The organism is Nakamurella sp. (assembly GCF_044224575.1).
Lineage (GTDB): Bacteria > Actinomycetota > Actinomycetes > Mycobacteriales > Nakamurellaceae > Nakamurella.
The window spans coordinates 171,622-266,382 of sequence record NZ_JBGAKE010000005.1; the positions used below are offsets into that span (position 1 = coordinate 171,622).

The following is a 94,761-nucleotide window of genomic DNA, read 5'->3' on the forward strand; positions in this document are numbered from 1 at the left end:
GCGACCGGACCACGGGACGCTTGGTCTGCTCGGTGATCTCGGCGCGGTCGTAGTGGTGCCGGTTGATGTCCCGGCCGACGCCGGTCCGCTGCAACAGGTCGACGTCGTTGCCGGTGGCCAGCGCACCGACGTAGTAGATCTGCGGCACCCCGGGGGTGAGCAGCTGGATCACCCGGGCGGCCAGGTAGCGGGTGTCGTGGGCGCCGAGCGCGTCGTAGAAGGTGCAGTTGACCTGGTACAGGTCCAGGTTGCTGGCGGCGGCGCCGGTGGCCAGCCGCGAGGTGCCGCCGGAGTGGGTGTGGATGCCTTCGACGAGCTCGTCGACCTGCTCGGGGGTGAGCAGCCCGGGTCGCGGTTCCTCCCCCGGTTCGACCGTCTGGTCCGGGCCGACGTCGATCACGCCGATGCCGTCGTGGGTGTCGAGCACGGTGATGGCGTTACGCGGCCGTTCCCGCAGCCAGCGGGTCAGCGCGACCCCGTCACCGGTGTACAGGGCGTGCAGCACGAGCGGTGGCAGGGCGAAGTCGTAGACCAGGTCGACGCGCTCCGCGATCTCCAGTTGCCGCCGGTAGTACGAGTGCACCTCGACCAACACCTCGATCCCCCGCTCCCGCGCGAGCGCGGCGAACGAGGAGATGAAATCGAACGTCTCGGGCGTCATGAAGCAGGTGGTGCCGGCGGTCTTGACCGCGTAACCGACCGCGTCGAGGCGGACCAGCCGAACCCCGGCCGCGGCGACCGCGTCCAGGATCGACAGCAGGTAACCGTGCCCGTGCTCGGAGCGGATGTCGATGTCGATCTGCTGCGGGGTGAAGGTCGTCCAGACGAACCGCAGTTCGCCGCCGAGCCGGTACGGGGTGAACGGCAGGCCGGGTCGGGGCCGGTAGATCCGGGCCAGCTCGGCCTCGCGAGCCCCGTCCGGGAAGACCGTCGACATCGTCATGAACAGCGGCCAGTGCGGGGACGCCGCGCCCCGCTCCCGCACGTCCTGGAACGCGGCCGACTCCGAGGAGACGTGGTTGACGATCAGGTCGACCATCACCTCATGGGTCCGGGCGATGTCCTGCACGTCGGCCCAGCCACCCAGCCGGGGGTCGACGGCGGTGTGATCGACGGGGTCGAACCCGGCGTCGGCACCGTCGTACGGGGTGAAGAACGGCAGGATGTGCACGCCGCCGAACGCGCCGGCCAGGTCGGTCCGCAGCACGTCGGCCAGGCCGGGCAGGTCGCCGCCGAACCGGTCGGCGTAGGCGATCAGTTGTACCTCGTTGCGCATGGTCACTCACCCTCGTCGGTGGGCAGGCAGCGCGGCATGGGTCACCGCTCGCCACGGATAGTAGCTGAACCGATTCAGCACTCTCAACCTTTTGCCCGATCCGACCGACATTGCCGCCTTCGGGCGTTGGCCGGATGATCCACTCATGGATCCCCGAATGCCCCGCCGGTGACCGCGGTTCTGCTCGTCGCCGCCGGCCTGGCCCTGCTGATCGTGGGCGCCGAGGTGCTGGTGCGCGGCGCATCGGCGTTGGCCGCGGCGCTCGGCGTGCCGCCTGTCGTGGTCGGGCTCACCGTGATCTCGGTCGGCACCAGCGCACCGGAACTGGCCATCGGCATCGACTCGGCCCTCAACGACGCCGGGCCGCTCGCCATCGGCAACGTGGCCGGGACCAACATCGTCAATCTGCTACTCGTGCTGGGCCTCTCGGCCGCGATCGCACCGCTGGCGATCACCGTGCCGACGATCCGCCGCGACCTGCCGATGATGGCCGTCATCGCCGTCCTGCTCCTCGCCCTGTGTTGGGACGGCACCCTGAGCCGGCTGGACGGCGCGGTCCTGCTGGCGATCGCGGTCGGCTACACGATCCTGATCGTCGTCCAGGCCCGGCGCGATCCGGTCGCCGTCGAGATCGCACAGGACGAAATCCGCCGCCCCCAGGGAAAGACCTGGGTGCACGCGCTGCTCACCGTCGTCGGCCTGGCGGTCATCGTCGTCGGCGCCGATCTGATGGTGAGTGGCGCCGTCGACCTGTCCCGGTCGTTCGGCGTCTCCGAGGCGGTCATCGGCCTGACCGTGGTCGCGATCGGCACCTCCGCCCCGGAACTGGTGACCACCCTGGTCTCCACCTTCCGCGGCGAGCGGGACATGGCCATCGGCAACCTCATCGGTTCCAGCACGTACAACATCGGTCTCGTGTTGGGCGGCTCCGCGCTGGTCGCCCCGCTGGGCGTCACCCCCGAATTGATCCACGTCGACCTGCCGGTGATGGTCGGCGTCATGCTGCTGTGCATCCCGGTGTTCCTGACCGGTCGGCGGATGAGCCGGATCGAGGGCATCGGCTTCGTGCTCGGCTATGCGGTGTATCTCGGACTGCTGATCGCCTTCCGGACGTGAGCACCTTCAGGACGCCCGGAAGGCTGGCGCACTAAAGGTGCAAATGGGATAGTAAGGCATGATTCGCGCACACCCGCGGTGGTGGGCAGCGGTGAGCGTCGCGGCGATGGTCCTCGGGGCGTGCACCTCGACCGCGGGCGGTTCGGCGGAGATGGGTGCGCCGGTCTCACGCGATGCCGACAAGGACGGGCTGCGCAGCGACACCTGGCTGTCCGACGCCACCCGCGGGCTCAAGGCCGGCTGTTCGGCCGCCGCCGCGGTCGATGGCACGGTGGTCTGGGCAGCCGCCGACGGCCTGGCCGACATCGACGCCGGCCGATCGTTGACCACCACGACACGGTTCGACATCGCCGACGCCGGACATCAGTTCATCGCGACCTCGATCCTGCTGCTCGCGGAGGATGGCCGGCTGCGGGTGACGGACCCGCTGTCCGGCCATCTCTCCGGACTGCCCGCCTGGGCCGAACAAGTCACCCTGAGCCAGCTCCTGCACCAGAACAGCGGCGTCCCGGCCGTCCAGATGGTGCTCTCGGACGCCGGCTTCACCGGCGTCAACCCCGCTACGGAGCAGGACGCTCTCCAGCTCGTCAACTATCTCCCGGCCAGATTCACCCCGGGTGCGTTCTTCGAGTCCAACGACACGAACTACCTGCTGCTCGCCGAGGTCGCTCAGGCCGTGTCCGGCCAATCCATGCCCACCCTCCTGCGGTCGCGGGTCTTTGCCCCGATGAGTGTCGACATCGCCGTCAGGCCACAGGATCCCGGGGAGGTGGCCACCGCATACGGAACCGTGCTCGGCCAGCTGCAGCCGTCCGCGCCGAACGGATTGTTCCTGGCCGGTCGCGGCCTGATGTTCGCCTCCCCGAGCGAACTCGTGAGATGGGCGGACAACTATCGCACCGGCACCGTCGGCGGTCCCGAGTTGCCGGCCGCCGCCACCCGCGACACGGTCCCGATCGGTCCCAAGCCCGGCGTCCCCAGCTTCGGCGCGGGCATCTACGTCCGGTCCGACGGTTCGCTCGAGGTCGATGGTCCGACGCCCGGTGGTGAGACCTACCTCTCCGTCTCGCCCGATCGGCACACGGCGGTCGCCTTCAGCTGCAACCAGCAGGACCGACCGGACCTGTGGGATCGCAGGATCTCCGACCTGCGCCAGATCTGGTTCGGAATCTCGTGACGGCCCGCAGTGCCGGATCTCCCCGTCGTCGCACCGTGGCGAGCGAGCAAAGCACGGTGGTGAGCAGAGCAAATAGTCGCAGTTGGGTAGGATCAATGCGACAGTAAATCATGATTCGGACACTGTGCGGCCCCGCCCGCGCGGTGGTATCGATCGCTGCCCTCCTCGCGATCGGCTGCGCCGCCTGCACGTCGGCGATCCCCGGCGCCGCAACGACCACCACCACCGCGGCGCCGTCCGGGATCGTCGCGGTCGACGATCGGATGCAGCGAAGCGAGGAGTGGCTTGCCGACTTCACCCAACCGAATCGGCCCGGCTGTTCGGCCGCCGCGGCGGTCGATGGTGAGGTGGCCTGGGCCGATGCTGCTGGTCTGGCCGATCTCGATGCCGCTGCCCCCCTGACCACCGCCACCCGGTTCGACCTCTTCGGCGTGAGCGACCAGTTCGTCGCGACGGCGATCCTGCTGCTGGCCGCCGACGGCAAGCTCGCCTTGAACGATCCGCTGTCCGCGCACGTGCCCGACCTGCCCCCCTGGGCCGACCGGGTCACCGTCGAGCACCTGCTGCACCACACGAGCGGCGTCCCCGAGATCTGGTCCCGGATCCAGGCGGCAGGCTTCTTGGCCGCCCACCCGGCCACCCAGGCCGATGCGATGGTTCTGATCCGCGGCGTGCACGAGCTGAATTTCGAGCCGGGCACGTTCTTCGAGGGCAACGGATCCAACTATCTTCTGCTCGCCGAGGTGGTTCAGTCGGCATCGGGGCAGTCGCTCCCGGACTTCTTTCGTGATCGGTTGTTCGCCCCGGTTCAGCTCGATATCGACTCTTCCGCCCAGGCCGCCGGCGACATCGCCGTGAACTACGCCGAGGTGCTCGGCGAACTGCAGCCGGACCGGTCCAACGGGCTGTTGGTCAACGGGCCGGGCCTGCAGTACGGCACCCCGACCGACCTCGTCCGGTGGGCGGAGAACTACCGCACCGGGTCCGTCGGCGGACCGGCGCTGCTGGCCGCTGTCGAACACGGTGCCGTGCCGATCGGACCCAACCCCGGCGGCCCCAGCTACGGGGCCGGCATCTTCGTTCGAGTGGATGGATCTCTCGAACACGGCGGGTGGGCGCCGGGTGAATTCAGCTACTTCTCGGTCTCGCCCGACCGGCACACCACCGTCGCCATCGTCTGCAACCATGCAGGTCAGGGCCAGGGGGAACGGATGATCCAGGGCCTGCGCCAGATCTGGTTCGGAATACCCTGACGGCCCGCAGTGCCGGATCTCCCCGTCGTCGCACCGTGGCGACCGAGCAAAGCACGGTGGTGAGCAGAGCAAATAGTCGCGTTTCGGCGGCGGCAATGCGACAGTAGAGCATGATTCGGACGTCACGCCGGTGGTGCTGGATAGCGTTCGGTGCCGTTCTCACGCTGGGTACGACCGTCGGTTGCACCACGACCACCGTCGACTCGGCCGCCACCCAGGAAGCCAGTTCAATGCCGCGGGCCGATCGCGGCGCGGCCAGTACCGCGCTCCTGGACCAAGCGCTGGCGGCGGATGCACCCGGCTGCTCCGCCGCGGCCGGCGTCGAGGGTGCCGTCGCGTGGACAGGTGCCCGCGGAGTGGCCGATACCGACGCCGGCCTACCGTTGACGACCGACACCCGATTCGACACCGCGTCCGTGGGCAAACAGTTCACCGCCACCGCGATCCTGCTGCTCGCCCAGGACGGCAAGCTCGCCCTGACCGATTCCCTCGCCCGGCACGTCCCCGGCCTGCCGGCGTGGGCGGAGCAGGTGACCCTGCAGGACCTGATGCATCACACCAGCGGTCTGCGGGACGTCCTGAGCCTCCTGTACGGCGCGGGATTCACCATGGATGATGCGGTGCGTCAGCCGGATGCCCTCGCCGAGATCGCCCAGATCGAGGAATTGAATTTCACCCCCGGCAGCGTGTTCGAGTACTCCAACACCAACTACGTGCTGCTCGGCGAGATCGTGCGCACCGCCTCCGGCATGGCCCTGCCCCAGTTCTTGCAGGAGCGGGTGTTCGGGCCACTCGGACTGGTCATGAGCTTCGGTAGGGACTCCGTCGCCGACCTGCCCAGCGGACACACCACCACCCTGGGTCAAGTGGAGCGTTCGGGGGCGGCCTGGCTGCTCGACGGGCCCGGGTTCATCGTCACCACACCGAGCGAACTGGTCAGGTGGGCCGACAATTACCGCACCGGCGAGGTCGGTGGTCCGGCCCTGCTCGATCAGGTGACGAGGGACGCCCATCCCGTGAGCTCGGCGCCGGACGCCGATCGGTACGGTGCCGGCGTCGACGTAGCCGCCGACGGCACCCTTGTCCACAGCGGAGAGTGGGCCGGGATGCTGAGCCTGTTCGCGGTGTCGCCCGACCGGCGCGCCGCGGTCGCCATCACCTGCAACCGGGACGACATCGGCCCGGCGCTGACCGATCTCGGCAAAGCGTTGACATCGATCTGGTTCGGCCCGTCCTGAGTCGGACCGGCGGCGATCAACCGGGGAACACCTCCGGCAGCCCGAAGCGCGGGAAATGGCGCTTCTCGAACACCACGATCTCGTCGATCCGGCCGTCGACCAGCCGGATCACGTCCAGGGCCACGGCCAGGAACTGGGTCTCCCCCGGTCGCTTGAGGTAGTTCGCGACGGCCGGATGCCCGTTCGACCGGCCGGCCGGCAGCAGCCGGAACTCGCCGACCGGGGTGGTCACGAAGAGCTCCTGGAAAAGGTCGGCGGCCGCGGCGCGGCCCAGGAAGAACTGCGGGTCCGGCGGCATCCAGATGCGGACCTCCTCCCGGAGCAGCTCGACGATGGCCCCGGGGTCGCCCGCCGCGTGCGCGTCGACGTACCGGCGGACCAGCTCCCGTTCCGCCGCCGACGCCGCCGGCACCCGCATGGTCTCCCGGTCCTGCCGGCGGGCGATCTCCCGCAGCGTCGCCTTGGCCCGCTGCTGCGCGCTGTTCACCGCGGCAACCGTCATGTCCAGCGCGGTCGCGGTATCGGCAGCCGACCAGTCGACCACCTCCCGGAGGATGAGCACCGCCCGCTGCCGGGGCGGCAACTGCTGGACGGCGATGAGGAACGCCAGCTCGATGGTCTCGGTGGCCACCGCGGCGACATCCGGCCGCTCCTGCAGGGGCGCGGCCGGATCCGGCGTACCGGCCGCCAGGGAGTCGGGGAACGGTTCCAGCCAGCCGATCTCGACAAACTCCGGCTGCCCGGCCCGGTCCACCACGGCACTGGGCTGCCGGGGCCGGCGCCGCAGCTGGTCCAGGCAGGCGTTCGTCGCGATGGTGTACAGCCAGGTCCGCAACGACGACCGGCCCGCGTACGACTCGCGGTGCCGCCACGCCCGCAGCATCGTCTCCTGCACCAGGTCCTCGGCCTCGTCGAACGAGCCCAGCATCCGGTAGCAGTGCGCCCGCAGCTCGCGCCGGTGCCGTTCGGTCTGCTCGGCGAACGTCGCCTCTCGCGCATTGCCTCCGGGACGCCTCGCAGGCTCGGCCGTCCGGTCATTCATCGGTCGACGGTGTTCATCGTCGCTCGGCAAGCCTCGCTCCCTGGTGATCTCCATGCTGGTGGTGACGATGCCAGTGCGTCGCGCTCATCGGAAGAGGCAGGATCGGTGATGTGCCCGCCCCCGCCGACCTGACCGCCGCGCTGCGCGCCGCGGTCCGCGGCACCGTCGACGACGGCGCCCGCCGCCGGGCCGAGTACTCCTCCGACGCCGGCAACTACCGGGTGCGGCCCAGGGTCGTCGTGCAACCCGTCGACGCCGACGAGGTCGCCGCCGTCGTCGAGGTCGCCCACCAGCAGCAGGTGCCGGTGACGGCCCGCGGCGCAGGCACGTCCATCGCCGGCAACGCCGTCGGCCCCGGGATCGTGCTGGACGTCGGGCGGCGGCTGACCCGCATCCTCGACGTCGACCCCGACGCCCGGACCGCCGTGGTCGAACCGGGGGTGGTGCTGTCCGACCTGCAACGGCGCGTCGCCCCGCTCGGGCTGCGGTTCGGGCCCGACCCGTCCAGCCAGGATCGCTGCACCATCGGCGGGATGATCGGCAACAACGCCTGCGGCGTGCACGCCGTCTCCTACGGCCGGACCAGCGACAACGTCATCGACCTCGACGTCGTCGACGGGCACGGCCGCCGGCTCACCCTCGGGGCGGGGCCCGGTCGGGTACCCGGCCTGGACGCCCTCGTCGACTCCTCGCTGGCCACCATCCGCACCGAGTTCGGCCGGTTCTCCCGGCAGGTCTCCGGCTACGGCCTGGAGCACCTGCTGCCCGAGCACGGCCGGCAGGTGGCGCGGGCGTTCGTCGGCAGCGAAGGCACCCTCGGCGTGGTCACCCGGGCGACGCTCCGGCTGGTGCCGATCAGCCCGGTGCGGCTGCTGATCGTCCTGGGCTACCCGGACATGGCGCATGCCGCCGACGCGGTCCCCGCGCTGCTGGCGCACCGGCCGCACGCGATCGAGGGCCTGGACGCGCGGATCGTCGACATCCTGCGCCGGGCCCGCGGCGCACACGCCGTGCCCGAGCTGCCCCGCGGCGCCGGCTGGCTGATGGTCGAGGTCGGCGGCGACTCCCCTACCGAGGCAGCCCATCTCGCGGATGCGCTGGTTCGGGACGGCGGCGCGGTGGGCAGCATGGTGCTGCCGGCCGGCCCGCACGCGACCGCCCTGTGGCGGATCCGCGCCGACGGGGCCGGGCTGGCCGGCCGCACCCCGGACGGCCGGCCGGCGTGGCCCGGCTGGGAGGACGCCGCCGTGCCCCCCGAGCGGCTCGGCGGCTACCTGCGGGAGTTCGAAACCCTGCTGGCGGACGCCGGTCTCACCGGCGTGCCGTACGGGCATTTCGGGGACGGCTGCGTGCACATCCGCATCGACTTCCCGCTGGCGACCGGCTCGAGCGAGTTCCGGGCGTTCATGCTGGCCGCGGCCCGGCTGGTGGTCGCGCACGGCGGGTCCTGCTCCGGCGAGCACGGCGACGGCCGGGCCCGCGGCGAACTCCTCCCGCTGATGTACTCCCCCGCCGCGATCGAGACGTTCGCCCGGTTCAAGACCCTGTTCGACCCGGACGACCTGCTGAACCCCGGCATCCTGGTCCGGCCGGCCCCGCTGGACGCCGACCTGCGCCGGCCGGCCGCCCGAACCCTGCCGTTGGCCGGCGGTTTCGCGTTCGCCCACGACGCCGGCGACCTGACCTCCGCACTGCACCGGTGCGTCGGCGTTGGCAAGTGCCGGGCCGACACCAGCGCCGCGGGCGGGTTCATGTGCCCGTCGTTCCGCGCGTCCGGCGACGAGAAGGACGTCACTCGGGGCCGGGCCCGGGTGCTGCAGGAGCTCGCGCAGGGCTCGGGCCCGGTCGACTGGCGCGATCCCGCCGTGCACGAATCGCTGGACCTGTGCCTGTCCTGCAAGGCCTGCGCCAGCGACTGCCCGGCCGGGGTCGACATGGCCCGGTACAAGTCGGAGGTGTTGTACCGGGCGTTGGCCGGCCGGCTGCGGCCCCGGTCGCATTACACGCTGGGCTGGCTGCCCCGGTGGCTGCGGCCGCTGGACGTGCTGCCCGGCGCGGCCGGCGTCGTCAACGGGCTGCTACGTCTGCCCGCGCTGCGGGTGGCGGCCGGGATCGACCGACGGCGCCCCGCCCCGGCCCTGGCCCACCGGACCTTCCGCCGGGGGTGGCGGGCCGGTCCGGTCCACCAGATCCTGCCCGGGGTGGCGGGCCGGCTGCGCCGGTCACCGGCCTCCCGGCCCCGCCGAGGAGCCGTCGAACTCGGCGATCCGGTCACCGATCCCGCGCCCACCGTGCTGTTGTGGGTGGACTCGTTCACCAACGCGATGGACCCGGACGCCGGCGATGCGGCCGTGGCGGTGCTCCGCGCGGCCGGGTACCGGGTGATCACGCCCGACGCGGCCGCCTGCTGCGGGCTGACCTGGATCACCACCGGCCAGCTCCCGGCGGCCCGCCGCCGGCTCACCCGGCTCATCGCACTGCTGGAACCCCATGCCCGGCGGGGAGATTCGATCGTCGGGCTGGAACCGTCGTGCACCGCGGTGCTGCGCGACGACCTGCTCGACCTGCTGCCCGACGACCCCCGCGCCGCCGTCGTGGCCGGCGCGACCCGCACGGTCGCCGAGGCGCTCACGGTGGCGGCGGAAAGGGGCTGGCAGCCGCCGGATCTCAGCGGCGTGCAGGTGATCGCCCAGCCGCACTGCCATCAGCACGCCGTCATGGGCTTCGCCACCGACCGCGCGCTACTGGAGGCGGCCGGCGCGACGGTCACCACGCTCGCCGGCTGCTGCGGCCTGGCCGGCAACTTCGGCATGGAGCGCGGCCACTACGAGATGTCCGTCGCCGTCGCCGAAACCGGCCTGCTGCCGACCCTGCGGGACGCGCCCGCCGGTGCCGTCGTCCTGGCCGACGGGATGTCCTGCCGCACCCAGATCCATCAGCTGGCCGGCCGGCCCAGCCTCACCCTGGCCCAGCTGCTGGCCGCGCGACTCTGACCCGGCCCGACGAGCCGGGTTCGCTGATCATTTCCGTGCTCCGGCGCGGGACCAGCCCGGTTCGCTGATCATTTCCGTGCTCCGGCGCGGAAATGCCCGATTCGACCCGGCTTTGATCAGCGAACCGCGCCGGGAGCCTCCCGAACCGCGCCGGGAGTCGCGCCCGGCCGCGCGGCACCCGCCGGGCGCCCGGCGGCTACTTGGTGCGGGCCGTCCGCTTCTCCCGCACCCGGACGTTCACCCGCACCGGGGACCCGGTGAACTCGAAGTCCTCCCGCAGCCGGCGCTCGATGAACCGGCGGTATCCGGCCTCCAGGAAGCCGGTGGTGAACAGCACGAACGTCGGCGGGCGGTTGGACGCCTGGGTGGCGAACAGCACCCGCGGTTGCTTGCCGCCGCGCACCGGCGGCGGGGTCGCCGCAATCAGTTCGCCCAGCCACGAGTTCAACCGGCCGGTCGGGATGCGCCGGTCCCACGAGTCCAGGGCGCGCTCCATCGCCGGCGCGATCCGGTGCACGCCGCGACCGCTCTGCGCGGAGATGTTGATCCGCTGCGCCCACGCCACCCGGGACAGGTCGCGCAACACCTCGTCGTCGACCTCGGACCGTCGGTCGGCGTCCACCAGGTCGGCCTTGTTCAGCGCGATCACGAGGGCGCGGCCGGAGTCGATGACCATGCTGATCACCCGCTGATCCTGCTCGGTGATCGGGGTCGACGAGTCGATCAGGGCGATCGCCACCTCCGCCGACTCCAGCGCGGTCTGCGTTCGCAGCGAGGCGTAGTACTCCATCCCCTTGGCCTGGTTGACCCGCCGCCGCAGCCCCGCGGTGTCGACGAACCGCCAGAGCTTGCCGTCGATCTCGACCAGTGAGTCGACCGGATCGACCGTCGTCCCGGCGACCTCGTGCACCACCGACCGCGACTCGCCGGAGAGCTTGTTCAGCAGGGAGGACTTGCCGACGTTGGGCCGGCCGATCAACGCCACCCGGCGGGGCCCGCCGACCGCGCCGATGATCTCCCCCGGCGCCGACGGCAGGGCCTCGAGCACCGCGTCCAGCAGGTCACCGGAGCCGCGGCCGTGCAGCGCCGACACCACGATCGGCTCGCCCAGGCCCAATGACCACATGGCCGCCGCGTCCGCCTCGGCCCGCTCGTCGTCGACCTTGTTCACCGCGAGGATGACCGGCACCTTGGACCGCCGCAGCACCCGGGCGATCGCCTCCTCGGTCTCGGTCGCGCCGACCGACCCGTCGACGACGACGAGCACCGCGTCGCTGATCTGCATCGCGCGTTCGGCCTGGGCGGTGACCGCGGCCTGCAGGCCGCTCGCCGTCGGGTCCCAGCCGCCGGTGTCCACCACGGTGAACCGCCGGCCCCGCCACAGCGCGTCGTGGGTCACCCGGTCCCGGGTCACGCCCGGCACGTCCTGGACGACCGCCTCCCGCCGTCCGATCAGCCGGTTGACCAGGGTGGACTTGCCGACGTTCGGCCGGCCCACCACGGCGAGCGTGGGCGCCGGACCTGCGTCGACGCCGTCGGCGCCGGAGGCGGCGCCGTCCTCCCACCCGGTGAATTCGCTCTCGTCGCTCCAGGTGCCGTCGGTCGGCTCGCCGCCGCCGTCAAGTTCTTCCGTCGTCATGCTGCCTTCGCTCCATCGCTACGTCGCGCCAACTGCGCGTCCAACTCGCCCACCAGCGCCGCCAGGTTGACCCGGATCGCCTCGGTCGCCTCGGCGACCGGCTTGCGTCCGCCGCCCGCCGGCACCGCGAACGGTTCGCCGACCAGCACGGTCACCGCCGGCCGGAACCGCCGGCGCCGCGATCCCGTCGGTCGCACCGTGCCGCGGATCGCGACCGGCACCACCGGCGCCCCGGCCCGGGCGGCCAACCAACCGGCCCCGGCGAAGACCGTGTCCACGTTGCCCGCCCCCCGGGTGCCCTCCGGGAAGATGCCGATCGCCCCACCGGCCTTGAGCTGGGCCAGGGCGTGCAGCAGCGGCTCCCGGTCCGGCACACCGCGGACGATCGCGTACTGGCCGACCGCGGTGAGCAGCCACCCCAGCGCACCCTTCACCGCCTCCGCCTTGACCAGGAACGAGACCCGCCGGGGCAGGCAGCCGAACAGCACCGCCCCGTCCAGCAGGTGCTGGTGGTTGGCCACGACCACCACCGGTCCGTGGTCCGGGATCCGATCGGCGTGCCGCACCCGCACCCGGTACAACGTCGTGTTGACCACGATGCCGATCCGCCGGCCCCGATCCATCGCCTTCGGTGACGAGTGCGGCGCCGACGGGTCGTCCGACCCGCCCAGGTGCCGCCACCTCACGCCGGCCCCCTGCTCACCGAATCCCGCGCTCGGCGGCCAACGCCAGCACCCGGGCCACCGTCTCCTCCACAGCCAACTCCGACGAATCGACGACCACCGCGTCCGCGGCGGCCTGCAGCGGAGCGTGCGTGCGGCTGGCGTCCTTGGTGTCCCGGCGGTGCAGGTCGGTGACGACGGCCGCCAGATCGGCGCCGGCGTCCCCGGCCGGGCCGCCGACCAGCGCCGCGTTCTGCCGGTGCCGGCGCCGGGCGCGTTCCTCGGCGTCGGCGGTCAGGTAGACCTTCAGATCGGCGTCCGGAACCACCACCGTGCCGATGTCCCGGCCCTCCACCACCATCCGCCCGGACCGGGCCAGCAGCCGCTGCCGGTCGAGCAGCCAGGCCCGCACCGCGGGATTGGCCGACACCGGGGTGACGGCGAGCGTCACGGCCGGCCCGCGGATGTCGGTGCCGACCTCCGTTCCGGCCAGCGAGTGACGTTGCGGGCCCGCGTTCGTCGGGCTGTCGAAATCAAGTTGGGGCAGCAGCGCGGCGACGGCGGCGTCGTCGGTGGGGTCGACGGCGGCCTTCAGGACGGCGAGGGTGACGATCCGGTACATCGCACCGGTGTCCAGGTAGCCGGCGTCCAGCGCCTGCGCCACCCGGCGCGCCACCGTCGACTTGCCGGTCCCTGCCGGCCCGTCGATGGCGATGACGAAACCACCGGTCACTGGCCCGCCCTCCCGGAATGCCTCGCAAGCTCGGCCATTCCGGCTCGGCCGACCCATCGACCATCACTCTGGTTCGCTCGGCTGTCCCGAGCCCACCCACCCGCCCTGTTCACAGCCCGACCGCCTTGTACAGCTGCCCGACCTCGACCGGGTTGAGCTTGCGCAGCGTGCCGGGCCGTTGATGGCCCAGCTGGATCGGCCCGATCTGGGTGCGGACGAGCCGCGACACCGGCCGGTCCACCGCCTCCAGCAGCCGCCGCACGATGTGCTTGCGGCCCTCGTGGATGACGACCTCGACCACGGCCCGGTTGGCGTGCAGGTCCATCACGTCGAACGAGTCGACCTTGGCCGGCCCGTCCTCCAGCTCGACGCCGGCGCGCAGCCGACGCCCCAGGTCCTTCGGGATCGGCCCGGGCACCTCGGCCACGTAGGTCTTGGCCACCCCGTACGACGGGTGGGTGAGCCGGTGCGCCAGGTCGCCGTCGTTGGTCAGCAGCAGCAGACCCTCGGATTCCATGTCCAGCCGGCCGACGTGGAACAACCGCTCCGAACGGTCCTCCAGCATCTGCCCGACGTGCGGTCGCCCCTGGTCGTCGGACATCGTCGACAGCACGCCGCGTTCCTTGTTCAACGCCAGGTACACCAGGTCCGCGCGGGTGGTGATCCGGGTGCCGTCGACGTGCACGACGGCCTTGTCCGGGTCGATCCGGGTACCCATCTCCCGCACCACGATGCCGTCGACCTTGACCCGGCCGTCCCGGATCAGCTCCTCGGCCTTGCGGCGGGAGGCGACGCCCGCCGAGGCGAGCACCTTCTGCAGACGAACGCCCTCGTCGGCGCCGGGCTCAGACATCGTCCAACTCCCCGATATCGGGCAGCATCGGCCCCAGCGACGGCAACTCGGCCAGATCGTCCAACCCCATCCGGTCCAGGAACAGGTCGGTCGAGCGGTAGAGCGTGCCGCCGGTGTCGGCGTCGATGCCGCAGTCCTGGATCAGCCCGCGGGACATCAGGGTGCGGATGACGCCGTCGACGTTGACACCGCGCACCGCGGCGATCCGGGCCCGGGTGACCGGCTGCCGGTAGGCAACGACCGCGAGGGTCTCCAGTGCGGCTTTGGACAGCCGGCTCTGCGCCCCGTCGAGGACGAACCGCTCCACCACCGGGGCGAACCGGTCGCGGGTGTAGAACCGCCAGCCGCCGCCGAACTCCCGTAGCTCGATGCCCGAGTTCGCCGCGGTGTAGTTGTCGGCCAGCTCGGCCAGCAGCGTCCGGACGTGGCCCGGGGTGTGCCCGACCGCGGCGGCGATCTGCGCCTCGGGGAGCGGGGTGTCGGCGACCAGCAGCACCGCCTCGATCGCGCCGGCCAGGTCGTGTTCGGGCACCTGGTCGACCGGCTCGGCCGGCCCCGGTCGCGCCTGGGCCCCCGGCGCCGGCGCCGGATCCCCCGCAGCGCCGGTCGGCTCGACCTCATCGGGCGTCTCGGCGACGGCCTCGCCGGTGACCGCCTGGGTCATGTCCGGCACGACCAGCTCAGTCTCGACCACCTCGGCGTCTAGTACCTCAGTCTCGACCACCTCAGCGTCGACCACCTCAGCGTCGACCACCACAGCCCCGATCACCACAGCGTCGACCGCCGCAGCGTCGACCGCCTCAGCGTCGACCACCGCAGGATCGGTCCCACCGGACTCGACCACCGGGGCGTCCACCGGCGGCCCGCCGTCGGCGACCGGGGTCTGCACTTCGCCGCTCACTCGTATTCCTCTTCCACCACGTCTGCATCCCTGCTTCCGCCGGTCGCGCCGGCGTCCCCGCCAGCCTCCGGTGCCATCCACCGTACGGTCAACTCGCCCAACGGCTGAGGTTGATCGAAGGCCACCGCCGACTCCCGGTACAACTGCAGCAAACCCAGGAACCGGGCCACCACCTGGAGGGTCGCCGTGCAGTCGGCGACCAGTTCGCCGAACGTCAGCGCGCCGCGCGCCGCCAGCATCTCCCGCAGCATCCCGGTGTGCTCGACCACCGACACCCGGGGCGCGTGGATGTGGTCGACGTTCACCGTCGGCTCCGGTTTGGGCGCGAATACGTTCGCGGCCAGATCGGCGAACGCCTCCGGGGTCAGCCCGATCGTCACCTCCGGCAACAGGCCGAGGTAGCGCTCCTCGAGGGCCACCGCCCGCGGGTAGCGGCGCAGCGCCCCGGCCTCGAGCTCCGCGAACAGCGCGGCCACCTGCTGGTACGCCCGGTACGCCAGCAGCCGGGCGAACAGCAGGTCCTTGGCCTGCAGCGGTTCGTCCGGGTTGAGCGAATCGTCGGCCGGCTGCGGCAGCAGCCGGGCGGCCTTCATGTCCAGCAGGGTGGCCGCGATCACCAGGAATTCGGTGACCTGATCCAGGTCCCAGTCGTCGCCCATGCCCCGGACATGGGCCAGGAAGTCGTCGGTGACCCGATGCAGGGCCACCTCGGTCACGTCCATCCGGTGCTGGTTGATCAACTGCAACAGCAGATCGAACGGGCCGTCGAAATTGTCCAGACGGACGTGAAAGGACCGCCGACCACCACCCTGATCGTCCCCCGGCTCGCCCACCGACGACCCCGGCAGTTGCCGGTCGCGGGGGGTCACGGTCACCGAGCGATCACTTCACGGGCCAACGCCCGGTATGCCTGGGCCGCCGGGTGGGTCGGCGCGTACGACGTGATCGGCTCGCCGGCGACCGTGGTCTCCGGGAACTTCACGGTGCGGGAGATGATCGTGTCGTAGACGGTGTCGCCGAACCGCTGGTCGAGCATGCCGACGACCTCACGGGAATGCACGGTCCGCCCGTCGTACATGGTGACCAGCACCCCGGCCACCGCCAGGTCCGGGTTGATCCGCGCCTGCACCTTCTCGATGGTGTCGACCAGCAGGTGTACACCGCGCAGCGAGAACCACTCGGCGGCCAGCGGGATGATGACGCCCTGGGCGCAGGTCAACGCGTTGATGGTGAGCAGGCCGAGCGAGGGCTGGCAGTCGATCAGGATGTAGTCGTAGGCGTGCAGCAACGGCTTGAGGGCGCGGGTCAGGGTGTGCTCGCGGCCGACCTCGTTGATCAGCTGCACCTCGCCGGCGGACAGGTCGATGTTCGCCGGAATCAGATCGACGCCCTCGATCCCGGTCGGCACCAGCACGTCGGTCAGCTGGGTCGACGGCTCGAGCATCAGGTTGTAGATCGTGTGGTCCAGCTCATGCGAGGCGATGCCCAGCCCGGCGGACAGCGCCCCCTGCGGGTCGAGATCGACCAGCAGCACCCGCCGGCCGTAGCCGGCCAGCGCGGCACCCAGGTTGATCGTCGAGGTGGTCTTGCCGACCCCACCCTTCTGATTGCACATCGCCAGCACGGTCGCCGGGCCGTGCGAGGCCAGCGGCGCCGGCTCCGGGTCCCGTCCGCGCGTCGCCCGCAACGACGGCGACAGCGATCCGGCGACGCTGTTGTCGATCGGTCGGGGCGCGACGTCGGCGGCGGGCGGTGCGGGGTCCGCCGCAGGCGACACCGGCCCGGGTGCGGTGGGCGGCGCCAGTGCGGCCGGGTTCTGGTCCGGTCCGGCCGGCGACTGGTCCGCCGGCGCGTCCGGCACCGCGTGGACCGCCGGCGTCACCTGCTCGGTGCCCGGCAACATCGGCGTCTCGTAGCGGGCGGCCGTGGCCAGGGACCCTTCGACCCTGGCACCTCCGGCTGCCATCCACACCGCGTCATCCGAGTCGGTCATGCCCTCACCCCGCTCGGGGCGCTCGCAGGCTGCACGCCCCTCCCGGCGCGCCGGCCGCAGCTTCGATAATTCGCTCGCTGTCGCTCGCTCATGCCAGGCCACTCCCCTTGCGTCATCCCGACGATCCGCGCTTCAGGCTAGGCGGGCGCGACGGCCGAACCTACGCGACCCGCCCGGCGAGCCGGCGGTTCAGGACGGCTTCTGGGGCGATTCTGAAACGGGTGTGACTGGTGTGACAGAAGTGTCGGTCGGTCGGTCCGCCACGTTGCCGGTCGACCCGCCCAGGGCGGCCCCCACCGGCAACGGCGTGGTCGGTTGACCGGCCCCGGCGGCACCGGACGAGCCGTCCGCCGGGCCGCCCTCCGCATCGACGTCGTCCTCGGGCCCACCGGCTCCGGGGCTGGCCGCGACCACCACGAACAGTCCGGCGATCAGCACCAGCAGCACCGCGGTCAGCAGCCGCGGATCGTCCATGGACAGCAGCCAGATCACCAGGCCGGCGGCCACCACGCCGGACCCCAGCCGCACCCACAGGTACCAGCGGGCGTCCCGCACCAGGCCGGCGGTCTCCCGGGTCTGCCGGCGCAGCGCCCGGGCACTGCGGGAGCGCCCGAACAGCCAGGCCGCGACCGCGACGATCGCCGCGACCAGCGCCAACGCCCGGATCTCGTCCCGCATGCCGACGAGCAGCTGCTGGGTGAACGCCTGGGTGACCTGCGGCTGCAGTGGCGCCTGCGAGACCAGCCAGGACTTGCCCACGGCGAGCCCGATGACCAGCACCAGGAGCGAGATGAGCACCCAGAACCCGGCTCGGGCCAGCCCGGACAGCCGGCTGGGCGCGATCAGGATCGAGACCAGCAACAGCAGGGCGACGATCCAGGGCAGCCAGCTGCCCAGGGTGTTGATCAGGTTGTAGTACTGGGCGATCTGCGCCAGGTCGGCCTGCCCGGTCAGGTTGAACACCACCGGGACGTCCGGGATCTGGTTGGCCCAGGACACCCCGGCCGAGGCCAGCTTGGTCTTGACGGCGGCCACGCCCTGGGTCAGGTCCAGGTTGATCGAGTGCAGCTTCTGCAGGTCCTGGTCGTAACCACCCTGCATGGCGGTGACGAAGGTCTCGTGCGCCTTGGCGTTCGCGGCGTTCCACAGCTCGGCGAACTTCGGGCTGGTCACCAGCTCGTCGACCATGTTGTGGATGGCGTTGGTGATGTCCGACCGGAAGGTCGCCAGGTAGCCGGTGGCCAGCGTGGCCAGCTTGGGCGGCAGGCCGAGCGACTGCAGCTCGTCGCCGATCTTGTCGGCCAGCTGCAGGTTGGTGATCTGCTCGTCGATCGCACTGGAGACCCGGTTCTCCAGGGCCGACACGATCGCCGGGTCGGTGGCCAACGGCTCCACCGCCGCCAGGTACGCGTCCTGGTCGCTGACCATCGTGCTGGCCCACTTCGCGGTGACCGCGACCGGCGTCAGCACGCACCCGATCACCAGCAGCGTGATCGACAGCGCGCGCCACACCCGCTTCTGCGGTCCGTGGTCGATCGTGTGCCACACGGACCCGGCCCCACGTTCGACCCGGACCGTCGACGTCGTTGCGCCGCTCATGTGTGCCCCTCCGCATCGGCGGGCCGCCGCGCTGCTCGCCCGAACCCTCGTATCGAAATCATTGAGATCCGATCACATTCAACGGTGCGCAGGCGGCACGCACTTCATCCGTCCGGGATGATGTCGGCGAAACCGGCCATCCGGCACGGTCAGTAGTGTCCCGGCAGCGCTCGCCGTGCCCCTTTGCATTCACCCTGGGTGCTCCGTGGGCACGACGCGCCGCCGTGCTCGAAGAGAACGGAATCGTGATGGCCACAGCGCCCGACAGCGACCCCGCCCCGGCACCCCAGCCGGCCGCGCCCGAGGTCGACCAACTCACCCCGCACACGGTGACGGCGTACGGGCTGCCGCGCGGCCTGATCATCACGCTGATCCTGGCCTCGGTCGTCGTCATCGCCGCCGGGATCCACTCCGTCCCGAACCTGATCGGTCCGATCTTCCTGGCCCTGGTGCTGACCATCACCGTCGACCCGCTGCGCGGCATGATGATCCGCCGCGGCGCGCCCCGCTGGCTGGCGACCCTGGTGGTGGTGATCGGGGTGTACGCGATCATCTTCGGCCTGGTCATCGCCGCCGCGGTCGGCGTCGCGCAGTTCATCGGGCTGATCCCGCAGTACGCCGATCAGCTGCAGAGCGAGCTGTCCGGCCTGAAGAGCTGGCTGGCCGGCATGGGGGTCACCCAGGAGCAGATCCAGAGCACGCTGTCCGGGCTCGACAAGAGCTCGATCCTGTCCTCCATCGCCTCGCTGCTGTCCAGTGTGATGGGCGTGTTCACCTCGCTGTTCTTCATCATCACGCTGCTGATCTTCCTGGCCGTCGACGGCTCGGTGTTCGGCGAACGGATGGTCAAGCACCGTCCGGGCCGGGAACCGGCGCTCAACGCCCTGGGCAGCTTCGCCCAGGGCACTCGCAAGTACTTCGGCGTGGCCACCATCTTCGGCGGCATCGTCGCCGTGCTGGACGGGGCCGCCCTGGTGATCATGGGCATCCCGGCCGCCGGCCTGTGGGCCCTGCTCGCCTTCGTCACCAACTACATTCCCAACATCGGGTTCATCATCGGCCTGATCCCGCCGGCCCTGCTGGGGCTGCTGACCGGCGGACCCAGCCTGATGATCTGGGTGATCGTCGTCTACTGCGTGCTCAACTTCGTCATCCAGTCGGTGCTGCAGCCCAAGTTCGTCGGTGACGCGGTCGGGCTGACCACCACGATGAGCTTCCTGTCGCTGATCCTGTGGGCATTCCTGCTCGGCCCGCTCGGCGCGATCCTGGCCATCCCGGCCAGCCTGCTGGTCAAGGCGATCATGATCGACGTCGACCCGAACGCCAAGTGGCTGCAACTGTTCCTCGGCGACGAACCGGTGCTGACCAAGAAGGAGAAGGCGCCGAAGAAAGGCAAGCATCCGGAGAAGCCGGCGGTCGAGCCGGCCTGACCGGCCTCGTCATCGCGAAAGGCCGCGAACCCGTTCGGGTTCGCGGCCTTTCGCGTTGCTCGCCGCAGGGGCTTCGGTGCTGCTCGGGTCAGCGGGCCTGGAAGGTGAGGCAGTCGGCGAGGTCGGCGCCCGGGCCGATCTTGACCGAGCCGGCCGTGCATTCCAGGGACTCGTTGTGCGTGCACTCGGCGCGCTGACAGGCACCGACATGTCCGGTGACCTTGGCCAGGCCGCCCTTCGCGGACAGCGGGATGAAGGTCGCGCACTCGGCGTCACCGTTCTTGCCGCCCACGGTGATCGCGATGGCGTGGCAGTTCGAGTGGTCGTTGTAGGAGCATCCGGCCACCGTGCATTCGACGATCGGCGGCATTTCCAGCGCTGCGGTCATGTTCCCTCCAGGACGACGGCCGAGCCGGCTCGAACGGGGGCGGTGCGTTCGGGCGTTGACGGCATCGCGGCCCCGGCCCCGGGGTCGGCGTTGCCCGGAGCAGGATTGACGGTAGCCCTCGACACGTCCGCGCGCCAGGAAGGTAGTACTGCCTTACCGCAGGTCAGCGAATAGATGAGCGATCATGAACAGCGGCGCCGGGATCAGGCCGCCGCGCGCAGCTCCCGCATCTCGCGCGCGTACTGCTCCTGGCCGACCATCTTGTAGAGCAGCCGCGCCGGCGCCGGCACCTTGCCCATCAGATTGCGGCGCTCGGCGTCGGTCGCGTCCTCCAGCATGGCCCCGAGCATCCAGGCCATCCGGTTCAGCGGGATCCAGCTGGCGGCGCGCAGCCCGAGCGTCAGCCACTCGCGCTGGGTGAAATAGCGGTCGACCTCGGGCAGCACCCGCGTCTCGATCATCTCCAGATGGGCGATGACGTGCCCGGCCAGCTCGGTCAGGATGTCGACCAGCAGATCACGCACGTCGGGATCGGCGACGGTCACCCACAGGTCCAGCATGCCGTCGAGTTCACCGAGCAGGTCGTCGTGCCGGCGGTGCCCCTGCCGCATCCGCTCCTCGAGGGCCGGTGCCAACTGCGTCCGTTCCGCCAGCCGACCCCACAGCAGGTCCCGTTCGGCGCGGTGATGGTGGCGCAGCGCGGTGGCCAGCTCGCGGTAGTGCTTGCCGAGGAGGGCGGCCCGCTCGACGTGCCCCGGTTCGACGGCCGCAACCAGCGGCGGCAGCATCCGCAGTTCACGGCGAAACACCTTGTGCACCAGGACCATGTCCGAGGCCAGGCAGGTCCCGCCGGCCCCGGCGGGGTCGGGGCGGGTCATGGTCATGGTCACGGCTGTCCCTCCACGGTCACCCATCGTTGCGATGACCCAAGGAGTGGTGAGCCGCCTGATTGATACGTCGGAGAACCGTGCGTACCGACCGTGACCGGCCGGTCTCAGCGCGCGCGTGGGTGTGACGTCGCGTAGACCTCCCGGAGCGCGTCGACCGTGACCAGGGTGTAGATCTGCGTGGTCGTCACCGACGCGTGTCCGAGCAACTCCTGGACGGAGCGGACGTCGGCACCGCCCTCCAGCAGGTGCGTCGCGAACGAGTGCCGCAGGGTGTGCGGCGACACTCCGGCGGCCGGCAGCCCGGCCCGACGCGCGGCGTCGGCCAGCACCTGCCAGGCACTCTGCCGGGACAACCGGCCGCCGCGGATGTTCAGGAACAGGGCGCCCCGGTTGCGGGCGGCGGCGGACCCGGCGGCCAGCGCCGGCCGGCCGCGGACCAGATACGCCGCCAGGGCCCGCAGTGCATAGGACCCGACCGGCACCAGTCGCTGCTTGGACCCCTTGCCGTGCAACCGGACCACCGACGTGATCGGGTGGGCCACCGGATCGACGTCGCCCGCCCCGGGCGCCCCGCCCAGGTCGATGTCGTCGACGTCCAGACCGACGGCCTCACTGATCCGGGCACCGGTGGCGTACAGCAACTCCAGCAGCGCCCGGTCCCGCAGCCCGCGCGGTCCGGCCGGGTCCGCGGAGCCGGCGGCGTCCAGCAGCCGGGTGACCGACTCGACCGGCAGCGCCTTGGGCAGCCGGCGGGCCGGCGTCGGCGGTCGCACGTCCCGGGACGGGTCCGCGTCAGCCGTGCCTTCGCGGAGCAGGAACCGGTGCCAGCCGCGGGCGGCGACGACGGCCCGGGCGGCCGATGAGGCGGCCAGCGGCGGACGGCCGTCGGCGCCGGTGCGCAGGCAGATCAGGAAGTCCGAGACGTCGGCGGCGGTGACGTCGGTGACCCGGGTGCGGTCCGCCGCGGCCAGGAAGAGCAGATACCGCTGCAGGTCCCGCCGGTAGGACAGCAACGTGTTGCGGGCGACGCCGCGCTCCACCGCGAGGTGGTCGAGGTAGCCCCGCAACGCGGCGGTCAATTCGGCGGACGGTTCCGGCGCGCTCGTGGTGTCCATCGCGGTCGGCGGCGGCGGCGCGTGGACCGGCTCCGGCGCGGCCACCGGCGGGTTCACCGGCGGCGCCCGAGGGCCGCGGAACATCCACCGGCCCCAGCCCGGCCGACCTTCCGCAGCCTCTCCGATCCGCCCCCCACACCCCCGGGTCGCGGAACACCCACCGGCCTCACAGCTCCCGCGCGCCGTCCAGTGGCGGCGCGCTCGGTGCCCCCGGGCCGCGGTGCACCGTCCAGGCCGCGTCGACCGCGGCCGGCGCATCCGGCCGGTCGACCTGCCGGACCGTCCCGCGCAGGACCGCGTCGGCGGCCAGCAGGCCGGCCACCGCCATCACGTTCACGATCGATCCGGCCAGCGCGGCCTGGACCGCCACCCGCAAGGGCACCCACACGACGCGGAGCTCGGCCTCCTCGTCGTCGTTCCCCGCCGGCCGGCCCTCGAAGGCCAGATCGGTGGCCAGGTAGATGCGAACGGTCTCCTCGGAGAACCCGGGCGAGGTCGCCACGTCCAGCAGCACCGACCAGGTGTCCGCCCGGTACCCGGTCTCCTCCAGCAGCTCGCGCGCGGCGGCCGGCTGCGCCGGCTCCCCGGGCACATCGAGCAGACCGGCCGGCATCTCCCACAGCCGCCGGCCCACCGCCGGCCGGTACTGCTCGATCAGCAGCACGTTCGCGGTGTCCGGATCGGACGAGTCCACCGCGGCCACGGAGACCGCACCGCCGTGCCCGACGATCTCCCGTTTCGCGGTGCCGCCGCCGGGCATCCGCACGTCGTCCACGCGCAGGGTGACGACCCGGCCCGCGAAGATCGGCGTGCTGCCCACGACCTCGAAGTCGTGCAACCCGGACGTCATCCGGCGACCAGCTCGGGCCGCTCCCGGACCGGCGGGGCGGCCGCGTCGTCGTCGTCGGTGCCGTCCAGCAGCGGCAGGCGTTCGGACTCCAGGTAGTCCAACGCGGCCCGGACGAACGCCGCGAACAACGGGTGCGGGCGGGTCGGCCGGGACTTGAACTCCGGATGCGCCTGGGTGGCCACCATGAACGGGTGCAGCTCGCGGTCCAGCTCGACGAACTCGACCAGCGAGGAGTCCGGCGAGGTGCCGGACAGGTGCAGGCCGGCCGCCTCCAGCTTGTCGCGGTAGGCGTTGTTGACCTCGTAGCGGTGCCGGTGCCGCTCGGACACCGAGGTGCTGCCGTAGATCTCGGCGACCAGCGACCCCGGAGCGAGCCGGGCCGGGTAGGCACCCAGGCGCATGGTGCCGCCCATGTCCTTGGCCCCGGCGACGACGTCGTGCTGGTCGGCCATCGTCGCGATGACCGGGTCGGCGGCGTTCGCGTCGAACTCGGCGGAGTTCGCCCCGCCCAGGCCGGCCAGGTTGCGGGCCGCCTCGATGACCATGCACTGCAGGCCCAGGCACAGACCCAGCATCGGGATCCGGTTGGTGCGGGCGTAGGTGATCGCGCCGATCTTGCCCTCGATGCCCCGCACGCCGAACCCGCCGGGGATGAGCACCCCCTGCACGTCGGCCAGCGCGGCCGCCGCCCCGGCCGGGGTGATGCAGTCGTCCGAGGCGACCCAGACGATCTCGGTCCGCGCGTTGTTGCCGAAGCCTCCGGCGCGCAGCGCCTCGGTCACCGACAGGTAGGCGTCCGGCAGGTCGATGTACTTGCCGACCACCGCGATCCGCACGGTCTCGGCCGGGTGGTGCACCCGCTCCAGCAGCCCGCCCCAGGTCGTCCAGTCCACATCGTGGAAGCTCAGGTTGAGCCGGCGGACCACGTACGCGTCCAGGCCCTCCCGGTGCAGCACCTTGGGAATGTCGTAGATGCTCGGGGCATCCGGGGTGGAGATGACCGCCTCGGCGTCGACGTCGCACATCAGCGAGATCTTGCGCTTGAGGTTCTCCGGGATGTCCCGGTCGGAGCGGCAGATGAGCGCGTCGGGCTGGATGCCGATGTTGCGCAGCGCGGCCACCGAGTGCTGGGTCGGCTTGGTCTTGAGCTCCCCGGACGGCGCCAGGTAGGGCACCAGCGACACGTGCAGGAAGAAGACGTGCTCGCGGCCCAGGTCGTGGCGCACCTGGCGGGCCGCCTCCAGGAACGGCAGCGACTCGATGTCGCCGACCGTGCCGCCGATCTCGGTGATGACGACGTCGGGAACGGATCGCCCGGACGGGTCGTCCGGATCCGGTTCGGCCATCGCCCGGATGCGTTCCTTCAGCTCGTTGGTGATGTGCGGGATCACCTGCACGGTGTCGCCCAGGTACTCCCCGCGGCGCTCCCGGGCGATCACCCGCGAGTAGACCTTGCCGGTGGTCACGTTGGCGTCGGCGGACAGGTTCCGGTCCAGGAACCGTTCGTAGTGCCCGATGTCCAGGTCGGTCTCGGCGCCGTCCTCGGTGACGAACACCTCGCCGTGCTGGAACGGGTTCATCGTGCCCGGGTCGACGTTGATGTACGGGTCCAGCTTCTGCATGGTGACCCGCAGGCCGCGTGAAGTGAGCAATCGTCCGAGGCTGGAGGCCGTCAGGCCCTTACCCAGGGAAGACGCGACACCACCGGTGACGAAGATGTGTTTGGTGATTCGCGGCGATGGCGCCAAGTCGGCTCCCGTGTCTGCTGCGGCCGGTTCGGTGGCATCACCGATCGGCTGGCCGGGTTCCTGACGGGACCCCTCCACGGAATTTCACCCTAACATCCACACCCCGGCGGAGCCGCCTCGCCGGCGCGCCCCGATCCGGTGGAACCCGCCACCCCACGCAGCGACGACCGGCGCCCACCCCACCCCTCGCCGCCCTGACGCGCGGATCAACGACGCCGGCGCGGATCAAATCGCACTCTCCAGCCCCACCCGTCACATTCGGGGCCGGTTGATCCGCGCGACTGTCCACCGGTCAGTGGGGATTCCCGCACGGATGAAGTCAACGACTCCCGTCCCACCCGTCACATTCGGGGTTGGTTCATCCGCGCCTGCGTCGTTGATCCGCGCGGGACGGGGAAGACGGGGATCCGGGGGCGCCCCGGTCGGTGCCCTTGCGGAACGACGAGATCCCCGCCGGTCGCGCCGGGCGGCGCGATCGACGGGGATCTCTTGCTTGTCAGGCTCAGTTGTCGGGCTCAGCCAACCGCGAGGGTCGGCACCTGCGCGGACGCGTTGGCGCCGAAGCCGTACTGGCCCTGCCCGCCGCCGTTCTGCTCAACCAGGGCGAGCACCGTGGCGACCCGCCCGGTGTCCGAGTCGACGTTGTCGACCGTGCTGACGGTGCCGGACAGCGCGGTATCGCCTCGGATGACGCCGACGGTGCCGGTCGGCCCCTCGGACCCGGAGCGGCCCGCGACCACCACGCCGGTTGCGGTCTGCGCCAGCTGGTTCGAGAAGTACGCGACCGCGCCGGCCTTGTCGGCCTCCGACCCACCGGTCGCCTCGGCGCCGGTCAGCACGACGACCGACTGCCCCGCGACCGGGGTTCCGGTGACGGTGACGAACCCGGCCGACTGCAGGGCCGCCAGCACCGCGGCGCCCTGTTCGGCGCTGGCCACCGGCGCTCCCCCGGCCGGGGCCAGCAGCACCGAGGAGAGCAGCCCACCGGCCACCGCGCCGGCCTGCGGGACCTCGGGCAGGGTGGCGCCGGTCGGCAGCGTGGTGGCGGCGACCTGCCGGAGCTGGTCGGCCCGCAACGGATCGCTGAAGTCGTTGGTCAACTGAATCTGCCCGGTCACCGTGGCGCCGGCCCGGCTGAGCAGCGACAGCACGGCGTCCCGGTCGTTGGGGTCCGCGGATGCGGTGGTCACCAGCACCACGTTGGTGTTGGGCAGGGTGCCGCGGACGGTGAGCGCGCCCACCGATCCGGCGAATTTCTCGTCCGCGCCGATCCGCTGGTTGAGCTGGTCGTTGCTCGTCGACAGCTCGCTCTGCTGGTTGTTGAGGTCGGCGTTGTCGCTGCGCAGATCGTTGAGCAGCGGCGACGACAGCTTGGTGGCGCCGAGCACGATGCCGAGGGCCAGCGCGAGGAAGATCGCCGCCAGCGAGACGATGTGGTACCGCATCGAGATCATGCGAACAGTCCCCTGACCCACTCGACCAGTTGGTTCCACCATTGCCGGATCAGATCCGCGTAGACCCCACCGACGTCGGCCACCATCAGCGCGGTGACGATGGCCGCCGCGGCCGCGAGGACCAGCAGCATCACCACCCACCAGGAGACGCGCGCCTTGTACAGCGACGCGACGACCGGCGATTCGACCACCTTGTTGGCCACCCGCATCCGCACCAGGAAGGTCGATGCGGCCGTCGATCCCCGGCCCTTGTCCAGCAGGTCGACCAGGGTGGTGTGCAGGCCGACGGTGACGATCATCGACGCCCCCCGGCCGTCGGCCAGCAGCAGCGCGAGATCCTCGGACGTGCCGGTGGCCGGGAAGGTGACCGCGCCGACGCCGAGGTCCTGCAACCGTTCGAGCCCGGGTGCGTGCCCGTCGGTGTGGGCCGGGATCACCACCTCGGCGCCACAGCGCAAGGTCTCGGAATCGATGTGTTCCGGGTTGCCGATGATCAGCTCCGGTTTGTGGCCCGCGGCCCGCAACGCGTCGGCGCCCCCGTCGACACCGACGAGCACGGGCCGGAAATCAGCGATGTACTTCTTGAGCGCCTTGAGCTGCTTGCGGGTGTCGGCGGAGGCGGCGACCAGCAACACCTGCCGACCGTCGAGTTCGGTGCTCGTTTCGGGGATGCCGACGCCGTCGAGCAGCAGGGTGCGTTCCCGCTTCATGTACTCGATGGCATTGGCGGCGAACGCCTCGAGCTGGGCGGACATGCCCGTCTTGGCTTCGATCATCAGGTCGGCGATGGACTCGGTCGTCTGCTCGGTGCCCTGCCCGATCGATTCCTCGCCCAGGAAGACCGAGCCGCCGTCGATCCGGATCTTCGATCCGTCCTTCACCTTGCCGAAGATCGTGTCGCCGACGCCGTCGACCAGCAGGACACCCGAGGCGACGAGGATCTCCGGGCCCAGGTTGGGGAAGCGGCCGGAGATGGACTCCGATGCGTTGACCACGCCCGTGACCCCGGCCTTGACCAACGCGTCGGCGGTGGCCCGGTCGAGGTCGACCTGGTCGATCACCACGATGTCCTTGTGGCCTACGCGGTCGAGCAACGCGTCGCTGCGCCGGGAGACCCGCGCCACACCGGTGACGCCCGGCAACGCGCGTGACTGACGTGACAGGAGTTTCATAGTCCGATCGTGTCAGCCGAGCGGGTGATCGGGCGGTAGCAAACCGGTCGTGTCGCGTCCGGACTTTGCCGAAACCCGGCCGGCCGAGCCGGCCCGGGCAGCGCAGTCTCCCCGCTGGTCCGCGCCTCAGCCGGCCCGACGCAGCGGCGTCACCTCCGGCCGGCGGGCCGCGGCCAGCAGTTCGCGCGCGTGGGCCCGCGCGGTGCTCCCGTTGGTCCCGCCGAGCATCCGGGCGAGCTCTCGCTCCCGGTCACGCCCGGTCACCAGGCGCACGTTCGATGTGCCGATCCGGCCGGAGGAGTCGGCATCCACGACGTAATGCCGGTCCGCGTGCGCGGCCACCTGCGCCAGGTGCGTGACGACGATGACCTGATGGCTGCGCGCCAGGGCCGCGAGCCGGGCGCCGATCTCGGTCGCGGCTCGGCCACCGACGCCGGCGTCCACCTCGTCGAAGACCATGGTCGACACCGGGTCGGCGTCGGCCAGGACCACCTCGAGCGCCAGCATCACCCGAGACAGCTCACCACCGGACGCCCCCTTGGCGATCGGCAGTTCCGGCGCCCCCGGATGGGCGACCATCACGAATTCCACCTGATCCACCCCATCGGGACCGGCCAACCCCCAGCCGTGGTCGATCGGCACCGACTGGGCCTCGTCCCGGACGGTCGTCCGCTGGATCACCCGAACCCGCACGGTGGCTCGGGCCATGGCCAAGGACGCGAGCTCGGCGGTGACCGACCGGCCCAACCGGTCCGCGGCGGACGACCGCGCGACGGACAGCCGGGCCGCCGACCGGCCGACCTCGCCCCGGAGCTCGTCGAGCTCACGCTGCCGCTGCGTCAGCCGATCCTCGGAGCAGTCCAGCTCGGTGAGCTCCTGCACCGCGGATCGCGCCCAGTCCCGCACGGCATCGACATCCTCGCCGTAGCGGCGGGTGAGCGCGCGGAGCGCGGCCTGCCGCTCCAGCAACCCGGTCAGCCGTCCGGGATCGACGTCCAACGCGGCCAGATATCCGGACAACTCGGCCGCGACGTCCGCCATCACCACCGCCGACTGCCGGAGCTGGCCGGCCAGGTCGACAAGTCGGGGATCGCCGGACCCATCCAGGAGCTGCTGAGCGCCGTGGGCCAGTGCGGCCGCCCCCGACGCCGGCGCGGACTCGTCCGCGCCCCGCAGTGCGTCCTGGGCGCCCGCCGCCGCGGCGCGTAGGCCGTCCAAATTCTGCAGCCGGCGCACCTCGTCGATCAGCGCCCGATCCTCGCCGGGCTGCGGATCGACGGCCTCGATCTCGGCCAACCCCATCCGCAGCAGCTGCTCCCGCTGGGCCCGCTCCCGCGCCCGGAGGCGGGCGTCGGCCAGTTCCGTGGCCAATCGTTGCCAGCGGGACCGCAGATGGCGATAGGCGCCGACGTCAGCGGTGAGGCCGGCGAACCGGTCGAGCACCGCGCGCTGCGGGCCCGGGCGCAGCAAGGTGATCGCCTCGGACTGGCCGTGCACGGCGACCAACGGTTCGGCGACCTCGGTCAGAACGCTCAGCGGGACGCTCCGGCCGCCGACGTGCGCCCGCGATCGGCCGTCGGCGCCGAGGGTCCGGGCGACGATCAGTGTTCCGTCCTCGTCGAACCGGCCGCCGGCGGTCTCGACCAGGGCGGCGAGCGTCTGCTCCCGCGCGCCGGGCTCGTGCCCGGCGGAACCGGACGGCCCGTCGCCGCGGGGTGCGCAGCGGACCTCGACGGCGGCCCGTTGACACCCGGCCCGCACCTTGCCGGCCTGCCCTCGTCCGCCACAGATGAGCCCCAGCGCGGTGACCACCATCGTCTTGCCGGCGCCAGTTTCCCCGGTGACCACGGTGAGGCCCGGGTGCGGCTCGATGACGGCCTCGTCGATCACCCCGAGGTCCACGATGCGCAGCTCTTGCAACATATGTTCGACGATAGCGGATTCGAACGCCTGTCCGGAAGGCTTGCTCAGTTCTTCTTGATCAAATCTTAATGTCGCTGGTCGCGCCACCCGTGGACGGGGAGCTTGAACTTGCGCACCAGGCGGTCGGTGAAGGTCTGCTGGTTGAGCCGGACGAGCATCACCGGCCGCTCACCCTTGCACACGTGCACGCGCGAGCCTGGGGGGATCTCGTGCGCACGCCGGCCGTCGCAGACCAGAATGGCCGTCGGCCCGCCCGGGTCGATATGGACGGTGACGGTCGATTCGGGCGAGACCACCAGTGAGCGCGCGAAGAGGGCGTGCGCGTTGGACGGCGCGATCAGCAGTGCGTCGACCCCCGGCCACAGCACCGGACCGCCCGCGGAGAAGGTGTACGCGGTCGATCCGGTCGGCGTCGCGCACAGCACGCCGTCGCACCCGTAGGCCGACACACCGTGCCCGTCGACCTCCACGACGACATCGAGAATCCGCTCCCGGCTGCCCTTTTCCACGCTGATCTCGTTCAGCGCCCAGCCTCCGGCGATGAACTCGCCGTCGTGTTCGACCCGTACCTGCACCGTCATCCGGGACGACACCCGATAGCGCTGGTCGACGATGGCCTGCAACGCCTCGTCCAGGTCGTCGAGGTCGACCTCGGTCAGGAAGCCGACGCGCCCGAGGTTGATGCCCAGGATCGGAGCGGAGAGCGGCCGGGCCTGCTCGGCCGCGCGGAGCAGGGTGCCGTCGCCGCCGATGGCCAGCACCATCTCAATGGATCGGCCGTCCGCGCCCGGGGTCTCGTCGGCCGGCTCGAACGGGTTGAGGCCCAGTTCACGGCGCTCCCCTTCGGAGGCGAGCAGGTCGATGCCCGCGTCGGCCAGCGTGGCGGCCACCTTGCGGGCCGTGATGTCCACGTCCGACCGGCCGGTGTGGGCGACCAGCAGCATCCGTCGATGGACCTCCGCGGTCATGCCGGCCCCGCCTCGACGGCCGCGTCGATCAGTGCACGCGGTTCGTCGACCGCCGCATCACGTCGCAGGTGCACGAAGAACTCCACGTTGCCGCTGGGCCCGGGCAAGGGCGAGGCGACCACGCCGGCCACGCCCCACCCCAGTAGACCAGCCGCCTGGGCCACCGTCGCCACCGCATCCGCCCGCAGCGATTTCTCCCGCACGACGCCGCCCGCCCCCAGCCGATCGCGACCGACCTCGAACTGGGGCTTGACCATCGGTAACAGGTCGGCGTCGGGCCGCGCACAGGCCACCAGACTGGGCAGCACCAGGGTCAACGAGATGAAGGAAAGGTCGGCGACGACGAGATCGACCGGCCCGCCGATCACGTCCGGGGTGAGGAACCGGACATTGGTCCGATCGTGCACCTGCACGCGTTCGTCGCTCTGCAGCGACCAGACGAGCTGCCCGTACCCGACGTCGACGGCGACGACCTGGCGCGCCCCCCGGCGCAGCAGCACGTCGGTGAAGCCGCCCGTGGACGCGCCAGCGTCCAGGCAGCGGCGACCCGCGACCGGCACGTCGAAGGCATCGAGCGCGCCGATCAGCTTGTGCGCGCCGCGGGAGGCCCAGCGCGGATCGTCGTCCGCGTCGCGGACGAGCAGGGCAGCGGCCGGATCGACCGCGGTGGCCGGTTTGCTGGCCACCTGACCGGCGACCAGCACCCGACCGGCCGAGATCAGTTCCGCCGCCTCGGTCCGCGAGCGGGCGTGACCGCGGCGCACCAGTTCGGCGTCCAGCCGGCTCCTACGCACCCGGGCGGCCGGGCACCGGGCGGCCCGGCATCGGGCGACCGGGCATCGGGCGACCATCAGTGGGGCCGGTCGAGTCCGCGGTCCGGGCCAGGGCCTGGACCAGGGCGTCGTGGATGCGCCCGTAGCCGGCCACCTGATCGTGGGTGGACAGCCGGTCCAGCTCGGCGAGGTCGGCCTCGGCCCGCTCGAGCAGGGCGCCCACCTGCGCATCGGTGTGCGCCGTCGACTGGGCGTTCTCCACCGTCGTGTCCTCCCGGCAAAGTCGGAGTCTGGTCGGGTCCAACCTACGTCGCAGGGGCCGGGATTCAGTCCATCGACTCGGAGAACATGCGTTGGCCGGAGTGCGTCGGCCGGACCGGGATGCCGCAGCGGGTCAGCGCGGCGGCGGCGACCGCGTCGTGCGGGCGGACGGCGGTGAGGCCCGACCCCCAGGCCGCGGCGGTGAGCAGGGCCAGCGCGCGGAGGGCGGCCGCGTCGGACACCGCGCCGTCCCCGCCGTCCTGGGCGGTCAGCACCAGGCTCGACGTGTCGCTGCTGACCGACCACTCGCGGGTGGTCCGGGCCGCCGACGACCCGGGAATGCGCACCGCCCGGTCCTCCTCGACCAGGCCCCGCATGTCGAACGCGACGTACGTCGGCCGGTGGTCCGGATCGGCGGCCAGTAGATCGGTGGCCGTGGAGACACCGGTCAGCACCATCAGGCTGGGCGTGCCCGCGCCGACCGCGCAGGCGATGTCGGTGTCCAGACGATCGCCCACGACCAGCGGCCGGCTGCTGCCCACCTGCCGGACCGCCGCATCCAGCAACGGGCGTTCCGGCTTGCCGGCCACCCGCGGGTGCAGGCCCGTGGCCGCCACCAGTGCGGCCACCATGGAGCCGTTGCCGGGCAGCATGCCGCGATCCGTCGGCAGGGTGGTGTCGTTGTTGCACGCCACCCAGTCCGCGCCGGCCCGCAGGGCGATGCACCCCTCGGCGAGGTCGCGCCAGCCGGTGTCGGGTGAATGCCCCTGGACGACGGCGACCGGATCCTCCTCGGCCAACCGGACGGGTGCGAGCCCGACCTGCCGGACGGACTCCTCCAGCCACGGCGCGCCGATCACCAGCACCTTGGCGCCGGCCGGGTGCCGGTCGGCGAGCATCGCCGCCGCGGCCTGCGGGGAGGTCAGCACGTCGTCGGGTTCGGCGGCGACGCCCATCGACTTCAGGGCCGCGGCGACCTCGGCCGGCGGCCGGGACGCGTTGTTGGTGACGAAGATAGACCGGGCCCCGAGCACGGCCGCCCGGGCCAGGGCCGGGGCGACATGGTCGATGGGCTGACCGCCCAGGTAGACCGTGCCGTCGAGGTCGAGCAGCAGCGCGTCGTGGGCCTGCGCCAACGTGGTCATCGGTCTCCCGCCTGCGGATCGTCGGAGAACAGCACCTGGGACAGGTCGACGGCCGGTTCCTCGGATCCGGCGTCGGTACGCTCGCCGGCGGCCTTCCCGCCGTCCGAAGGATCGTCGTCGGTCACGTCGTCGGTCACGTCGTCGTGCGTGGCGTCGTCATTCGCGGCGCCGTCGTTCGTGGCGCCGTCGTTCGTGGCGCCGTCGTTCGTGGCGCCGTCGTCGTGCGTCAGGTCATTGTCGATGGACGCGTCGGGATCGGCATCTTCGGCATCCGCCGGCCGGGCAGCCACTGGCCGGTCGGCCGAGGTGTCCGGGGCCCCGCCGGGCTCGTCGACCGCATCCGCCTCGACGGTGGCGGCCAGCGACTCGACTCGCTCCAGGGCGTCGGTGTCCTCATCGGTGTCGGCGTTCGCGGCCCGGATGAACCACGTGAGCGCCTCGGGCTGCCGACCGGCCCGATCGAGCAGGTCGGCGTACGCGTAGGCCAGGCGCGGGTGCCGGCTGCGCTGCTCGACGTCGAACTGCTCGAGATGGGCCAGGCCGGCATCGATCTGGCCGAGGTCGGCACGGGCCCCGGCGACGACGGTGGCCAGTTCGATCTGACCGTCGTCATCCAACTCGCCGGCCTGCTGCGACCGGGCCAGTTCGATGGCCTTTTCCGGATGGCCCAGCGCGCGCTCGCAGTCGGCGAGGACGGCCAGGTGACCCGGGCCCCCGCCCATCCGGCGGGCGGCCCGCAGCTCCCCGATCGCCTCCGCCCACTCGCCGGCGCGATAGGCGACCAGGCCGACCGTCTCGCGGACGACGGCAATGCGCCCCCCGCGCGCCCGCGCCGCGCGGGCATGCGACCACGCGGTCTCCGGGTCCTCGTCGGCGAAGGTGCCGGCCGCGACGAGATGCGCAGCGACCCACGCCGCGTTCTCCTTGCTCAGGCCCCGGAGGTCACGACGGGCATCGGCGTCCAGGGCATCAGGGGTCGCCCAGTCGGGCAGCTCGGGCCAGGTCTCGCCGATGTCCTCGGCCCGGCGTCGAGAGCCGGTCTCCGGAACGCGAGCCGGTTCGGCCCGGTTCGACCAGGTGTCCCTGGGCTCGCGATTCGACCAAGCGGCGCGAGGCTCCCGGTCCGGCCGGTGCACGTCGGCTCGGGTGGTCCTGTCATCGCGATCGTGGCGATCGTCGGCCGGGCTCGATGCACCGCCGACGGGGTCCGCGGCGTGCGGGACCGCAGTGTCCGGCGTTGAGTCCTCGGCGAACAGTCCGGCGCCGAGGTTGGCGCCGAAGTCGGTGCCGTGGCCGTTGGCGCCCCGTGGACCGGACGACGATTGCTCCGACCGGTCCTGGGGGCGTCGTCGTTCGTCCGGCCGGCCACCGCGGTGATCGGTGCGGTTCGCACCCGGGCCCGACCGTCGATCCGAATGGTCGCGCGGGGGGCGCGAGTCCTGGCCGTCCGGACGACGATCCTGCGAACGGTCCCGTGCCGGTCCGCGGTCCTGGTACGGCCGACGGTCCTGCGAACCGCGATCCTCCCGGGGACCCCGGTCCTGGTACGGCCGACGATCCTGCGAACCACGATCCTCCCGGGGACCCCGATCCTGGTACGGCCGACGATCCTGAGTACTGCGGTCTTCCCGCGGTCCCCGATCCTGGTATGGCCGACGATCCTGCGGCCCACGGTCCTGGTACGGCCGACGATCCTGCGAACCGCGATCCTCCCGGGGACCCCGGTCCTGGTACGGCCGACGATCCTGCGAACCCCGATCCTCCCGGGGACCCCGGTCCTGGTACGGCCGACGATCCTGCGAACCGCGATCCTCCCGGGGACCCCGATCCTGGTACGGCCGACGATCCTGCGATCTTGCGAGTCGTCCCGTGGACCCCGATCCTGGTACGGCCGACGATCCTGCGAACCGCGATCCCTGGGGACCCCGGTCCTGGTACGGCCGACGATCCAGGCGGTCCTGGTCGGTCCTGGGACCTCTGGCCTGGTGTTGGCCGACGATCCTGCGAACCGCGGTCCTCCCGGGGACCCCGATCCTGCTGGCTGACGATCCTGCGAACCGCGATCCCCTCCTGGGACCCCGGTCCTGGTACGGCCGACGATCCTGCGAACCCCGATCCTCCCGGGGACTCCGATCCTGATTCGGCCGACGATCCTGCGACGCACGGTCCTGGTACGGCCGACGATCCTGCGGGCGGTCACCCCGGGGTCCTCGGTCCTGGTACGGAGCCCGCCCGGTGTTGGCCGACGGCCGGCCGCGGTCCGCGGAGCCAGCATCCTGCTGTCCGCGATCCCCGTACGGACGCCGGGCGTCCCGGCCTCGATCGCCCTCGCGCCGATCACCGGACCGACCCGATTCGCCTCGGTCGGACCACACGGCACGGTCGCTTCGCTGGCTTGATCCTCGAGCTGCCGAGGGGTATCGGTTGTCCGGGCCGCGCCGGTATTCCCCGGACGGACGGCCGCGGTCACCGCGATCGACCGGTCCGCCGGCTCCTCGCTGGTACGGGCGGTCGGAATCGCGGCCTCCGCCGCGGCCCTCTTCCCAGGACCGGGACCCGCCGGCCTGACCATTCCAACGCTCCGTAGTCGGGCGCGGTTCGCGGGAACCTGGGCGGCGTCCGGACGAACGGTCGTCCTCCCGACGATCCCCACCCTGGTACCGCGCACGGCCGCCCGACCGATCGCCGCCCACCCGATCCCGCGGACCCTGACCGGAACTGTTCCGCCGGTCGTCACCGCCCGACCGGCCTCCGGTTCGATCCGCCGGGCGGTCTCCACGCCGCTCGTCGCGATGCGATCCGGCCCGATCCTGACGTGAATGGGCAGGCCGGTCCGACGGGCCTCCGGCGGATTCGCTATCAGTCATGGACGGAGCTCCCAGGACGTCAGGGCAGGGCACAGCACAACCATCAGGGAACCTTCAGCAGACGTCGAGCATGAATGGAAACCGTTCGGACCGGCTCGAGGATTGGAATGGTCCGGATACGCAGAAAGGGGAGGCACCTTGCGTTGATCGCAAGATGCCTCCCCTTTCCGGAAGGTATGTCCGGCGGTGTCCTACTCTCCCACACCCCGGCGGGTGCAGTACCATCGGCGCTGAAAGGCTTAGCTTCCGGGTCCGGAATGGGACCGGGCGTTTCCCTCACGCTATAACCGCCGAAACGATCACACCTACGGGCAGTCCTACGGACCCTTTCACGGGCCCTTCGGGACTGAAAACAGCTCTACCCGCAGGGACAACAAACCACTTCGTGGTTTGTTGTCTCAGATCTGCACAGTGGACGCGAACACGCAGTATGTCTTGGTGTTGGTATGTGGTAAGTCCTCGGCCTATTAGTACCAGTCAGCTCCACACCTCACGATGCTTCCACTTCTGGCCTATCAACCCGGTGGTCTAACCGGGGGCCTTAACCCACTAGGGGTGGGAGCCCTCATCTAGGAACAGGCTTCCCGCTTAGATGCTTTCAGCGGTTATCCCTTCCGAACGTAGCCAACCAGCCATGCTCCTGGCGGAACAACTGGCACACCAGAGGTTCGTCCGTCCCGGTCCTCTCGTACTAGGGACAGCCTTCCGCAAGACTCCTACGCGCGGCGGATAGGACCGAACTGTCTCACGACGTTCTAAACCCAGCTCGCGTGCCGCTTTAATGGGCGAACAGCCCAACCCTTGGGACCTACTCCAGCCCCAGGATGCGACGAGCCGACATCGAGGTGCCAAACCATGCCGTCGATATGGACTCTTGGGCAAGATCAGCCTGTTATCCCCGGGGTACCTTTTATCCGTTGAGCGACACCCCTTCCACCAGGAGGTGCCGGATCACTAGTCCCGACTTACGTCCCTGCTCGACACGCCTGTCTCACAGTCAAGCTCCCTTGTGCACTTACACTCAACACCTGATTGCCAACCAGGCTGAGGGAACCTTTGGGCGCCTCCGTTACTCTTTAGGAGGCAACCGCCCCAGTTAAACTACCCACCAGGCACTGTCCCTGAACCGGATCACGGTCCGAAGTTAGACATCCAGTACGACCAGAGTGGTATTTCAACGTTGACTCCACAACCACTGGCGTGGCCGCTTCACAGTCTCCCACCTATCCTACACAAGCCGAACCGAACACCAATACCAAGCTATAGTAAAGGTCCCGGGGTCTTTCCGTCCTGCCGCGCGTAACGAGCATCTTTACTCGTAATGCAATTTCGCCGAGCCTATGGTTGAGACAGTAGAGAAGTCGTTACGCCATTCGTGCAGGTCGGAACTTACCCGACAAGGAATTTCGCTACCTTAGGATGGTTATAGTTACCACCGCCGTTTACTGGGGCTTAAATTCTCAGCTTCGCCCTTACGGACTAACCGGTCCTCTTAACCTTCCAGCACCGGGCAGGCGTCAGTCCATATACATCGTCTTACGACTTCGCATGGACCTGTGTTTTTAGTAAACAGTCGCTTCTCCCTGGTCTCTGCGACCAAAACGTGCTAGCCCGCAAGGGGCTTCACACACCTCGGTCCCCCTTCTCCCGAAGTTACGGGGGTATTTTGCCGAGTTCCTTAACCATAGTTCGCTCGATCACCTCGGTATTCTCTACCTGACCACCTGTGTCGGTTTAGGGTACGGGCCGCTCGGAGCTCGCTAGAGGCTTTTCTTGACAGCATAGGATCACGCTACTTCGCCTCAATCGGCTATGCATCAGGTCTCAGAATAATGTTCCGACGGATTTACCTATCAGAACTCCCTACACCCTTACACCAGTACTACCACTCACTGGCGACGCTACCTTCCTGTGTCACCCCATCGCTTGACTACTACCGGATAGGGTCCCGCGCTCCCCACAAACCCAACCGAAGTCAGGCCATGGCTCGGGCGGTCAGCATCACCGGCCCCGTCAGGGGCGCTCCTACGCGGGTACGGGAATATCAACCCGTTGTCCATCGACTACGCCTGTCGGCCTCGCCTTAGGTCCCGACTCACCCTGGGCGGATGAACCTGGCCCAGGAACCCTTGGTCAATCGGTGGAGGAGGTTCTCACTCCTCATTCGCTACTCATGCCTGCATTCTCACTCGCATAGCCTCCACGACTGGATCACTCCGCCGCTTCGCCGGCCACACGACGCTCCCCTACCCAACCAGCCTAACGACTGGATGCCGCGGTTTCGGCGATGTGCTTGAGCCCCGCTACATTGTCGGCGCGGAACCACTTGACCAGTGAGCTATTACGCACTCTTTAAAGGATGGCTGCTTCTAAGCCAACCTCCTGGTTGTCTGGGCAATCCCACATCCTTTCCCACTTAGCACACGCTTAGGGGCCTTAACCGGCGATCTGGGCTGTTTCCCTCTCGACTATGAAGCTTAGCCCCCACAGTCTCACTGCCACGCTTCACTTCCCGGCATTCGGAGTTTGGTTGATTTCGGTAAGCTTGTGGGCCCCCTAGACCATCCAGTGCTCTACCTCCGGAAAGAAACACGCAACGCTGCACCTAAATGCATTTCGGGGAGAACCAGCTATCACGAAGTTTGATTGGCCTTTCACCCCTACCCACAGCTCATCCCCCAGGTTTTCAACCCTGGTGGGTTCGGACCTCCACGACGTCTTACCGACGCTTCATCCTGGCCATGGGTAGATCACTTCGCTTCGGGTCTAGAGCATGCGACCACAAACGCCTCTATTCGACTCGCTTTCGCTACGGCTACCCCACACAGGTTAACCAAGCCACACACCACTAACTCGCAGGCTCATTCTTCAAAAGGCACGCCGTCACCAAGCCCGAAAGCTCAGCCCCGACGGATTGTAAGCGCATGGTTTCAGGTACTATTTCCACCTCCCTCCCGGGGTACTTTTCACCTTTCCCTCACGGTACTTTGTCCGCTATCGGTCACCAGGTAGTATTTAGGCTTAGTGGGTGGTCCTGCCAGATTCACAGCAAATTTCACGAGCTCGCTGCTACTTGGGAAACAAAGCAAGGCAGAACCAGTGTTTTCGCCTACGGGGCTATCACCCACTACGGCCGGTTTTTCCAATTCCGTTCGACTAACACTGATTTTTATCACTACCTCGTCCAGCCGGCAGACCAGACCACTTCGCTCCCACAACCCTGCCAACGCAACCCTGCCGGGTATCACACGCCAACGGTTTAGCCTCATCCGCTTTCGCTCGCCACTTACTCACGGAATCACAATTGTTTTCTCTTCCTGTGGGTACTGAGATGTTTCCATTTCCCCACGTTCCCTCCACACACCCTATACATTCAGGTGCGGGTCACACGACATAACTCGTGCGGTTACCCCATCTCGGACACCCTCGGATCACAGCTCGGTTGACAGATTCCCCGAGGCTTATCGCAGCCTCCCACGTCCTTCATCGGCTCCTGGTACCAAGGCATCCACCATGCGCCCTAAAAAACTTACACACAACACAAGCAAGTTCCAATAAAGAAACGCAAACCAAGAATAAAAGATGCTCGCGTCCACTATGCAGATCTCAAACAACAAACCCAACCACCAGCAACCACCAGCCCACCCACCACAACCCTGAACGGTATGAACCACGCCGGCCCGAGAGAGACCAACAAACCCCACCCCTCAAACAAAGAGGAGGAAACCTGCCCGTTCCCTCAGGACCCAACAGCGCACCCACGACCACCAGCCACCACACACCGCCCGTTCCACCCCCAAAAGGTCGTACTGAACGCGGCACACAGCCACCAGCAACCGCATAGTCAGTGTTCCACCCATGAGCAACACCGCCGCAGAACACTCGCCTGCGAAACGGCGTCTACACCCCCCAACCAACGGTTGGACGGTCAGAAGCTCCTTAGAAAGGAGGTGGATCCAGCCGCACCTTCCGGTACGGCTACCTTGTTACGACTTCGTCCCAACCGCCGATCCCACCTTCGACAGCTCCCTCCCCACAAGGGGGTTGAGCCACTGGCTTCGGGTGTTACCGACTTTCGTGACGTGACGGGCGGTGTGTACAAGGCCCGGGAACGTATTCACCGCAGCGTTGCTGATCTGCGATTACTAGCGACTCCGACTTGCTGGGGTCGAGTTCAAGTGACCCCAATCCGAACTGAGACCGGCTTTTGGGATTCGCTCCACCTCACGGTTTCGCAGCCCTTTGTACCGGCCATTGTAGCATGCGTGAAGCCCGGCATACAGGCATGATGATTTGACGTCATCCCCACCTTCCTCCAGTTGACCCTGGTAGTCTCTCATGAGTCCCCAACCGAATTGCTGGCAACATGAGACAAGGGTTGCGCCTGTTGCGGGACTTAACCCAACATCTCACGACACGAGCTGACGACAACCATGCACCACCTGTGCACGGACCTTGCGGGGGAACCATCTCCGAACTTTCCCGTGCATGTCAAGCTGCAAGGGTGTCTCTTCGCGTTGCATCGAATTAATCCGCATGCTCCGCCGCTTGTGCGGGCCCCCGCCGACTTTGAGTTTAGCCTTGTGGCCGTACCCCCAGGCGGGGCGCTTAATGCGTTAGCTGCGGCACGGAGGTCGGGAAGGACCCCACACCTAGCGCCCAACGTTTACGGCGTGGACTACCAGGGTATCTAATCCTGTTCGCTCCCCACGCTTTCGCCTCTCAGCCGCACGCCCAGAGTCCCGCCTTCGCCACCGGTGTTCCTCCCGATATCTGCGCATTTCACCGCTACACCAGGAATTCCAGACTTCTAATGAACCCTGAAGCCTGCCCGTATCGAATGCAAGCCCGGAGTTGAGCCCCGGGTTTTTACATCTGACGCGACAGACCGCCTACGAGCTCTTTACGCCCAATAATTCCGGGACAACGCTCGCACCCTACGTATTACCGCGGCTGCTGGCACGTAGTTGGCCGGTGCTTCTTCTACAGGTACCGTCTAAATTGTCCCTGCTGAAAGAGGTTTACAACCCGAAGGCCGTCATCCCTCACGCGGCGTCGCTGCGTCAGGCTTCCGCCCATTGCGCAATATTCCCCACTGCTGCCTCCCGTAGGAGTCTGGGCCGTGTCTCAGTTCCAGTGTGGCCGGTCGTTCTCAGGCTGTCGTCGAAGCCTTGTAGGCCATCACCCCACCAACGTTTCGATAGGCCGCGGGCCCATCCCCAGCCGAAAAAACTTTCCAACCCACCATGCGATGCACGCTGAATATCCGGTATTAGCCCCGGTTTCCCGAGTTATCCCGAAGCTGAGGGCAGTTACTTCCACGTGTTACTCACCCGTTCGTGTCACTCGAGTACCCGCAAGCGGGCCTTTCCGTTCGACTGCACGTTAAGCACGCCGCCGCCATGTTCGTCCTGAGCCAGGATCAAACTCTCCATTGAATGCATATAACCAGACCAACCCCACAAGGGCCAGCCATGATCAACAAACCATGAAAAACATCCTGGACTCCAAACGAGTCACACTGACTCGATCAAAATCCAAACCAGCCGGCACCCACGGGGGTGGACACCAACCAGCAAAATACCAATAACAATAATTGGCACTGACTATCGGTACGCTGTTGAGTTCTCAAAGAACGGACGCGCTTCCTTGTTGATCTTTCGATCTTCTCGGAGGCAACCCGACTAACGTTACCGGGCCGTTCTGGCCTTGTCAACTCGCTCTTTCGAGTGAATCTGGCCGGTCCAGGGCGGGTTCCTCGCGGAGCCTGCCTCGTTCCGGCCCGTCGCTCAAGGCCGTCGACGACTTTACGTCATGCGGCACGGTCGCGCCGACCAATCCGGGCCCTGGATCGCACCCGCCTGCGGTGATGCACGACACCCGTGTCGAAGCCTGGCGTTCCGGCCGTCGGTCCAGTAAGGCGCCTGGCCTACGAGGTCGGGAACACCGGGGGCAGGGCGCCCGATGGCTGGTACTTCATGACGGTGGTCAAGTCCTTGCCGCGGACGTCGCCCGCGGAGTGATAGGCCAGGCCCCACTCGTCGATGAACGATCCGTCGGGGAAGACGCACAGCGAGACCACGATGTCGTCGGGGTCGGTGGTGTTGACCCAGCCACCGCCGGAGGCGCCGCCGCCGAAGGACGACGAGGCGTTGAGCTCCTTGCTGCAGTAGAGGGTCGCGGGATTTCCGCCCCCGACGCCGGACGGCATCGGCACCTTCGACAGGTAGGCCAGCCCGGCAAGGGTGGGTTCGGTCGACGACAGAGTGGTCAGGTCGACATAGATCCGGGACTTGGCCTCGTCGTCGGCCTGGAAGCGGCACATCGTCGCCGAACCGGCCAGGGCCAACCACTGCGCCTGGTCCCCGTTGGTGTTCCAGAAGGGTTGACGACCCTGCACCTGCCCGCCGGATTGCGCGCAGTACTGCTCCATGGACGCCTCCGACGGCCCCGCCCCCGCCGACCCGGAGGCGGGCACCGCGGACGTCGACGACGAACTCGCCGATGGACTGACGGACCCGGCGGTGGCCGGCGACGCCGGGGTGGTCGCGGCCGGGGTCCCGCTCGATCCGCATCCGGCAAGCAGAACCGCGGCTGCGGCGGCGGCGACCGCCAGGACCGTGCGGCTGGACGTCATCGGTGGCTCCCTCAAGTGAACCCTGCGCACGTCGCCTTCGGCGTGCCGGCCCATCCTCCCCCGCCGCAGACACGGACAGCGATGCCCGGTGACCGCGTGTCGCGACCACCGGGCATCGACGTGCTGGCCCAACAGGCCCGTGGAACGCGGCCGGCCCCTTAGAGCACCGCGGCCCGGCCGGCCTCCAACCGGGCGACCGGCACCCGGAACGGGGAGCAGGACACGTAGTCCAGGCCGGCGTTGTGGAAGAAGTGGATGGATTCGGGGTCGCCACCGTGCTCGCCGCAGACGCCGAGCTTGATGCCCGGCTTGGTCGCCCGTCCTTCCTTCACCGCGATCTGCACCAGCCGGCCGACGCCGTCGGCGTCGATCGTCTCGAACGGCGAGATGGTGAACACGCCCTTCTCCAGGTACTTGACGAACACCTCGGCCTCGACGTCGTCCCGGGAGAAGCCCCAGGTCGTCTGGGTCAGGTCGTTGGTGCCGAAGGAGAAGAAGTCGGCCGCATCGGCGATCCGGTGCGCGGTCAGCGCGGCTCGGGGCAGCTCGACCATGGTGCCGATCGGCACGGAGATGGCGTGGCCGCCGCGCGGCGCGGCCCCGTTCAGCACCACACCACGGTCACCGGCCACCTCGGCCAGGATGGCCTCGGCCTCGTCCCGGATGATGTGCAGTTCACGGACCGAGCCGACCAGCGGCACCATGATCTCGACCTTCGGGTCGTGGCCCTCGATCGCCAGGTCGCAGGCCGCCTCGGCCACCGCGCGCACCTGCAGACCGAACAGGCCCGGCACGATCAGTCCCAACCGCACGCCCCGCAGGCCCAGCATCGGGTTCGACTCGTGCATCCGCTCGACCGCCCGCAACAGCTTGCGGTCCGCATCGAGCGCCGGCCCGGTCTCGCCCCTGGCCTCGGCCACGGCCACCTTCACCGCCAGCTCGGTCCGGTCGGCGAGGAATTCGTGCAGCGGGGGGTCGAGCAGCCGGATGGTCACCGGCAACCCGTCCATCGCCAGCAGCAGCTCCCGGAAATCGGCCCGCTGCAACGGAAGCAGGGCCGCCAACGCGTCGTCCCGTTCCCCGCCGGACTCGGCCAGGATGACCCGTTCGATCAGCGACCGCCGGTCGCCCAGGAACATGTGCTCGGTCCGGCACAGCCCGATGCCCTGCGCACCCAGGGATCGGGCCCGGGCCGCGTCCTCCTGGGTGTCCGCGTTCGCCCGGACGGCCAACCGGCGCACGCCGTCGGCGTGCGAGAGCACCCGGTCGACCGCCTTGACCAGGTCGGCGGTCCCCGTTTCGTCGTCGGCGTCGGCGCCGGCCAGCGCCGCCTCCAGACCGTTCTCGATGTAGGTCGCCACCGGCGACGGCACCACCGGCATCGCCCCGGCGAACACCTCGCCGGTCGTCCCGTCGATGCTGATCTCGTCGCCCTCGTTGAGCACGGTCGACCCCAGCGTGATGCGCTTGGCCACGACGTCGATGTCGAGCTTCTCGGCGCCGCAGACACAGGTCTTGCCCATCCCGCGGGCGACCACCGCGGCGTGCGAGGTCTTCCCGCCGCGGGCGGTCAGGATGCCCTCCGCCGCGATCATCCCGCCCAGGTCGTCCGGATTGGTCTCCCGGCGGACCAGGACAACCCGCTCACCGCGGGCCGCCCATTCCTGCGCGGTCGGCGAGTCGAAGACCGCCTTGCCGACGGCCGCGCCCGGCGAGGCCGCCATGCCCTTGGTCAGCAACTTGCGGTCGGCGGTCCGATCGAACTGCGGGAACATGAGCAGCGCGAGCTGGGCTCCGGTCACCCGGGTCAGCGCCTCGTCCATCGTGATCAGGTTCTCGTCCACCAGCTGCGAGGCGATGCGGAACGCTGCCGCCGGCGTCCGCTTGCCCACCCGGGTCTGCAGCATCCACAGCTTGCCGCGCTCGATGGTGAACTCGATGTCGCACAGATCCCGGTAGTGCGTCTCCAGCCTGCGCATCACCCGCAGCAGCTGCTTGTGCGAGTCGGCGTCGAGCCGCTGCAGATCGTCCAGCGACAGGGTGTTGCGGATGCCGGCGACGACGTCCTCACCCTGCGCGTTGGGCAGGTAGTCGCCGTAGGCACCCGACTTCCCGGACGCCGGGTCGCGGGTGAAAGCGACGCCGGTGCCACTGGTCTCGCCGAGGTTGCCGAACACCATCGTGCAGATGTTGACCGCGGTGCCCAGATCCTGCGAGATCCGCTCCCGCCGCCGGTACAGCCGGGCCCGGTCGGTGTTCCACGAGTTGAAGACCGCCCGGATGGCCATGTCCAGCTGCTCGCGCGGATGCTGCGGGAAGTCGACCCCCGAGTGCTCGACGATGAATCCCTTGAACTCCGTGACCAGGCCCTTGAGCGCGTCTACGTCGAGTTCCAGGTCGCTGGTCACGCCGCGGGTCGCCTTCGCCTTCTCCAGCGCATCGGCGAACACCTCACCCGAAATGTCCAGGACCGTCTTGCCGAACATCTGCAGCAACCGCCGGTAGGAGTCCCAGGCGAACCGCTCGTCGCCGGACTCCTCGGCCATGCCCTTGACGCTGGCGTCGTTGAGTCCGACATTCAGCACGGTTTCCATCATCCCGGGCATCGAGAACTGCGCACCGGACCGGACGCTGACCAGCAACGGGTCGTGCCGGTCGCCGAGCCGGCGTCCGGTCTTGTCCTCCAGGTGCCGCAGGGCCATGGTGACCTGGACCCGGAGGTCGCCGGGTTCGGTGCCGAGCGCGAGGTACTCGCGACAGGCATCCGTGCTGATGGTGAACCCGGGCGGGACCGGCAGGCCGAGCTTGGTCATCTCGGCCAGATTCGCGCCCTTGCCGCCGAGCAGTGCCTTCTGGTCCTTGTCACCTTCGGTGAAGTCGTACACGTACTTGGTCAACGGCGTGCTCCTTGGCCTGGTGTCGGGACAGTCAACCGGTTCGCTGCGCTGCGAGCCCGATGGCGACATCGATGATCATGTCCTCCTGCCCGCCGACATAACCAGCCTCACCGACCTTTTGGAGTATTTCGTGAGAAGACACACCGTATCGGTCCGCTGCACGTTCGGCGTGCAAAAGGAATGAATTGTAAACACCGTAGCGTCCTTGCACGATTGAGGCTCGGTCAGCGACCGGCATGCGCGTGATCATCGGCTTGACGATCTCCTCGGCAACGTCCAGCACCTTCGCTGCGTCCACCCCGGTGGGGATGCCCATCACGTCGAAGACGGTGGCCAGGATCTCGGTCGGTGAGTTGCCCGCGCCGGCCCCCAGCGCGCACAGCGTGCCGTCGATCTGCCGGGCCCCGTTCTCGTAGGCGACGATCGAGTTGGCCACGCCGAGCGAGAGGTTCTGGTGGCCGTGGAAGCCGACCTGCGCGTCGTCGCCCAGCTCGGCCACCAGCGCCTGCACCCGGTCGCGGACCATGTCCGGCAGCAGCGCGCCGGCCGAGTCGACCACGTACACGCACTGGCAGCCGGCGTCGGCCATGATCCGGGCCTGCGCGGCCAGCTGGTCCGGTCCGATTCGGTGCGAGAGCATCAGGAAGCCAACGGTTTCCATCCCCAGATCGCGCGCGGCGGTGAAGTGCTCGACGGACACGTCGGCCTCGGTGCAGTGGGTCGCGACCCGGGCGATCCGGGCCCCGGCGCTGTGCACCTCCTTCAGGTCGTGCACGGTGCCGAGGCCAGGCAGGACCAGGACCGCGATCTTCGCCCGCGTCGCGGCGCGCACCGCGGCGGTCACCAGTTCGGCGTCGGTGTGCCGCCCGAATCCGTAGTTGAACGACGAGCCGGCCAACCCGTCGCCGTGGGTCACCTCGATGACCGACACCCCGGCGGCGTCCAGGGCCGAGACCACAGCGGTCACGTTGTCGGTCGTGAACTGGTGCCGGACGGCGTGGCTGCCGTCCCGCAGGGTGCTGTCGGTCAACCGGACAAATGGCTTGGTCTCGATGGTGGAATCTGCAATTGTTTGTGCGATCGTGGTCATTTCTTCGCCGCCTTCTGAATCGTTTCCGACAGAGCGATCACTTCTCCGGCGCGCACCGCGGCCGCCGTCATGATGTCCAGGTTTCCGGCCCATTCGGGGAGGTAGTCGCCATTCCCGCGGACCTCCAGGAAGATCCCGACCCGGCCGTTGCCGTGCCAGAGCGGATTGGGATCGTCGAACTGCGGGTCGCTGCGCAGCGTGTAGCCCGGCACGTACCGCTGGACCTGCGCCACCATCCGATGGATCGACTCGGCGATCGCGTTTGTGTCGGCGTCCGGCCCGATCGCGCAGAACACGGTGTCCCGCATGATCATCGGCGGGGTCACGGGATTCAGGATGATGATCGCCTTGCCCTTGGCCGCGCCGCCGACCGCCTCGATGGCGTGCGATGTGGTCTCGGTGAACTCGTCGATGTTCGCCCGGGTGCCGGGGCCCGCCGACCGGGACGCGATCGACGCGATGATCTCCGCGTACGGCACCGGGGTGACCCGGGAGACCGCGTGCACCATCGGGATGGTCGCCTGACCGCCGCAGGTGATCATGTTGACGTTCGGCGCCCCGGCGTGCACGTCGGCGTTGACCGCCGGGCAGACGAACGGGCCGATCGCCGCCGGGGTCAGGTCGATCGCGGTGATGCCGGCGGCGGCGTACCGATCGGCGTTGGCCAGGTGCGCCTTGGCCGAGGTGGCCTCGAACACCAGATCGGGCGCCTCCTGCTCGAGCAGCCAGTCCACGCCGCCGGCACTCGCCTCGACACCCAGCGAGCGCGCTCGGGCCAGGCCGTCCGACGCCGGGTCGACGCCGATCATGTACCGGACGTCGATGACGTCGGAGCGGAGCAGCTTCACGAGCAGGTCGGTGCCGATATTGCCGGGTCCGACGATGGCGGCGGTGGCCCGGCCGCCGGTCCGGGTCGGCGCCGGGGCGGGGGCGGTGCTGGTCATGGGGGTCTCCTGTCCTACCGGACGCGGGGTCCGGGTCGGGTTCGGAAGCAATGGGCACGGCATCGGTGCGGCATCCGGCGGGCGGTTGTGCCGCTCATCCGGACGGAAAGGGGATCTTCGACGAGAACTGCTCGGGTCGTTGCACTGTGCCCCGGGGCACAGTCATCATCAACCCATGCGTACCGGTGAGCGGAACACCCATGAGTCGGTCATCGGTCGGGCGGCGGCCCTGCTCTCGTCCTACGACTCCCGGCATCTGGCCATCGGGGTCTCCGAGCTGGCCCGCCGCTCGGGCCTGGCCAAGACCACCACCGCCCGGCTCGCCGCCGACCTGGCCGAGCACGGCTTCCTGGAGCGGACCGAGGGCAGCGACTACAAGCTGGGCAGCCGGATCTTCGAGCTGGGTTCGCTGGCCAACCGGCAGCGACAGCTACGGGAGGTCGCCCTGCCGTACATGGCGGACCTGCGGCAGGTCAGCAAGCAGACCGTGCATCTCGCCGTGCTGGTCGGCACCGAGGTGATGTACGTGGAGATCGTGCGCAGCCGCAACGCCCCCCGGATGCCGTCGGAGGTCGGCGGCCGGCTCCCCGCGCACGCCTCCGGCGTCGGCAAGGCCATGCTGGCGTACTCCCCCGAGCCGGTCGTGCAGGCGGTGCTGGCCACCGGGCTGCCCGCGGTCGGCCCGCGCACGATCACCGCCCCGGGACTGCTGCTGCGCGAGCTGCGGCGCATCCGCGAACTGGGAATCGCCTACGAGAGCGAGGAGTCCGGCCACGGCATCGGTTGCGCGGCCAGCCCGATCCTCGGTGCGGACGGCACAGTGGTTGCCGCCATGTCGATCTCGGGATGGAGCGGCAAACTGGACCTGCGCCGGATCGGGCCGGCGGTGAAGACGGCGGCCCTGGCGATGAGCCGGGATCTGGCCATCCGCGGCCCGGCCGCCCGGCCGGCCTGGTCGAACCCGGGCTGACTCGGGCCGAGTCCGGCGCGGTCACCGCCCACGGGTCTGGCCCAGGGTGCTGATCAGCCGCAGGACCGCGAAGAACGCGACCACCAGCAGCGGGTACATCCACGGTGACCAACGCCGGGGCCGGGTCCAGCCGATGGCTCCGGTGATGACGGCCGCGACCACGAAGACGGCCAGGAAGGCCCCCGCCGTCCGTGGATTGAGCGCGCCCCCGACCGCAATGACCATCACGACGAGCAACACGGCATACAGCGCACCTGCGGCGGCGAACGCGAACAGCCAGGCCTTGGGGTTGGCGCGTTCCTCCACCCAGACCGACCATCCCGACGGCGGAGCACCCCAGGCGGGATCCGGTTCCCAGCCCGGCGGCGGGGTCCACCCGGCCGGCGGCGCCGGCCAGTTCGGGGGCGGGTTGTAGCGACGAAGCAAGGCCATCGGCCCACCCTTGCACCCGGCGGCGGCGCCCGTACCCGATCCGTCGGTCAAACCCGTTCTACGGGAGGTGTTTTGCCCGATTGGGCCCCGCTTGTTCCGTCCGGCGACGGGGGAACTCGCACCGATCAGCCGGCCGGCGGTTCCGGGTCGCCGGCGGCCGGGCCCCAGCTGACGACCAGTTCCCGGCGGGCGCCGAACCGGACCAGGTGCCGGGCCAGCACGTCCTGCACCCGGGCGAGCGACTCGGCGTCACCGGCGGTGGCCCGCAGTTCCAGCGCCACGGTTCCGGGCAGCACGTCACCGACGCCGTAGGCGAACACGAGCCGCCCGGCCGGTTCCGGATGCTCCGGGACGGGCTCGACGTCGACCTTGCGACCCAGATGCGACAGCAACTGTTTGGCGTACCGGGCGGGCGCGTCCGTGTCCACCACGGCCACCGAGACCAACATGCCGACCTCCAACTGACTTCACTGTGGCCTCGCAAGCTCGGCCAACCAGGATCGCCGGCCTCGATCGCCCCGAGGGCCGTCGAACTCGAATGTCACGCTACCGCCGGGCTACCCGGGCACCGGCGCATCCGCCGGGGTCGTCCGGCGGTGAGCGACCGGGCCGGCCGGTCGGCAAATCGGCCGGCCGTCCGGTCGCGTCACCCCGCGTCGGTCCGCTTGGAGAACCGGACGGTCACCGGGCCCAGGTGAGCGAAATCGGCCCGGAACACGTCACCGGACTCGACGGGCACCATCTTGTGCACCGCACCGGGCAGCACGATGTCGCCGGCCTTGAGCCCCGACCCCAGGGATCCGAGCTTGTTGGCCAACCACGCGACGCACCGGGCCGGGTTGCCCAATGCGGCCGCGCCGGCGCCGGTGTCGATGACCTCACCGTGGCGGGAGACGACCACTCCGAGGGTGCGCAGGTCCAGTTCCCGCACCGGCAGCATCCGGCCGCCCACCACCAGCAGCCCGGAGGATGCGTTGTCGGCGACCGTGTCGACCAGCTTGATCTTCCAGTCGGCGACCCGGCTGTCCACCACCTCCACCGAGGGCAGGGCCCCGGCGATGGCCCGCAGCGCCCCGGCCGTGGTCACCCCCGGGCCGGCCAGGTCGGTCTCCATGACGAACGCCAGCTCGGCCTCGACCCGGGGCTGCGAGAGCCGATCGAGGTCGATGAGATCACCGTCCTCGACGAACATGACGTCGGTCAGGACGCCGAAGTCCGGCTCGTCGACGCCGAGCAGTTTCTGCATCGGCGCGGAGGTCAGGCCGACCTTGCGACCGATGGCCTTCTCGCCACCGGCGATCCGCCGGTCGATGTTGATGGTCTGGATGGCGTAGGCGTCCTCGACGACCAGGTCGGGGTACCGCTCGGTGAGCGGCGCGATGGGCTTGGCCGTGCGGTCGGCCGCCCAGAGTTCGTCCGCCAGCTGTTGGTGCAGGGAGTCGGTGGTCACCCCAGCAGACTCGGGCCTGCGGGCACCGACGGCAACCGATCCGGCACCGGTTCCGGGGAGTGGAATCTGAGCGCCACGCGGGTCACGACGGGGCGACGAACCCCGGTCCGAGCCGGTCGGCGAGCTGCCGGCGCGAGGTCACCCCGAGCTTGGCGAAGACGTTGCGCAGGTGGTATTCGACGGTCTTGATGCTGACCACGAGATCCGCGGCGATCTGGCGATTGCTCAGGCCGTCCGCAGCCAACCGGGCGACCACGTGCTCCTGGGAGGTCAGGTCGAACCGGGGCGAACCGGGCCGGGCGGCGGCCAGGCCGGCCTCGGCGAGCTCGGCATCGCACCGGTCCGCGTACGGCGTGGCGCCGAGCCGGCCGAACGTCTCCCGAGCAGCCATGAGCAGTTCGACCGCGTACCGACGACGGCCCAACCGGCGCATGGCGTGGCCGGCGGCGAACTCGATCTTGGCCCGTTCGAACGGCGCCGGCACCGCCGAGATCAGGTCGAGGGCCCGACCGAAGGCCGCACGAGCGGCCTCGGGCCGGGCGGCGGCCAGCTCGACCCGACCGCGGGCCCGGGCGAGCCGGGCCTGGGCAGAGTGCCGCCGCCGTTCATCGGCGCGCCGCTCGTGCGCCACCAGGAACTCGTCGGCCTCGTCGATCCGGCCCACCGCGACGAGCGCATCGGCGTACAGGTCGGACCACGCCCAGAATCCGGGCTCGTCCGCCGCGTCGCGCAGCGGGAACGCGCGGACCGGGTCGAGGGCGGCCAGCACGTCCGCGGGCCGACCGCGGGCCTCGCCCAGCCGCGCCCGCGCCATGCCCAACGCCATGACGGACCGTTCGTACCGCACGTGGCTGCGGGGCAGCAGCCGGAGGTAGGACTCGGCGGTCGCCCAGTCGCCGCGGGCGGCCGGCACCAGGACCGCGATGCCGACCACGGCCGACCGCAGGAAGCCGAAATCGGACTCGAGGTTGATCGCCACCGCCCGGTCCGCGCTGACCAGCGCCTCGTCCCAGTCTCCGGTCATCCACTGGGTGCGGGCCAGGTAGGCGTAGCTGAAGGCCGCCGTGTTCAGGATGCCCAACCGGGTCGCGGTGCCGACCACCGAGGTCAGCAGGGCGGCGGCCGAGTCGAATTCGTCGTCGATCAGATGCAGCACGGCCCGGGCCGAGCGCGGGTTGAGCCACAGGCGCAGGGCCTCCGGGGCCCGGGCGGCGGCGAGCGACTCGTCCACCCGGCCGGCATATCCGAGCCCGTGCACGAGATAGGTCACCGCGACCTCATGGATCGACGTTTCCAGCCCGGTGCCGATGTCACCGGCGGCCAGCGCCCGCTCGCACCAGGCGACGGTGCCGGCGGCGTCCAGCCGGCCGTAGTGGTGGATGGCCTGCATCACCGCGACCGCGGCCGTGGTGTCGAGCGAGGCCGGATCGGAGTCCACCGTTCGGGCGCGGTCCGCGGCCTCGTGCCCGACGGCCCGCCACGCCCGATCGAGCAATCCACCGGCCCGTACCGGATCCTCGGCGGCCATGGCCATGCCGCCCAGCACCAGGTCGCGCAGGGGGCCGGCCGGGTACGCGGCCACCTCGTCGGCCAGATCGGCGGCACCGGCCGCGTCACCCCGCAGCAGGGTCCAGACCAGGGCCCACAGCACCCGGGATCGCGCACGGCTCGGCTCGGTGCTCAGCCGGCTGGCCGAGACCAGGTGCACTGCGGCATTTTTCCAGTCGAAGCGACGCTGAGCGCGTTCGGCATAAGCGGTCAGGTCGGCCGCCAGCGCCTCGTCCGGACCGGTGGCCGCGGCCACCCGGTGCCGCAGGATCGCGGCATCGTCCGGCACCACGGCGGCAGCGGCCCGATGCAGCGCGTGCCGGCGGGCCGGACCGAGCGCGTCGTACAGCGCGGCCCGGACGAGCGGATGGCGAAATGCCACGGACCAGGGCCCCTGGTCTTGGCGGACCGTGAGCAGATCGTGGGCGGTCGCCTCGTCGATCGCGGGCACGACGTCGGCGGTGCCGGCGAGCGCGGCCGCCTCCGACACCGGGGCGTGCAGGCCAAGGACGGCGACCGCATCCAGGAACTCCTGGGTGGCCGGCCGGCAGGCGGCATAGCGTTCGCCCACCAGGTGCCGGAACGAGCGCGGCGGCGGCAGCAACGACTCGTCCTGCCGGGTCACCGGCCAGTCCGCGACCGGGAATTCTTCGAGCAGGGCCCGGGCGTGCAACGGATTCCCGTTGGTGCCCAGGCGCAGTCGACGGGCGGCCGGCGCGCTCAGACCGTCGACGCCTACGGCGCCGGCCAGTTCACGAAGGTCGTCCTCATCGAACCCGCCGAGCCGGATCACCAGGCCCAGGTGGCCACCGATCAACCGGGTCAGGCTGTCCGGGAGCTGCACCACACCGTCGGTGCGCACCCCGAACACGGCGAAGACCCGATCGGCAACCAGGCGGCGCAGGGCGAACACCAGCGCCTGCAGCGACTGCCGGTCCGCCCAGTGCGCGTCGTCGACGGCGAGCACGACCACCGCACCGGCCAGCGAATTCAGAAACTCCAGACATCTGGTCCCCATGGTGATCGGGTCGACCAGCCGCTCGGCGCTGCCCGGCGGAACCGGATCCTGCGCGCAGAACCGCTGCGCGGCAAGTGTTCCGGCCGAACGAGCGAGTTGGCCCAGCACGCCGTAGGCGAACAGCCGTTCGTTCTGGTCGCCACTGGCCCGCAGGACCACGACCTGACCGTCGTCGACGGTGCCGTCGAGCAGTGTCTCCAACAGGGCCGTCTTGCCGATGCCCGACGGCCCTTCGATCATCGCTACCCGTGGCCGCCCGGCCCGGGCGTCGGCCAGGCCGGCCCGGAGCACGGCGAGCTCGGCGCGCCGACCGATGAAAGCAGACATCACGTCCTCGGGACAGGCCGGAAACGCGGCGATGCGGCGGGCCCGGACGGGAACCCGGCTGACCCTACGCCGAACGGCAGGTCCTCACCACGGGCCGCGCGGCGCGCGTCCGCCCGGCGCGACGCCGGGCCGGCCGCGGGCTTCAACGCGGTCGACGCAGCGCACCGGACGGCATCGACGCCGCCAGGACGCCCTCGTGCAGGGCCTGCCCGACCGGGCTGGCCAACAGCACATCGAACCAGTCGACCGCCACCTCGAATCCGGGATCTGGTGTGCCGTCGATGCTCTCGAACTCCAGCACGGCGAGACCGGAATGATTCAGCAATCCAACGGCGCCGGCATTGACGACACCGACGCCCAGTCCGGAGCGGACCATCGCCGCCACCGTCTGTGGTGCATCGACGGTCAGCCGGCCGCGATCGGCACCTGGGGCGCCCGGCCCGGCCGGGTTCGCGTCCAGTGCCCGGCTCGACGCCGTACACAGCACGAGCCGATGATCGGCCAGCCGGCCAAGGGGGACCGGCTCGCCCGACCGAGCAAGCCGATGCGCATCGGGCACCACCACCCGGAGCGGCTCCCACCACAGGATCTGCCGCCGAGCTTGCGGCTCGGGTTCCCGATCGGCCGGGTTGACCGCGAGCACGGCGACGTCCGCGCCGTCCCCGTCCGACGATCCGCGCCCGCGTTCGACCACGGTCACCCGGGCATCGGGGAACGTGCCCAGCACGTCCGCGAGCACCTGCGGAAACAGGGTGGCGCCGAGCCAGGAGGTCGTCTGCACCACGATGTGCTGATCGGACAGGGCGCGCATCGCGGCCACCGCCGACCGGGCGGTGCGGACGCCGGCCAGAATCTCCCGGGCGTGGACCGCGAACACCCGACCCGCCTCGGTGACGACGGCCGGCCGTCGCCCCCGCTCGATCAACTGGACGCCGATCTCCCGTTCGAGGGCGGCGATGTGCGCACTGACCCGGGACTGGGACCGGTGGACCTGGATGGCCGCCGCAGTGAAGCCGCCGCGGTCGACGACCGCGAGAAACGTCTCCAGCCAGTCCAGTTCCACCAGACCATCCTGGTCACCCCCGGAGCCCGCCGCATCGATGGTCGACCCCAGTTCTGACCCCAGGGTGCCGGCTCGGCCGCGCGGCGGCATTGTTCTATTCGTGTCCCGGATGCTTTCCTCGGGATCACGCGCTGGCCGCCGCCCACCGGTTGTGCTTGCCTAGGTGCGGTGATCATCCGGACGGGTACCCCGCCCCCCCGGATGCGTCGACGACGACGACAAGGAGATGTCATTGGCCGGCAATTCCACCGAGGCCGGTCGCTCCGTCACCAGCAAGATCACCTCGATCCTGCTGACCTTCACCGAGGGGTCGGAGCATTCGCTCACCGAGATCGCCCGGCTGGCGGGGCTGCCCATCTCGACCGCGCACCGGCTCACGTCGGAACTCGCCTCGTGGCGGCTGCTGGAGCGCACCACGGACGGCCAGTACCGGGCCGGGTTGCCACTGCGGATGATCCGCGGTGCCGAGGCCGGGCCGCCCAGCATCGCCGAACGTGCGCCCTGCGTGCTCGAGGATCTGGCCGCGGCCACCCGGTGCCGGGCCCGGCTGGGAGTGCTGACCGAGATCGATGTCGCCTACATCGAGAAGGTGCCCGGAACCCGGCCGGCCACCACCTTCAGTGCGGCCGCCACGATGCCCGCACATCCGACGGCGATGGGCCGGGCCCTGCTCGCGTTCTCCCCGGCCCGCACCGTCGAGCTGACGATCATGCGCGGTCTGCGGGCCTACACCGCGCACACGGTGACGTCGCCGGACCGCTTCCGGCGCGCGCTCGGGGTGACCCGGCTGACCCGCGTCGCGGTGACCCGGTGGGAGCTGGAGAACGATCTGTGCTGGATCGGCATGCCGGTCTTCGGACCCGGCGGGCAGGTCGTGGCCGCCATCGAGATCGCGGTCAAGGACCTGAACCAGCAGATGCAGGCGGTGGTCGGCACCTTGGCGATCGCCTCGCGCAGCCTGACCCGCGAGCTGGCCGGTGACGCCGGGCCGGGGCGACCGCAGCCGTCGGAGCCGGCCCTTGCGGTGGACGACCTGCAGTTGACCTCCGGCTGATCGCCCGGCGTGGCGCCGGCGGCCGGGCCCTGGTCGGACAACCGCCGGTACCAACCCTGGTCGGACGGCTTCGGCCGGGTATCGAGCCGGCCCCGCCAGGGCCCGGCGGGGCCCGCCGAGGTCAGCCCAACACGTACGTGCCCGGACCGGCCCCGAGGACCGGGTACGTCGCGCTGCCCATCGGCGGCGGCTCGACCATCGGGCCGGAGGTTTCCGCCGACCACCGGGCCCAGTCGTCCCACCAGGTGCCCTGCTTGCGCGCGGCACCGGAACGCCACTCGGCGGCGCTCGCCGGCAACTTCTCGTCGCCGTCGGCGACCTGGTACCAGACCTTGGGCCCGGGCGGGCTCACGATCCCGGCGATGTGCCCGCCACTGCCCAGGACGAACCGGACCGGCCCGCTGACCAGGTTGACCGTCTTGTACGCCGACTCCCACAGCACGATGTGGTCGTTGATCGCACTGACCACGTAGGTCGGCGACTTGATGACGCTCAGATCGATCCTGGCTCCGCCGATCTCCAGTTCCCCGGTGGCCAGCTTGTTCTGCACGTAGAAGTTCTTCAGGTAAAACGCGTGCATGGTCGCCGGCATGCGCGTGCTGTCGGCATTCCAGGCCAGGATGTCGAACGCGGGCGGCGGCTGGCCCATCAGCCAGTTGGACACCACGTAGTTGAAGATCAGGTCGTTGGCTCGCAGGATGTCGAAGGTCCCGGCCATCGTCTCGCCTTCGAGCGTGCCCTCTTTCTTCATCTTGCGTTCCAGCCGCTCCACCGACTTCATGTCGGTGAACGCGCCGAGCTGGCCGGGCTGGGCGTAGTCGAGCATGGTGTTGAGCAGGGTGAGGGTGCCGACCCGGTTGTCACCCTGCTGGGTCAGGTAGGCGGCGGTGATCGCCGTCATCGCTCCACCCAGGCACAGGCCGACGATGTCGATCGTCTCGGCGCCGGTGATCTCCTGGATCACGTCCAGGGCGGTCGACGGGCCGTGCACCAGGTAGTCGTCCATGGTGGTGCCGGACATGTCCGCCGACGGGTTCTTGTAGCTGATGGTGAAGACCGTGCGGCCCTGCTTGACCGCCCACTCGATGAAGCTGCGGTTCGGTGCCAGGTCCATGATGTAGTACTTGTTGATCCACGGCGGGCTGCACAGCAGCGGGGCGGCGTGTACCTGCTCGGTCTGCGGCTCGTACTGGAGCAGCTCCATCAACTCGTTCCGGTACACCACCTTGGCCGGTGTGCAGGCGAGGTTCGCGCCGACCTCGAAGCCGCTGCGATCGACCTGCCGCGGCTTGCCGCCGTTGTTGATGACGTCGCCGACGAAGTTGCGGGCACCCTTGAGCAGGCTGGCGCCGGCGGTGTCGAACGCCTTCTGCAGCGCGGCCGGGTTGGTCGGCAGGAAATTGGTGGGCGCCAGGGCGTCGACGATGAGATCCAGCATCATCATCGCCTTGCGGCTCTCGTCGGGGCTCATCTCGGCCGAACCGATCACCTCGCGCGCGGCTTTGGCCGCGGCCAGGTAGGCCATCCGGATCGAGTAGTAGGCCGGGTTGTCCTGCCAGGCCGGCGCGGCGAACCGGCGGTCCTTCGGGTCGGCGTCCACCGGCGGCGGCACGTCCCGGCCCAGCCACCGGGCCCCGGCGGCCAGCGGGATGCGGACCAGGTCGCCGGCCAGGTGCAGGGCCGACTTGACCGGGACCACGGGATGGGCCACCGACGCCCGGACGGCCTTGACCAACGACTCGCCGAACCCGGCGATGTCGACGTCCTCGAAGATGTCGGTCTCCGGCGCGAGCACGCCGACCGCCCGCTCGGCAACGTCGCGCAGCGCTTCAGGAAGTTCCGGTGCCATGTTCCCCATCCTTGCGTCTCGACGGCCCCCGGTACAGGCGCCGGCGGACTCCCGCTGGTCGGAACACCCTTCGCTGGGCATGCCGGATCGAACCCGGTACCGGTATCTGTGGGTTCTGAATCGACCCCCAGGAGGCGATGATGTCATTGCTCGCGGGCTCGGCGCCCGGCGTAGCGCCGGCGGCGGACGTGGCTCCCGCCACACGCCGCCCGCCGCTGCGGACCGCGATCGCCACCGTCTGCATCTCGGGCACCCTGGAGGACAAGCTGATCGCGGCCGCCGCGGCCGGGTTCGACGGGGTGGAGATTTTCGAACCGGACTTCGTCATGTCCGCCACCTCGGCACCGGACGTGCGCGCGCGGTGCGCGGATCTGGGTCTGTCGATCGACCTGTACCAGCCGTTCCGTGACCTGGACTCGACCGACCCCGACCAGTTCGCCCGCAATCTGCGCCGCGCCGACCGCAAGTTCGACGTGATGGAGGCGCTGGGCACCGACCTCGTCCTGGTCTGCTCGGCCGTCTCCCCCACCGCCGTCGACGACAACGGGCTGATCGCCGACCAGCTGCACCAGCTCGCCGACCGGGCCCAACAGCGAGGAATGCGCATCTCCTACGAGGCGCTGGCCTGGGGCACCCACGTCAACACCTACGAGCGCTCGTGGGACATCGTCCGGGCCGCCGACCACCCCGCCCTGGGCATCTGCCTGGACAGCTTCCACATCCTGTCCCGCGGGTCGGATCCGGCCGGCATCGAAGCCATCCCCGGGGAGAAGATCTTCTTCCTGCAGCTGGCCGATGCGCCGCTGATGAACATGGACATCCTGCAGTGGAGCCGGCACCACCGGCTCTTCCCCGGCCAGGGCCGGTTCGACCTGCCCGCGTTCCTGCGCCACGTGCTGGCGGCCGGCTACACCGGCCCCCTGTCGCTGGAGGTGTTCAACGACGTCTTCCGCCAGTCCGACCCCCGGCGCGCGGCCGTCGACGCGCACCGGTCGTTGCTGGCCCTGTACGAATGGTCCGTCGGCCACCTGCCGCTGGACCGCAGCGGGCGGTCGGACCGGGTGCCGGGCGGCTTCGCGCCCCCGGTGCCGGACCTGGCCGGTTTCACCTTCGCGGAAATCTGCGTGGACGACGCGTCGGCCGAGAGCGTCACGCAGACACTGAGCCGGCTCGGGTTCGCCCACACCGGCCGGCATCGCACCAAGCCGGTGCAGCTGTGGTCGCAGGGTGCCGCGCGGGTGCTGGTCAACCGCAACCGGCGGGCCGACCCGACCGATCCGAACGGGTCCGTCGGAGCCGGGGTCGCCGCGATCGGATTCGAGACCGCCGATCCGACCGCGGCCGCCCTGCGCGCGCAGGCCATGCTCGCCCCGCTGGTGCCGCGGGACCGGGGGCCCGCCGAGGCGGACCTGTCCGCGGTCGCCGCGCCCGACGGCACCCAGGTGTTCTTCTGCCGGACCGGCGCCGACGACGCCACCAGCTGGATCGGCGACTTCGCCGACACCGGGCAGGCGCCGGTGCCCGGCGCGGGACTCACCGCGATCGACCACATCGAACTGACCCAGCCGTTCGACCGGTACGAGGAGGCGACGCTGTTCCTGCGCAGCGTCCTGGGTCTGGAACCGGAGTACGACCTGGAGTTTGCGGCGCCGTTCGGCCTCGTGCGCATCCGGTCGATGGCCAACGGTGCCGGCTCCGTCCGGATCGGCCTGAGCGGGTCGGTGCTGCGACGTAGCGGCCAGTGGATCCCGGGGGTGGTGGAGCCGCAGAACGTGGCCTTCGCCACCTCGGACATTTTCGCCGCGGCCCGCGCGGCCCAGGCGGCCGGCGCTCCGGTCGTTCCCGTCCCCGCGAACTTCTACGACGACCTCGATGCCCGGCTGACCATCGATCCGGACCGGCTCGCGCAGATGCGAGCGCTGAACGTGCTGCTGGACCGCACGTCTGACGGCGATTACTGGCACTTCTACACCGCGGTGCTCGGCGGGCGGGTCTTCTTCGAGGTGCTCCAGCGGGACGGCGGTTATCGCGGCAACGGCGAACTCGACGCCCCGGTGCGGATGTCCGGGCACCGCCGGCAACGGATCGACGCGCAGGCGTCCGGCCCGGCCGTGGTCTAGCCTGGAAATCGGACTACGGACGACACACGAGCTTCTCAACGATGCGTGGCCGCCGACCAGTGCCGAGCCGTCGGATTCGAACCGGCACGCAGCGGAGGCGCAGATGTCCGACACCCCAAGGAAATGGTCCCGCGCGGCATTGAGCGACGCTCTGCTGCGGTTCGCCGCGGAACGAGCCATGCAAACCCGAGAATTCGACCGGCGGGTCGCCGACCTGCCGGCGGACACGCCGGGCCAGGCCTCGCTGCGGGCCGCCCTGGGCGCGGCCAAGGCCTGGGAGGCCGCGGTGCTCTGGGTCGCCTGGCGCCTGCGGCCGCGCACCTCCATCGACACCTGACCCCAACCCCTCCCATTGCCGCGCGGATCATCTACGTCTGCACGGATGAACTCACCCCGTTTGTGACGGGTGGGACAGCAGTCGACGATTTCATCCGCGCGGTTGTCCACGGTTGTCCCCCGGCCGCCCGAACGACGGGACCGGACGCGGCATCCGTCCGCGCGTCTCCGGCCTGTCTGCTTCCGTTCCGCGGAAGGCGCTGCCGCCGCCGGGACGGGCTGAGCAGACTGGAGCCATGACGTCCATGCCCGCTTCGCCGACCGCCGTGCTGGGTGCGCCCGGCCTCGCCCCGCCGCTGATCATCAGTTCCTACACGCTCGGCACCACCGTGCCGTTCGTCGATCGGGTGGCCGCGGCCGCGGGGGCCGGCTTCGAGGGCATCGGGCTGCGGGCCGAAAACTATTGGGATGCGGTGGATGCCGGCCTGAGCGCGGCGGAGATGGCCGGGATCGCCTCGGCGGCCGGCACTCCGGTGCTGGAGGTGGAGTACCTCACCGGCTGGGGCACGGCGGCCGATCGGAACGCCGAGCAGCAACGCAAGGAACGGACCGTGTTCGAGATGGCCCGCGCGTTCGGCGTCCGGCACCTGAACGCGGGCCTGCTCGAGCACCTTCCGGTCGAGCAGATCACCGAGGCCCTCGCGGGCCTGTGCGACCGGGCCGGTTCCGATCTGGTCGTGGCGCTGGAGTTCATGCCCTACAGCGGGGTGCCGGACCTGGCGACCGCGTGGCAGGTGGTGCGGGACTCCGGTCGGCCGAACGCCGCGCTGATCATCGACGTCTGGCACTGGGCACGCGCGGGGATGACGGCGGCCGACCTCGCATCGGTGCCGGCCGAGTCGATCGTCGCAGTGCAGCTGTGCGACGTGCTGGCCGAGCCGATGGACCCGCCACGAAGCGAGTCGCTCGGGCATCGGCTGCCGCCGGGCCAGGGGCACGGCGACGCCGCCGGGATGGTGCGGGCGTTGCACGATCGCGCGGTGGCGCCGGCCGTCGTGACCGTCGAGGTGATCTCGGACGCCCTCGTCGCCGGCGGCGTCGAGCGGGCCGCTCGGACCGTGCACCAGGCCGCTGTGGACCTCCTGCTCGCGACAACCACCTGAAGTCGGCGTCCCACCACCCTTTCCCGCGATTCGCGGGGGGATTCGTCCGCGTATGCCCTGACATTCGGTGACGATCGACGTTCGAACGGGCACCAATCACAGCGGTCAATCACCGGACGTGCCCCGTGACGCGGGCTTTCCGGTCCGAGGGCTTTGACAACGTGCTCCGATCTCGGCAAAACCGTGATTGATGACCACCCACCAGGTGAATCGTCAATGGGTCACCCCGACCCGGTTCATGCTCGGGCTCGGCATCTTCGTCGTCATCGGTGTCGTCGGCACGCTCCTCGTCCCGATGCCTTGGGCCGGGCTGTTTTTCGGGTCCGGACTGACGGCCCTGACCATGCTGCTGATGACCGGCGGCTATTTCTGAGCGGACGCCCGCCGCCGCCGGCGGGCCGGCATCGAAGGCTGGCGCCGCGCGGATCAACGACGCCGGCGCGGCTGAACTGTGCATTTTCCGTCACGCTCGTCACGTTCAGGCCACTTTCATCCGCGCAGGAATTCATCGGGCGGGTCGGCCGCTGAGGCCGGCGCCGCCTGTCGACCACCGGAATCGGGCTGTACGGAATCGGCCCAGGGCGGGTCCAGACGCCAGCCGGTCGGGACGGGCGCATCCCGGCGAAGCCGTCTCGCCTCGCCCACCCGGTGCAGCAGCAGACCGGGAGACCCGATCGCGTCGGCCCAGGTGTACCGAACCACCCCGTAGCCGAGCGCGCGGATCAGCCGCTCGCGCTCCTTCTCGTCGCGGACGATCATGTCGGCGTCGGGCCGGTCGCGGTACTTCACAGCGCCGTCGCCCTCAAGCACCACCCCCTCGTCGGGCAGTAGGTGGTCCACCCGGAACCAACGGGAGCCGGCTCCGATCCAGACATTGCTCAGCGGTGGACGCCGGTCGGCCGCGAGAAAGGCGTAACGGCAGAGGGACTCGAGCGGGCTCTCGACCCTCCGGTCGGCGTGCTCGGCGACCCACGCCACCGATTGGATGCCGGGATAGGCCAGCATGTTCTCGGCGATCCGGGTCACCGCCTCCCGGTCGACGCCGGAATGCAGGACGGCGTCCGCCGCCACCAGGCCGTCCCGGGGGCCGAGATGCCGGGCGATGTCCACGACGCAGAACGCCGGGCTGACGACCGGCACGCGGTGCCGTTCGGTGCGGCACGTCAGGGGCAGGTAGCCGTGCCGGACCCGGCCGTAGGGCGATCGGTCGTGGCCGGTGTGGGCGTTCCCCGGCCGGATCGCGATCGGCGTACCCGTCGGGTCGTCGACCAGCGGCACGTCGAGCAGCAGCGCAGCCCCCGCCCCGGTGAGGTGAGCATCGCCCCTCAGGCAGAGCCCGAAGGCGAGCGTGCGGAACCGGAAGCGCTCGCGTTCGCTCGCGGCGTCCCAGTCCACCGTGCGCGCGAAGGCGGCCTTGCCGAGTCGGATCAGGTCGGCCCGGTCGACGGCACGGACCAGCAGGCCCCTGGGCAGACCGGAGGACAGCGCGTCGCGCGCATGCACGACCGGGCCCCAGCGGGCAAACAGTTGATCAAGCAGGCGGCGGTCGCTGAGCACACTCATGACGCCGAGGATGGCCGGTCGCCGACGTGATCGGGAGAGGCAATTCGAAAGTGTGGACAACACGATCCGGGCAGATCGAGTTGTCCACAAAGACCGGCTCGCCCGCGCGGCTGAAGTCGTTGACATCTGTCCCACCAGTCCCAAACGCCGTCTTTTCATCCGCGCGGGCGTCGTTGATCCGCGCGGCAAAAGGAGAGGTCAGGTGGGGATGTCGACGGGGCGGCCGGTGCGGGCGGCCTCGACGACGGCGTCGACGACCGTGAGGGTCTTGAGCCCGTCCCGGCCGCTGCACACCGGGTGCTGCTCGCCCCGGATGACGGCGGCGAAGTGGGTGATCTGGTTGGCCAACGGGTCGCTGCGGTCCAGATCGATGGTGGACGAGGTCAGCGGCGCCCACCAGGAGCGCTCGCCCTCGTAGACCTTCAGCCGCATCGTCGGCACCGAGAGCGAGCCGCGGGTGCCGGCGATGTGGTAGCAGTCCTCGTCGGGGAAGCTGTCGTAGCTCGTGTTCTCCTGGGACGTCTGCTCCCACGAGCGCGGCGAGGCCGCGGTGTCGGACAGCACGAATGTACCTAATGCCCCGTTCGCGAAGGTGAAGATCATCGCCGCGGTGTCCTCGACGGCAAACCCGCGGGTCGCGTTCGACGTCACCGCCTGCACCCGGACGATGTCGCCGACCAGGGCGAGCAGGTTGTTCACCTCGTGGATCAGGTTGAGCAGGATCGGGCCCCCGCCCGGCTGGGTGCGCCACCCGCCGCCGGCGGCGAAGTAGTCGTCGGGCTTGTGAAACAGCGCCGTGCCGACGACCGCGACCAGGTCGCCGAGCGCGCCGCTGCGGATGGTCTCCCGGGCTCGCGCCAGGATCGGGCTGTAGTTGCGGTGATGCCCGGTGAGCACCGGCACGCCGGCCGCCTCGCCGGCCTCCACCAGCCGGGTCGCCGACTCCACACTGTCCCCGATCGGCTTCTCCACGATGACCGGCACGCCGGCGGCGACGCATTCCAGGCCGCCGTCGACGTGCAGTTGATTGGGCGTGGCCAGGATGACGCCGTCCGGCCGGTCCACCGCGAACAGGTCGGCGAGCGAGTCGTACCGGCGGACCGCGTACGTCGCCGCCACCTCGTCGGCGGCGGCGAGCGGGTCGATCACGGCCGCCAGTTCGGTCTCGGCGGACGCGTCGATCTCCTCGATGTGCCGCCGGCCGATCAGGCCGGCGCCGACGACGGCGATCCGGACGGTCACACCGGCTCGGATCGACGGTGCCCGCGCCCGCTCACGTGCGGACCCCCGGCTTGAGATTCTTGGACACCTCGGCCTCGTGCAATTCGTACAGCCCGCGGATGGCCAGCGAGTAGCCGGGCACCCCGAACCCGACGATGATGCCCCGGGCGATCGGCGAGACCACCGAGTGGTGCCGGAATTCCTCCCGGGCGTGCACGTTGGAGATGTGCAGCTCGATCACCGGGACCATGGCAGCCTCGATGGCGTCCCGGATCGCGTACGAGTAGTGGGTGTGCGCGCCCGGGTTGTACACCATGCCGATCGACTCGCCGGACTTGAACGCCGGCCCGGTCTCGTGGATCCAGTCGATCAGCTGCCCCTCGTAGTTGGACTGCAGGAACCGCAACTCCAGGCCGAGCTTCTCGGCGTCGGCGCGGCACATCTGCTCGACGTCCGCCAGGGTGGTGCGGCCGTAGACCTCGGGCTTGCGGGTGCCGAGGGTGTTGAGATTGGGGCCGTTCATCACGGTGATCGAGGGCTTGATTGACATGGGTTGATTCTCTCCGAAGTGGGTCGCTGGGCCGGAACACGGCGACGGCCGGCCGACGCGTGGTCGGCCGGCCGTCGGGGGACGTGCGGGGTGGGCGGGTCGTGGATCAGACCGGCTGGTCGACCCCGGTGCGGCGGATCCGGTCGTACTCCTCCTTGGGCACCGGGACGGCGTGCTTGCTGCCCAGGTCGTTCATGTGCACCCGGAAGGTCTCCCGCGCGCTCCACGCGGCGATGGCGGCGATGACGGCCAGGGCGAAGGTGATCGCGCCGACGGTCCAGACGACGTCCATCTCGATCGAGTCGGCCAATGAACGGCAGGTTTCGCCGTTGACGATCGCGTCCGGCACGAACTTCTTGTCCACCACGCACGGGTCGCTGGGGGTCGGGCCGACGATGGCGGCGTAGATGGCCGGCAGGAAGGCGGTGATCAGGGTGCCCAGGTTCTGCGAGACCGCGAAGCCGGTGACCCGGGTCTTGGTCGGGAACAGCTCCTGGAAGAACGACGGGAACACCGCGTTGTAGCCCTGGTAGACGCAACCCCACATCAGCATGGCGAAGAAGAACGCCATCGGCAGGTTCGCCTCGGCGACGAAGTACAGGTACGGGAAGGCCAGGATGCCCGAGCCGAGGCAGCCGACGATGATGACCGGCCGGCGGCCGATCCGGTCGGACAGGTTGCCGACGAACGGGATCAGCAGCACGGCGATCAGGTTGCCGGAGACCGAGATCCACAGGTAGTTGGTGGAGGTCAATCCGACGCCGTAGGCCGCGGAGGTGGCGAACGTGGCGCCGAAAACGGTGACCGCGGTCGGGATGGCGTTCATGAGGGCCATGCAGGCGACCCGGACCATGTCGATGCCGTTCTCCTTGACGACCTGGACGATCGGCGCCTGCGGCACCTCGCCCTCCTCTGCCTCTTCCTCGAACGCCGGGGTCTCGTTGACGTTGCGCCGGATCATGTAACCGACGAACACGACGATCGCGGACAGGAAGAACGGGATCCGCCAGCCCCAGGTCTGGAACGCCTCGGTCGGCAGGATCGCGGACAGCGGCAGGAAGATGGCGGCGGCGAAGATCTGGCCGGCCTGCACGCCCTGCAGGGTGAAGCTGGTGTAGTAGCCGCGGCGGCCGAACGGCGAGTGCTCCAGGATCATCGCGCTGGCGCCGGAGATCTCGCCGCCGACCGCGAAGCCCTGGATGAGCCGGAGCACGACCAGCAGGATCGGCGCCCAGATGCCGACGGCCTCGTAGCTGGGCAGCAGGCCGACACAGAACGTCGAGAAGCCGATGAGCAGCATGCACAGCACGAGCACGTTCTTGCGGCCGTGCTTGTCACCCCAGTGCCCCAGCACGAAGGCGCCGATGGGCCGGGCGACGTAGCCGACGCCGAAGGTGGCGAACGAGGCGACGATGGCGGTCTGCGCGTTGCCGCTGGGGAAGAACAGGGTCGGGAAGATCAGCGCGGCGGCCTGGGCGTAGATGAAGAAGTCGTAGTACTCCAGGGCGCTGCCGATCCAGCCGCTGGCGGCGGCCTTCTTCGGGGTCTTCTCGTGGGCCGTCGGTTCGTGCGAGCCCGGTGGCTCCTTGATGACGTCTGCCATGTGGTTCTCCTCGTCACGGGTCGCCGGGCGCGACTTGCGGCGGCTGTGATGTAGTGCACCGCCCCGCCAAGACCCGGTCAACGACTGCCGGTGCCCTTTCCGCTGGACGGCAGCGTTCCGCCGTGCCGATCACGGAATGACCGTCGACGCGATGACGAAACGAAAACGATTGACGGACAGACCGAATCGTCGACCCGGCCGGAGGTGCCGCGCCGTCACGCACAGTATGCCGGCGCATTCAGCCGCCGCCGGCCCGACGGCGGCCTCCGCTCCCGAGAACGCAAAAAGGACGGGTCCGCCATCCGGCGGACCCGCCCTTCGAGATAAGCGGCGAAAGCTGGGAGTCAGGGTACGAAACGGTCACGCATCACGAGGTTGACCACGACGGCGAGCACGCCGATGACGATCAGCATCCAGGCCAGGGTGGAGTAATCCGCACCGCCACGGAAGAGCAACACCAGCCCGCCGAACAGGACGAAGGCCGAAAATCCCATCGCCAGGATCCACCGCCAGCGGTCCGCCATGGTGCCCATCATGCCGGGATCAGCGAGACTGCGCGCAACTCCTCGGGCGTGGTGCTGCCGAACCCGAAGAACTCCAGGTACGCCGGGATCTGCTCGTACAGCATGTCCGAGCCGACCTGGATCTGGCAGCCCTTGTCCAGCGCGGCCTGCAGGAACGGGGTGATCGTCTGCTTCATGACGACCTCGCCGACGAAGGTCCCGGGCGCGATGCGGTCGATGTCCATGGGCAGCGGGTCGCCGTCGTTCATGCCGAGCGGGGTCGCGTTGACCACCAGGTCGTAGCCATCCGGGTCCTTCGATCCGACGATGGTCTTCGTCTGTGGATAGTGCTCGTTCAACCGGCCGGCGAGCGCCTCCGACGCGGCGATGTTCGGGTCGTACAGGCCGATCTCGGCCAGCCCGTCGGCCACCAGCGAGGCCGCGATCGGCGATCCGACGCCGCCGTTGCCGACCACCAGCGCCCGCTTGCCGGTGACGTCGAAGCCCTTGCGGGCCACCCCCCGGGCGAAGCCGGCCCCGTCGAACTGGTCACCCAGCAGCGACCCGTCCTCGCGCAGCAGCACCGCGTTGGAGGCGCCGGCCACCTTCGCGATCGGGGTGAGCTCGTCGACCAGCTCGGTCGTCGTCACCTTGTGCGGCATGGTGACCAGCGCGCCGCGAATGTTGCTCATCTTGAACAACAGTGGGAAGAACTCCCGGTACTCCTCCGGCTTCACCCCCATCGGCACCACCACCGCGTCGATGTCGTGCTTGTCGAACCACGGGTTGTAGATCAGCGGGGCCTTGAAGGCGAAGGTCGGGTACCCCAGGTGGGCGATCAGTGTGGTCTTGCCGCTGATCATGGACATCTCCTTTGATCCGTTCGGGACGCCGCGCAGGGGCCGCGGACCGGCAGCCGGGCAGCGGGGCCGTTCTCGGAGGTTGTCACCTCCGCCGTGCAGTCGCGGGCGGCCCGTCGCCAACTTCCGACCAGTGAAAGCGGGCCGAGGGACCGGGACCGCGATGGTGGACACATCGGTACGGTCAGCGGACCGCGCCGCCATTGCGGACCGATGCCGTCACCGATGCGAGGAGTCGCCGTGGCAGTCCCCGAACCCGCCGAGCCGGGCGGTCCGCCGACCGTCGACGTGCACGCCCACGCGATGCCGATGCCTCTGCTGCGCAGCCTGGCCGACCGTGGCCTGGCCGACGTGTCGGCCGTGGACGCCGGAATCGTCCGGCTCGACCCGGTGATCAGCGGGGTCGGCCCGGGTGCGCCGCTGCCGCTGGCCCGCTCGCAGCACGACGTGGCCACCCGGCTGGCCGAGATGGACGAGGCCGGCGTCGATGTGCACGCCGTCTCCCTGCCGCCGTTCCTGTTCGCCACCAACGCCACCGATGCGGCGTTCGCCGCCCAGGTGGTCGCGCAGGGCAACGACGAGCTCGCGGCGTACGTCGCCGCCGCCCCGGACCGGCTGGTCGGCCTGGGCTACGTGCCGCTCGGCCACGCCGGCGTCGCCGACGAGGCCGTTCGGGTGCTGGACGAGCTCGGCATGGCCGGCATCGCCATCGGCAGCCAGGGCGGCGGCAAGGACCTCGACGACCCGATCAACGAGGACCTCTGGGCCCTGCTCGCCGAACGGAACACCTTCGTCTTCATGCATCCGTCCGGGATGCCGGCCGGACCGCGGCTCAAGGACTTCTGGATGCCGCAACTGGTCGGCTACCCGATGGAGACCGCGATCGCGGTGGCCCGGCTCGTGTTCAGCGGGGTCCTGGAGCGGCACCCGTTCACCCTGTGCCTGGCCCACGGCGGCGGCTGCTTGCCCTCGCTCCGCGGCCGGATGGACATGGGCTGGGAGCGCAAGGACGTCGCGCGCACCAACGACCACCCGCCGAGCCACTACACGCGGCGGCTGTACTACGACACGGCGGTGTTCGACACCACCACGCTGCGCCGGATCGTCGAGGACGTCGGCGTCGAGCACGTGCTGATGGGCACCGACCACCCGTTCGAGCTGGGCGATCCGACCCCGCGGGTGACGGTCGGCGACCTCGGCCTGAGCGAGGCCGAGACGGCGGCGATCCTGGGCGGGACCGCTGCCGGACTGCTCGGGCTGACCGTCCGGCGCTGAGCCGGCGGCGTCCCGCCGGGGCCCGGCCGGGGCCGCTCCGGGTCGACGGTCCCAGCCGGGTGTCCACTCGACGGAAGGTCGGCCGGGCGCGACCCACGCCACCCCGGCAACTTCTAGCGTTGGCGTGAGCGAGAAATGATCGAAAGGGGAGAACGAATGCGAGGTGACCGAGCGGGATGAGCCTGTACATGGTTCAGCGTTGCTTGTTCGACCATCTGCGGCGGCTCGAGGCGGCCGGTGACGGCCCCAAGCCGGACCTGGTGGTCGAGGGGTACGACCTGACACCCGAGGAGGAAAAGGCGCTCCTGGCACCCGATATCGGCGCCATCTACGCGATGGGCGTGCACCCGGTGATCCTCAACGGGTTCTGCCGGGCCCTTGGCTACAAGCGAGCCGACTACCGACCCCTGCTGGAGCAGTCCGGCGCCGTTCCGGAGAGGAAGAAGACCAGATGGCAGAAATAGTCATGGCCTACTCGGCCTCGCACGCGCCGATGATGACGGCGGACCCGGGGTCCGCCCCGCGCGAGCAGGCCGACAGCTTCTTCGGGGCCCTGGAGAAGGTCCGGGACAAGTGTCGCGAGCTCGACGTGCAGGCCATCGTGATGATGACCGGCGAGCACTTCACCAACTTCTTCCTGGACGGCCTGCCGCAGATCGCGATCGGTCTGGACGACGAGCATCTGGGCCCGCCCGAGGTGTGGCTGCAGGTGCCGAAGAAGATGGTCCCCTCCAACGCCGGCCTGGCCGCGCACATCACCGCCAGCCTGATCGAGCAGGACGTGCAGCCCGCGCTGTCCTACGGCATGAAGATCGACCACGGCTTCATGACCGTCTACTACTGGCTCGACAACTCGATGGAGTTGCCGATGGTGCCGATCGTGCTGAACTGCACGACGCCGCCGCTGATGACGGTGCGCCAGTTCCACGAGTTCGGCAAGAAGCTGGGCAAGGCGATCCGCTCGTACGACGGCCTGGAGCGGGTGGCCCTGGTCGCCGGCGGCGGCCTGTCGCACTTCGTCGGCGAGCCTCGGATCGGCGACATCGACGAGGAGTTCGACCACTGGTTCCTGGACATGCTGGCCACCGGCGACCTGACCGACATCATCGACATTCCCAATGACGAGCTGATGGAGGCCGGCAACGGCACCGGCGAGATCCGCGCCTGGGTCGCGCTGGCCGGCGCCATGCACGACGCCCCCGGCGAGGTGCTCTCGTACGTGCCGGTCTACGAATGGATCAACGGCATGGGGGTCGTGCTGTACAAGGGCGATTCCGAGGCCACCGCGGCGGCCGCGAGCGTCTGACCCCCTTCCCACCCGCAGTTGATCATGACGAACACGCCCTCATTCCTCGCGGATGGGGGCGTGTTCTTCATGATCAACCCTGCCAGGACCGTTATCACTTCTGATGAGATCGCGGGATGCCCTCTGAACCGGACAAGCCGACGCGGGATATCGATCCCCCACTCGACCTGATGCCGGTCCTGCGAAGTGCCGCACGCCTCCAGCAAGTCGTGCCCGATGCAATCCTGGTGGGCGGCACCGCGAGTGCTGCGTACGCCGGTCGCCGACTGTCCTTCGACCACGATCACGTCCTCGCCCTTCGGGAACGATACGAAGCGATCTTGGAGGCCGTGGAGGCCACGGACGGCTGGGCGACGAGCGTTCGTGCTTCCAAGCCACCGATGACGATCATGCGCCGGCTCGGTGGAATCGAGGCGGGACTTCGGCAACTGCGGCGACAGGTGCCACTGGAGATCCAGATCGCCGACCTGCCCGATGGACAGCGGATACGAATTCCGACCATCGCCGAGGCATTGCGAGTCAAGGCCTACCTGATCGTGGCCCGCAATCAGGTCCGGGACTACCTCGACGTGGCCGCCCTGGCCGATCGGATCGGCCTCGACGAGGCAGCCGCGGTCCTGGCGGACATCGACCGCTACTACCTCGATCGCTCCGGTGACGCCGAGTCGGTGGTGTCGACGCTGGTCCCTCGACTGGCGCACCCCACTCCCCGGGACCGGCCCACGCTCGGCGAGCTACCCCGGTACAAAGGCCTGCTCGAACGCTGGCAGGACTGGGACGAAACCCTTGGTGTCTGTGCCGATCTGGCCCAGGCCATCCTCTGCGGAGGTGACATTGGCTGAGCTGGCGTTCCGCAACCTCGACGCATCACCGCTTGATCCGGTCGAGACCTGGCCGTACGAGGGCCTGGTCACTGCGATCGAGCGCGGGTTCCTCTCCGACTGGCGCCGGATCGCGCAGGCGATCCGGCAGGCGCCCTGGGGATCGGTCGCCCGCAACATTGAGGCCTACGCGGCCTACGGCGAGGAGACCGAGGTCGCCGCGCTTCTCGTCGAGACGGTCCGACGAGCCCGCGCCGCCGCGGATCAGGCGGACCGGGCGCAGGTTCGGGACAGCGTGCGGTCGGCAGTTGCCCGGAGCGGTCTGCCGGCCCGCCGTTTTGCTGCGGAGGTCGGTACCTCGGCGTCCCGGTTGTCGACTTATTGCGCAGGTACCGTCCAACCCAGCGCCGCCATGGTGCTTCGCATCGAGAGAGAATCGCGCCGGCTGGGCGCTCAATCCGATCCGGGTGCGCCGGACGCGGGGGCGTAGAGCCAGCGGGCCAGCAGCCGGGCGACGCGACGCATCACCAGCCAGGTCGCGATGGCGCTGACCGTCACCCAGATCAGCACGGTGGGCAACGGCAACGGCCAGCCGTCCAGGTTCCGCCCATCTGATGGTTCGCGCGGACGGCGGTGGGCGGGGGCGCGAATCGCTCACAGACCGTGGAGATCGTGCCGATCGCGCTCCAGTTCGCTCAGTGCCTCCGCGAGTCCATCGGTCGCACCGGCCGCCACGAGGTGCTGGAACAAGTTGTCACCAGCCGCGGCGAGCGCCCGGACATCCTGAATGTGCTGGTCGATACGAGAGGCAACGGCATCGAGCAGATCCGTGACCGTCCCGGAAAATCCATAGGCATCCAGCAGAATCCGCAGCCGCCGGGAACGCGCTCCGAAGTCGGTGAAACCCTCGGCGGCCACCACCCGGCGCGCGTGCAGCGGAACCCAGGAGAAGGCGAGAAACGCCAGATCCTCGATGCGACTGCACGGACCGGCGAAATCCCAGTCCACGAAACCGATCAGGCGCGCGGGCGGGCCCGGTTCCCAGACCGCGTTGTACGGCCCGGCATCGTTGTGTCCGACGACGTCGCCCGGCCGCCAGGTTCGCGAGTCGATCCGCCAGTGAGCATCGACCGGCGGGACGAAGTCGGTCAGCGCATCGTGGTACCGCCGCACCCAGTCGCCGACCTCCCGCAGTGCGTCGTCCGAATGGACCCACCCCGGCCAGGGCCGCTGGTCCCCCACCGTCGCCCCGGGCAGGAAGGACACCACCTCCCGGCCCTGCGCGTCGAACCCGAGCGGGACAGGTGCGCCCTGGAAGCCTCGTTGGGACAGATGCCGCAGCAGCGCGTGCACGGCCGGCGTCCACGGACCACCAGCCCGGCGGACGGTGCCGCCCACCACGACGGCGCCCTGGTCGTGACCACCCGGAAGCCGCCGCTCGGACATCCGTCACCCCGATCCTGACAGCCACGACGACCTTCTCGGGCCGATGGGCGGACGCCCGCGTGATCACCACGATAGGAGAGATCGATCCGGATCGTCCGCCGACCCGGTGCCGCGACGCGCGCCACGCGGCCTCGCCGACGACCCCGAGTCGGTCGGCGCGCCCGGCGCGCGGTGTGGGTGGCCGGCGAGTACGACCGCTGCGCGGATCAAGTGGCGCGAGATGTGACCGGTGGGACGGAAGTTGATCAGTTCAGCCGCGCCGGCGTAGTTGATCCGCGCGGGGTGGGGGTGGCGGCCGCGCGGGGTGGGGGCGGCGGCCGCGCGGGGTGGGGGCGGCGGCCGCGCGGGGTGGGGGCGGCGGCCGCGGGGTGGGGGCGGTGGCCGCGCGGGGTGGGGGCGGCGGCTGGCGGCGGTCGTGCGGGTGGGGCGGCGGGTGGGCGCTCAATCCGAACCGGGTGCGCCGGACGCGGGGGCGTAGAGCCAACGGGCCAGCAGCCGGGCGACGCGGGGCATCACCAGCCAGGTCGCGATGGCGGTGACCGGCACCGAGATCAGCACGATGTGCACCGGCAGCGGCCAGCCGTCCAGGGTCCAGCCGTACAGCAGGCTCAGAGTCAGGTTGAGCAGATAGAAGACGGTCGCGGAGACCAGGAACATCTTCCATTTCGGGGGCGCCGGGGCGGTCCGGCCGGGCAGCGAGAACCACGTCTCGAGCCCCGATACCCGTTGTACCGCCGTCGATTCGACCAGGTGCTCACCTTCGGCGAGCCACTCGGCCCGCTCCGGGGAGGATTCCCAGGCGGAAAGGTGCTCGGCCGAGTCGAACCGGAAGATCACGTGCCACGGGTCGCCGACCCTGCTGGGCCGGAGCATCCCGGCGCCCAGAAACCCAGGGAATCGGGTGGCCAGCGCGGTCAGTTCGTCGCTCCACCGGGCGAAGTCGTCCTCCCGGCCGGCGGCCACGCCGCGGGCGACGGTCACCGTCACCGGCTCCGGGCCCGGCGGGCCGGCCGGGTCCCGGCTCCGGGCGCCCGGCCGCACCGCCACGGTCAGCCGACCTCGGCTGCCCAGTCCCGCTGCTCCAGGGAGTCGCGGATGTGCATCAGGAACAGCGACGCGGTCGACCCGTCGAACGCCCGGTGGTCGTAGACCAGGCCGATGATGCCGGTCGGGTGGATGGCGATCGCGTCGCCCACCGCCACCGGCCGCCGCTTGACCCCGTCGGTGCACAGGATGGCCACGTTCGGCTGGTTGATGATCGGCGAGGAGGCGTAGCTGGCAAAGGGTCCCGGGTTGGTGATGGTGAAGGTGGATCCCTTCATGTCCTCCGCTCCGAGCTTCTTGCCCCGGGCCGCGCCGGCCAGTTCGGTGATCTTGCGGGCCACCCCGCGCATGTTCAGGGAGTCGGCGTCCTTGACGACCGGGACGACGAGGCCCTGCTGGTCCAGGTCGACCGCGATGCCCAGGTTGACGTACGGGTGCAGGGTCATCGTCTTGGCCTCGATGTCGATCGAGGAGTTGACCGTCGGGAACGCGCGCAACGCGTCGATGGTCGCCCGTGAGACGAACGGCAGGTACGAGAGCGAGGCGCCGGTCTCCTTCTTGAACCGGTCCTTGTGCTTGACCCGCACCTTCTCCACGTTGTCGAAGTCGACCTCGACCGAGGTCCAGACCGACGCCGACGCGGCCAGTGAGGCGACCATGCCGTTGGCCACCGCGATCCGCATCCGGGACAGCGTGACGACCTCGTCCCGCGGGTCGCTCACTCCGGCCGGCACCGACGGCCGCGGCGCGGTAGTGGCGGGCGTCGGCTCCGGGGAAGCAGGCGCCGGGGCCGGCGCGGCGGCCGCGCCGTTGGTCCGGGCCCCGCCACCGGCGATGGCCTTCTCCACGTCCTCGCGGCGGATCCGGCCACCCTCGCCGGTCCCGGCGAGGGCGCCGATGTCGAGGTTGTTCTCGGCGGCCAGCCGCCGCACCAGCGGCGAGAGCATGCGGCCCGGTTCGGCCTTCGCACCGATCACGATGGTGGTGGCCGTGGACGAGCTGGGCCCGGCCGAGGCCGCACCACTGGCTGTCGGGGCCGCGGCCGGAGCGGCGACGCTGGCCCCCGCCTCGCCGATCCGGGCCACCGGAGTGCCGATCGGCACGGTCTGCCCGGCCTGCACCAGGATCTCCAGCAGCACCCCGTCGTAGGGGCTGGGGATCTCGGAATCGACCTTGTCGGTGGACACCTCGAACAGCGCGTCGTCCATCTCGACGGTGTCGCCGACGTTCTTGAGCCAGGTGGTCAGCTCGCCCTCGGTGACCGTCTCGCCCAGCTTGGGCATGGTGATGTCGTGCACCTCGCCGGCCGGCGCGCTGACGCCGGGGGCCTCGTCGGACGGGCCCTCGGAGCCGCCCATCTGCGGGGCGGCGCCGTCGCCGAGCGCCGGCCCGCCGGCCGCGGCCACATGGTGGCCGGTGCCGGGCAGCCGGTCCGCAGAAGGCTCAGCGGACGCCCCCGCAGTGACTCCCCCAGCCACGATCCGGGCGAGCTGGGTGCCGACCGGCACCGTGGAACCGGCCGGCACCAGGATCTCGGCCAGCACCCCGTCGTAGGGGCTCGGAATCTCGGAATCCACCTTGTCGGTGGACACCTCGAACAGCGGGTCGTCGAAGGCGATGGGGTCACCGACGTTCTTGAGCCAGGTGGTCAGCTCGCCCTCGGTGACGGTCTCGCCCAGCTTGGGCATCGTGACGAACCATTCGTCGGACATCCGGACGTCTCCTGGTTTTCGAAAGTTGGTGTGCGGGTCAACAGCCGGGTCCCGGCCGGGGGCGTCAGCCGTGCAGCGATCGGCCGGAGAAGGTGATCATGGTCTCGCCGATCGCCTCGGACAGGCTCGGGTGCGCGTGGATCAGCCGGCCGACCTCGCTGGGCAGGGCCTCCCAGTTCACGGCCAGGTAGCCCTCGTGCATCAGCTCGCTGGCCCACGGGCCGACCAGGTGCATGCCCAGCACCGGGCCGTCCTTGGCGGCGACGATCTTGACCAGGCCGTCGGTCTCGCCCAGGATCATCGCCCGCCCGTTGCCGGCGAAGCTGTGCTTGTGCACGACGACGTCGTGCCCGGCCTCCCGGGCCTGCGCCTCGGTCAGCCCCGACCAGGCGACCTCCGGGTGGGTGTAGACGACCCACGGGATCTTGGCGTAGTCCACCGGAACCGGGTTCTCGCCGAGGAAGTGGTCGACCGCGAGCACCGCCTCCGCGTAGGCGACGTGCGCCAGACCGGGGGTGGGGACGCAGTCGCCGATGGCGTAGACGCCGGGCTTGCTGGTGAGCATGGTGGTCGGGTCGATCTCGAAGAAGCCGCGGTCGGTGACCTTCACCCCGGCCTCGGCGGCCCCCGTGCCCTCGGTCACCGGGCGCCGCCCGATCGACACGAGAACCTGATCGACCTCGAGCTTCTCGCTGCCCTTGGGGGTCTCGAAGGGCACCAGCACGCCGTTGGCGGTCAGTTCCAGGGTGCCGACCCGGGCCTGCGCGTTGATCTTGGTGCCTCGCTTGGCCAGCGACTTGGCCAGCACGTTGGCCACGTCCCGGTCCGGCCCGATCGGCAGGACGCCGTCGTTCATGGCCTCGAGCAGGGTCGTGTCCACCCCGAGATCGGTGTAGACGGAGGCGAACTCGGCACCGATGACGCCGCCGCCGATGACCACGGCCCGCTCCGGGAGCCGGTCCGCGGTGCTGTTGGTGGCGTGGTCGGAGGTGATGATCCGCTCGCCGTCGACGTCCATGCCGGGGATCGCCCGGGGCACCGAGCCGGTGCACAGGATGGTCGCCTTGCCCTTGAGGTTCTGGCCGTCGACCGAGACCGAACCGTCCGGCAGCAGCCGGCCCTCGCCGATCACGACCTGCACCTTGCGCCGCTTGAGCAGCCCGGACAGCCCTCCGTGCAGCTGCTTGACGATGCCGGCCTTGCGGGTGTTGGCCGCCGGCCAGTCCGGCTCGGCCGTGAAGCCATCGGGCAGCTTCACGCCGTGGGCCGCGGCGTGCTCGACGGTGCGGAACACCTCGGCGGCATGCAGCAGCGCCTTGGCCGGAATGCAGCCGCGGTGCAGGCAGGTGCCGCCGACCTTCTCCTTTTCCACCAGCGCGACCGACAGGCCGGCCGAGGCCGCGTACAGCGCCGCGGCGTACCCGCCGGGACCGCCGCCGAGCACCACGATGTCGAAGTCGGCCACGTCAGATGTCCTTCCGAGGGGGTGGCCGGACGGCGGACCCGGCTGGGTCCGCCGTCCGGACGAGAGATGAAACGGGACAACAGCTTCGGGTCAGGCCCGGGCCACCGCCCGGATCGCGTCGGCGATCTCGGCCGGCTGCGGGATGACCGCGTCCTCCAGCGGCGGGCTGGTCGGCGTCGGCGTGTTCTTCGCGCCGACCCGGGCCACCGGCTGGTCCAGGTACCAGAAGGCCTCCTCCTGGATGGTCGCGGCGATCTCCGCGCCGTAGCCCATCCGCTTGGCGGCCTCGTGCAGCACGACGGCGCGGGAGGTCTTCTTGACCGAGTTGACGATCGTCTCCACGTCCAGCGGGACGAGGGTGCGGATGTCGATGACCTCGACCGAGATGCCTTCCTTGTCGAGCTCGTCGGCGATCTCCAGGCCCTGATGCACCCCGGCCGAATAGGTGACCAGCGTGATGTCCCGGCCCGGCCGCACCACATTGGCCACACCCAGCGGGATCGGATCCATGGACAGCGGACCGGCCGCCTTCAGCCGCCGGTACAGGTACTTGTTCTCCAGGTACAGCACCGGGTTGTTGTCCCGGATCGAGGAGATCAGCAGCCCGGCCGCATCCTGCGGAGTTCCGGGCATGACGATCTTCAGACCCGGCACGTGCGCGAAGTAGCTCTCCACGCTCTGCGAGTGGGTGGGCCCGGCCCGCAACCGGCCACCGAACGGCGCCCGCATGGTCACCGGCATCGGATCGCCGGTGCGCCAGTGGTGCCGGGCCAGCACGTTGATGATCGGGTCGAACGCGCACGAGATGAAGTCGGCGAACTGGAACTCCACGATCGGGCGCAACCCGACCAGCGCGGCCCCGGCCGCCAGGCCGGTGAAACCGGTTTCCGCGATGGGGGTGTCGACCACCCGCCGCGGTCCGTACTTGTCCAGGAAACCCTTGGTCACCTTGAACGCGCCGCCGAACTGGCCGACGTCCTCGCCGATGATGAAGGTGTCCGGGTCGCGCTGCATCTCGTGATCGAGGGCAAGCGCGACTGCTTCCAGGTAGGTCGCCTGGCCGTTGTCCTTGGGCCCGGCGTCCGGGTTCAGGATCGCCGGCCGGTCTGCGACGTCAGTCGGCATAGACACCTTCCTCGATGTTGCTCGCGTCCGGCATGGGATCGGCGAGTGCCTTCTTGCGGGCGTCGATGGCGGCCTGGCGGGCTTGCTTGCGGGTGTCCTCGGCGGTTGCCTCGTCGATCACACCGGAAGCGACCAAACGCTTCTCGTACAGCTCGACCGGGTCCTTCTTGGACCATTCGTCGAACATCTCCTTGGGCACGTAATCGGCCGGATCATGCTCGGCGTGCCCGTGCATCCGCATGGTGACGCCCTCGACGATCGACGGGCCGTGCCCGGCCCGGGCCCGGGCGACACCCTCGGCCACCGCGTCGTGCACGGCGATCACGTCGGTGCCGTCCACGGTGACCCCGGGGATGCCGTAGGCCTTGGCCTTGTCCGAGAACTGGATCGACTTGGACTGCATGGAGATCGGCGTCGAGTACGCGAACTGGTTGTTCTCGATGATGAACACGTTCGGCAGGTCCAGCACGCTGGACATGCTCAACGCCTCGTGGAAATCGGCCCGCGACGTGGAGCCGTCACCGCAGAACGCCAGGCAGACCTTGTCCTGGCCGCGGTATTTCGCGGCGAACGCCATCCCGGTCGCCACCGGGAAGTTGGCCGGGATGTGGCTGGGCAGGTTGTAATGGCCCAGGTCCAGCCGGCCGTAGTGCAGGGTGCCGTCGCGGCCGCCGGTGGGCGAGGTGGCCTTGCCCATGAAGCTGGCCATCACCTGCCAGGGCTCCATGCCCCGGTACAGGTGGGCGCCCAGATCGCGGTGGATCGGGGCCATGTAGTCGTCGGCGCGCAGCGTGGACGCGGCGCCCACGCTGATCGCCTCATGCCAATGGCCGGTGTACAGGGACCCGAGCAGGTCGCCGCCCTTGTACATGGCGACCATCCGGTCCTCGACCGCCCGGGTGAGAACCATCGCGCGGTAGATGCGCAGCAGCAGCTCCCGGTCGCGGGACCCCAGATCGGGGCCGGCGGCTGCCGCCGGCGCCTCCTTCGTCTTGGTGGCCATGTCGCGCTTACTCGTCCTCGACGGTGATGACCGGCTTGGTCGGGGCCTCGAGGAAGAAGTCGCGGACCAGGCGGTTGAAGTCGGCGGTGCGCTCGATCATCGACCAGTGGCCGCAGTGCGAGAACACCGACAGGTCGGCGTTGTCGATCAGTTGCTCGAGCTTGAGCGAGGTCTCCAGCGGGATGACCTTGTCCTCGCGGCCGTGCACGATCAGGGTGCGGTTGGTCAGCTTGCGGATCTCGTCGTCGGGGGTGGTCATGGCCTCGACCCACCGCTGCCGGGGGGCCGGGAACATGGACGAGAACGACTCGTGGAAACCAGGTTCCATGCTCGCCTTGTAACGGACCTGAGCCAGCTCCTCGTTCACCAGGTCGCGCGAGTAGGCGAAGTAGTCCAGCACCTTGCGCATCGACTCGATGGTGCCCTCGTAGCCCCACACGGTGTCCAGCCCGTCGGTGATCTCGAACGGCACGCCCATCGAGCCCATCAGCACGATCTTGTCCACGAGCTCGGGGTGCTGGGTGGCGATCCGCAGCGCGATGGAACCGCCAAAGCTGTTGCCGATCAGGTGGCACTTGGTGATGCCCATGGCCTTGATGAAGCCGACGGTCTGATCGGCCCAGGTCTGCAGGCCGTACTCGACGTCCTCCGGACGTTCGGAATAGCCGAAGCCGACCATGTCGGGGGCGTAACAGGTGAAATCCTCGCCGAGCACGGGCAGCACCAGCCGCCAGTTGGCGTACGCGGTCACACCGGGGCCGGAACCGTGGACGAGCACGACGGTCTGCTCGCCGCTGCCGGACTGCAGGTAGTTGGTACGGATGCCGTTGGCATCGATGCTCTGCCCGATCGCCGGGTTGGCTTGGGTGGTGGTCATGGGTCCTTCTTCTCCTCGGCGGTGGGTATCGGATCAGTTGTAGTAGCGGAAGACCAGGTCGGCGACGCAGCAGGGCTTGGCCTGACCTTCGACCTCGTAGGTCAGCCGGTAGACGGCTTCGGCGCCCGGGCCGTTGGGCGTGGGCAACTCCTTGACCTCGGCCAGATTGACGTGCATCCGGATCCGGCTGTCCACCGCCAGCGGGGCCGGAAACCGGACCTTGTTCAGGCCGTAGTTGAGCACCACCTTGAAGCCCTCGACGGTGCAGATCTCCCAGAGGAACCCGGTGGCCAGGCCCAGCGTGAAGAACCCGTGCTGGATGGTCGATCCGAACGGCCCGTCCTTGGCCCGCTCCGGGTCGACGTGGATCCACTGCTCGTCGCCGGTGAGCGTGGCGAACGTGGTGATGCCGTCCTGCGTCACCGTCCACCAGCTGCTGGTTCCCAGGTCGGTGCCGAGCCGGTCGGTCAGCCCGTTCAGACCCTGGATGACCAGGGGGCCTGCGGTCTCTTCGCTCATCAATTCCGTCCTGAACTCGCGGGTTTCGCCCTCGGTGACCGGCAGGGTCCCTCCCTGCCGGATGAGTCAAACATCGGGCCGCGCACACCCGGGGGCGGCGACCTCGGTTTCCTACTCAGTGGGAGCAGTCGTCGGGTCCGGATCAGGTCCCCAGCAACCGGGCGACGTCCAGCGGTTCGTCACTGGTGCTGAACCACTCGTAGACCCCGTCCGGCCGGATCCGCCGCTCGATCAGCCGGGCGTACCGCAGGCAGGCGATGTGCGCCAGGGTCTCGTTGATCGCCAGCTGCCGTTGGTGGCCGAGCATGGAGCCGACGACCAGCCGGTCGGTGAGTTCCCCGACCGTGGTCGGCTTCTCCTGGATGGCCCGCCGAATCCGCTCCATCCGCCGCATCTTGTTGCGGATGATGGCGTCGATCCGGCCGACCGCATCACCGAACGGCCGCCCGTGCCCCGGGTACACCAGTTCCGGCCCGAGATTGCGCACGAGTTGGAGTGACCGCAGGTAGCTGAGCATCGGGTCGGCGTCGAAGCCGCGTTCGAACGTGACCGGCGGGGTGATGCCGGGGAGCAGGTGATCGCCCGACATCAGCACCCGCCGCCGCGGCGACCACAGGCAGACATGGCCCAACGAATGGCCGGGGGTGTGGATGACGGTCCAGTCGTCGCCGCCGATCCGCAGGGACTCGTCACCGCGCAGCCGGGTCGACGCCTCCACCACCGAATGCAGGAACGGCATCCACCGGGCCAGATGCTCGCCGCCCTCCCCCTCGTCGTCCTCGGCGATCCCGTGGTCGGCGTAGGTGTCCCGGCGCTGGGACATCGACGTCTCCGGGTGCCGGTACTTCTGGCAGTCCAGGTCGGTCATGGCGTGCATGGACAGGTCGGCGCCGGTCAGCTCCATCACCCGCCCGGCGAGCCCGTAATGGTCGATGTGCGCATGGGTGATGACCAGCCGGGACACGTCGGCCAGGTCGTACCCGGCGCTGCGCAGGCCGGCCTGCACGATCGACACCCCGCCATCGGGCGCGTCCGGCTTCCAGACACCGCAGTCGATGACGGTGACCTTGTCACCGTCGTCGACGATGTACATGTTGACGCTCTCGATGGAGTTGAAGCCGATCGGCAGCGCCACCCGGGCCAGTCCGGGCACCCCGTCGGCGTCGGACGCCGCGCGGTATTCATGATTCGCTCGCTGACGCTCACTCATCCGTGCATGCGCTCCAGCACCGTGAACCAGACCCTGATCTCGACCTGGTACATCGTGCGGGGGCCCTCCAGGACACCGGAGATGTCCTTCACCTCGAATCTCGTGATTCCCTCCAGGGTTTCGCGGGCACGGTCCAGCGCCTCGGACACCGCGTCCTGGATCGTCTCACCACTGCCGGACAGGTCGATCGCCTTCTGCACGCTCACCCGTTGATCGTGGAACCGCGGGCGCACGGCCGCCACTCCAACCGCGGACCCGCCCACTCCGCTCCGGTCCCACCCAGCGGCAAGTCCGACCCGGACCGGTCCGGTGGGCCGGCGGTCCACCTACAGTCGGCTCGGCGGGTGCTCACCCGCCACCGATCCTCGACGCCGTCGGTCACGAAATGTTCGACCGAGTTCGCACGAATGGCCATCACGGTGGCCGCTCCGACCTCCGTAGGCGGTGCCATGGCCCAACCCTTACGACCCGACGCGGACGGCGCCGACCGGACGAGCCGCGCGCGGGGCCTGCTGATCCGGGTCGTCGGACACTCGGGCGCTCGCACGGTCGTCCGGATCGCCGGTCGACTGGACGCGGGCGCCGCACCCATCCTGGCGCACGAGCTGGCGGCGGCGACCCCGGCCCCGCGCCGCGGACCGCCCCGGCTGGCGATCGACCTGTCCGGCGTGACCTACATCGACGGCGCCGGCCTGCAGGTGCTGCTCGACCTGCAGGACCGTCTCGCCGGGCTGTCCGGTGAGCTCGAACTGCTGGCCCCGACCCCGGCCGTGGTCGGGTTGCTGCACGAGGCGCACATCCACGGGACCGCCGGACTGCCCGGGACGGATTGCCCGGGATCGGTTCCGGCCTCGGACGGCTCGCCCTTCGGCGGCCGGCCGGGGCTGCCCGGGCCGCGACCCGGCACCTGAGCCGGGCCGTCACCGGTACCGGGCTGCCCTCGCGAGGGACCGCTGTCCGATGCCCGGGGCCCGGGCGGCCTGCTCCGCGGGCCGATCGCCCCGCCGGTCAGCCGGCCAGCGTGTCCAGGCCGCGTTGCGCCCAGCGGCCGGCCCGGTCCGGCGCCTTGCGCCCACCCTCGGCCAGGGCGGCTCCGGCCAGCAGCAGGAACCGTTCGGCCCCGGCCCGGGCCGGCGCGGCCAGGTCGGGTGCGTCCAGCCGGTCCTCCAGCTCCGCGATCCGGGCCCGGGCCGCCTCCACGGTCAAGGACGAGGAGCGGGGACCACGGTTGCGGGTCAGCACCGGCCACAGTCCGACCAGCACGATCGCGACTGCGACGACGATCCAGACCACCAGCTCGGCCGTCATCGGGGCACCTTTCTCGTCGGATCGGGTCTCGTCGGATCGGGTCTCATCGGATCGGGTCTGACCGGTCCCCGGGGCGGACCCAGCAGCCGGCGCGCCTGGGCCAGCAGACCGGCCCATCCCCCGGTCGCGGTGCGGGCCCGGGTCAGCAGGTCCACGTAGCCGGCGGCCCGGTCGGCGCCGTCCGCCGGGCGCGCCGGCGCGGTGACCGGGTCCTCCGGGGTGGCGGCGACGACGGCCAGGGCGAGTTCGGCCAGCGCGTCGTCGAGCTCGTCCCGCAGCCGCTCCTGATCCCGGCGCCGGGCGCGCCGGGCCCGCAGGTAGAGCGCGAGCCGGCGCAGGCCGATCAGCAGCAGCAGGACGCCGACCAGGGCCGCGGCGACCACCGCGAGCGTGCCCGCCACCTGCAGCCACGGGGTCCGCAGCGACCGCTCGGCCGGGGCGAGCCGGCCGCCGTTCACCATCGAGTCGTGCACCAGGGCCGCCGCCTGCGCCTTGGCCACCGGGTCCGACACGTACCGCAGCGCCGCGTTGATCCGGATCTCGTAGGCCAGGCCGTGCAGGTCGTCCGGGCCGTCGTCGGTCACCGGCACCCGGTCGCCGGTGCAGGCGTAGCGTCCGTCGTCACCCCGGACGATGATCAGCTCGACGTCGGGCAGCCGGGGCGAAACCGCGCGGCAGACGGCGGACTCGTCGGGTCCGTCCGCGGGCTCGGGGGCGAGGTACACGAGCGCGATCGGGCGGGTACCGATGGCGCCCCGGATACCGGCGAGCTGGTCGCTCGTCAGGCCGGCGCCGGCGTCGGCCACGACGTCGGAATCCAGGGTGTGGACGATCGGGGCGAGCGACGAGAACGGCAGCGTCAACCGCGGCCAGGCCACGACGGTCCAGCCGATCAGTACGAGCAGCAGGGCCGCCAGGAGGACCCGGCGCCCGGCCAGGGCGGCCACCGGGACAGGGCGGGCCGGACCGGTCGCGGCCCGTCCGCCGCCCGCCTGGCCGGTCGCGGCCCGTCCGCCGCCCGCCTGGCCGGACGCGGGTCGTCCGTCAGGGGCCCGGCCGGACGCGGCCCGGCTCGGACGGCGGGGTGCGCGGTTCATGCCGGACCCGCGGCGCCGGCTCGCGCCCGGGTGCCGGGCACGTTCGGCACGCCGATCCGGTCGGCGACGTCGGTCAGCGCGTCGCCCGCATCGCGGACGGCGGCGGTCGCGCCGGCGCCGTCCCGGGCGTCGACCAGCCGCCGCGCGGAGCGGTAGGCCCGGGTGGCCTCGGCCAGCCGGTCCCGGGCGGCCCCGGTGCGGGCAAGGCCGTCCAGGGCCAGGATGCCCTCGGCCAGCGCGGGCAGGTCGGCGGCCGCGGCGGCGAGCCCGGCGACGTCCCGGTGCCGGGCGTCGGAGGCTCGGCGGACCGTGCGGGAGCGGCGCCGCACGGCGAACACGACGACCACGACCAGTGCGAGCAACGGCAGGATCAGCAGTAGCCAGCTCACCGGGTTGCGCTGGGTGGGGGTCGGCTGGTCCTGCACCGCACCCGACGTCAGCTCGGCGTACTGGTCGGCCAGCACCCCCAGCAGCTCGGCCGGGCCGATCTGCCGGCCCTCCAGGAAGTCCTCGTACCGGCTCAGCGTCATGTCCCGGGCCACCGTCCAGGCCGTCCGGTCCGGGCCGGCCACGTCCAGCCAGCGGCCCTGCAGCAGCACCACCGCCTCGTCCGGAAAGGCCGGGGCCAGATCGGCGGCGGTGACCGCAGCGGAGTCGCCGGCCGTCAACGGCGGCGCGATCACCAGCCGCAGGCCCGTTCCGGTTCGGTTCGACCAGCTCGCCGCGAGCCGTTCGGGGTCGGCGACGGCGAACGAATCGGCCGCCGGTTCCGTGATCACCACCCGGGTCTGGCGCAGCCGGGCGATGAGATCGGCGACCACCGCGGGATCGCTCCGGTCGACGACCGACCGGTCCTTGTTCGGGCCGGTCTCACCGCCCTGCAGGTAGGGCGTGACGAACTCGAGCTCATCGGTGACGTCGAACGTGGACAGCAGGAACCGGACGTCGGCCAGCCCGCTCTGGCCGACCGACTGGACCCCGACTCCGGTGATCCGGACGACGGTGCCGTCCCACTGGTCCTCGACGGATTGGGCGACGTCGGCCAGCGCGGACCGGTAGGCCCGGTTGTCGGCCGCATCGAGTGGGCCCGGCGGCGCGACGAGGATCTTGACGGTGCCGCCACCGGTCAGCGCGCCGACGCGGTCCTGGTCGAAGCGGGCGATGGAGCCGGGCAGCACGACGACCGGCCGGGCCAGCAGCTCGGCGGTGACCGCGTCGGGATCGAACGGCAGCCGATCACCGCGATCGGCCGCGTCCGGCACCGGAGCGTCGGTCGAGCCGACGGACGGTGCGGAGGTCGAGCCGGTGGACGGCACAGAGGACAAACCCGTGGACAAGCCGGAGGACACCGCCGGGACGGCCGGTGCGGCCACGGGCGAGCCCGACACCAGCAGGCCGGCGACCGCGAGCAGCAGGAACAACACCCCGGCCCGCACCGACATCCCCCCTCGCCTGTCCGGGGCGAGAGTACCCGAACGGCGCAACGCCTCGGGTCGGGCGGGTGACGCTCAGGAGGCGACCGCGGACCCCCGGTTGGCGACCGCGCCCACGATCTCGGGCTGGTCGACCAGCGTGCGGATGAACTGGGCCGGCGCCGAGACGTAAGCCGTCGCCATGCGACCGAGCACGTGATAGTCCCCGGGGCGCTGGCCGGTCGCGGCGCTGGTGCGATCAAGGGCGTCCTTGACCAGGGCTTCGATCTTGTCCGGCTGGGGCGGCCGGCCCGGCGCCCGGCGGACGCTGACGACCGCCTGCACCGGTTGCCCGGACGAGGTGGCTCGCTGCAGCTGGCGGGTGAGTTCGGGGTCGATCTTGGCCGCCGGTGTCGCCATGCGTCCCACCTCCGCCGAACGGTTCTCGGCTCCAGACTACCGAGGGTGGTCGGCGTTGCCCAGCGTTCGGCCGGGATCACAGGAGATCGAGGGCGCGCAGGCCGTTCACCGCCCCTCGGTTGGCTCGTTCGGCGGGCATCTCCCCCAGGTCAGCGGACTCCAGGATCGCCCGCTCGACGGCGTCGACGCCCGCGTCGGGATGCGCCTGCATCAGCAGCGCCGCCAGTCCGGCGATGTGCGGGGTCGCCATCGACGTGCCGGACAGGGCCTGCCAGCCACCGCCGGGACCGGCCGACACCACGTCCACCCCCGGGGCGACCACGTCCGGGGTGAGCGGGTGGTGGCGCCGTTGGAAGCGTTGACTTGAGGAGAAGCCGGCAATGACGCCGTCCCGGTCGTGCGCACCGACCGACAGGGCCGTCGGATAGTTCCCCGGCGATCGGGACGTTCCCGGCCCCTCGTTGCCGATCGCCACGACGGGCAGCACACCGTTGTCGCGCAGGATCGCGACCACGTCGAGGAACGAATTGACCAGTCCGCGGATGCCCAGACTCATGGACAGCACCCGGGCACCCACTCCGATGGCCCAGTCCATGCCGCCGAGGATGCGGGCCGTGATGTCGCCGCCCTCGATCACCAGGGCGGAGCAGAGCTCCGCGCCGGGGGCGACCCCGACCCGCACGCCGTCGACCTCTCGCCCGGCGATCGTGGCCGCGGTGTGGGTGCCGTGCCCGTCATGGTCGCCGTCGCGGGCCGTGGCCCCGGCAACCCGGCGCCCGGTGTGGTCGAACTCCGCGAACTCCACGACCGCTCCATCCAGGCAGGGGTGGGTCGGGTCGACCCCGGTGTCCAGGTGGGCGACCCGCACACCGGCACCGGTCCAGCCCTGCGCCCACAACTCCGGGGCGCGCAGGTGGGCGACCCCCCACCCGGTGCCCCGGGGTTCACTGGGCACCGCCGCCGCGACCGGACGGATCAGGCTCAGCTGGGCGGCGGGCTTGACCGCGCGGACCGACGGGCTGGCCCGCAGTGCCGTCAGACCGGCCGGCTCCACCGTGCCGTAGACGACACCCAGGTGCGGGAAGACCCGGGCGGCCGGCAGTTCGTCGGGTCCGTCCGGTGCGTCGGCGGCAAGCGCGGCGCCGCCCAACGCCGACCCCGCCTCGGGCGTGAAGTGCGCGAGCACCGATCCCGGCGCGACGGCGATCGTGTCCGCGGCCGGCCGAGCCCGGGCCTGCGGCGTCAGGAATGCGATCACCGGGGCGAACCCGAGCTGGGCCATCGTCTGGCTGATGCTGGCGGTCACTGACCCTCCCCGGTCCCCGGTCGGGACGCCGGTCCGGCACCCCGACTGCAGTGTGCCGGACCGGTCCGACAGCCCCCGGTCGCGCCGCGGGAGAGCCCGCGAACCACGCCGGCGACTCCGAAGCCGGATTGCTCAGGGCACCCCTAACGGCCGTCACGCCAGACCTGCACCACCGACGGGCGCGGACCGCGCCACTGCCCGGGCCCGGCAATCGCCCCCTGCGCGACGTAGTCGGGGAAGAAGGAGTGCTGGTCGGCGAAGGTGCCGTCCTCGCCCGGGTGTTGCACGGCGACCAGCACCGTGCCCTCCGCGTCGCGGATCACCGGGCCGCAGGTCTCGGCCTCCCGCGGCACGGCCAGGAACTGGCGCAGCTCGCCGCGCTGCGGTCCGGTCAGTGGCAGGTGGAACAGCCCGTCGTTGGTGCCGAGGGTGGACGGGCTGCCGTCGGTGGCGATCCACAGGTCGCCGCGGGAGTCGAAGGCGATGTTGTCCGGGCAGGAGATCGGCACCACCCGGTCGGTCGGAAAGCCGGCGAAGTAAGTCCGGTCGGCGGCCGGATCCCCGCAGACCAGGACCAGCGACCAGGTGAAGGCCAGCGAGCGCACGTCGGAGTTGTCCTCGGTGATCTCCACGATGTGACCGTGCTTGTTGGCGGTACGCGGATTGGGTTCGGTCGGCCCCTCCTTGCCGGCCTTGCCCCGGTCGGTGTTGTTGGTGCAGACCACGTAGACCTTGCCGGTGAGCGGGCTGGGCTGGACGTCCTCCGGCCGGTCCATCTTGGTCGCGCCGAGCTGGTCGGCGGCCAGCCGGCAGTAGACCAGCGCCTGCTCGGCGTTGAAACCGGGAACCTGGCTGACCCCGTCGATCACGATCGGCAGCCACTGCCCGGTCCCGTCGAACGCGCCGTCGGCGGGCAGCCGGCCCGACCCGTCGATCTGATCGGCCGGCGAGTCGCCGGTGAACCGGGCCACGTACAGGCTGCCCGCAGACAGCAGGGTCTTGTTCTGCGCCCGCGCCGCCTGCCCGTTGCCCGGACGCATCCGCTGCTTCGAGACGAACTTGTAGACGTAGTCGAAGCGCTCGTCGTCGCCCATGTACGCGGCGACGTGGCCGGAGCGGCCGACGAACACGTTGGCGCCCTCGTGCTTGAACCGGCCGAGGGCGGTGTGCTTGACCGGCGGCTCGTCCGGGCTGAACGGGTCGAGTTCGACGATCCAGCCGAACCGGTTCGGTTCGGTCTCATAGCCCGCGGCCCGGGCGTCGAACCGGGGGTCGACGGTCTCCCAGCCGACGCCGGTCGCCTTGTCCTGCAGGCCGTACCGCTTGTCCGGCGGGAAGGCACCGGAGGTGCGGAAGTACCCCTGGAAGTTCTCCTCGCCGGAGAGCACGGTGCCCCACGGGGTGGTGCCCCCGGAGCAGTTGGCGAACGTGCCCAGCACCGTGGTCCCGCCCGGGTCGTCCTTGGTGCGCAGGACGGGCGCCCCGGCAATCGGCCCGTCGAACCGGATCGGGGTGTCCGCGGTGATCCGCCGGTTGTACCGGCTGCCGACCACCACCTGCCACGGCCGGCCCACCCGGTCCCGCCGGACGTGCACGACGGCCATGCCCTGCGCGGCCTTGGTGACCTGCACCTGGGTGCGCCGCTCGTCGTCGGAACCGGCCGGCGGGAACATGATCGGTGCGTTGGTGTACTCGTGGTTGGCCACCAGCAGCGCCTCCCGGTCGCCGCGGCCGGGGATCGGGATGATGTCCAGGTAGTCGTTGTTGTAGCCGAATTGACGCGACTGCCGCTCGGGCGTCTGCCGGCGCGCGTCGAAGGTATCGGCCGGGTCGAAGAGCGGGTCGCCCCAGCGCACGACGGTCGCCCAGCGGTACCCGGCGGGAACCGTGAGCGCATCCACCTCGGCCGGCACCGCGTCGATGCCGGTGAACCGGAGCCGGCCTGGTCCCCACCCGTCCCCGCCGGCGCCGGCCGTGGTCGTTCCCGGTCCGGGCGCGGCGGCCGCGGCCGGGGCGCCGAGCATGCCGCCGACCATGATCAGGGCGCCGGCGCCGACTCCGCGCAGCATGGCGCGGCGGCTGAACACCGCCGACGCGACGTCCCGGAAGCTCGGGCCCTCGGTGGGGTTGGGCGCAGGTCGGGCACACGCGTCGTCGCATTTCAGATGGCAGGTGACCGGGCTGCGCCGGCCGTGGGTCAGGCCGAGCATCGGCAGGTCGGCGCGGTGGTCGGGCGTCGCAGGGCGGCGTTCGTCCGGCACGGGGGCTCCTCGATCGAGTGACGGGGCGGGATCGGCCATGGCGCGAGCAGCGATTGCGCCGATGACCGCTCACGCTAAGAAACGAGGCGGACCCGGACCACGAATGACGATGGTCGATCGGGTGAACGTCGGCCGACGCACGATCGAATTCCCGCAGCTGGGCGTCCCTGCGTTCATGATCACGTCACCACGTGTTTCATCCGGCTGGGAGGAGTCGCCGACGAACGCCGGGGACCATGCTGGACCGGGGTGCGGAATGTCGAGAAACCGACCACGATCGAACGCGGGCACCGTCGGTCCGGACGGCGTCGGCAGGAGGAGACATGGGCAAGAAGTCCGGTAGGAGCAAGGACGCCCAGGCGTCCGCCGTCGAACCCGGTTCCAAGATGAAAACCAAGCCGTACGAGAAGGAAATGAAGCGGCTGCACGGCGAACTCGTGGCCATGCAGGAATGGGTCCGCAAGTCCGGCGCCAAGATCATCATCGTGTTCGAGGGCCGGGACACGGCCGGGAAGGGCGGCACGATCAAGCGGATCACCGAGCGGGTGAGCCCGCGCGTTTTCCGGATCATCGCCCTGCCGGCCCCGAGTGACCGCGAGAAGTCGCAGATGTTCCTGCAGCGGTACGTCCCGCATTTCCCGGCGGCCGGCGAGGTCGTCATCTTCGACCGCAGTTGGTACAACCGCGCGGGTGTGGAACGGGTGATGGGCTTTACCCCGCAGGAACAGGTGGATCGATTCCTGGAGCAGACGCCGGCGTTCGAAAAGGCGATGGTCGAATCCGGCATCACGCTGATCAAATACTGGCTGGAGGTCTCGCCCGACGAACAGACGGCTCGGCTCAAGGGAAGGATCAACGATCCGCGCAAGATCTGGAAGCTGTCGGACATGGACCTGAAGTCCTACAGCAAGTGGTTCGATTACTCGCGCGCCCGGGACGACATGTTCCGCGAGACCGACACGTCCTGGGCACCCTGGTTCGTCGCCAACACCGACGACAAGAAGCGCGGCCGGCTGAACATCATCAGCCATCTACTCAGCCAGGTGCCGTACGAGCCGATGACGATGCCGGACACCAAGCTGCCCAAGCGAGACGCGGACAAGGACTACGTCGAGCCGCACCTGCCCCTGCGCTACGTCCCGGAGAAGTTCTGATGACCGCCACCGTCCCGATCGGCACCGCACCGGCGACCAGTACCCGGTGGTACGCCCTCACCCCCGGGCAGACCGCCACGCAACTCGGCGTGGACGCCACCGCCGGGCTGCCCGCGGCGACCGCGGCCCAGCGACTGGCCCAGAACGGACCGAACGCGCTGCCGGCCGAACAGCCGCCACCCGGCTGGCGCCGGTTCCTCGCCCAGTACGCCGCCTACATGCAGATCATCCTGGTGATCGCCGGCGTGCTGTCGCTGGCCATCGGCCAGTGGAGCACCGGCGCGGTGCTGCTGTTGCTGACTGCCTTCAACGCGGCAGTCGGCATGCGCCAGGAAGGCAAGGCCGAGAGCGCGATGAACGCGCTCAAGTCGATGACCAAGCGGGAGGCCCGAGTCCGGCGGGACGGGGTGGAGGCGACCATCCCGGCCGAACAGGTGGTGGTCGGTGACCTGGTCCTGCTGGCCGCCGGCGACGACGTCGCCGCGGACGGCCGGATCATCGCCGCGTCCTCGCTCGACATCGACGAGTCGGCGCTGACCGGCGAGAGTTCTCCTGCGTCCAAGCTGCCGGACACGCTCGAGGACAAGGACATGGGTCCGGGTGATCAACGGAATATGGCGTTCATGAACACGCCGGTCACCCACGGCAGCGGCGTCATGCTGGTGACCGCGGTCGGGGCGGATGCGCAGATCGGGCGGATCGCCGGGATGCTCGCGGCGACCAAGAAGCAGCAGACCCCGCTGACCAAGCAGCTCAACATCCTCACGCTGTGGATCGGCGCGGCCGCGCTGTTCACCATGATCGTGATGTTCGTGTTGGGCCTGCAGCGCGGGCAGTCCGCGACCAGCCTGTTCATCGCAGCGATCGCGCTGGCCATCGCGGCCATCCCGACGGCGCTGCCGACCGTCCTGCAGGTGATCCTGTCGGCCGGCGCCAAGACCCTGGCCGCGGAGAACGCCATCGTCAAGGAACTGGGCTCGGTGGAGACCCTCGGGTCGACCTCGGCGATCAACTCCGACAAGACCGGCACCCTGACGATGAACCAGATGACGGTGGTCGAGGTGCTCGACGCGGAGAACCGGTACACCGTGTCCGGGATCGGCTACGGGTTGGAGGGCACGATTCACCACGCCGTCGGCAGCGAGTCCTCCATCGAGCAGGCGATACTGCCGTTGCTGCTGGCCAGCGACTCCAAGCTGGTGAACGGGAAGGTGGTCGGCGATCCGACCGAGGGTGCGATGCTGGTGCTCGGCGCGAAGGCCGGGCTCGACATCGAGGGCACCCGGGAACAGTTCCCCCGGTTGGCGACCCTGCCGTTCGACCCGACCTACAAGCTGATGGCGACCTTCAACCAGGCCAAGAATGCGTCCGGTCAGGACGTCATCCGCTGTTTCGTCAAGGGTGCCGCGCCCGCGGTGATGGGCCGGACGGCCAGCGGCTGGGTGCAGGGCAAGGACGTCGAGCTCACCGACGATCTCAAGCAGCGGGCCCAAGGGGCCATGGACCGGATGGCCGGTGAGGGCCTGCGGGTGATGGCCGGCGCGTTCCGCGACCTGGATCCGGCCACCTTCGACCCCGCCGGCGACCTGCTCGGGTACGTCACCGGACTGAAGGTCACCTGCATCATCGGCATGGTGGACCCGCCGCGGGACGAGTCGCGCAAGGCCGTCACCGACGCGCACGCGGCGCACATCCGGGTCCGGATGATCACGGGCGACGACGTCAACACCGGCGCCGCGATCGCCAAGAAGCTGGGCATCGAGGGTGATGCGATCCTGGGTACCGACTTCGCCGCCATGTCGGAGGAGGAACGGTTGGCCCGGGTCGACTCGATCGGCGTGGTCGGCCGGGTCGCCCCGGAGCACAAAGTGCTGCTGGTCGAAACCCTCCGCAAGAAGGGCGACGTCGTCGCGATGACCGGCGACGGCGTCAACGACGCGCCGGCCATCAAGGCGGCCGATATCGGCATCGCGATGGGGTCGGGCACCCAGGTCTCCAAGAACGCCAGCCGGATGATCCTGTCCGACGACAACTTCGCGACGATCATCAAGGCGGTCGAGCGTGGCCGGATGGTGTTCGACAACCTGAACAAGTTCGTCCGGTTCGTGATCATCGAACTGGTCGCCTACGTGATCACCTTCCTGGGCGCGAGCATCCTGAACATCGCGGCCGGGCAGCCGTTCACCCCGTCGCAGATCCTGTACATCAACTTCTTCGTCAACGCCCCGCTCGGTGTCGCCCTGGGCATGGACAAGGAAGCCTCCGGGCTGATGAAGCGGTGGCCCCGGCCGCGGACGGCATCGATCATGACGCCGGGGCTGCTCATCACCTCAGGATTGGTGGGCCTGTACATGGCGGTGACGACCCTGGCGCTGATCCAGTACGGCACCACGGACCGGGGAGGCTTCCCCGTCGGCTCGTCCATGGGCGTGACGGCGTTCTCGCTGATGATCGTCATCGCCGCCTATCAGGCGCGCAGCGTCACCACCAGCGCCCTGCGGATGGAGACGTTCGACAACCCGAAACTGAACTGGACCGTGCTCGCCGAGGTCGTGCTGGCGGTGCTCATCACGCAGCTGGAGCTGATGCGGCGGATCTTCGACACGGTCGCGATCGGGATGCCGGAATGGGCCCTGTCGCTGGCGCCGGCGGTCCTGCTGTTCTTCGTGTGGGAGATCGGCAAGCTGGTCGCCCGGCAGCGGTCGCCGCACCCGGCGGGGCGGCACCACGACGGCTGACGGCGATCCCGGCCGCCGCCCGCGGTGATCCGGGCGGCATCCGGGGGCCGTCACCCGGCCCGCACGCGTCCGGTGTCGTAGGCCCACATCGCGATCTCGACGCGGTTGCGGGCGCCGAGCTTGGTCAACAACGACGCGACGTGGGTCTTGACCGTGCTCAGGCCGACGAAGAGCTCGGCGGCGATCTCGGCGTTGGTCCGGCCTCGGGCCACCAGCACGAGGACCTGCTCCTCCCGCTCGGTGAGCGGGTCCACGAGCCGGATCGACGACGCCGGCGCCTGGTCCGCGAAGCGGATGGCCTGCACGAGCAGCTCCGGCCCGGCGTCCTTGAGCAGGAAGCCCCGGGCGCCGGCGCGCAGGGCCCCGAGGACGTACTCGTCGAGATCGAAAGTGGTGATCACGACGACGGCCATCGGGTCCGCCAGGTGCGGACCGGCCAGGCGCCTGGTCACCTCGACGCCGTCGAGGCCCGGCATCCGGATGTCGACGAGGAGGACATCGGGACGCAGCCTGGTCGCCAGATCGAGCGCCACGAGCCCGTCCGCCGCCTCCCCCACAACATCGACGTCGGGGTGCGCACCCAGGATCATCACCAGCCCGGTCCGGACCAGGTCCTGATCGTCGGCGACGACCACCCGGATGGTCACTTCGCCGTCCAGGCCGACGCGTCCACCGGCAGCTCGGCCTCGACCACCCAACCGCCGTCGGGACCCGGCCCCGCGCAGAGGGATCCGCCGAGGAGCTGGGCGCGCTCGGCCATGCCGAGCAGGCCGAACCCGGGCTCCGGGACCGGCCCGGGTCCGAACTGCCCATCGTCGGCGACCCGCAACCGGACGGCATCGCCCTCCCGGCGGACGTCGATCATCACGCGGGTCGCGCCCCGGGCGTGGCGTACCGCGTTGGTCAGCGATTCCTGAGCCAGCCGGTACAGCGCGGCGTCGACGGGTGCGGGCAGCCGGCCCGTCGCGCCGTGCACCCGGACGTCGACGCCGGGTGCCGGAACGGCGCGCGCGAGGGCCGGCAGGTCTGCGACGCCCGGCTGCGGTGCGTAAGCGACGGCGCCGTCGTCCCGCAGCACCCGCACCATGGACCTCATCTCGGCCAGCGTTCGCGACGCCTCGGACTCGATCGCGGCCAGGACCTCGATTGCCTTCTCCGGCTGGACGCCGGCCACCACACCACCGGCCTGCGCCTGCACGGCGATGGCCGAGACGTGGTGGGCCACGATGTCGTGCAGCTCGCGGGCCAGCGCCACCCGCTCCTCGTTGCGGATCTCCCGCTGCTGACGGTGCCAGAGGTCGGCGCGGTACCGGAACACCGCCGCAAGGGCGACGAACAACAGCAGAAGGACGCTCCCGCCGACGACGTCGGCCGAGCCGGCCGCGGAGACGAGCAGCCCGACCGCGACGACGGTCGTGACGAACGCCGTCCCCAGGACCATCTCCCGGCCCGAACCCCACCGAACCAGCGAGTACAGCAGGATGAGTACGGCCGACATGCAGGAGAGGCCGACGTCGTCGGCGTGCGCGGCCACCTGGAGAGCCAGGAGCACCGCGACGGCGCCCCATCCGACCAGAACGGCGCGCAGCGGGTGAGCCCGCCGCCAGAGCAGGGCCGGGACCAGCGCGAGGGCGAGCACCGCCACCAAGGGCTGACCGGCCAAACCCGGCCGCGCGATGACCTCGGCCACGGCGGCCGCGGCGAACACGCCCACCAGCACCCAGTCCAGACCACCGACCGGTGGGGCGGCCGCCGGCCGCGGCTCACGCCAGACGGAACGCCCTCCCCACATCACGGGTCCAGCCTAGGGACCGGCCCGCCCCGGCGTACCCACCGAAAGAACGAGAACCGGACCGTTCCATCGGCCGAGCCAACTCCGACCGGCCGACCGATGTGCCCGACGCGATGGTCGGCGAGCGTGGAGTCGTCCCATTCCCACCACGACACAGGAGCCCCGATGGCCCAACAACTACCCGTCCCCCCGCTGGACGACCGCCGGATTCCGGCGAAGATCACGCTCGTCGCAGCATGGACGAGCTTCATGTTCCTCTACGCCTACGTCGACATCCTCGGCTTCTACACACCCGGCATCGTCCAGGACATTCTCGACGGCAAGGTCTACGAGTTCGACCTCTCCCAGACCTTCTCCGTCTCGGCGCTGACCCTGGTGGCCGTCCCGATCTTCATGATCGTGCTGTCCGCGACGCTGCCCGCCCGGGCGAACCGCATCACGAACCTCGTCGTGGCCGGGCTCTACGTCCCGGCGACGGTCTTCAACGTGGCGGGCGGAAATTGGCTGTTCTTCTATGGCCTGGGAGTCGTGCTGGAGCTGATCCTGCTCGCCGTCATCGTGCGGTCCGCCTGGACCTGGCCCCGCACCAAACCGTCTGCGACCGGCGTGACGCTGACGACCGGACCGGACCGCGCGCCTGAGGCAACAGCACATTTGTGACCCAAGGAACCGGATCAAACCGGAGCCCGAAAATGCAAAAAGCGGGGACCCAGTGATGGGTCCCCGCTTTCGCAAGGTATGTCCGGCGGTGTCCTACTCTCCCACACCCCGGCGGGTGCAGTACCATCGGCGCTGAAAGGCTTAGCTTCCGGGTTCGGAATGGGACCGGGCGTTTCCCTCACGCTATAACCGCCGAAACGATCACACCTACGG

At 70.2% G+C, this 94,761-nt stretch carries 80 protein-coding genes and 4 rRNA genes (1 of these 84 only partly in view); 22 read left to right on the plus strand and 62 right to left on the minus strand.

Features of this window, described 5'->3' with window-relative positions; translation table 11 throughout:
* Positions 1 to 1,276: the 5' portion of a sucrose phosphorylase gene (gene gtfA, locus ACILSK_RS07900; protein WP_395726682.1), read on the minus strand. Its footprint begins 227 nt before the window's first position; only the first 1,276 of its 1,503 coding nucleotides appear in the window; it begins with the start codon at positions 1,274 to 1,276; its stop codon lies off the left edge, out of view.
* A gap of 168 nt (positions 1,277 to 1,444) precedes the next feature.
* Between gtfA and ACILSK_RS07905 the strand changes: the two genes are divergently transcribed.
* The 4 genes from ACILSK_RS07905 to ACILSK_RS07920 all read left to right on the plus strand — a co-directional run bounded on the left by ACILSK_RS07905 (position 1,445) and on the right by ACILSK_RS07920 (position 6,060).
* Entirely contained in the window at positions 1,445 to 2,392 is a 948-nt protein-coding gene (locus tag ACILSK_RS07905; RefSeq protein WP_395726597.1) for a calcium/sodium antiporter, read from the plus strand.
* 91 nt (positions 2,393 to 2,483) lie between these two features.
* The gene (locus tag ACILSK_RS07910) at positions 2,484 to 3,569 is read left to right on the plus strand and encodes a serine hydrolase domain-containing protein (protein ID WP_395726598.1); all 1,086 of its coding nucleotides are present in this window, start codon (positions 2,484 to 2,486) and stop codon (positions 3,567 to 3,569) included.
* A 110-nt stretch (positions 3,570 to 3,679) separates the two neighbouring features.
* Positions 3,680 to 4,822: a serine hydrolase domain-containing protein gene (locus ACILSK_RS07915; RefSeq protein WP_395726599.1), complete on the plus strand. Its 1,143-nt coding sequence runs from the start codon at positions 3,680 to 3,682 to the stop codon at positions 4,820 to 4,822.
* A gap of 230 nt (positions 4,823 to 5,052) precedes the next feature.
* Positions 5,053 to 6,060: a serine hydrolase domain-containing protein gene (locus tag ACILSK_RS07920; RefSeq protein WP_395726600.1), complete on the plus strand. Its 1,008-nt coding sequence runs from the start codon at positions 5,053 to 5,055 to the stop codon at positions 6,058 to 6,060.
* A gap of 16 nt (positions 6,061 to 6,076) precedes the next feature.
* Here the strand turns inward: ACILSK_RS07920 and ACILSK_RS07925 are convergent, their stop codons facing one another.
* A complete protein-coding gene (locus ACILSK_RS07925; protein ID WP_395726601.1) occupies positions 6,077 to 7,102 on the minus strand; it encodes an RNA polymerase subunit sigma-70 in 1,026 nt (341 codons plus the stop codon).
* Positions 7,103 to 7,212: 110 nt separating this feature from the next.
* On the opposite strand from ACILSK_RS07925, the gene ACILSK_RS07930 reads away from it, so the two are divergent.
* On the plus strand, positions 7,213 to 10,095 hold the full coding sequence (locus tag ACILSK_RS07930; RefSeq protein WP_395726602.1) for an FAD-binding and (Fe-S)-binding domain-containing protein: 2,883 nt from the start codon (positions 7,213 to 7,215) through the stop codon (positions 10,093 to 10,095).
* A gap of 196 nt (positions 10,096 to 10,291) precedes the next feature.
* Here the strand turns inward: ACILSK_RS07930 and der are convergent, their stop codons facing one another.
* The 8 genes from der to ACILSK_RS07970 all read right to left on the minus strand — a co-directional run bounded on the left by der (position 10,292) and on the right by ACILSK_RS07970 (position 18,475).
* Positions 10,292 to 11,734, minus strand: a complete 1,443-nt coding sequence (gene der, locus ACILSK_RS07935) for a ribosome biogenesis GTPase Der (RefSeq protein WP_395726603.1) — start codon at positions 11,732 to 11,734, stop codon at positions 10,292 to 10,294.
* On the minus strand, positions 11,731 to 12,420 hold the full coding sequence (locus ACILSK_RS07940; RefSeq protein WP_395726604.1) for a lysophospholipid acyltransferase family protein: 690 nt from the start codon (positions 12,418 to 12,420) through the stop codon (positions 11,731 to 11,733). The genes der and ACILSK_RS07940 overlap by 4 nt, the downstream gene beginning before the upstream one ends.
* A gap of 13 nt (positions 12,421 to 12,433) precedes the next feature.
* Complete coding sequence (gene cmk / locus ACILSK_RS07945; RefSeq protein WP_395726605.1) at positions 12,434 to 13,129, minus strand: (d)CMP kinase; 696 nt, start codon at positions 13,127 to 13,129, stop codon at positions 12,434 to 12,436.
* A gap of 109 nt (positions 13,130 to 13,238) precedes the next feature.
* Positions 13,239 to 13,982 carry a pseudouridine synthase gene (locus ACILSK_RS07950; RefSeq protein ID WP_395726606.1) on the minus strand — a complete coding sequence of 248 codons (744 nt, stop codon included), beginning with the start codon at positions 13,980 to 13,982 and terminating at the stop codon, positions 13,239 to 13,241.
* A complete protein-coding gene (scpB, locus tag ACILSK_RS07955; protein ID WP_395726607.1) occupies positions 13,975 to 14,883 on the minus strand; it encodes an SMC-Scp complex subunit ScpB in 909 nt (302 codons plus the stop codon). Before scpB ends, ACILSK_RS07950 begins: the two co-directional genes overlap by 8 nt.
* Entirely contained in the window at positions 14,880 to 15,758 is an 879-nt protein-coding gene (locus ACILSK_RS07960; protein ID WP_395726608.1) for a segregation and condensation protein A, read from the minus strand. Before ACILSK_RS07960 ends, scpB begins: the two co-directional genes overlap by 4 nt.
* Positions 15,755 to 16,876 (minus strand): ParA family protein, encoded by a 1,122-nt coding sequence (locus tag ACILSK_RS07965; protein ID WP_395726609.1) that lies wholly within the window; start codon positions 16,874 to 16,876, stop codon positions 15,755 to 15,757. The genes ACILSK_RS07960 and ACILSK_RS07965 overlap by 4 nt, the downstream gene beginning before the upstream one ends.
* Positions 16,877 to 17,065: 189 nt before the next feature.
* Positions 17,066 to 18,475, minus strand: a complete 1,410-nt coding sequence (locus ACILSK_RS07970; protein ID WP_395726610.1) for a hypothetical protein — start codon at positions 18,473 to 18,475, stop codon at positions 17,066 to 17,068.
* Between the two features lie 248 nt (positions 18,476 to 18,723).
* On the opposite strand from ACILSK_RS07970, the gene ACILSK_RS07975 reads away from it, so the two are divergent.
* Positions 18,724 to 19,905: an AI-2E family transporter gene (locus ACILSK_RS07975; RefSeq protein ID WP_395726611.1), complete on the plus strand. Its 1,182-nt coding sequence runs from the start codon at positions 18,724 to 18,726 to the stop codon at positions 19,903 to 19,905.
* An 88-nt stretch (positions 19,906 to 19,993) separates the two neighbouring features.
* Here ACILSK_RS07975 and ACILSK_RS07980 read toward each other — a convergent pair whose 3' ends face one another.
* From ACILSK_RS07980 to ACILSK_RS08060, 17 genes are all read right to left on the minus strand, one after another.
* On the minus strand, positions 19,994 to 20,293 hold the full coding sequence (locus ACILSK_RS07980) for a DUF1540 domain-containing protein (protein ID WP_395726612.1): 300 nt from the start codon (positions 20,291 to 20,293) through the stop codon (positions 19,994 to 19,996).
* Between the two features lie 203 nt (positions 20,294 to 20,496).
* On the minus strand, positions 20,497 to 21,177 hold the full coding sequence (locus tag ACILSK_RS07985; protein ID WP_395726683.1) for a hemerythrin domain-containing protein: 681 nt from the start codon (positions 21,175 to 21,177) through the stop codon (positions 20,497 to 20,499).
* 110 nt (positions 21,178 to 21,287) lie between these two features.
* On the minus strand, positions 21,288 to 22,298 hold the full coding sequence (locus ACILSK_RS07990; protein WP_395726684.1) for a site-specific tyrosine recombinase XerD: 1,011 nt from the start codon (positions 22,296 to 22,298) through the stop codon (positions 21,288 to 21,290).
* Positions 22,299 to 22,464: 166 nt separating this feature from the next.
* The gene (locus ACILSK_RS07995) at positions 22,465 to 23,148 is read right to left on the minus strand and encodes an NUDIX domain-containing protein (RefSeq protein ID WP_395726613.1); all 684 of its coding nucleotides are present in this window, start codon (positions 23,146 to 23,148) and stop codon (positions 22,465 to 22,467) included.
* Positions 23,145 to 24,896 carry a CTP synthase gene (locus tag ACILSK_RS08000; protein WP_395726614.1) on the minus strand — a complete coding sequence of 584 codons (1,752 nt, stop codon included), beginning with the start codon at positions 24,894 to 24,896 and terminating at the stop codon, positions 23,145 to 23,147. Before ACILSK_RS08000 ends, ACILSK_RS07995 begins: the two co-directional genes overlap by 4 nt.
* A 515-nt stretch (positions 24,897 to 25,411) precedes the next feature.
* Positions 25,412 to 26,350 (minus strand): copper transporter, encoded by a 939-nt coding sequence (locus tag ACILSK_RS08005; protein ID WP_395726615.1) that lies wholly within the window; start codon positions 26,348 to 26,350, stop codon positions 25,412 to 25,414.
* Entirely contained in the window at positions 26,347 to 27,522 is a 1,176-nt protein-coding gene (gene steA, locus ACILSK_RS08010; protein ID WP_395726616.1) for a putative cytokinetic ring protein SteA, read from the minus strand. The genes ACILSK_RS08005 and steA overlap by 4 nt, the downstream gene beginning before the upstream one ends.
* Positions 27,523 to 27,648: 126 nt before the next feature.
* Positions 27,649 to 29,445, minus strand: coding sequence for a DNA repair protein RecN (recN, locus tag ACILSK_RS08015; RefSeq protein ID WP_395726617.1), 1,797 nt, complete (start codon positions 29,443 to 29,445; stop codon positions 27,649 to 27,651).
* A 65-nt stretch (positions 29,446 to 29,510) separates the two neighbouring features.
* Positions 29,511 to 30,413: an NAD kinase gene (locus ACILSK_RS08020; protein WP_395726618.1), complete on the minus strand. Its 903-nt coding sequence runs from the start codon at positions 30,411 to 30,413 to the stop codon at positions 29,511 to 29,513.
* Positions 30,410 to 31,207: a TlyA family RNA methyltransferase gene (locus ACILSK_RS08025; protein ID WP_395726619.1), complete on the minus strand. Its 798-nt coding sequence runs from the start codon at positions 31,205 to 31,207 to the stop codon at positions 30,410 to 30,412. The genes ACILSK_RS08020 and ACILSK_RS08025 overlap by 4 nt, the downstream gene beginning before the upstream one ends.
* Positions 31,200 to 31,448, minus strand: a complete 249-nt coding sequence (locus ACILSK_RS08030) for a hypothetical protein (protein WP_395726620.1) — start codon at positions 31,446 to 31,448, stop codon at positions 31,200 to 31,202. Before ACILSK_RS08030 ends, ACILSK_RS08025 begins: the two co-directional genes overlap by 8 nt.
* Positions 31,449 to 31,512: 64 nt before the next feature.
* Positions 31,513 to 32,592: an HAD-IIA family hydrolase gene (locus tag ACILSK_RS08035; RefSeq protein ID WP_395726621.1), complete on the minus strand. Its 1,080-nt coding sequence runs from the start codon at positions 32,590 to 32,592 to the stop codon at positions 31,513 to 31,515.
* Positions 32,589 to 33,728, minus strand: coding sequence for a hypothetical protein (locus ACILSK_RS08040; RefSeq protein ID WP_395726622.1), 1,140 nt, complete (start codon positions 33,726 to 33,728; stop codon positions 32,589 to 32,591). The genes ACILSK_RS08035 and ACILSK_RS08040 overlap by 4 nt, the downstream gene beginning before the upstream one ends.
* Before the next feature lie 1,909 nt (positions 33,729 to 35,637).
* Positions 35,638 to 35,754: ribosomal RNA gene (gene rrf, locus ACILSK_RS08045) — 5S ribosomal RNA — on the minus strand.
* Between the two features lie 151 nt (positions 35,755 to 35,905).
* Positions 35,906 to 38,994 (minus strand): 23S ribosomal RNA (locus tag ACILSK_RS08050).
* A gap of 408 nt (positions 38,995 to 39,402) precedes the next feature.
* A 16S ribosomal RNA gene (locus ACILSK_RS08055) occupies positions 39,403 to 40,897 on the minus strand.
* The 16S, 23S and 5S rRNA genes sit together here, the layout of an rRNA operon.
* 491 nt (positions 40,898 to 41,388) lie before the next feature.
* On the minus strand, positions 41,389 to 41,892 hold the full coding sequence (locus ACILSK_RS08060) for a hypothetical protein (protein ID WP_395726623.1): 504 nt from the start codon (positions 41,890 to 41,892) through the stop codon (positions 41,389 to 41,391).
* Between ACILSK_RS08060 and ACILSK_RS08065 the strand changes: the two genes are divergently transcribed.
* Complete coding sequence (locus tag ACILSK_RS08065) at positions 41,891 to 42,115, plus strand: hypothetical protein (protein WP_395726624.1); 225 nt, start codon at positions 41,891 to 41,893, stop codon at positions 42,113 to 42,115. The two genes, ACILSK_RS08060 and ACILSK_RS08065, sit on opposite strands and share 2 nt — an antisense overlap.
* 139 nt (positions 42,116 to 42,254) lie before the next feature.
* Here ACILSK_RS08065 and ppdK read toward each other — a convergent pair whose 3' ends face one another.
* From ppdK to ACILSK_RS08080, 3 genes are read right to left on the minus strand one after another with little or no spacing between them, the layout of a single operon-like run.
* The gene (ppdK, locus tag ACILSK_RS08070; protein ID WP_395726625.1) at positions 42,255 to 44,993 is read right to left on the minus strand and encodes a pyruvate, phosphate dikinase; all 2,739 of its coding nucleotides are present in this window, start codon (positions 44,991 to 44,993) and stop codon (positions 42,255 to 42,257) included.
* A 31-nt stretch (positions 44,994 to 45,024) separates the two neighbouring features.
* Positions 45,025 to 46,083, minus strand: coding sequence for a 4-hydroxy-2-oxovalerate aldolase (gene dmpG, locus ACILSK_RS08075; protein WP_395726626.1), 1,059 nt, complete (start codon positions 46,081 to 46,083; stop codon positions 45,025 to 45,027).
* Positions 46,080 to 47,027 carry an acetaldehyde dehydrogenase (acetylating) gene (locus ACILSK_RS08080; protein WP_395726627.1) on the minus strand — a complete coding sequence of 316 codons (948 nt, stop codon included), beginning with the start codon at positions 47,025 to 47,027 and terminating at the stop codon, positions 46,080 to 46,082. Before ACILSK_RS08080 ends, dmpG begins: the two co-directional genes overlap by 4 nt.
* A gap of 175 nt (positions 47,028 to 47,202) precedes the next feature.
* On the opposite strand from ACILSK_RS08080, the gene ACILSK_RS08085 reads away from it, so the two are divergent.
* Positions 47,203 to 47,997 carry an IclR family transcriptional regulator gene (locus ACILSK_RS08085; RefSeq protein ID WP_395726628.1) on the plus strand — a complete coding sequence of 265 codons (795 nt, stop codon included), beginning with the start codon at positions 47,203 to 47,205 and terminating at the stop codon, positions 47,995 to 47,997.
* 21 nt (positions 47,998 to 48,018) lie between these two features.
* Here ACILSK_RS08085 and ACILSK_RS08090 read toward each other — a convergent pair whose 3' ends face one another.
* From ACILSK_RS08090 to ACILSK_RS08110, 5 genes are all read right to left on the minus strand, one after another.
* The gene (locus ACILSK_RS08090) at positions 48,019 to 48,429 is read right to left on the minus strand and encodes a hypothetical protein (RefSeq protein ID WP_395726629.1); all 411 of its coding nucleotides are present in this window, start codon (positions 48,427 to 48,429) and stop codon (positions 48,019 to 48,021) included.
* 125 nt (positions 48,430 to 48,554) lie between these two features.
* Positions 48,555 to 48,878, minus strand: a complete 324-nt coding sequence (locus ACILSK_RS08095) for a DUF2218 domain-containing protein (protein ID WP_395726630.1) — start codon at positions 48,876 to 48,878, stop codon at positions 48,555 to 48,557.
* 197 nt (positions 48,879 to 49,075) lie between these two features.
* Positions 49,076 to 49,879, minus strand: a complete 804-nt coding sequence (locus ACILSK_RS08100) for a 2-keto-4-pentenoate hydratase (RefSeq protein ID WP_395726631.1) — start codon at positions 49,877 to 49,879, stop codon at positions 49,076 to 49,078.
* 82 nt (positions 49,880 to 49,961) lie between these two features.
* Positions 49,962 to 52,772 carry an AAA family ATPase gene (locus tag ACILSK_RS08105; RefSeq protein WP_395726632.1) on the minus strand — a complete coding sequence of 937 codons (2,811 nt, stop codon included), beginning with the start codon at positions 52,770 to 52,772 and terminating at the stop codon, positions 49,962 to 49,964.
* Between the two features lie 142 nt (positions 52,773 to 52,914).
* Positions 52,915 to 53,835, minus strand: a complete 921-nt coding sequence (locus ACILSK_RS08110) for a LysR family transcriptional regulator (protein ID WP_395726633.1) — start codon at positions 53,833 to 53,835, stop codon at positions 52,915 to 52,917.
* A 232-nt stretch (positions 53,836 to 54,067) separates the two neighbouring features.
* Between ACILSK_RS08110 and ACILSK_RS08115 the strand changes: the two genes are divergently transcribed.
* Entirely contained in the window at positions 54,068 to 54,889 is an 822-nt protein-coding gene (locus tag ACILSK_RS08115) for an IclR family transcriptional regulator (protein WP_395726634.1), read from the plus strand.
* Positions 54,890 to 55,010: 121 nt separating this feature from the next.
* Here the strand turns inward: ACILSK_RS08115 and ACILSK_RS08120 are convergent, their stop codons facing one another.
* Positions 55,011 to 56,738, minus strand: coding sequence for a PHA/PHB synthase family protein (locus tag ACILSK_RS08120; RefSeq protein WP_395726635.1), 1,728 nt, complete (start codon positions 56,736 to 56,738; stop codon positions 55,011 to 55,013).
* Positions 56,739 to 56,926: 188 nt separating this feature from the next.
* Here ACILSK_RS08120 and ACILSK_RS08125 point away from each other — a divergent pair, with 188 nt between their 5' ends.
* The 4 genes from ACILSK_RS08125 (at position 56,927) to ACILSK_RS08140 (ending at position 60,670) form a co-directional block, all read left to right on the plus strand.
* Entirely contained in the window at positions 56,927 to 58,858 is a 1,932-nt protein-coding gene (locus tag ACILSK_RS08125; protein ID WP_395726636.1) for a TIM barrel protein, read from the plus strand.
* A gap of 103 nt (positions 58,859 to 58,961) precedes the next feature.
* Positions 58,962 to 59,195, plus strand: a complete 234-nt coding sequence (locus tag ACILSK_RS08130) for a hypothetical protein (protein ID WP_395726637.1) — start codon at positions 58,962 to 58,964, stop codon at positions 59,193 to 59,195.
* 235 nt (positions 59,196 to 59,430) lie between these two features.
* Positions 59,431 to 60,297: a sugar phosphate isomerase/epimerase family protein gene (locus tag ACILSK_RS08135; protein WP_395726638.1), complete on the plus strand. Its 867-nt coding sequence runs from the start codon at positions 59,431 to 59,433 to the stop codon at positions 60,295 to 60,297.
* A gap of 190 nt (positions 60,298 to 60,487) precedes the next feature.
* On the plus strand, positions 60,488 to 60,670 hold the full coding sequence (locus ACILSK_RS08140) for a hypothetical protein (protein ID WP_395726639.1): 183 nt from the start codon (positions 60,488 to 60,490) through the stop codon (positions 60,668 to 60,670).
* Positions 60,671 to 60,786: 116 nt separating this feature from the next.
* Here ACILSK_RS08140 and ACILSK_RS08145 read toward each other — a convergent pair whose 3' ends face one another.
* The 6 genes from ACILSK_RS08145 to ACILSK_RS08170 form a co-directional block, all read right to left on the minus strand.
* Positions 60,787 to 61,860, minus strand: coding sequence for a hypothetical protein (locus tag ACILSK_RS08145; protein WP_395726640.1), 1,074 nt, complete (start codon positions 61,858 to 61,860; stop codon positions 60,787 to 60,789).
* A gap of 198 nt (positions 61,861 to 62,058) precedes the next feature.
* Positions 62,059 to 63,102: a Gfo/Idh/MocA family protein gene (locus ACILSK_RS08150; RefSeq protein WP_395726641.1), complete on the minus strand. Its 1,044-nt coding sequence runs from the start codon at positions 63,100 to 63,102 to the stop codon at positions 62,059 to 62,061.
* A 31-nt stretch (positions 63,103 to 63,133) separates the two neighbouring features.
* Complete coding sequence (gene aroQ / locus ACILSK_RS08155; protein WP_395726642.1) at positions 63,134 to 63,631, minus strand: type II 3-dehydroquinate dehydratase; 498 nt, start codon at positions 63,629 to 63,631, stop codon at positions 63,134 to 63,136.
* Positions 63,632 to 63,737: 106 nt separating this feature from the next.
* A complete protein-coding gene (locus ACILSK_RS08160) occupies positions 63,738 to 65,234 on the minus strand; it encodes an MFS transporter (protein ID WP_395726643.1) in 1,497 nt (498 codons plus the stop codon).
* Between the two features lie 344 nt (positions 65,235 to 65,578).
* Positions 65,579 to 65,758 carry a hypothetical protein gene (locus ACILSK_RS08165; RefSeq protein WP_395726644.1) on the minus strand — a complete coding sequence of 60 codons (180 nt, stop codon included), beginning with the start codon at positions 65,756 to 65,758 and terminating at the stop codon, positions 65,579 to 65,581.
* A gap of 8 nt (positions 65,759 to 65,766) precedes the next feature.
* Positions 65,767 to 66,600, minus strand: a complete 834-nt coding sequence (locus ACILSK_RS08170) for a shikimate dehydrogenase family protein (RefSeq protein ID WP_395726645.1) — start codon at positions 66,598 to 66,600, stop codon at positions 65,767 to 65,769.
* 237 nt (positions 66,601 to 66,837) lie between these two features.
* On the opposite strand from ACILSK_RS08170, the gene ACILSK_RS08175 reads away from it, so the two are divergent.
* The 5 genes from ACILSK_RS08175 (at position 66,838) to ACILSK_RS08195 (ending at position 70,489) form a co-directional block, all read left to right on the plus strand.
* Positions 66,838 to 67,872 carry an amidohydrolase family protein gene (locus ACILSK_RS08175; RefSeq protein WP_395726646.1) on the plus strand — a complete coding sequence of 345 codons (1,035 nt, stop codon included), beginning with the start codon at positions 66,838 to 66,840 and terminating at the stop codon, positions 67,870 to 67,872.
* A 176-nt stretch (positions 67,873 to 68,048) separates the two neighbouring features.
* A complete protein-coding gene (locus ACILSK_RS08180; RefSeq protein ID WP_395726647.1) occupies positions 68,049 to 68,336 on the plus strand; it encodes a hypothetical protein in 288 nt (95 codons plus the stop codon).
* A complete protein-coding gene (locus ACILSK_RS08185; protein WP_395726648.1) occupies positions 68,324 to 69,178 on the plus strand; it encodes a hypothetical protein in 855 nt (284 codons plus the stop codon). The genes ACILSK_RS08180 and ACILSK_RS08185 overlap by 13 nt, the downstream gene beginning before the upstream one ends.
* Positions 69,179 to 69,558: 380 nt before the next feature.
* Positions 69,559 to 70,020 carry a hypothetical protein gene (locus ACILSK_RS08190; protein ID WP_395726649.1) on the plus strand — a complete coding sequence of 154 codons (462 nt, stop codon included), beginning with the start codon at positions 69,559 to 69,561 and terminating at the stop codon, positions 70,018 to 70,020.
* On the plus strand, positions 70,007 to 70,489 hold the full coding sequence (locus ACILSK_RS08195; protein WP_395726650.1) for an XRE family transcriptional regulator: 483 nt from the start codon (positions 70,007 to 70,009) through the stop codon (positions 70,487 to 70,489). The genes ACILSK_RS08190 and ACILSK_RS08195 overlap by 14 nt, the downstream gene beginning before the upstream one ends.
* Here ACILSK_RS08195 and ACILSK_RS08200 read toward each other — a convergent pair.
* The 11 genes from ACILSK_RS08200 to ACILSK_RS08250 all read right to left on the minus strand — a co-directional run bounded on the left by ACILSK_RS08200 (position 70,453) and on the right by ACILSK_RS08250 (position 80,606).
* Entirely contained in the window at positions 70,453 to 70,584 is a 132-nt protein-coding gene (locus ACILSK_RS08200) for a hypothetical protein (protein ID WP_395726651.1), read from the minus strand. The two genes, ACILSK_RS08195 and ACILSK_RS08200, sit on opposite strands and share 37 nt — an antisense overlap.
* 69 nt (positions 70,585 to 70,653) lie before the next feature.
* Positions 70,654 to 71,445, minus strand: coding sequence for a phosphotransferase (locus ACILSK_RS08205; RefSeq protein ID WP_395726652.1), 792 nt, complete (start codon positions 71,443 to 71,445; stop codon positions 70,654 to 70,656).
* Positions 71,446 to 71,886: 441 nt separating this feature from the next.
* Complete coding sequence (locus ACILSK_RS08210) at positions 71,887 to 72,492, minus strand: antibiotic biosynthesis monooxygenase (RefSeq protein WP_395726653.1); 606 nt, start codon at positions 72,490 to 72,492, stop codon at positions 71,887 to 71,889.
* A 2-nt stretch (positions 72,493 to 72,494) separates the two neighbouring features.
* On the minus strand, positions 72,495 to 74,201 hold the full coding sequence (gene sucB / locus ACILSK_RS08215) for a 2-oxoglutarate dehydrogenase, E2 component, dihydrolipoamide succinyltransferase (RefSeq protein WP_395726654.1): 1,707 nt from the start codon (positions 74,199 to 74,201) through the stop codon (positions 72,495 to 72,497).
* Between the two features lie 64 nt (positions 74,202 to 74,265).
* Positions 74,266 to 75,666, minus strand: coding sequence for a dihydrolipoyl dehydrogenase (gene lpdA / locus ACILSK_RS08220; protein ID WP_395726655.1), 1,401 nt, complete (start codon positions 75,664 to 75,666; stop codon positions 74,266 to 74,268).
* 90 nt (positions 75,667 to 75,756) lie between these two features.
* The gene (locus ACILSK_RS08225; RefSeq protein ID WP_395726656.1) at positions 75,757 to 76,791 is read right to left on the minus strand and encodes an alpha-ketoacid dehydrogenase subunit beta; all 1,035 of its coding nucleotides are present in this window, start codon (positions 76,789 to 76,791) and stop codon (positions 75,757 to 75,759) included.
* Positions 76,781 to 77,794, minus strand: a complete 1,014-nt coding sequence (locus ACILSK_RS08230; protein WP_395726657.1) for a thiamine pyrophosphate-dependent dehydrogenase E1 component subunit alpha — start codon at positions 77,792 to 77,794, stop codon at positions 76,781 to 76,783. Before ACILSK_RS08230 ends, ACILSK_RS08225 begins: the two co-directional genes overlap by 11 nt.
* Before the next feature lie 7 nt (positions 77,795 to 77,801).
* The gene (locus ACILSK_RS08235; protein WP_395726658.1) at positions 77,802 to 78,671 is read right to left on the minus strand and encodes an alpha/beta fold hydrolase; all 870 of its coding nucleotides are present in this window, start codon (positions 78,669 to 78,671) and stop codon (positions 77,802 to 77,804) included.
* A gap of 33 nt (positions 78,672 to 78,704) precedes the next feature.
* Positions 78,705 to 79,190 (minus strand): MaoC family dehydratase, encoded by a 486-nt coding sequence (locus ACILSK_RS08240; protein WP_395726659.1) that lies wholly within the window; start codon positions 79,188 to 79,190, stop codon positions 78,705 to 78,707.
* Positions 79,191 to 79,332: 142 nt separating this feature from the next.
* A complete protein-coding gene (locus ACILSK_RS08245) occupies positions 79,333 to 80,400 on the minus strand; it encodes an MBL fold metallo-hydrolase (RefSeq protein WP_395726660.1) in 1,068 nt (355 codons plus the stop codon).
* Positions 80,397 to 80,606 carry a dodecin family protein gene (locus tag ACILSK_RS08250; protein ID WP_395726661.1) on the minus strand — a complete coding sequence of 70 codons (210 nt, stop codon included), beginning with the start codon at positions 80,604 to 80,606 and terminating at the stop codon, positions 80,397 to 80,399. Before ACILSK_RS08250 ends, ACILSK_RS08245 begins: the two co-directional genes overlap by 4 nt.
* 243 nt (positions 80,607 to 80,849) lie before the next feature.
* Here ACILSK_RS08250 and ACILSK_RS08255 point away from each other — a divergent pair, with 243 nt between their 5' ends.
* The gene (locus tag ACILSK_RS08255; protein WP_395726662.1) at positions 80,850 to 81,311 is read left to right on the plus strand and encodes an STAS domain-containing protein; all 462 of its coding nucleotides are present in this window, start codon (positions 80,850 to 80,852) and stop codon (positions 81,309 to 81,311) included.
* 97 nt (positions 81,312 to 81,408) lie between these two features.
* On the opposite strand, the gene ACILSK_RS08260 is transcribed toward ACILSK_RS08255, so the two are convergent.
* The 6 genes from ACILSK_RS08260 to ACILSK_RS08285 all read right to left on the minus strand — a co-directional run bounded on the left by ACILSK_RS08260 (position 81,409) and on the right by ACILSK_RS08285 (position 88,153).
* Positions 81,409 to 81,708, minus strand: coding sequence for a hypothetical protein (locus ACILSK_RS08260; protein WP_395726663.1), 300 nt, complete (start codon positions 81,706 to 81,708; stop codon positions 81,409 to 81,411).
* Positions 81,705 to 82,655: a hypothetical protein gene (locus ACILSK_RS08265; protein ID WP_395726664.1), complete on the minus strand. Its 951-nt coding sequence runs from the start codon at positions 82,653 to 82,655 to the stop codon at positions 81,705 to 81,707. The genes ACILSK_RS08260 and ACILSK_RS08265 overlap by 4 nt, the downstream gene beginning before the upstream one ends.
* Before the next feature lie 146 nt (positions 82,656 to 82,801).
* Complete coding sequence (locus ACILSK_RS08270) at positions 82,802 to 84,247, minus strand: hypothetical protein (RefSeq protein ID WP_395726665.1); 1,446 nt, start codon at positions 84,245 to 84,247, stop codon at positions 82,802 to 82,804.
* Between the two features lie 66 nt (positions 84,248 to 84,313).
* On the minus strand, positions 84,314 to 84,637 hold the full coding sequence (locus ACILSK_RS08275) for a hypothetical protein (protein ID WP_395726666.1): 324 nt from the start codon (positions 84,635 to 84,637) through the stop codon (positions 84,314 to 84,316).
* Between the two features lie 76 nt (positions 84,638 to 84,713).
* The gene (locus ACILSK_RS08280) at positions 84,714 to 85,943 is read right to left on the minus strand and encodes a S8 family serine peptidase (RefSeq protein WP_395726667.1); all 1,230 of its coding nucleotides are present in this window, start codon (positions 85,941 to 85,943) and stop codon (positions 84,714 to 84,716) included.
* Positions 85,944 to 86,086: 143 nt separating this feature from the next.
* Positions 86,087 to 88,153: a PhoX family protein gene (locus ACILSK_RS08285; protein WP_395726685.1), complete on the minus strand. Its 2,067-nt coding sequence runs from the start codon at positions 88,151 to 88,153 to the stop codon at positions 86,087 to 86,089.
* Positions 88,154 to 88,527: 374 nt separating this feature from the next.
* Between ACILSK_RS08285 and ppk2 the strand changes: the two genes are divergently transcribed.
* The gene (gene ppk2 / locus ACILSK_RS08290) at positions 88,528 to 89,358 is read left to right on the plus strand and encodes a polyphosphate kinase 2 (RefSeq protein WP_395726668.1); all 831 of its coding nucleotides are present in this window, start codon (positions 88,528 to 88,530) and stop codon (positions 89,356 to 89,358) included.
* Positions 89,358 to 92,096, plus strand: coding sequence for a cation-translocating P-type ATPase (locus ACILSK_RS08295; RefSeq protein ID WP_395726669.1), 2,739 nt, complete (start codon positions 89,358 to 89,360; stop codon positions 92,094 to 92,096). The genes ppk2 and ACILSK_RS08295 overlap by 1 nt, the downstream gene beginning before the upstream one ends.
* 50 nt (positions 92,097 to 92,146) lie before the next feature.
* On the opposite strand, the gene ACILSK_RS08300 is transcribed toward ACILSK_RS08295, so the two are convergent.
* Together ACILSK_RS08300 and ACILSK_RS08305 are read right to left on the minus strand one after the other, a co-directional pair.
* Entirely contained in the window at positions 92,147 to 92,743 is a 597-nt protein-coding gene (locus ACILSK_RS08300; RefSeq protein ID WP_395726670.1) for a response regulator, read from the minus strand.
* Complete coding sequence (locus ACILSK_RS08305; protein ID WP_395726686.1) at positions 92,740 to 93,888, minus strand: sensor histidine kinase; 1,149 nt, start codon at positions 93,886 to 93,888, stop codon at positions 92,740 to 92,742. The genes ACILSK_RS08300 and ACILSK_RS08305 overlap by 4 nt, the downstream gene beginning before the upstream one ends.
* A gap of 165 nt (positions 93,889 to 94,053) precedes the next feature.
* Here ACILSK_RS08305 and ACILSK_RS08310 point away from each other — a divergent pair, with 165 nt between their 5' ends.
* Positions 94,054 to 94,548: a DUF6326 family protein gene (locus ACILSK_RS08310; RefSeq protein WP_395726671.1), complete on the plus strand. Its 495-nt coding sequence runs from the start codon at positions 94,054 to 94,056 to the stop codon at positions 94,546 to 94,548.
* A gap of 80 nt (positions 94,549 to 94,628) precedes the next feature.
* Here the strand turns inward: ACILSK_RS08310 and rrf (ACILSK_RS08315) are convergent.
* Positions 94,629 to 94,745: ribosomal RNA gene (gene rrf / locus ACILSK_RS08315) — 5S ribosomal RNA — on the minus strand.
* Between the last annotated feature and the right edge of the window lie 16 nt (positions 94,746 to 94,761).

What these genes read in the sequence shown, in the direction of transcription:
- ACILSK_RS07915 (WP_395726599.1), top strand. Translation starts at nt 3,680, where the DNA reads ATGATTCGGACACTGTGCGGCCCCGCCCGCGCGGTGGTATCGATCGCT.
- ACILSK_RS07920 (WP_395726600.1), top strand. Translation starts at nt 5,053, where the DNA reads ATGCCGCGGGCCGATCGCGGCGCGGCCAGTACCGCGCTCCTGGACCAA.
- ACILSK_RS07925 (WP_395726601.1), bottom strand. Translation starts at nt 7,102, where the DNA reads ATGAATGACCGGACGGCCGAGCCTGCGAGGCGTCCCGGAGGCAATGCG.
- der (WP_395726603.1), bottom strand. Translation starts at nt 11,734, where the DNA reads ATGACGACGGAAGAACTTGACGGCGGCGGCGAGCCGACCGACGGCACC.
- ACILSK_RS07950 (WP_395726606.1), bottom strand. Translation starts at nt 13,982, where the DNA reads ATGTCTGAGCCCGGCGCCGACGAGGGCGTTCGTCTGCAGAAGGTGCTC.
- ACILSK_RS07965 (WP_395726609.1), bottom strand. Translation starts at nt 16,876, where the DNA reads ATGACCGACTCGGATGACGCGGTGTGGATGGCAGCCGGAGGTGCCAGG.
- ACILSK_RS07970 (WP_395726610.1), bottom strand. Translation starts at nt 18,475, where the DNA reads ATGAGCGGCGCAACGACGTCGACGGTCCGGGTCGAACGTGGGGCCGGG.
- ACILSK_RS07975 (WP_395726611.1), top strand. Translation starts at nt 18,724, where the DNA reads ATGGCCACAGCGCCCGACAGCGACCCCGCCCCGGCACCCCAGCCGGCC.
- ACILSK_RS07980 (WP_395726612.1), bottom strand. Translation starts at nt 20,293, where the DNA reads ATGACCGCAGCGCTGGAAATGCCGCCGATCGTCGAATGCACGGTGGCC.
- ACILSK_RS07985 (WP_395726683.1), bottom strand. Translation starts at nt 21,177, where the DNA reads ATGACCATGACCCGCCCCGACCCCGCCGGGGCCGGCGGGACCTGCCTG.
- ACILSK_RS07990 (WP_395726684.1), bottom strand. Translation starts at nt 22,298, where the DNA reads ATGGACACCACGAGCGCGCCGGAACCGTCCGCCGAATTGACCGCCGCG.
- ACILSK_RS07995 (WP_395726613.1), bottom strand. Translation starts at nt 23,148, where the DNA reads ATGACGTCCGGGTTGCACGACTTCGAGGTCGTGGGCAGCACGCCGATC.
- ACILSK_RS08005 (WP_395726615.1), bottom strand. Translation starts at nt 26,350, where the DNA reads ATGATCTCGATGCGGTACCACATCGTCTCGCTGGCGGCGATCTTCCTC.
- steA (WP_395726616.1), bottom strand. Translation starts at nt 27,522, where the DNA reads ATGAAACTCCTGTCACGTCAGTCACGCGCGTTGCCGGGCGTCACCGGT.
- recN (WP_395726617.1), bottom strand. Translation starts at nt 29,445, where the DNA reads ATGTTGCAAGAGCTGCGCATCGTGGACCTCGGGGTGATCGACGAGGCC.
- ACILSK_RS08020 (WP_395726618.1), bottom strand. Translation starts at nt 30,413, where the DNA reads ATGACCGCGGAGGTCCATCGACGGATGCTGCTGGTCGCCCACACCGGC.
- ACILSK_RS08035 (WP_395726621.1), bottom strand. Translation starts at nt 32,592, where the DNA reads ATGACCACGTTGGCGCAGGCCCACGACGCGCTGCTGCTCGACCTCGAC.
- ACILSK_RS08065 (WP_395726624.1), top strand. Translation starts at nt 41,891, where the DNA reads ATGGACGCCTCCGACGGCCCCGCCCCCGCCGACCCGGAGGCGGGCACC.
- ACILSK_RS08060 (WP_395726623.1), bottom strand. Translation starts at nt 41,892, where the DNA reads ATGGAGCAGTACTGCGCGCAATCCGGCGGGCAGGTGCAGGGTCGTCAA.
- dmpG (WP_395726626.1), bottom strand. Translation starts at nt 46,083, where the DNA reads ATGACCACGATCGCACAAACAATTGCAGATTCCACCATCGAGACCAAG.
- ACILSK_RS08080 (WP_395726627.1), bottom strand. Translation starts at nt 47,027, where the DNA reads ATGACCAGCACCGCCCCCGCCCCGGCGCCGACCCGGACCGGCGGCCGG.
- ACILSK_RS08085 (WP_395726628.1), top strand. Translation starts at nt 47,203, where the DNA reads ATGCGTACCGGTGAGCGGAACACCCATGAGTCGGTCATCGGTCGGGCG.
- ACILSK_RS08090 (WP_395726629.1), bottom strand. Translation starts at nt 48,429, where the DNA reads ATGGCCTTGCTTCGTCGCTACAACCCGCCCCCGAACTGGCCGGCGCCG.
- ACILSK_RS08095 (WP_395726630.1), bottom strand. Translation starts at nt 48,878, where the DNA reads ATGTTGGTCTCGGTGGCCGTGGTGGACACGGACGCGCCCGCCCGGTAC.
- ACILSK_RS08105 (WP_395726632.1), bottom strand. Translation starts at nt 52,772, where the DNA reads ATGTCTGCTTTCATCGGTCGGCGCGCCGAGCTCGCCGTGCTCCGGGCC.
- ACILSK_RS08120 (WP_395726635.1), bottom strand. Translation starts at nt 56,738, where the DNA reads ATGGCACCGGAACTTCCTGAAGCGCTGCGCGACGTTGCCGAGCGGGCG.
- ACILSK_RS08130 (WP_395726637.1), top strand. Translation starts at nt 58,962, where the DNA reads ATGTCCGACACCCCAAGGAAATGGTCCCGCGCGGCATTGAGCGACGCT.
- ACILSK_RS08135 (WP_395726638.1), top strand. Translation starts at nt 59,431, where the DNA reads ATGACGTCCATGCCCGCTTCGCCGACCGCCGTGCTGGGTGCGCCCGGC.
- ACILSK_RS08140 (WP_395726639.1), top strand. Translation starts at nt 60,488, where the DNA reads ATGACCACCCACCAGGTGAATCGTCAATGGGTCACCCCGACCCGGTTC.
- ACILSK_RS08145 (WP_395726640.1), bottom strand. Translation starts at nt 61,860, where the DNA reads ATGAGTGTGCTCAGCGACCGCCGCCTGCTTGATCAACTGTTTGCCCGC.
- aroQ (WP_395726642.1), bottom strand. Translation starts at nt 63,631, where the DNA reads ATGTCAATCAAGCCCTCGATCACCGTGATGAACGGCCCCAATCTCAAC.
- ACILSK_RS08160 (WP_395726643.1), bottom strand. Translation starts at nt 65,234, where the DNA reads ATGGCAGACGTCATCAAGGAGCCACCGGGCTCGCACGAACCGACGGCC.
- ACILSK_RS08165 (WP_395726644.1), bottom strand. Translation starts at nt 65,758, where the DNA reads ATGGCGGACCGCTGGCGGTGGATCCTGGCGATGGGATTTTCGGCCTTC.
- ACILSK_RS08170 (WP_395726645.1), bottom strand. Translation starts at nt 66,600, where the DNA reads ATGATCAGCGGCAAGACCACACTGATCGCCCACCTGGGGTACCCGACC.
- ACILSK_RS08180 (WP_395726647.1), top strand. Translation starts at nt 68,049, where the DNA reads ATGAGCCTGTACATGGTTCAGCGTTGCTTGTTCGACCATCTGCGGCGG.
- ACILSK_RS08185 (WP_395726648.1), top strand. Translation starts at nt 68,324, where the DNA reads ATGGCAGAAATAGTCATGGCCTACTCGGCCTCGCACGCGCCGATGATG.
- ACILSK_RS08190 (WP_395726649.1), top strand. Translation starts at nt 69,559, where the DNA reads ATGACGATCATGCGCCGGCTCGGTGGAATCGAGGCGGGACTTCGGCAA.
- ACILSK_RS08205 (WP_395726652.1), bottom strand. Translation starts at nt 71,445, where the DNA reads ATGTCCGAGCGGCGGCTTCCGGGTGGTCACGACCAGGGCGCCGTCGTG.
- sucB (WP_395726654.1), bottom strand. Translation starts at nt 74,201, where the DNA reads ATGTCCGACGAATGGTTCGTCACGATGCCCAAGCTGGGCGAGACCGTC.
- ACILSK_RS08225 (WP_395726656.1), bottom strand. Translation starts at nt 76,791, where the DNA reads ATGCCGACTGACGTCGCAGACCGGCCGGCGATCCTGAACCCGGACGCC.
- ACILSK_RS08230 (WP_395726657.1), bottom strand. Translation starts at nt 77,794, where the DNA reads ATGGCCACCAAGACGAAGGAGGCGCCGGCGGCAGCCGCCGGCCCCGAT.
- ACILSK_RS08235 (WP_395726658.1), bottom strand. Translation starts at nt 78,671, where the DNA reads ATGACCACCACCCAAGCCAACCCGGCGATCGGGCAGAGCATCGATGCC.
- ACILSK_RS08240 (WP_395726659.1), bottom strand. Translation starts at nt 79,190, where the DNA reads ATGAGCGAAGAGACCGCAGGCCCCCTGGTCATCCAGGGTCTGAACGGG.
- ACILSK_RS08245 (WP_395726660.1), bottom strand. Translation starts at nt 80,400, where the DNA reads ATGAGTGAGCGTCAGCGAGCGAATCATGAATACCGCGCGGCGTCCGAC.
- ACILSK_RS08255 (WP_395726662.1), top strand. Translation starts at nt 80,850, where the DNA reads ATGGCCCAACCCTTACGACCCGACGCGGACGGCGCCGACCGGACGAGC.
- ACILSK_RS08260 (WP_395726663.1), bottom strand. Translation starts at nt 81,708, where the DNA reads ATGACGGCCGAGCTGGTGGTCTGGATCGTCGTCGCAGTCGCGATCGTG.
- ACILSK_RS08270 (WP_395726665.1), bottom strand. Translation starts at nt 84,247, where the DNA reads ATGTCGGTGCGGGCCGGGGTGTTGTTCCTGCTGCTCGCGGTCGCCGGC.
- ACILSK_RS08275 (WP_395726666.1), bottom strand. Translation starts at nt 84,637, where the DNA reads ATGGCGACACCGGCGGCCAAGATCGACCCCGAACTCACCCGCCAGCTG.
- ACILSK_RS08285 (WP_395726685.1), bottom strand. Translation starts at nt 88,153, where the DNA reads ATGCTCGGCCTGACCCACGGCCGGCGCAGCCCGGTCACCTGCCATCTG.
- ppk2 (WP_395726668.1), top strand. Translation starts at nt 88,528, where the DNA reads ATGGGCAAGAAGTCCGGTAGGAGCAAGGACGCCCAGGCGTCCGCCGTC.
- ACILSK_RS08295 (WP_395726669.1), top strand. Translation starts at nt 89,358, where the DNA reads ATGACCGCCACCGTCCCGATCGGCACCGCACCGGCGACCAGTACCCGG.
- ACILSK_RS08305 (WP_395726686.1), bottom strand. Translation starts at nt 93,888, where the DNA reads ATGTGGGGAGGGCGTTCCGTCTGGCGTGAGCCGCGGCCGGCGGCCGCC.
- ACILSK_RS08310 (WP_395726671.1), top strand. Translation starts at nt 94,054, where the DNA reads ATGGCCCAACAACTACCCGTCCCCCCGCTGGACGACCGCCGGATTCCG.